The organism is Photobacterium sp. 270122K (assembly GCF_059941365.1).
This window is the reverse complement of record NZ_JBPOEN010000003.1, coordinates 1-115,343: the sequence shown is the minus strand read 5'-3', so window position 1 is coordinate 115,343 and position 115,343 is coordinate 1. Positions and strand designations below refer to the sequence as shown.

106 protein-coding genes, 3 tRNA genes and 4 pseudogenes are annotated in these 115,343 nt (G+C 47.6%); 26 read left to right on the top strand and 87 right to left on the bottom strand.

Features of this window, described 5'->3' with window-relative positions; translation table 11 throughout:
• Positions 1-122 precede the first annotated feature (122 nt).
• The 5 genes from ACSF8W_RS06585 to ACSF8W_RS06565 form a co-directional block, all read right to left on the bottom strand.
• Entirely contained in the window at positions 123-407 is a 285-nt protein-coding gene (locus ACSF8W_RS06585) for a hypothetical protein (RefSeq protein WP_500846101.1), read from the bottom strand.
• Entirely contained in the window at positions 404-2,167 is a 1,764-nt protein-coding gene (locus ACSF8W_RS06580; RefSeq protein ID WP_500846099.1) for an SEL1-like repeat protein, read from the bottom strand. Before ACSF8W_RS06580 ends, ACSF8W_RS06585 begins: the two co-directional genes overlap by 4 nt.
• Before the next feature lie 280 nt (positions 2,168-2,447).
• A complete protein-coding gene (locus tag ACSF8W_RS06575; protein ID WP_500846681.1) occupies positions 2,448-4,466 on the bottom strand; it encodes a TonB-dependent receptor domain-containing protein in 2,019 nt (672 codons plus the stop codon).
• 175 nt (positions 4,467-4,641) lie between these two features.
• Positions 4,642-5,775 (bottom strand): hypothetical protein, encoded by a 1,134-nt coding sequence (locus ACSF8W_RS06570; protein WP_500846098.1) that lies wholly within the window; start codon positions 5,773-5,775, stop codon positions 4,642-4,644.
• A gap of 118 nt (positions 5,776-5,893) precedes the next feature.
• Positions 5,894-6,430: a YqgE/AlgH family protein gene (locus ACSF8W_RS06565; protein WP_500846096.1), complete on the bottom strand. Its 537-nt coding sequence runs from the start codon at positions 6,428-6,430 to the stop codon at positions 5,894-5,896.
• A gap of 309 nt (positions 6,431-6,739) precedes the next feature.
• Between ACSF8W_RS06565 and ACSF8W_RS06560 the strand changes: the two genes are divergently transcribed.
• The gene (locus ACSF8W_RS06560) at positions 6,740-7,171 is read left to right on the top strand and encodes an EamA family transporter (protein ID WP_500846094.1); all 432 of its coding nucleotides are present in this window, start codon (positions 6,740-6,742) and stop codon (positions 7,169-7,171) included.
• Positions 7,172-7,262: 91 nt separating this feature from the next.
• On the opposite strand, the gene ACSF8W_RS06555 is transcribed toward ACSF8W_RS06560, so the two are convergent.
• The 4 genes from ACSF8W_RS06555 to ACSF8W_RS06540 form a co-directional block, all read right to left on the bottom strand.
• A complete protein-coding gene (locus tag ACSF8W_RS06555) occupies positions 7,263-7,559 on the bottom strand; it encodes a hypothetical protein (protein WP_500846093.1) in 297 nt (98 codons plus the stop codon).
• Between the two features lie 260 nt (positions 7,560-7,819).
• Positions 7,820-8,272 (bottom strand): hypothetical protein, encoded by a 453-nt coding sequence (locus ACSF8W_RS06550; protein WP_500846092.1) that lies wholly within the window; start codon positions 8,270-8,272, stop codon positions 7,820-7,822.
• Positions 8,273-8,326: 54 nt separating this feature from the next.
• Positions 8,327-9,142, bottom strand: coding sequence for a rhombotarget lipoprotein (gene rhlP, locus ACSF8W_RS06545; RefSeq protein ID WP_500846091.1), 816 nt, complete (start codon positions 9,140-9,142; stop codon positions 8,327-8,329).
• A gap of 279 nt (positions 9,143-9,421) precedes the next feature.
• Complete coding sequence (locus ACSF8W_RS06540) at positions 9,422-9,913, bottom strand: 2TM domain-containing protein (protein ID WP_500846679.1); 492 nt, start codon at positions 9,911-9,913, stop codon at positions 9,422-9,424.
• 112 nt (positions 9,914-10,025) lie between these two features.
• Here ACSF8W_RS06540 and ACSF8W_RS06535 point away from each other — a divergent pair, with 112 nt between their 5' ends.
• Together ACSF8W_RS06535 and ACSF8W_RS06530 are read left to right on the top strand one after the other, a co-directional pair.
• Positions 10,026-10,238, top strand: a complete 213-nt coding sequence (locus ACSF8W_RS06535) for a hypothetical protein (RefSeq protein ID WP_500846089.1) — start codon at positions 10,026-10,028, stop codon at positions 10,236-10,238.
• Between the two features lies 1 nt (position 10,239).
• Entirely contained in the window at positions 10,240-10,527 is a 288-nt protein-coding gene (locus ACSF8W_RS06530) for a VcrB family reductive dehalogenase putative membrane anchor (protein WP_500846088.1), read from the top strand.
• Between the two features lie 160 nt (positions 10,528-10,687).
• Here ACSF8W_RS06530 and ACSF8W_RS06525 read toward each other — a convergent pair whose 3' ends face one another.
• The 6 genes from ACSF8W_RS06525 to ACSF8W_RS06500 all read right to left on the bottom strand — a co-directional run bounded on the left by ACSF8W_RS06525 (position 10,688) and on the right by ACSF8W_RS06500 (position 14,797).
• Positions 10,688-11,188, bottom strand: coding sequence for an opioid growth factor receptor-related protein (locus tag ACSF8W_RS06525; RefSeq protein ID WP_500846086.1), 501 nt, complete (start codon positions 11,186-11,188; stop codon positions 10,688-10,690).
• Positions 11,189-11,396: 208 nt separating this feature from the next.
• Positions 11,397-11,780: a ribosomal maturation YjgA family protein gene (locus tag ACSF8W_RS06520; protein WP_500846085.1), complete on the bottom strand. Its 384-nt coding sequence runs from the start codon at positions 11,778-11,780 to the stop codon at positions 11,397-11,399.
• 28 nt (positions 11,781-11,808) lie between these two features.
• On the bottom strand, positions 11,809-12,279 hold the full coding sequence (locus ACSF8W_RS06515) for a GNAT family N-acetyltransferase (RefSeq protein ID WP_500846083.1): 471 nt from the start codon (positions 12,277-12,279) through the stop codon (positions 11,809-11,811).
• Positions 12,280-12,548: 269 nt separating this feature from the next.
• Positions 12,549-13,343 carry a sulfite exporter TauE/SafE family protein gene (locus tag ACSF8W_RS06510; RefSeq protein ID WP_500846081.1) on the bottom strand — a complete coding sequence of 265 codons (795 nt, stop codon included), beginning with the start codon at positions 13,341-13,343 and terminating at the stop codon, positions 12,549-12,551.
• 84 nt (positions 13,344-13,427) lie between these two features.
• Positions 13,428-14,075: a PH domain-containing protein gene (locus tag ACSF8W_RS06505; RefSeq protein ID WP_500846080.1), complete on the bottom strand. Its 648-nt coding sequence runs from the start codon at positions 14,073-14,075 to the stop codon at positions 13,428-13,430.
• Between the two features lie 71 nt (positions 14,076-14,146).
• Positions 14,147-14,797 (bottom strand): LysE family translocator, encoded by a 651-nt coding sequence (locus tag ACSF8W_RS06500; protein ID WP_500846078.1) that lies wholly within the window; start codon positions 14,795-14,797, stop codon positions 14,147-14,149.
• Between the two features lie 316 nt (positions 14,798-15,113).
• Between ACSF8W_RS06500 and ACSF8W_RS06495 the strand changes: the two genes are divergently transcribed.
• Both ACSF8W_RS06495 and ACSF8W_RS06490 read left to right on the top strand, forming a co-directional pair.
• Entirely contained in the window at positions 15,114-15,362 is a 249-nt protein-coding gene (locus tag ACSF8W_RS06495; RefSeq protein WP_428477211.1) for a DUF3297 family protein, read from the top strand.
• Positions 15,363-15,969: 607 nt separating this feature from the next.
• Positions 15,970-16,269, top strand: coding sequence for a hypothetical protein (locus ACSF8W_RS06490; RefSeq protein WP_500846076.1), 300 nt, complete (start codon positions 15,970-15,972; stop codon positions 16,267-16,269).
• Between the two features lie 196 nt (positions 16,270-16,465).
• Here the strand turns inward: ACSF8W_RS06490 and ACSF8W_RS06485 are convergent, their stop codons facing one another.
• From ACSF8W_RS06485 to ACSF8W_RS06445, 9 genes are all read right to left on the bottom strand, one after another.
• On the bottom strand, positions 16,466-16,912 hold the full coding sequence (locus tag ACSF8W_RS06485; RefSeq protein WP_500846074.1) for a hypothetical protein: 447 nt from the start codon (positions 16,910-16,912) through the stop codon (positions 16,466-16,468).
• A 225-nt stretch (positions 16,913-17,137) separates the two neighbouring features.
• On the bottom strand, positions 17,138-17,563 hold the full coding sequence (locus tag ACSF8W_RS06480; RefSeq protein ID WP_500846072.1) for a hypothetical protein: 426 nt from the start codon (positions 17,561-17,563) through the stop codon (positions 17,138-17,140).
• Positions 17,564-17,685: 122 nt separating this feature from the next.
• Positions 17,686-18,129 (bottom strand): GNAT family N-acetyltransferase, encoded by a 444-nt coding sequence (locus tag ACSF8W_RS06475; protein ID WP_500846070.1) that lies wholly within the window; start codon positions 18,127-18,129, stop codon positions 17,686-17,688.
• Between the two features lie 142 nt (positions 18,130-18,271).
• A complete protein-coding gene (locus ACSF8W_RS06470; RefSeq protein ID WP_500846069.1) occupies positions 18,272-19,216 on the bottom strand; it encodes a bile acid:sodium symporter family protein in 945 nt (314 codons plus the stop codon).
• Between the two features lie 438 nt (positions 19,217-19,654).
• Complete coding sequence (locus ACSF8W_RS06465) at positions 19,655-20,128, bottom strand: GNAT family N-acetyltransferase (protein ID WP_500846068.1); 474 nt, start codon at positions 20,126-20,128, stop codon at positions 19,655-19,657.
• 223 nt (positions 20,129-20,351) lie between these two features.
• A complete protein-coding gene (locus tag ACSF8W_RS06460; protein WP_500846066.1) occupies positions 20,352-21,485 on the bottom strand; it encodes a PcfJ domain-containing protein in 1,134 nt (377 codons plus the stop codon).
• A 254-nt stretch (positions 21,486-21,739) separates the two neighbouring features.
• Positions 21,740-26,440: a DUF3320 domain-containing protein gene (locus ACSF8W_RS06455; protein WP_500846065.1), complete on the bottom strand. Its 4,701-nt coding sequence runs from the start codon at positions 26,438-26,440 to the stop codon at positions 21,740-21,742.
• Positions 26,441-26,910: 470 nt separating this feature from the next.
• A tRNA-Asp gene (locus ACSF8W_RS06450) sits at positions 26,911-26,987 on the bottom strand.
• 39 nt (positions 26,988-27,026) lie between these two features.
• A tRNA-Ser gene (locus tag ACSF8W_RS06445) sits at positions 27,027-27,117 on the bottom strand.
• Positions 27,118-27,514: 397 nt separating this feature from the next.
• Between ACSF8W_RS06445 and ACSF8W_RS06440 the strand changes: the two genes are divergently transcribed.
• From ACSF8W_RS06440 to ACSF8W_RS06430, 3 genes are all read left to right on the top strand, one after another.
• Entirely contained in the window at positions 27,515-27,712 is a 198-nt protein-coding gene (locus ACSF8W_RS06440; RefSeq protein WP_047876308.1) for a hypothetical protein, read from the top strand.
• A 140-nt stretch (positions 27,713-27,852) separates the two neighbouring features.
• Complete coding sequence (trxC, locus tag ACSF8W_RS06435; RefSeq protein WP_500846063.1) at positions 27,853-28,287, top strand: thioredoxin TrxC; 435 nt, start codon at positions 27,853-27,855, stop codon at positions 28,285-28,287.
• 390 nt (positions 28,288-28,677) lie between these two features.
• A complete protein-coding gene (locus ACSF8W_RS06430) occupies positions 28,678-29,823 on the top strand; it encodes a YcbX family protein (RefSeq protein WP_500846677.1) in 1,146 nt (381 codons plus the stop codon).
• Between the two features lie 152 nt (positions 29,824-29,975).
• Here the strand turns inward: ACSF8W_RS06430 and ACSF8W_RS06425 are convergent, their stop codons facing one another.
• Positions 29,976-30,527: a copper resistance protein NlpE gene (locus ACSF8W_RS06425; RefSeq protein ID WP_500846061.1), complete on the bottom strand. Its 552-nt coding sequence runs from the start codon at positions 30,525-30,527 to the stop codon at positions 29,976-29,978.
• A gap of 549 nt (positions 30,528-31,076) precedes the next feature.
• Here ACSF8W_RS06425 and ACSF8W_RS06420 point away from each other — a divergent pair.
• Positions 31,077-31,277, top strand: a complete 201-nt coding sequence (locus tag ACSF8W_RS06420) for a hypothetical protein (protein WP_500846059.1) — start codon at positions 31,077-31,079, stop codon at positions 31,275-31,277.
• 513 nt (positions 31,278-31,790) lie between these two features.
• Positions 31,791-33,110, top strand: coding sequence for a peptidoglycan DD-metalloendopeptidase family protein (locus ACSF8W_RS06415; protein ID WP_500846058.1), 1,320 nt, complete (start codon positions 31,791-31,793; stop codon positions 33,108-33,110).
• 100 nt (positions 33,111-33,210) lie between these two features.
• On the opposite strand, the gene ACSF8W_RS06410 is transcribed toward ACSF8W_RS06415, so the two are convergent.
• The 14 genes from ACSF8W_RS06410 to ACSF8W_RS06345 are packed head-to-tail and all read right to left on the bottom strand — an operon-like array spanning position 33,211 to position 44,924.
• A complete protein-coding gene (locus ACSF8W_RS06410; RefSeq protein ID WP_500846056.1) occupies positions 33,211-33,888 on the bottom strand; it encodes an OmpA family protein in 678 nt (225 codons plus the stop codon).
• 7 nt (positions 33,889-33,895) lie between these two features.
• Entirely contained in the window at positions 33,896-35,422 is a 1,527-nt protein-coding gene (locus ACSF8W_RS06405; RefSeq protein WP_500846054.1) for a TadE/TadG family type IV pilus assembly protein, read from the bottom strand.
• Between the two features lies 1 nt (position 35,423).
• Positions 35,424-35,978 (bottom strand): tight adherence pilus pseudopilin TadF, encoded by a 555-nt coding sequence (gene tadF / locus ACSF8W_RS06400; RefSeq protein ID WP_500846052.1) that lies wholly within the window; start codon positions 35,976-35,978, stop codon positions 35,424-35,426.
• Complete coding sequence (locus ACSF8W_RS06395; protein ID WP_500846050.1) at positions 35,962-36,474, bottom strand: TadE/TadG family type IV pilus assembly protein; 513 nt, start codon at positions 36,472-36,474, stop codon at positions 35,962-35,964. The genes tadF and ACSF8W_RS06395 overlap by 17 nt, the downstream gene beginning before the upstream one ends.
• Positions 36,464-37,240 carry a tetratricopeptide repeat protein gene (locus tag ACSF8W_RS06390; protein ID WP_500846049.1) on the bottom strand — a complete coding sequence of 259 codons (777 nt, stop codon included), beginning with the start codon at positions 37,238-37,240 and terminating at the stop codon, positions 36,464-36,466. Before ACSF8W_RS06390 ends, ACSF8W_RS06395 begins: the two co-directional genes overlap by 11 nt.
• Positions 37,241-37,245: 5 nt before the next feature.
• Entirely contained in the window at positions 37,246-38,091 is an 846-nt protein-coding gene (locus ACSF8W_RS06385; RefSeq protein ID WP_500846047.1) for a type II secretion system F family protein, read from the bottom strand.
• Complete coding sequence (locus ACSF8W_RS06380) at positions 38,091-38,999, bottom strand: type II secretion system F family protein (protein ID WP_500846046.1); 909 nt, start codon at positions 38,997-38,999, stop codon at positions 38,091-38,093. Before ACSF8W_RS06380 ends, ACSF8W_RS06385 begins: the two co-directional genes overlap by 1 nt.
• 5 nt (positions 39,000-39,004) lie before the next feature.
• Positions 39,005-40,270, bottom strand: a complete 1,266-nt coding sequence (locus ACSF8W_RS06375) for a TadA family conjugal transfer-associated ATPase (RefSeq protein ID WP_500846044.1) — start codon at positions 40,268-40,270, stop codon at positions 39,005-39,007.
• On the bottom strand, positions 40,267-41,511 hold the full coding sequence (locus ACSF8W_RS06370; RefSeq protein WP_500846043.1) for a CpaE/TadZ family protein: 1,245 nt from the start codon (positions 41,509-41,511) through the stop codon (positions 40,267-40,269). The genes ACSF8W_RS06375 and ACSF8W_RS06370 overlap by 4 nt, the downstream gene beginning before the upstream one ends.
• 3 nt (positions 41,512-41,514) lie before the next feature.
• Positions 41,515-42,015: a hypothetical protein gene (locus ACSF8W_RS06365; RefSeq protein WP_500846041.1), complete on the bottom strand. Its 501-nt coding sequence runs from the start codon at positions 42,013-42,015 to the stop codon at positions 41,515-41,517.
• Complete coding sequence (locus ACSF8W_RS06360; RefSeq protein ID WP_500846039.1) at positions 42,012-43,370, bottom strand: type II and III secretion system protein family protein; 1,359 nt, start codon at positions 43,368-43,370, stop codon at positions 42,012-42,014. Before ACSF8W_RS06360 ends, ACSF8W_RS06365 begins: the two co-directional genes overlap by 4 nt.
• Positions 43,370-44,224: a Flp pilus assembly protein CpaB gene (gene cpaB, locus ACSF8W_RS06355; protein ID WP_500846037.1), complete on the bottom strand. Its 855-nt coding sequence runs from the start codon at positions 44,222-44,224 to the stop codon at positions 43,370-43,372. Before cpaB ends, ACSF8W_RS06360 begins: the two co-directional genes overlap by 1 nt.
• Before the next feature lie 10 nt (positions 44,225-44,234).
• On the bottom strand, positions 44,235-44,666 hold the full coding sequence (locus tag ACSF8W_RS06350; protein ID WP_500846036.1) for an A24 family peptidase: 432 nt from the start codon (positions 44,664-44,666) through the stop codon (positions 44,235-44,237).
• 33 nt (positions 44,667-44,699) lie between these two features.
• Complete coding sequence (locus ACSF8W_RS06345; protein WP_500846675.1) at positions 44,700-44,924, bottom strand: Flp family type IVb pilin; 225 nt, start codon at positions 44,922-44,924, stop codon at positions 44,700-44,702.
• Positions 44,925-45,405: 481 nt separating this feature from the next.
• Between ACSF8W_RS06345 and ACSF8W_RS06340 the strand changes: the two genes are divergently transcribed.
• On the top strand, positions 45,406-46,257 hold the full coding sequence (locus ACSF8W_RS06340) for a LysR family transcriptional regulator (protein ID WP_500846034.1): 852 nt from the start codon (positions 45,406-45,408) through the stop codon (positions 46,255-46,257).
• Positions 46,258-46,358: 101 nt separating this feature from the next.
• Here the strand turns inward: ACSF8W_RS06340 and ACSF8W_RS06335 are convergent, their stop codons facing one another.
• The 8 genes from ACSF8W_RS06335 to ACSF8W_RS06300 all read right to left on the bottom strand — a co-directional run bounded on the left by ACSF8W_RS06335 (position 46,359) and on the right by ACSF8W_RS06300 (position 52,405).
• On the bottom strand, positions 46,359-46,850 hold the full coding sequence (locus tag ACSF8W_RS06335) for a GreA/GreB family elongation factor (protein WP_500846033.1): 492 nt from the start codon (positions 46,848-46,850) through the stop codon (positions 46,359-46,361).
• A gap of 63 nt (positions 46,851-46,913) precedes the next feature.
• Positions 46,914-47,552 (bottom strand): pyroglutamyl-peptidase I, encoded by a 639-nt coding sequence (gene pcp / locus ACSF8W_RS06330; RefSeq protein WP_500846031.1) that lies wholly within the window; start codon positions 47,550-47,552, stop codon positions 46,914-46,916.
• A gap of 212 nt (positions 47,553-47,764) precedes the next feature.
• Positions 47,765-48,340, bottom strand: coding sequence for a TerD family protein (locus ACSF8W_RS06325; RefSeq protein ID WP_500846029.1), 576 nt, complete (start codon positions 48,338-48,340; stop codon positions 47,765-47,767).
• 98 nt (positions 48,341-48,438) lie between these two features.
• Positions 48,439-49,017 carry a TerD family protein gene (locus tag ACSF8W_RS06320; protein ID WP_500846028.1) on the bottom strand — a complete coding sequence of 193 codons (579 nt, stop codon included), beginning with the start codon at positions 49,015-49,017 and terminating at the stop codon, positions 48,439-48,441.
• A gap of 32 nt (positions 49,018-49,049) precedes the next feature.
• Positions 49,050-50,096: a TerC/Alx family metal homeostasis membrane protein gene (locus ACSF8W_RS06315; RefSeq protein WP_500846026.1), complete on the bottom strand. Its 1,047-nt coding sequence runs from the start codon at positions 50,094-50,096 to the stop codon at positions 49,050-49,052.
• Between the two features lie 16 nt (positions 50,097-50,112).
• The gene (locus tag ACSF8W_RS06310) at positions 50,113-50,568 is read right to left on the bottom strand and encodes a tellurite resistance TerB family protein (protein WP_428477176.1); all 456 of its coding nucleotides are present in this window, start codon (positions 50,566-50,568) and stop codon (positions 50,113-50,115) included.
• Positions 50,569-50,578: 10 nt separating this feature from the next.
• Positions 50,579-51,808 (bottom strand): TerD family protein, encoded by a 1,230-nt coding sequence (locus ACSF8W_RS06305; RefSeq protein WP_500846025.1) that lies wholly within the window; start codon positions 51,806-51,808, stop codon positions 50,579-50,581.
• 6 nt (positions 51,809-51,814) lie between these two features.
• Positions 51,815-52,405: a TerD family protein gene (locus tag ACSF8W_RS06300; RefSeq protein WP_500846024.1), complete on the bottom strand. Its 591-nt coding sequence runs from the start codon at positions 52,403-52,405 to the stop codon at positions 51,815-51,817.
• Between the two features lie 306 nt (positions 52,406-52,711).
• On the opposite strand from ACSF8W_RS06300, the gene ACSF8W_RS06295 reads away from it, so the two are divergent.
• The 5 genes from ACSF8W_RS06295 to ACSF8W_RS06275 all read left to right on the top strand — a co-directional run bounded on the left by ACSF8W_RS06295 (position 52,712) and on the right by ACSF8W_RS06275 (position 57,547).
• A complete protein-coding gene (locus ACSF8W_RS06295; RefSeq protein ID WP_500846023.1) occupies positions 52,712-53,851 on the top strand; it encodes a phosphoribosyltransferase domain-containing protein in 1,140 nt (379 codons plus the stop codon).
• Complete coding sequence (locus ACSF8W_RS06290) at positions 53,844-54,614, top strand: HAD family hydrolase (protein ID WP_500846021.1); 771 nt, start codon at positions 53,844-53,846, stop codon at positions 54,612-54,614. Before ACSF8W_RS06295 ends, ACSF8W_RS06290 begins: the two co-directional genes overlap by 8 nt.
• A 4-nt stretch (positions 54,615-54,618) precedes the next feature.
• A complete protein-coding gene (locus ACSF8W_RS06285; RefSeq protein ID WP_500846019.1) occupies positions 54,619-55,689 on the top strand; it encodes a cysteine protease StiP family protein in 1,071 nt (356 codons plus the stop codon).
• Positions 55,686-56,621, top strand: coding sequence for an HpcH/HpaI aldolase/citrate lyase family protein (locus ACSF8W_RS06280; RefSeq protein WP_500846018.1), 936 nt, complete (start codon positions 55,686-55,688; stop codon positions 56,619-56,621). Before ACSF8W_RS06285 ends, ACSF8W_RS06280 begins: the two co-directional genes overlap by 4 nt.
• A 230-nt stretch (positions 56,622-56,851) precedes the next feature.
• On the top strand, positions 56,852-57,547 hold the full coding sequence (locus tag ACSF8W_RS06275) for a pirin family protein (protein WP_500846017.1): 696 nt from the start codon (positions 56,852-56,854) through the stop codon (positions 57,545-57,547).
• 70 nt (positions 57,548-57,617) lie between these two features.
• Here ACSF8W_RS06275 and ACSF8W_RS06270 read toward each other — a convergent pair whose 3' ends face one another.
• Positions 57,618-57,848: a hypothetical protein gene (locus ACSF8W_RS06270; protein WP_500846015.1), complete on the bottom strand. Its 231-nt coding sequence runs from the start codon at positions 57,846-57,848 to the stop codon at positions 57,618-57,620.
• A gap of 192 nt (positions 57,849-58,040) precedes the next feature.
• A complete protein-coding gene (locus tag ACSF8W_RS06265) occupies positions 58,041-58,673 on the bottom strand; it encodes a GNAT family N-acetyltransferase (protein ID WP_500846013.1) in 633 nt (210 codons plus the stop codon).
• A 504-nt stretch (positions 58,674-59,177) separates the two neighbouring features.
• Here ACSF8W_RS06265 and ACSF8W_RS06260 point away from each other — a divergent pair.
• On the top strand, positions 59,178-59,900 hold the full coding sequence (locus ACSF8W_RS06260; protein ID WP_500846011.1) for an Npun_F0296 family exosortase-dependent surface protein: 723 nt from the start codon (positions 59,178-59,180) through the stop codon (positions 59,898-59,900).
• Positions 59,901-59,973: 73 nt separating this feature from the next.
• Here the strand turns inward: ACSF8W_RS06260 and ACSF8W_RS06255 are convergent, their stop codons facing one another.
• Complete coding sequence (locus tag ACSF8W_RS06255) at positions 59,974-61,407, bottom strand: pyridoxal phosphate-dependent decarboxylase family protein (protein WP_500846009.1); 1,434 nt, start codon at positions 61,405-61,407, stop codon at positions 59,974-59,976.
• Positions 61,408-61,677: 270 nt separating this feature from the next.
• On the opposite strand from ACSF8W_RS06255, the gene ACSF8W_RS06250 reads away from it, so the two are divergent.
• A complete protein-coding gene (locus ACSF8W_RS06250; RefSeq protein WP_500846008.1) occupies positions 61,678-64,254 on the top strand; it encodes a YncE family protein in 2,577 nt (858 codons plus the stop codon).
• A gap of 71 nt (positions 64,255-64,325) precedes the next feature.
• Here ACSF8W_RS06250 and ACSF8W_RS06245 read toward each other — a convergent pair whose 3' ends face one another.
• From ACSF8W_RS06245 to ACSF8W_RS06235, 3 genes are all read right to left on the bottom strand, one after another.
• Complete coding sequence (locus ACSF8W_RS06245; RefSeq protein ID WP_500846673.1) at positions 64,326-65,348, bottom strand: AAA family ATPase; 1,023 nt, start codon at positions 65,346-65,348, stop codon at positions 64,326-64,328.
• A complete protein-coding gene (pnuC, locus tag ACSF8W_RS06240; RefSeq protein WP_500846007.1) occupies positions 65,348-66,040 on the bottom strand; it encodes a nicotinamide riboside transporter PnuC in 693 nt (230 codons plus the stop codon). Before pnuC ends, ACSF8W_RS06245 begins: the two co-directional genes overlap by 1 nt.
• Positions 66,041-66,360: 320 nt before the next feature.
• Positions 66,361-69,948: an ImpA family metalloprotease gene (locus ACSF8W_RS06235; protein ID WP_500846005.1), complete on the bottom strand. Its 3,588-nt coding sequence runs from the start codon at positions 69,946-69,948 to the stop codon at positions 66,361-66,363.
• 693 nt (positions 69,949-70,641) lie between these two features.
• Between ACSF8W_RS06235 and ACSF8W_RS06230 the strand changes: the two genes are divergently transcribed.
• Positions 70,642-73,632, top strand: coding sequence for an LVIVD repeat-containing protein (locus ACSF8W_RS06230; RefSeq protein ID WP_500846004.1), 2,991 nt, complete (start codon positions 70,642-70,644; stop codon positions 73,630-73,632).
• Positions 73,633-73,765: 133 nt separating this feature from the next.
• On the opposite strand, the gene ACSF8W_RS06225 is transcribed toward ACSF8W_RS06230, so the two are convergent.
• A complete protein-coding gene (locus ACSF8W_RS06225) occupies positions 73,766-75,556 on the bottom strand; it encodes an SgrR family transcriptional regulator (RefSeq protein ID WP_500846003.1) in 1,791 nt (596 codons plus the stop codon).
• A 267-nt stretch (positions 75,557-75,823) separates the two neighbouring features.
• Between ACSF8W_RS06225 and ACSF8W_RS06220 the strand changes: the two genes are divergently transcribed.
• A complete protein-coding gene (locus ACSF8W_RS06220; protein ID WP_500846001.1) occupies positions 75,824-77,218 on the top strand; it encodes a glycoside hydrolase family 1 protein in 1,395 nt (464 codons plus the stop codon).
• 38 nt (positions 77,219-77,256) lie between these two features.
• On the opposite strand, the gene ACSF8W_RS06215 is transcribed toward ACSF8W_RS06220, so the two are convergent.
• From ACSF8W_RS06215 to ACSF8W_RS06175, 9 genes and pseudogenes are all read right to left on the bottom strand, one after another.
• Positions 77,257-78,675, bottom strand: coding sequence for a BatD family protein (locus tag ACSF8W_RS06215; RefSeq protein ID WP_500845999.1), 1,419 nt, complete (start codon positions 78,673-78,675; stop codon positions 77,257-77,259).
• Positions 78,675-80,435 carry a vWA domain-containing protein gene (locus tag ACSF8W_RS06210; protein WP_500845997.1) on the bottom strand — a complete coding sequence of 587 codons (1,761 nt, stop codon included), beginning with the start codon at positions 80,433-80,435 and terminating at the stop codon, positions 78,675-78,677. The genes ACSF8W_RS06215 and ACSF8W_RS06210 overlap by 1 nt, the downstream gene beginning before the upstream one ends.
• Complete coding sequence (locus tag ACSF8W_RS06205; protein WP_500845995.1) at positions 80,428-81,519, bottom strand: VWA domain-containing protein; 1,092 nt, start codon at positions 81,517-81,519, stop codon at positions 80,428-80,430. The genes ACSF8W_RS06210 and ACSF8W_RS06205 overlap by 8 nt, the downstream gene beginning before the upstream one ends.
• A complete protein-coding gene (locus ACSF8W_RS06200) occupies positions 81,516-82,139 on the bottom strand; it encodes a DUF4381 domain-containing protein (RefSeq protein WP_500845993.1) in 624 nt (207 codons plus the stop codon). Before ACSF8W_RS06200 ends, ACSF8W_RS06205 begins: the two co-directional genes overlap by 4 nt.
• Complete coding sequence (locus ACSF8W_RS06195) at positions 82,136-83,101, bottom strand: DUF58 domain-containing protein (protein WP_500845991.1); 966 nt, start codon at positions 83,099-83,101, stop codon at positions 82,136-82,138. Before ACSF8W_RS06195 ends, ACSF8W_RS06200 begins: the two co-directional genes overlap by 4 nt.
• 9 nt (positions 83,102-83,110) lie before the next feature.
• Positions 83,111-83,476 (bottom strand): annotated as a pseudogene (locus ACSF8W_RS06190) (AAA family ATPase); the annotation flags it as partial.
• Between the two features lie 74 nt (positions 83,477-83,550).
• Positions 83,551-84,136: pseudogene (locus ACSF8W_RS06185) on the bottom strand (AAA family ATPase); the annotation flags it as partial.
• 79 nt (positions 84,137-84,215) lie between these two features.
• Positions 84,216-86,552 (bottom strand): cytochrome c3 family protein, encoded by a 2,337-nt coding sequence (locus ACSF8W_RS06180; RefSeq protein WP_500846671.1) that lies wholly within the window; start codon positions 86,550-86,552, stop codon positions 84,216-84,218.
• A 163-nt stretch (positions 86,553-86,715) separates the two neighbouring features.
• On the bottom strand, positions 86,716-88,275 hold the full coding sequence (locus ACSF8W_RS06175; protein WP_500845990.1) for an arylsulfatase: 1,560 nt from the start codon (positions 88,273-88,275) through the stop codon (positions 86,716-86,718).
• A gap of 675 nt (positions 88,276-88,950) precedes the next feature.
• Between ACSF8W_RS06175 and ACSF8W_RS06170 the strand changes: the two genes are divergently transcribed.
• Both ACSF8W_RS06170 and ACSF8W_RS06165 read left to right on the top strand, forming a co-directional pair.
• Positions 88,951-90,333, top strand: a complete 1,383-nt coding sequence (locus ACSF8W_RS06170; protein WP_500845988.1) for a short-chain fatty acid transporter — start codon at positions 88,951-88,953, stop codon at positions 90,331-90,333.
• 212 nt (positions 90,334-90,545) lie between these two features.
• On the top strand, positions 90,546-92,006 hold the full coding sequence (locus ACSF8W_RS06165; protein ID WP_500845986.1) for a DKNYY domain-containing protein: 1,461 nt from the start codon (positions 90,546-90,548) through the stop codon (positions 92,004-92,006).
• A 201-nt stretch (positions 92,007-92,207) separates the two neighbouring features.
• On the opposite strand, the gene ACSF8W_RS06160 is transcribed toward ACSF8W_RS06165, so the two are convergent.
• The 5 genes from ACSF8W_RS06160 to rbsD form a co-directional block, all read right to left on the bottom strand.
• Entirely contained in the window at positions 92,208-93,218 is a 1,011-nt protein-coding gene (locus ACSF8W_RS06160) for a substrate-binding domain-containing protein (protein WP_500845984.1), read from the bottom strand.
• Between the two features lie 15 nt (positions 93,219-93,233).
• Positions 93,234-94,151: a ribokinase gene (rbsK, locus tag ACSF8W_RS06155; RefSeq protein ID WP_428475812.1), complete on the bottom strand. Its 918-nt coding sequence runs from the start codon at positions 94,149-94,151 to the stop codon at positions 93,234-93,236.
• 118 nt (positions 94,152-94,269) lie between these two features.
• Positions 94,270-95,283: an aldose 1-epimerase family protein gene (locus tag ACSF8W_RS06150; protein ID WP_500845983.1), complete on the bottom strand. Its 1,014-nt coding sequence runs from the start codon at positions 95,281-95,283 to the stop codon at positions 94,270-94,272.
• Positions 95,284-95,367: 84 nt separating this feature from the next.
• Positions 95,368-96,717 (bottom strand): L-fucose:H+ symporter permease, encoded by a 1,350-nt coding sequence (gene fucP, locus ACSF8W_RS06145; protein WP_500845982.1) that lies wholly within the window; start codon positions 96,715-96,717, stop codon positions 95,368-95,370.
• A gap of 120 nt (positions 96,718-96,837) precedes the next feature.
• Positions 96,838-97,257: a D-ribose pyranase gene (gene rbsD, locus ACSF8W_RS06140; protein WP_500845980.1), complete on the bottom strand. Its 420-nt coding sequence runs from the start codon at positions 97,255-97,257 to the stop codon at positions 96,838-96,840.
• A 372-nt stretch (positions 97,258-97,629) separates the two neighbouring features.
• Here rbsD and ACSF8W_RS06135 point away from each other — a divergent pair.
• A pseudogene (locus ACSF8W_RS06135) lies at positions 97,630-97,872 on the top strand (transposase); the annotation flags it as partial.
• A 90-nt stretch (positions 97,873-97,962) separates the two neighbouring features.
• On the opposite strand, the gene ACSF8W_RS06130 reads toward ACSF8W_RS06135, so the two are convergent.
• From ACSF8W_RS06130 to ACSF8W_RS06060, 15 genes are all read right to left on the bottom strand, one after another.
• Positions 97,963-98,394 carry a hypothetical protein gene (locus tag ACSF8W_RS06130; protein ID WP_500845978.1) on the bottom strand — a complete coding sequence of 144 codons (432 nt, stop codon included), beginning with the start codon at positions 98,392-98,394 and terminating at the stop codon, positions 97,963-97,965.
• A gap of 73 nt (positions 98,395-98,467) precedes the next feature.
• On the bottom strand, positions 98,468-98,815 hold the full coding sequence (locus tag ACSF8W_RS06125; RefSeq protein WP_500845977.1) for a hypothetical protein: 348 nt from the start codon (positions 98,813-98,815) through the stop codon (positions 98,468-98,470).
• Positions 98,816-99,153: 338 nt separating this feature from the next.
• Positions 99,154-99,522, bottom strand: a complete 369-nt coding sequence (locus ACSF8W_RS06120) for a hypothetical protein (RefSeq protein WP_500845976.1) — start codon at positions 99,520-99,522, stop codon at positions 99,154-99,156.
• A gap of 51 nt (positions 99,523-99,573) precedes the next feature.
• Positions 99,574-99,918 carry a hypothetical protein gene (locus ACSF8W_RS06115; RefSeq protein ID WP_500845974.1) on the bottom strand — a complete coding sequence of 115 codons (345 nt, stop codon included), beginning with the start codon at positions 99,916-99,918 and terminating at the stop codon, positions 99,574-99,576.
• A 377-nt stretch (positions 99,919-100,295) separates the two neighbouring features.
• Positions 100,296-100,763 carry a Dps family protein gene (locus ACSF8W_RS06110; RefSeq protein WP_500845973.1) on the bottom strand — a complete coding sequence of 156 codons (468 nt, stop codon included), beginning with the start codon at positions 100,761-100,763 and terminating at the stop codon, positions 100,296-100,298.
• Between the two features lie 272 nt (positions 100,764-101,035).
• Positions 101,036-101,126: transfer RNA gene (locus ACSF8W_RS06105), tRNA-Ser, on the bottom strand.
• 342 nt (positions 101,127-101,468) lie between these two features.
• Positions 101,469-103,643, bottom strand: coding sequence for a catalase/peroxidase HPI (gene katG, locus ACSF8W_RS06100; RefSeq protein ID WP_500845972.1), 2,175 nt, complete (start codon positions 103,641-103,643; stop codon positions 101,469-101,471).
• A gap of 247 nt (positions 103,644-103,890) precedes the next feature.
• Positions 103,891-105,129, bottom strand: coding sequence for a hypothetical protein (locus tag ACSF8W_RS06095; protein WP_500845971.1), 1,239 nt, complete (start codon positions 105,127-105,129; stop codon positions 103,891-103,893).
• A 300-nt stretch (positions 105,130-105,429) separates the two neighbouring features.
• A complete protein-coding gene (gene mtnN, locus ACSF8W_RS06090; protein ID WP_500845970.1) occupies positions 105,430-106,236 on the bottom strand; it encodes a 5'-methylthioadenosine/S-adenosylhomocysteine nucleosidase in 807 nt (268 codons plus the stop codon).
• Between the two features lie 139 nt (positions 106,237-106,375).
• Entirely contained in the window at positions 106,376-106,759 is a 384-nt protein-coding gene (gene gloA2, locus ACSF8W_RS06085; RefSeq protein WP_500846669.1) for an SMU1112c/YaeR family gloxylase I-like metalloprotein, read from the bottom strand.
• A gap of 18 nt (positions 106,760-106,777) precedes the next feature.
• Positions 106,778-107,401 carry an HAD family hydrolase gene (locus ACSF8W_RS06080; protein ID WP_500845968.1) on the bottom strand — a complete coding sequence of 208 codons (624 nt, stop codon included), beginning with the start codon at positions 107,399-107,401 and terminating at the stop codon, positions 106,778-106,780.
• A gap of 127 nt (positions 107,402-107,528) precedes the next feature.
• Positions 107,529-108,038, bottom strand: a complete 510-nt coding sequence (locus ACSF8W_RS06075; RefSeq protein ID WP_500845967.1) for a ClbS/DfsB family four-helix bundle protein — start codon at positions 108,036-108,038, stop codon at positions 107,529-107,531.
• Between the two features lie 350 nt (positions 108,039-108,388).
• A complete protein-coding gene (locus ACSF8W_RS06070) occupies positions 108,389-108,868 on the bottom strand; it encodes a DUF1097 domain-containing protein (RefSeq protein ID WP_500845965.1) in 480 nt (159 codons plus the stop codon).
• A gap of 415 nt (positions 108,869-109,283) precedes the next feature.
• Positions 109,284-110,006, bottom strand: coding sequence for a hypothetical protein (locus ACSF8W_RS06065; RefSeq protein ID WP_500845964.1), 723 nt, complete (start codon positions 110,004-110,006; stop codon positions 109,284-109,286).
• Positions 110,007-110,304: 298 nt separating this feature from the next.
• Positions 110,305-110,706 (bottom strand): putative signal transducing protein, encoded by a 402-nt coding sequence (locus tag ACSF8W_RS06060; RefSeq protein ID WP_500845962.1) that lies wholly within the window; start codon positions 110,704-110,706, stop codon positions 110,305-110,307.
• 124 nt (positions 110,707-110,830) lie between these two features.
• Between ACSF8W_RS06060 and ACSF8W_RS06055 the strand changes: the two genes are divergently transcribed.
• Positions 110,831-111,115 (top strand): type II toxin-antitoxin system TacA family antitoxin, encoded by a 285-nt coding sequence (locus tag ACSF8W_RS06055; protein ID WP_005398409.1) that lies wholly within the window; start codon positions 110,831-110,833, stop codon positions 111,113-111,115.
• The gene (locus tag ACSF8W_RS06050) at positions 111,112-111,390 is read left to right on the top strand and encodes a type II toxin-antitoxin system RelE/ParE family toxin (RefSeq protein ID WP_500845949.1); all 279 of its coding nucleotides are present in this window, start codon (positions 111,112-111,114) and stop codon (positions 111,388-111,390) included. Before ACSF8W_RS06055 ends, ACSF8W_RS06050 begins: the two co-directional genes overlap by 4 nt.
• A 517-nt stretch (positions 111,391-111,907) precedes the next feature.
• Here ACSF8W_RS06050 and ACSF8W_RS06045 read toward each other — a convergent pair.
• From ACSF8W_RS06045 to ACSF8W_RS06035, 3 genes are all read right to left on the bottom strand, one after another.
• Positions 111,908-112,171, bottom strand: coding sequence for a hypothetical protein (locus tag ACSF8W_RS06045; protein WP_500845948.1), 264 nt, complete (start codon positions 112,169-112,171; stop codon positions 111,908-111,910).
• Between the two features lie 197 nt (positions 112,172-112,368).
• Positions 112,369-113,531 (bottom strand): IS3 family transposase gene (locus ACSF8W_RS06040; protein ID WP_500845946.1). Its coding sequence is split into 2 segments (ribosomal slippage): positions 112,369-113,276 and positions 113,276-113,531, totalling 1,164 coding nucleotides; the frame shifts between segments, so codons are not numbered across the junction.
• A 128-nt stretch (positions 113,532-113,659) separates the two neighbouring features.
• Positions 113,660-114,148: a DUF4760 domain-containing protein gene (locus ACSF8W_RS06035; protein WP_500845944.1), complete on the bottom strand. Its 489-nt coding sequence runs from the start codon at positions 114,146-114,148 to the stop codon at positions 113,660-113,662.
• Between the two features lie 360 nt (positions 114,149-114,508).
• On the opposite strand from ACSF8W_RS06035, the pseudogene ACSF8W_RS06030 reads away from it, so the two are divergent.
• Positions 114,509-114,655: pseudogene (locus tag ACSF8W_RS06030) on the top strand (IS91 family transposase); the annotation flags it as partial.
• A 268-nt stretch (positions 114,656-114,923) separates the two neighbouring features.
• Here the strand turns inward: ACSF8W_RS06030 and ACSF8W_RS06025 are convergent.
• A partial coding sequence (locus tag ACSF8W_RS06025; protein WP_500845943.1) for a hypothetical protein occupies positions 114,924-115,343 on the bottom strand: 420 nt, incomplete at its 5' end.

Sequence of the window (115,343 nt, the reverse complement as noted above, 5' to 3'; positions counted from 1 at the left end):
AACACAAAATCAAATAAAACCCATACAAAACAGCGCACTCGCTGCCAAGCTGCATCATACCTGAACAAACCGAAACGGAGATAACAAAAGCTATCGTAATTGTTACGGTTTGTTGATGTAAATTAGGCCACCAACCATTTCCCGCGCAAAAACCACGCAGCGATCATCACCAAACCGATCAACACGGGGATGTTCAGCAACATCATTACTTCAGGAGTGCCATCAATGAACGATTTCCCCACGGTGCCCGCAAGCCAAGTAAAGAAACCGATATTCAGTAGCCTTCCCGCATTCGGATCTTCTTTCAACAACGCTTTGCATGCAGGACAACGTGCTTTGTCCTCACCGTCAGCGTCTTTTCGTGCCGTGTTTTCATCAATCTTGCTTTTACAACCAGGGCATTTCATTGTTTAACTTCCTTGTTTTGCTCTTTATCTTTATCGGCCTGTTCAAGCGCATCGAAAAAAATATCATTGAATCTTCCCATTAGATTCTTATCCACTTTCTCCGCAATACGTTTTGACTGACCATGAATAGCTTCAATCTCTTCATTATCTAAGCGGCCCAATATTTCGCGCCACTGCTGGGATTTTTGATAACACGGTGAAAACAACGACATTGTTTTAACACACAATACACGTCGAACATCCAACCAAAGTGCGCATTCGCTATCTCGTCTTTGCTTATATAAAATATCAATGAGTGCATCTAATCCCGCACCAAATCCCTCTTCCAAATACTTCGTGAATATACGAATACATTCTTCCGTTTCCGCTTGCGTCACACCTTCACGTGAAAGTAAGTGAGAAGCGGATGAACAATCTAGCAACTCTTGCTTCTCTGGTGTAATGGGATGTTTGGTTCGATATTCCACAAGCATGTCTGCCGTGATTTGTTTATCGGCTTGACTCATCACACTCGCAATGCGGCGCTCTGATTGAATAGCTTCAGGGTAATAATAGTGAGCGGCTAATTGATAATACATACTGGCTGTGGATTTTTGCCTTGGTCGACCTAACCCCTTTTCATACATTTGGCCTAAAAGTTCCAATGCACCAAAATCCCAATCCAACGCCAATTCATTCAACCAAGTAAACACCTGTTGGTATGTGGCTTCATCATGTTTATGCGTCAGTAAAAAATGGGCGTACTCAAACTTACTGATATCCAACTCAGGAGGCGTCAATCCCTCAAACCAGGCACACGCTTTTTCGACATCCCCCAGTTCAATATACAACTGACCGATGGTACCCAAGAGTGATGGGCTTTCATTCTCTTTCTGAGCTGCCACCAAGGCTTCAATCTCTGCTTCCGCCAGATCTAATGCTTTATCACCACCGATGCCCTCAATCAAGGTACGTATATAGTGGATCCGGCCTTCGGTATGCCCTAATTGTGCCGCTTGCGAAAAATACTGACGCGCATAGATGGCCGCATCCTCTAATGAGGACTTCTTGCTCGCTTCTGCTTCAACCTCTGCTTCTATTGCGGGGGAATCAAAAATACTGTGTCTTTTAGGATGAGTTCCAAATAGAGATGGTTCTGGCTTCTTCGGTGGTTCTATTTTTTCCGATGCCGCATTACATTCCGCCGACTCTAAAGCCATTTTTCCAAGCAAAAATAATGCGTCACCTGACTGTCCATCTGCGGCAGTGCGTAGCCATTGCTTGGCTTTTTCCTTCTGAGGGTCACATTGTGGGCGATGAGAATAAAATGCCCCCAATGCACATTGCTGTTTTACATCACCTTGCTCCGCCTTCACGGTTAACAATGTCTCCAGCAAGGCATCCGCATCTGGGTAAATATCACCATTGGGCAACATGCCCCCTTCTAAAAAAGTAAAACAATGCTGCTGATAATCCTCATCAAGTTCAGCGGCTTTGGTATACCAATACGCAGGTTGCGTTATATTTTTATCATTCTGTAACGTCGCATATTTCGTATATATTTGGGCAATAGTCACCGCTGCCATGAATTCTCCGGCGTCAGCTTTCGTCTGCAACATGGGTATGCTATCTGGCGTGTACTTTGACGGCAATTCGCGCTGATACTCAGGCAAAAAATACCGCATCGGATTTAATCGGTTGAACAGCGCCCGTTTTATTTTGTCCGCAAAAACATACATCACTAGCGCCACAATCGCGATAAAACCAATAAAAACACCCACAAGCGAATCCTTCCCTGTACAACGATAAATAGGCGCTGATTTATACCATACCCCTGCCCCTTAAATGGCGGCCCCTTTTTAGCCCTTCGATACATATCAAGATAAAATCTGAGCACTTACAATTGATAAACACATAAAACAACACAGCCTCCCTGCACATATCACGAATATAATTCGTGAGTTGCACAGAGAAGCTGGAGGTGCTAGCCAACCATTCATGGTTGTTTATGTTTTTATCTGAAATAAAACGCGACTGTTATTTTAAAACGCGACTATTGTATTAAAACGCGACCGTGGCATTCAAAAAGACACTACGCCCCTTTTCGGTATAGCCGTAATAATCATCTTCTTCGTCCAATACGGTGTTAAACAAGTTGTTCACGCCGCCTTTCAGCGTCAGTGCTTCAAACTGATAGGATGCGCCTAAACCCACCAAACTATATCCGCTGACCGTGACGTTCTCGCGGCTTGGGTTGGTGATCACCTGCTCGCCAATGTAGTTCACCCGCATGAAAGCGGTTAAGGGATCGGTCACTTGCCAGTTCACATCCAGATTCGCTAAATGGCGTGGGGTTTTCTGCAAGGTCTCGCCCGTTGCGGTATCTTCTGCATCGGTATAGGTGTAATTAAACGCCGCACGAAGTCGATCATTCACGTCATACCAGGTTTCAAACTCTATCCCTTGGATCTTCGCTTTACCGATGTTTTGATACGTGAAGATTGGCATGACACCCTCACTTCCCACTGGGGCGGTGAGGTCGCGCTCAATTTTGTTTTTCAATTCAGTATGGAAATAAGTGATGCCTGCGCCCAAGGTCAACGATTCATAAGCTGCGCCCAGTTCATAGCTTTTCGATTTTTCCGGCTCTAAGTCATCATTGCCAGTTAACCAACAACGGTTACCACAGCTGATCACCCGCACTTCATCGCTGCTTTCCATGATCCCCGGCGCACGAAAACCACCGCCCGCGCCCCCTTTCAACACGAATTCATCGGTCACACGATACACCGCATAAGCACGGGGACTAAAATGCTCGCCATACACGTCATGGAAGTCCTGACGCGCACCTAATGTCAGTAATAATTCATCGAAATCCAACTCCGCTTGCGCATAAACCGCACCTTGATAGTTGTCTGCACGGCCTGATGCCAAGTCCCGATCATTGTCTAACTCAGAGGTGCGGTACTCCCCTCCAAAGACCCACTCATGTTGATCCCATGCTAGCCCCAGCAGTTTGAAATCAAACGTGGTATTTTGCAGCTCAACCTCCGCTGACCCATTACTGTAAGCGGTACTGGCATCGTCCAGTTTCATGGTTTCACCGTATACGCGCACTTCCGAGTCTGCCCATGACCATGCCCCTTCATGGGTTAAGCCATAATTCCAACGGGTCGAGTCTTGCGTATTGGTGTGCGGGCCGGTACGCGGGTGCAACCAGTCAGCCTCGCGACTGTCACGGGTGTAATACAAATCGGCAATCATGGCTTGCTGGGCATTGATATCCCAACGCAGCTCTGACATCACATTGGTATTTTCGCGCGCTTCTAAGGCATCCACCTCTGGGTTTTCGTCTGTGCGCCATGGTGAACGATCGGCGCGTTCAACAATCAAGGTGCCGGCAAGCTTGTCCGTTAGATGACCACTGATATAGCCATTCGTTTTCATGCCGGCACCACCGTCCCCTTCTAGTAGGTGTTCATATTCCACCCCGACAGAGCCTGACAAGGTTTCCGTTGGGCGTTTGAGGATCACATTCACCACACCGCCCATCGCTTCCAACCCGTACAGCGAAGAAACCGGACCGCGCACCACTTCTATGCGGGAAATCGCCGTTAATGGAATGGTGGCTAAGTCAAAATCGTTTCCTCGGATCAAAGCATCTTGAGAATGAATGCGACGACCATTAATGAGTAACAGGGTGTGCTTACCGTCTAAGCCTCGAATGCGAATACTATTACGACCATATGCGGTGCTGCTTTCAATATTCACCCCCGTACTGCTTCGGATCGCCTCAGACAGATCTTTCACCGGCATTTTGGCAATATCTTCTGCGGTGATCACCGACACAGACGCAGGCGCGGTCAGCTCACTGTGCTCGGTTAAGGTGGCTGTCACGACCATGCGATCCAACGCTTGCACCGGCGTATCATCATGGACTACCTGTGAAGGCCGTTCTTCAGAAGGCTTTTCCGAATAGGCCCGCTCCTCAGAAGACCAGACCGACGAAGAAAAAGCAGCCAATATTGCACTGCTCAATAGAGTCGGCAGCAGTACGGCAGGAGACGCAAAGGGCTTGATAGTACTCATCACACATCCTTGTTTTGAGAAGGTCCGTAAATAAGCCCGAGACCTTAATCAACAAAACCAACGATCTCAATGATAACAATTATCATTTAACATTAAGTGTGTGACAGTTCCATAAATTCCCCTGCAAGCACATGAAAATCCCATCGAGATTTCAGTGCCTCGATAGCTAGCGGGCAGATATTTTTTCATTCACCGTGCGGTAATGGGCTTCACTGTTCCGGCGGATCTCATTGAAGCGTTTTTGCATTTTCCCGCCAATCAAGTCAACCCTGCGCTGCATTTCCGCCATCCAAGCGATATCGTCCATCACGCTGCGTGGAAACAAGGTGCTGCGCTCACTCTCACCGAGATACAAAAACGCATCAAACAAGTCTCCGACCTTGGCCTCCCTCTCACCCATTTCGGCTAACTTGAAGCGCGCTTTGGGCAACATGTCTATCATACGTTCTGACTGTATCGGGGTGGTTTTTACGGGGATTACTGAGGGAGCAGGCAACGCCTGATACGCCGATACCACGGCCGGTTCTGTCAGCGGCCAAAGGGTATAAAGGCTGTCGGGATAATGGGTGTGTAAGCGGGTAGCCAGCGGCCATGAGGATTCCGCTTCGCTTTGCACAAAGTCATGTGGGGAGGAAATCAAATGGAAGGCACCGAAGATCAGCAAGGCTTTTTGCTGTTGTTGAAGGCGCTCGGTTACTACCTGATAGAAATGATCTGTCTTTGACTGTGCCGCCTGTTGCCATACCTGTTTATCGCGCAGGGTTAACCAGTCAAACGGAGCCTCGGCAAGGTGTACATGAAGCTGTTGATCAGGGGGAAGTTGTGCATTACGCGCTCGTACAGCGGCAAAAAAGCGACCATACACATCTGGCGCCCATGCCATAAAGTACAAAGAACCACGCAAAGCAGCCTGCACTTGCGCGTCACTGACCGCCTTGCCTGCCACATAATCATCGATAATGGATTGATACTGCCCATTCCCAAATTCCACCACGATGTGCTGCACCTGCTCAGAAAACACCGGTGATTGAATCAGCGTAATGGCATAGTCGATAAAAGCGTCATTCCAGTGGTAATCGCCGATAGCGACCAAGTCATGCTGCTCGAACGCCTGCATGATCGCGGTATTTGCAGGTCGAGTTTGTTCAATCACCGTTTGGATAGCAGATGGAGGCAGTGTGACGTTGGCATCATGCGGCAGGTATTCACAACCGGTTAGGCCAAATAACCATAGTCCGCCGCCAAGTACAGTATATTTACAGCGTTTTCGTAAATGGGATAAGTGATATTGCGATCGCATCCTGCGTTTCTCCTGTCCATACCATGATGACGTATTGTCACCATGTGAAAAGAAAAAGATGATAACGAATATCACTTACATTTAGAAGCCGTAGCATGAATGCGGATTTGTGACGATATTACGCCTTCATAGCTTTGATAATATCAACCGCACCTTTGTAAGATCCTTCTAATGGAATAGCATCCAAGAAGGCTGGCTCTGCCGGAAAGTAGTGCCAAAGTTGCGCACCTAGCTCTTTTTCCAATTGCCCCGGCCCCCAGCCAAACGTGCCAATGCCGCAAGAAGAAAGGTGTTCAGGTAGGTTCTCCGCAAAAGCTTGCAGTGAGAAGTTCAGCGCTAGGTGGTCATTGGCCAGTGTTTCGCTGTATGTCGTCTTATTTTTACCTAAAATCCACGCGCGATCGGTAAATAATGGGCCACCGCCAAACAGTTTGTCATTAAGCAGCGATGCGGGATCAACGGCTTTCAATACCGGCAACACGTCCGCGATATCATTAAACGGTTTGATGTAGTTGTTATTGAGCGACACGCCCACCGCACCGTCTTTGTTATGTTCGACGATATAGACCAATCGATTTGCAATTGGCTTAAATTTAGGGACATCCCCAATGGCGGGGTTAGCAACAATAATACTGTCAGTTAGAAAGCTTGCCATGATGTTCTCATTCAATAAAATCAAAGGAATAGACTCAATGTGCCAGACTGATGCCGTCCTTGCTTGCTCACGTTACATAAGTGCGAGGCGCTTCAAAGGCCGCTTTTCCTGCTTTCAAACAACCGCGCGCATTCATCGATACCCCTAACGTAACCCTCTCTCCTTTTCTGCCGGATTTACACAGCTTTACTCTGGTAGCAATGACGTCAATAGTATCGCTAGGTATACTCCGCGGCGGCCTTTGCATCATTGCGGATGCGTCTCATTAATGCACCTATCACCTCTGGCTACCTTTTTTCGGAGCGAAACATGTTGAACACATCTTGGTTGTTCTGGGCTTTACTTTCTGCGGTATTTGCGGCGATGACCGCCGTATTAACCAAGCTGGGCGTCAATAATATCAATTCTGATTTTGCGACCTTTATTCGCACCTGCGTCATCCTTGTGCTTGTTGGTGGCATTGCTTATTTCACAAAACAATTCCAGCCACTGAGTACCCTATCTGGCCGCGGTTTAACCTTTTTGGTCTTATCTGGCTTGGCAACCGGCGCATCATGGCTTTGCTACTTTCGCGCCATGCACCTTGGGCAAGCGGCACAAGTCGCCCCCGTTGATAAACTCAGCGTGGTATTCGTGGCCATTTTCAGTGTGGTGCTATTAGGGGAACAACTGAGCAGCATTAACTGGTTGGGCATTATGTTGATCACGGCGGGTGTGATTTTGGTCGCTTGGCAGGGATAAGTCGCGCAGCAATCCGCTGAACGGCAAAAAGGGCGAATACATCGCCCTTTTCCTGAGACTGGTACTGTGCGCTATTTTGGCACACGACCCGCTATTGATTCAGCACAGTCCAGCCAGATTCAATGAGAGAAGCAATCACCGCTTTTCTGGCTTTATTCTGCTCATGAATCACTGGCTCAATGAGCGCGCCCAGCTCCACAGTGAAGTCGGCCGCCCGTGCCATTTGTAAGATATGTTTTTCATTTTTAATTTGTTTAGGCTGCGCATTTCGGTAATTTTTTTCCCAATCAGCAGCAACATCCGACACTGACATATCTAAATATTTTTTATTGGTCGCTACATAAGCCAATTTTTGCGACGCACTTTTCATGATGACAATTCTGTTCATACATCCTCATTAATCCCTTCCAATGGTTGCTCAATGGCGCCGATTCTTTTATGCCGCTAACTCAAAACACTATCTATTAACCGCATTAGGCCTATGCCTTTCACGCCAATCACAACCCGCAAAATGCAAGCTGGTCGCAGCTTATTATGAAGAATTGGTCTATGTAAAATATCAATACCAGCCGAAAGGGAATAATGAAGAAAAACACACCGTAGATACAGACTATATCAGCAGGTTATATGCCTAAGCCGTTCAAGCCATCACATACCAGACATTGACGACCGCTCACGTTTTTTCTCAGCGTAAGCCTGAATCTCTGGCGAACAAAACTCGACCAATAGCGACGCTTCGAGCCACACTTCATACAACGGGCCGCCAAACCGTGGCCGGAAACGGTGTACCAACCCATAGATGTCGGCTAAACCGGCCAACTCATCGATACTTTTGTTCGCCTCCAACATCACATGAGCTGCATTAAAGGCGACCGGATGCGCTTGGCGCTCATACACCGCCCCGTGTTCGCCATAGCATAACGCGTAGTCATGAGGGATAAACTCAATCAGTGCATTGTTGGCTTCATCCCACACACACAGCCAAGCGTTTTCCATGGTCGGAGACGGGAACGGCTTAGCCTCACCCCCCGTGAGTGCGGCTAATATCGTCGCACAACGCTGAGGCTGCTTGGCACTGAGTGATAAATGTTTAATTTTCATTCACGGTGTCTCCCTACTTGTCTCATTGATTGCTTTCCTTTGTTGCCAATGTGTTTATCGTTTTCTTCGGATAAAAGCGAGCCATAGCATTCCCAACAAGGCTCCGCCACCCACACTGCCACCGCCCAAGCTGAAGCCCTCTCGTGTTTCAACGTGCGCAATCTTCTCTTCTTTTACCCGTATTTTGAACGTATCCAATTCCGTATTCAGGTTAGTTACCATGTCGTTCACCGCTAAATCAAAGCCTTCAGTGGTGTCTTCATGCAGGGATTCATCCACCCCCACAGCCGTCGACAGGCTCCCGACTTTGCTGATCCCTGGGGCTCGAAACAGCATTTTGCGGCTATCGATATCAAATAGCGCCGTATCAATAAAGGTTTGCGTGGTATTGCTATTACCGGGGATCAAATACATACCGGCAATCGTCCAATACAGCAGTGAGGCATTGTTTTCATTACTGCGTGAGACTTGGTCATAAGAAACCAGCGCTATCAAATCAATATTATACAACCGAGATAGCTGGTCTAACGTCTCAAAACTCCCTCCCGGAGTCAGGTAGTTATCCGAAATAATTTCAATCCGGTGGACATAATTCAATTGAATAAACTCGTCCTTCACCCGCTTTAAAATGTCATGTTTCTCTTTCGCTGACAGATGCATTGAACCGCTGGAATAGCTGGCAGGCACAAACGCAATCCCCATGTTGACAGGCAACGTCAGCGTTGGCATTTCCGGTTCATGCTCCACATAATCCCCCCTTTTTGGGTAAAGGAAATCCACCAAACTGCTTGATGCCGTCACATTTGTCGTTCTATCTGCACACCCCATCAGCACCAGTGCCAACAGTATTACACCCAATCCTTTTATCATCGTCATCTCCTTATTCTGCCTTTGGCTTACCCGGTCATGTCTAACGCCTCAACATAAGGCTCTCTACATGAGATGCCCAACATAAGCGACGATGCCTATCGTAGGCAAAGTGAGCGCCCCATTTCTTTGGGGTCGCTCGCAATAAAAAACACCGTTCAAAATAAAAGTGTAGCCGATGAAATCAAACGTAGGCCGATGGGGGGAAGAAAAACCACAAAAGACGCCTACCGCTGGCGGTTATCCGCAGTAGGCCATCGTATATTTTGTACTGACAGCGCGCTATAGCTTTCGCCCTAATCGTTTTTCAATTTGCTTCTTTTCCCATTCAGGGCCAAAGAAATTGAACACCTCAAACGCACTCATTCCATGGCTCACGATACCAATGCCCCAGCCAAATGCCGGCCACCATGCCCACATATACGTGGGATCGGTGACGTAATTGAAAATAAACAAACCGGTAATGACGGTGACATACGTGATCAAATGCGAGTAGAAGCCTTTTATTTCTTTTACCTGTTCAATGACAGATTGCTCCTCTTCCGCCAAGGTGACAGAGGGAATGACGCGCTCGTTACTATCCTTTTGCATATCGGGCTCCTGCTGAAGTTCAGCGACAGTCGTTTCAAATACGGCAGCCAAGGATTTTAATGACTCCAAACCGGGTTTCTGACCACGTTCGATACGCTGCACGGTGCGAATGCTCAAGCCGCTCATTTCAGCTAACTGGTCTTGAGACCAACCGCGTTGTAATCGTAATTTCCGAATTATCATCATTAAGTCCTTTCTGCGTTGTCGATACCCAATGTACGATTAAAATCAGTTATAGCGTAACGACATTTACCTGACAAACGCATGACACACATTGATAATCAAAGACTTACAAATGCGACCAAGCACACACAACGATGTCTGCATTAAAGCTTGTCCGTGGAACAAACCGGACTTCTGGCACCACCGCCTGATTGATGCCTCTAACACCGTCACCACGGGATTTGTCCATAAGATGATGACAGAAGCAGACATTCTATTTGGCTACGGCAATATGGAAATCGACAAAGCCGTCGATAAATTCTGGCTGTCGGACAAGGAGAAATAACATGATTGGATTGATGTGGTATTTGATGGGCATGATGACCATCGGCGCAGCATGGGGCTATGTCCACCTGAGCAAGCGCTACCAGATGAAATGGATCACCAACCTTGCGCTGGCATCAGCGTTTGGCATCCTGTGGATTTGTATCGGCTGGTCATGGGCCTCGTTTGCGGAAGGGGAACCTCAATCAGACGCGATGGGGCTGGTGTGCTTTGGCCTGCCGGGGATCATTTTGCTTAACCTGACGTGGAAACGCTTGATCGTACCGAAGAAAATCGCGGCGTTGTCATAAAGCATAATCCATCCCCCTGCATCAATAAGGCCACACGGGCATCGGTGATATAGCGTCACCTGCCGTGTGGCCTTATGGTTATTCCGTGTTTCAAAAATTCAGGGCTTCAAGCTTCAAAACTTAAAAGCTTCAAAGCTTCAAAGCACCTGCAACATCACACTCATATCACCAAGGCTTGCTGCCAATGGTAACGGGTTTTCTCTGACACCGACCCCATTTGTGCGGCGGCCGCCAACACACACTCACTCAAGCTCGCCGCTATCACCGGATTGCCCAGCAACGCCAAGCTGCGGATCACTCGCGTTAAACGTAGCTGATTATGATCATGCACTTTCAGCCACACATGTGTCGCAGGGGTCAGCGGTAACACGGCTGATATTGTCTCCCCATCACGCGTCATCCCCCAGAAATCCAACATCAAATCCAACGCTTGCAGGTGCACCGCCCGTAATGCCGCATCATTGGTAAACTGTTCGCGGTCAGCCAGCGTGACTAACGGTGCATGGCGATTAAACTTCGTGCCCTCGTCAATCGGGAACAACACCTGAATATACTTATGATCATGTTCCAGCCAGAACGGTTCTAACGCCAAAAGATGATCCATCGAACGTCCCAATTTATCAGGGCATTCACCTAACATAAACGCAGCAATTTCGCTCATTCACACTCTCACGGTCTAACCAACGTGATGAAAACAGGGGCACTTCAGGACTGAAGCAAGACAAACACGGTATATGCCAACAGAACGCCCATGAACAATTTCATGGTTGAACCCGCAGGCTGTTGACACCAGTGGCTAAATGCAGATAGATATTTCACGAATAAACCTCTTTTCATACAAAATGATATGTCTGAAAAGCAGTATAACCTCATCTGCCCTTATGAAATTTTTCGTAAGCGACATTGCCCCCTATCACCGCGAACGCGCCAAGGGTGTATGCCAGTAAATCGAGCGGGTCAAACGTCGCACCAAAAATAATACGCACCGCTTTAATGTGCTCTACCCCCAGCCATGCAATCACATTAAGGTACTGGGCGATCTCCACCGCATACGCGATAAACAACACCCCCAACGCCAACCGGTTTACCGACACATTCAGCACCGATTTCAAACTGTAATAGAGCCATATCACCACCAAAACATCACCCAAAAACGGGCGCACAAACTGATCGCGCACATACAGGGCGATGTATGTCAGCACTAACAGTAACAGCACACTGATGAGCAGGGATTTCCAGCATAGACGTAGCATGTTCATTTTCATTCTCGGCTAGTCAACATCAAAAATACCGAGGCAATACACCTTGATAATCAGCGGGGTGAGAAAGAGGTGCCTTAAAACGTCCCATACAGGCCGTATTCTGTAAGCACTGATAGCCCAGTCGCGCATAAAAATCGGAGGAAATATCGGCATGCAGGAACACCGCTTCGGCGTTCTTCTCTTCCAATAAGGTCTGAGTCACCAACTGTACCAGTTGGCTTGCATATCCCTTACCACGATGTTCAGACGCAGTCGCTACCGAACCGATACCGTAGCACTGCGGGGCTAATCCAAAATGTGCGGCATAGACAATCAATGACGCAACAGGTATTGCGTCTACCAACAACACATACCACGAACCTAACGCGTATTTGTCGCTGCTGTGGCATTCGATCAGGTAGTCGTGATGGGAAATGTCCTCCCCCCACACATCGAATCCCATCAGGTAAATGGCCGCTAACTCATCCGGTTTTGCTTGTCTCACTAACATCCTTGTTTTTCCTATCACGTGTTTCAATTCTCTACTCGGCTATCGCCATCTTACGTGTTTTGCTCAGCGCTCCCTTCTGTGCGTTGCCAAATTTGATAGGTGTAATCAATATTGGAATGAAAATGTTGAGCAAAAACGAGATGAAGATGCGCCGGCAAAGCAGGAAAAAGGACGCTGCCCCCCAACACTACACAGTTAACGGAAGGACGAACAATGGAGAAGAATGAAACGCGAGGCATTTCAAATCACCAATAAACGCTGACAACGCGCTACAGCAACATCGAGACACCGGCCAACAATAAGTAGCCATAAAACACACGCTGCATGATGGTATTACCGACTTTCTTGGCCAGTTTTAAGCCCAGCGGCGGGAACAGACCGATGGTCAGCGCAATAGCCAAAAACGCAGGCAAATAGATATAACCTAACAAAAAAGGCGTTTCGCCCACGGCGGGCGTCAAGTGCCAACCTGTCATGATATACCCTGCCGTACCGACCATTGAATACGGCACCGCTAATAGTAAATTGGTGCCTAACGTGATTTGATGCGAGGCATAGCGGGCTAAGAATGGGATCATCAAAATCCCCAATGCCACACCTGCCAACCCGCTGAGAATGGCACAGATTACGCTGACCAATACCAAAAGTACTGGCTGAACGGATTTCACGGTATCAGGCTGATGACGGGCACTTTGGAACAATTTATACACGGCGATCCCTGACAGCAGTAGGCCGATATACAAACGGAGCCAAGAAGGGGAAATCAAGGCTGATAATTGTGGCGCAATCAACGCGCCGATAATAATACCCGGTAAACACAGGGTGACTAACTGCTTATCATACAGGCCAGATTTTGCGTAGCTGACCGCTCCAGAAAAGCTGCCCACTACCAAGGTCGCCATGCACGTCGCAACCGCAATATTCAGTGACAGACTCTCGGGGAAGATATGGGCAAAAATGATCGTTAACAACGGCAGTATCACAAGGCTACTGCCGCTACCTAATGCCCCAATAATCGTCCCGCCAAATGCACCAGTCAGCAGATACACCGCATTGATTAACATAGATTCTATTCACCTCAATCAGTAATCACTGCAGTGTAATGACAGTGCCCTTATTAATCCAAGGGTTTATAAGGCATGATGGGATTACACCATTTCATCGGAACTCACTTCGTCTATACCGCACCCACCACTAGGAATCTTACGATGTATTTCCTTATAGGCCGCACGAGGATGAGGGATAGATTTCATGACACCCGCACTGACTCTATTGCCATCAGCATCCTTTTGATCGGTGTAGAAAACAATGGATCCCGTTCTAAACATCACATCAAAAAAACTGACGGACACATGTGAATCCGTCAGCTTATCTAACTGAATAGAGGTATAATTTTGCCCTCCTAATCCCGACTTTAGTATCAGCCTTTTTGGCGTTCTTACATAGAAGGTATTGGCCTGGCTTTGCGTAACACGATATAAATTCAAACCCGCAATAACGATGAGCAGCAACGGTAATAGATTACCCACATCCATACCCAACACATGTCGGCTAATGAGCGTCCAGTCAGTACCACCCCCATCGACCGTGATAACCAACGCGTGCGCCTGTGAATAGAGCATCTGTAACGCATCAATCATGCTATCTAATGTTAAAACACCATATATGATACAAAATATAAAAAAGAGTAATGGTGCCAATATAAAAGCGTAATAGTGCGGTACTGTCGCCCATATCACAGGCTCATCATCAGAAAGCACATCATCAAAATGCGGTATAATTTCAGGCCTTAACATACGCACCACCTTGTGCAGCATAGCAACAACATCATATCTGTATTGTCGCTATGAAATACAATACCGAGAGGTTACTGCTGTATCACCGCCGATTTCACGATAGTGGCTCCAATCAGCCCCAGCATCGCGCCCGTCACTTTATCGATGTAATACGCAATACGGGTAAACTGCCCCCGCACTTTCTCCGTGGAAAGCAAAGCAATGATGGCAGCGTCCCAAATCAGTACCACCAAGGTCATCCAGACACCCAGCGCCAATTTAAAGTAAAACCCTACTTCGCTGTTGAGCACTACGGTGAATAAGCTTAAATAAAACAGCAGGTTTTTAGGGTTTAAGATCCCTGACATGAAACCGATAAAAAATTCTCGGAAAAACGAGGTGTGATGCGGCGTGCTGTCAGCCTCAATATCAATATTCTTATAAGCGCTCTTTTTGGCCCGTATCGCTTGTACGGCAAGGTAAATCAAAAACAAACCACCAACGAGTTTCAATGCAATCATCACAGGCACAGACGCCGCTAAGATTGACCCTACCCCTACCAGACATAACGCGATGTACACAGCATTCGCCGCCGCGATCCCAAATGCCACACCCAAGGCATTTTTGCCTTTGTTTCTCACTGCACTTTTTACCACAATGACAAAGTCCGGCCCCGGGCTTAACAGTGCCAAAAAATGTGCAACGGCAACCGTGATGAACACCCCAAGCAATCCCATTTCCATTCGCAATAATCTCCCTATTATTTGCATGACATATGCTACCTATCAGTATCCTCTGCCATTGTTCAACTGGCAATCGCCAACATCCGAAAGCCGATGCTAAAAACGCAAAAGGACAGAAAATAGCGGTCTGTTTCAGAAAAACAGTTTTATCTCATTGATAGATAAATGAATGGCGCGATGAATGGCCAAATTAATTACTTTTAAAACAGTTAATTAATAAACCATGCAAAGAAAAAGGATTTATTTCTGCACCTATTGAGCGTGGGGTCTATATTGACTACAATATCGCACTTTTTATTTTCTAGAAGCCAAGAACATGAACGATACTACTTCACAACCTGCTCTACCTGATCACCTATCATGCAACCCACGTAGCCCACACCACGTAGCAGCATGTTTTGAGCACAACATTGGTATCCGTCTGAACGGCAAAGAGCGTTTCGACGTTGAAGAATACTGCATCAGCGAAGGTTGGGTTAAAGTGCCATCACCAAAAGCACTAGACCGTCGCGGCCAGCCACTTCTGATCACGCTAAAAGGCACTGTTGAAGCGTTTTACAACTAATTCGCTCCATTACAGAATAAAAGGGCCTATCTATGATTAGGCCCTCTTTACCTTGCTCGCCCCAGCCATTCTCGAGTTTCCCCGCCTTTATCTGAATTTTGATTACCGTCCTCATGCGTATCCGCCTGTCCAACCGTGTTGTATATCCTTATCCTTAGCCTTCACTAGACATTATTAGCCTAATATGAAAACCCTTACGTAATTTCGACAAGGCTACATCCAATTCAAGTACTGCACAAAACAAAGCATCTGCATAGGGGGGCGCTCTTACATTTAATTAACACGCGAACAAGACAAACAAAAAATCAACATTTTAGATAGGACCACAGAGAACAATATTTTATTTATTTCAACAATTCATTCTCTCACCCCACATTTCATCAATGCTTTATTCTTACAGAGTGTAAATATCAAACTTCCTATTTATTAATGTATGAATCATGACATATCTCTAATATTAAAATAAAACCAAAATAATAATGCAGAAACCCTTCTCTTCGTCGCATAATTCACTTTTAAGTTAATAATATCCGAGTAATAAACTTTACAGGATCCCCCCTCAAGATTTAGATTGACGGTAACCCAATACTTAAATGGTAATTAAATTATGTTCGGTAAACTAAAAAGCAAAGCTCAAGAAATGGCTTCCGGTGACGATTCAAACAAAATCAACGATCTTATCCAATCACAGTGGCCAAAAATTGAGGGCATTATATTAGAGCGCTTGATGCCACTGGCTGGCGATAAAATGAATGATGATGAATTTTTAACGACCGCCTTTGAAAATACTTACGAATGTTTACCGATGCCAGTGCGCATGGTGCTACCAAAAGAAAAGTTCGTCGCCTACTGCATGGCAAACAAAGATCCAATTATTGCAAAAATTAACGAAGCACAACCTGCATAACCGTTAATAAGCATTTAAACCGCAAGCCTTATCCCAATAACACTTGCGGTTTATCCCAATGACCAATCCCCCCAAATAATCACAGTTACCCAAACCTGCATCTCAGACAGGAACAAAACCCGATGATGGGTAAAGCCCTAATGGCACATCGTTACATACCGAAAGTTGTTCGATTTCATGAGGAGTTTTCATCTTATTACTCACCCAATGTGGCGAAATCCGCTTGATTAAGGTACTGCTCAAAACCGCCCATCGCTTTCGCAACATCTGAATTATTGATCAGCTCTTGCATCGCTGTGCTGCCGACCATTTCAAAGGCGGCTTGTATCGCCAATGAGCCTTCTGTCTTCATCGCTACTTTGGTTTCATTCACACAATCTTGGGTCAACAAACGCGTAATTAACTTGGCGACATATTGATTGGATTTCTTGATTTCTACTTTGGCCACATTCGCATACGGCGACATTTCTGGGTGCACCGACATCCCGAAGAACACCCATTTCGCCAGTGCCTTACGCTCTTTTCCGGTCATATTATCATTCACACACGATCCCAGATGTAATGATGCGGGGCCGGCTGCTGTCGCTGGCAGTGCCCCCATCAGGCCGCAGGCTAACAACAATACCAATACAGACTTTTTCATGCTCATTCCCTTATGCTGCGTCGACGGCCTCAACAGCCGTGCTTCCTTCATTTGTTCTCATGCAGTATCTATTGCAACATACATGGCTGCAATGGTGCCGCTTCGATTCAATGCGTCTTATGATAAAACTCAGGGAGTGATCGAAGAATAGTGCAACGTTTCATCGAAATAAAAAATGAGGCTCGTTCATGACCTTCATTTTCCTGTAGGGATTGTGAATGGCCGTTATATTTGTCTATTCTCAACGGAAATAGACAGTAAGTACGCCTGTGCTATTGAAATCCCAATCAAGACAAGCGGCACAAATACCGAAAAGAATGAGATAAAAATATAGAGACCAGACATCAATAACTTCTCAATGAACCCATCGCTATGGCTCCAACCAGCAAGGTGTCCGTCTGCAAATAGGCCAAAGGCCCCATAATAATAAATCGTGTAAATGAAGGCTGATATTTTCCAGGATCCTCGCTGAATAGCGTTCACTGAAAAGTTCGACACAAAAAAAGCTAAAACGACGCCCAGCACCATATAGATAAAATCAACGGGATAGTGAGACGCTGTCGCGAGGAAATCCCCTCGAGAAACCAACCATGCTATCGCCCACCCGATAAGCACGGTCACCAACGTATTTGTGACAACTAACATTTTCATACTGTCCTCCTTGCATGCAGTATGACGGGTTAGTCAGTCATGAATGGGTTAGTGGCTGACAATATCGAGTGACATCAACGTTTCTTGCAAAGCAACATAACCAATGAGGCAGGCTCCACCCATCATCCGGCTCTGCCACTCTTACTCATTTTCACATGAGGTACCCCCGTACTTTGGGCTACAAAAGTCTCGCCCGTCATGTCGAACCCTAACTTTTCGTACATCGGAACAGCATGCAGTCTTGCGTTTAAATAAATCTCATGAGCACCGATTTCTAGGGCTGTTTCCACCAATTTTGTCAGTACCTTAAAACCTAATCCTTGTCCCTGATAATCAGGCTGCACAACCATTTGAGATATTTTGAATGTCTGATCATCTTCTTGACTCAGTCGACCATAAGCGAGTAATGAAGTACCGTCTTTGATGGCGACATGAATACTCTCGTGCTCCAAAGAATCAAACAAAATATCTCGCGGTAAACCTCGCTCACGAAAGAAAAGATCATAGCGAAGATCCAATGCTTTCTCGTAAAGCGCATCCATCCGATTGAGTGAAATAAGTTCCATTAGGCCTCCTTGCCTATATTGCCTTCGATCTCATACTCACAACTGAGCGAAATAGGAACCGCGAGAGAATATGCCATTTACCAAGAATAAATAGCATTATTCGCAGCAACCTACTCGGCTTCATATTGCGAAACTGACGTCATTATGCCGCTTTCTCTTCTTCCTTTTCATTCGTCAAATTACAAATCCGCTTGGCCCAATAACCCGCCAACAAAGACCCGGAAATATTGTGCCATACCGAGAAAATCGTACCGGCAATCGCTGCGGATGGCGTGAAAAATTTCAGAGCCAATGCCGTGGCCAACCCTGAATTTTGCAGTCCAACTTCAAAAGCTACGGTACGGCAAATTGATTCATTAAACCCGAGTAAGCGACAGCAGAAGTAGCCTGCAGCTAGCCCTAAACTATTATGCAGCACAACAGCCAATGCCACTAATGGCCCAACTGTACGTAAATTATCCACATTCAATGCCACAACAATCGCAATGATCATCACAATGGCCACCATAGAAATCAGCGGTAACACAGGAGCAACTTTATTGACTATACGCCCTGCCAGCGTATTAACCGCCAATCCTATCGCTACCGGCACCAACACGATTTTCACCAAGCTCACGAGCATAGCACTGACTGGTACATCCACACTTTGCCCCACCAGCCACTCAATCAATATGGGGGTAAGCACCACACCCAGCAAGGTAGAAATTGCGGTCATCGAAATAGATAACGCGACATCCCCTTTAGCCAGATAGGCCATCACATTGGAAGAGGTACCGCCCGCGACGCTGCCCACCAACACCATACCCACAGTGAGCTCCGCATTAAAGCCCAACAAGAAACTGATCAGCAAAGCCGTTAATGGCATGATCAAAAACTGCAGCACAACGCCAACACCAACGGCTTTTTTACGTTTGGCGACATTAATAAAATCTTTCGGGGATAAGCTGATTCCCATCGCCAACATAATGATCGTTAACAAAGGGACTATCTGATTTTTAAGCCCAACAAACAGTTCGGGCACAGTATACGCAAGCACAGCAAAAACAACTGCCCACACAGGGAACAGCTGAATGATCCTTCCTAGCATCTTGATATCCTTCTCATGATGAAATACGACTATACGATCACGTCCTGTTCTTTACTCACATGATACTTTGAGCTACATGCAGAGTAAGTCAATCAGGGGGTTAACATCATAATTTCATATTTCAGACATCGAATACAGAGCACTATATCAATATGATATTTAAATCCAACACCAATCGTATATGTAGTTCATCATGATAGAATTTAACGCTAAAGTGAAAACTACCGCTTTAACAACACAAAAAAGCCAACAATTAATCCATGAAACATGTTTTTTATCACCATGCAATACGCCGTGTATACAGCGTTCATCAAGATCACTTGCTTTTACCCTTCCTCTGGTAATGAATGGTTCCTTTTGTCATCAATAAAAAGAAACCGCCAACAAAAAGAGACCAGAATAAAAAACCGGATCGCACAAAACTAAAGGAATATGTTTTCAATTCACGTTGCGTGCAATCATCAATACTTCATCCGCGGAATATAAATGCGTAATTGTTGCTTCGACTTCTGCCCCCAATGTCGATTTATACAACGCCTGAGCAAAATTATCCGCCCGAGTCGTAACAAATATATGTTTCAATACAGAATTATTCTGTGCCAACTTTGCCTTTACTAATGGCAAAGATTCCATGATTAACCTGCGAGCAATGCCTTTTCTTTGATGATGAGGTGTAACGGCCAATTGCTCAATTTCCAATACGACTTCAGGACGAAAACCACTTTTCTGCGTCCAAATAATATACCCGACAACCTCACTCCCCTCTTCCGCGACAAAGCATAACACGCGAGGGAACGCATTATAGTTACACTCAAGCCATTCATAAGATTGCTTCTGCCTCACGAAAGCCAATTTATGCACTTCTGCGGCCTCATTTAAATCCGATTTTTCCATCAATCTTACTATCATCATCTTCTCAATCTATAGGATGTAACAGAACGGCTGGCATGATTTGCCAAACATCGTTTCAGTATCCATAGTGACAAGACAAGAGACAAGGAACTGACCCACAAAACCGCATTTACAGCATAAAACGCAAGGGGCGATCTATTATTCTTGTGACGTTGACCAGCATTGCGTCCGCGCTCATTGAGATGGAAGCTATGGCTTTTATTAGATATACGAACCGCCGCAATCACCCAAAAGCCATCTTCTGCTTTCCCGCCTCAAACCACGATCTCACTTGTTGCCGTGTTTGCTCAGAAGGAATGGCATTCTTGAACCCCGCAATCTGTTGAATTTCGTATGGGAAAGCCTTTCTTCTATTAATTGAAATACCAATTGTCATTCGCTCAGGAGACATCATGCGATAAACCGCATAGTGACCAGCGGCAATACGATTGTGGTACACCGCAATACAAAGACGCTGCTCTTTGGCCTCAATACACAAATCGTCATAGTCGACAATTTGTCGAATTCCATCATCATCAGGTAAACAGGTAGGATAAGGCTTATCGGTATTTTTAGGCTTCATCGCCTCAAAACGTTGTTCCAATTGAATATCGACCCACTGATCATGCAGTGCGACAAGTTGATCAATACCTTCCAAGCGCTCCACGCGTTTGACAGGATCAGCGTCACCAATCGCGAGGCCCATTGATAGAGTATCAGATAAGTACGTCACCAAGTTGCGCTGCTCAAGACGAGGGCTGTGAGCAATGGCCACACCAAGACGTGTACCCGTTAAGAAGGGATGGCTGTGATCCAACGCCAATGCGCTGTAATTCACGCGGTGATAATGCTTAAACACGGTAAATCGCGAAAAAGCACGATCAAGCTGCTTGATCACATGGGGCAATTCACTGGAACGTTGATAGGTGAGATCCAGTTTATCGATGAATTTGAGGGCTGATTTGGATGAGTCAAACCCCAACTGAGACAGTATTTCTCGCTGACCCATATTTGCCACCTGCAATGCCTGCTCATTGTCGACACAATGCTTTTCACAGATCAATACCAGCAGCAATGGACGACTTAGCAAAATTTGACTTGCCCCTGCACTGTTCACCGCTAACCACAACATTTGATATTGGTACTCTGGAAACATTTCGGTCGCTGTCAACAGTTCGGAAGGAATTGAACCCAGCCATTGATCAGCCTCTGGCGTTCCACGCAATAAATCTAAACCAATGCCCAATCCGCCATCCAAAGGCTCTTGTTCACCAGATTGATAAACACGGCAACCGCTCAACTTGTTATGCCAATTGTCTAATTCAATATCATAATTAAAACCCAGCATGGTGGTTGGAATCGTAATCGTCGTGCTCATCGTGTTTCTTTACCTGTGATGGTTTTGTAGAGATCAGTTCTTGTCCTCACTACTTGATTGTGTAGGACTAGCGCACGCGGGATGGTAAAGGAAAGGCAATATATGGGGAGATTGTAAGCTTATGAAATGGCGGAGACTGTGCATCTACGGCCTCCTACATTCGCTTTGGTCGCTGTATAATTTCCAATACTATTCAAAGTAGAAAAACTGCTCGTATTTAAGCAAGCAGTTTTCTACCTTATTATTTCCTGTAATCAAGCACCAATAGAATACACACCACCATTTGATACTATTTTTTGATCTTGGAGAAGCTTACCTATCACGACCTCTGCTTTTTCTTTCATGGCTTTACTCGTTACAGAAAAACCCAGAGTTTCGGTGACAGATTTAATTAACTCATCATGATTAATCGAGAAAGCATCAACGACAACCTCAAACGCAGCGACTGCGATTTCATCATCTGGAACAAACTCAAACTTACGCTCATTGTTTGGTAAGGTTTGACGGTTACGCACGACCACTTCTGCTCCTTGTACCTTAACAAAATCACCATCGACTTTGATTTTACCGCTACGCGCTAACTGGTTCAGCGTACCGTTAATTGTACGAGTAATTTTTGCACCCGAACGCGTCGCCCCCACGGCAGACAATAAACGTGTTGTTAGCAATTTAGTATGCATCGGCGATTCAGCGTAAAGCACTGTCATAATATCGGCTGCTAATCGTTGAGTTGAGACATCAGGAATAGCCTCTCCGAGGCGAAGAGATAACTGGTTTAGCGTACATTTCGTGTATTCAGCTTTTGATGAACTCACTTCCACAACGACCCGTTCAATTTGAGCGGCTTCTTTCTTAGGTTTTGCCTTTGGTCTTGATGCTTCAGTATCATCATAATTACGATAATATGCTTCCGCCTCTTTCAATGAATCACTCAAACGTTCCGTTTCGCGGTAGCGATTACGGAACCAATCAGTACTCCAAATACGATGAAAACGCCATCCCAACCCTTCCAATACGCTTTGGCGAATACGATCACGATCACGTGCACTCTTCGAGCTATGATAGGTTGCCCCATCGCACTCTACCGCCAGCATATAACGACCCGGTTTATTCACATCGCGCACGGCAATATCAATATAAAACCCAGCACAACCTACTTGTGGTTCAACCTTGTAACCTAAACCACGGATCAGTGATATCACTTCTTCTTCAAACGGTGAATCCGGCTCTTTACCTGTCTCTTCCCGTTTTACTAACTCTTTTATTACTGCGTAATGAAGAAAGTTCTTCAAGGCACGAACACCAAAAGGTGATGCATCTGTCGTTGGCATTTCTTCCGCTTTAAAGTTACTGAACACCTCCATGCACATACGCGCACGAGAGATAAGTACGTTTAATCGACGCTCACCACCATCATTGTTTAACGGGCCGAAACTCATCGGCAAGCGGCCTTCATTGGTCTTGCCATAACCGATACTGATAAAAATCGTATCGCGCTCATCACCCTGCACGTTTTCTAAGTTCTTAACAAAAAACTCTTCGCCTTCTTCATGCTCACCAAAAAAACTTTCGAGTTCAGGGTGCTGCTTTCTTAGCATTTCAACTTCAAGCATGATAGCGTCGCGCTGTGCAGTACTAAACGCAACGACACCAAGGGTCTGATCTGGCGTCGTGCGCGCATGTGCCATTACTGCTTCGGCTACGGCCGCTGCTTCACCTTTGTTACAACGAGCACCGCCACGATCATAGGTCGTATACGGTAAGTAGTTGAGTGTGAGACCTTTAGCATTTGGATTAATACCCGATGACGGGAAGATCATCAGCTTATTGTCGTAAAATTCTTGGTTTGAGACGGCAATCAAAGACTCATGACGACTACGGTAGTGCCATTTCAGCATCGTTTCTGGCGTGCCTGCGGCGAGGAACATTCCAAGAATACTTTCCATATCAGCAGTTACACTTTCTTCCGCCTCTTCGTCATCTAACACCAGCATCTTGCCAAAGAAGTTGGTTGGCGGCATCTGTTTGGTATCCCCCACTACAATAACCTGTTTGCCGCGTAAAATAGCCCCCAATGCATCAGGAACTTTAACCTGAGACGCTTCATCGAATATCACAAGGTCAAACTCAATGGCACCCGGCTCTAAATACGTTGCGATAGACATCGGACTCATCATAAAGACCGGTTTAATACTTTGAATCGCACGCCCAGCTTTGTTGATCAAGCGGCGAATCGGCATTTGTCTGCGTTTCTTATTAAACTCACGACGCAGTGTCTCCACTTCGCCTCGAGCAGAGGGGTTGGGCAAGCGTTGGTATAACTGTTCAACAAGTTGCTCTTGTGCAAAATGGAAAAGTTTGCCGTCAATTTCACTAAATTGCTCTAACGCCTTCTCATGCTCTGTACGGTCAAACAAACGGATATCAGCCGTATTTTCATAACTATAATTTGCGAGTTCAGCATAGAATTTAAGCTTAAAACAGATCAAAAAAGCATCTGCAGCATACGACCACGCGTATGCCAATTTGCTCCACTCTGCTAGATCATATTCATCCAACTGCTTCGTTAAGCGATTAAAACGCGCAAGTTCATATATTTGCTCAATTTCTTTGCTTATACGCTCAACATTATCTAATGCCAACACAGCCGTTGCTTCAGCGAGGGATTCATTATTGAATTCCAGCATGGCGCATATTTCTTTTACGTTTTCATTGCGTTGATTAACCAACCTATCAAGTGACTCGATAGCCTTGATATCTACCGATGAACACTCCGTGGTCAAATGACGAGCAAGACTGAGATCTAAAGACTCATCCTCCATTCCCTTCCGTGCTTGGTAAATCCATTGCAATGGTTTTAGTAGTTCACTCCAGTCGGTTTGATCGTTCTTATAATGCTCACCGACCACCGCAATCACATTTTGAGCGGTATCCACAAATGCCGATTGATTGACCTTATATTCGAGTAAACTGTCTATCTGAGCGACCCACTCAGTACTGTTACCCGAAAGACCATTACGGCACATGCCAGCATATGTCGCCTTTGCTTTACGGTATTCCCCTGATAGGAATCGCCACCACTTAGCGCCCGTAGTGGTTAGCACGCCTCTGAGTTGTATCCAATCACTATTGAATGCCGGTTCCATGAAGTGAGCGAGCAAGTTGCACTTTCGCTGTTGCAACGTAAAGCCTTGGTTTGCAAAATCGAGGATCTGCTCTTCTTTTCGGTCCCAAGTTTCATCATCAACCTTAATGCCAGCCATTACCGGTTTTTCTGCGATAAGACGCAACGACTGTAACGCATTGATAGCATCAGCATAGGTGCTCACTTTGCGATCAAAACCTTGACATTCAGCTAATTTCGTCACTTTTGTTATCAATTGAGTTTGGTTTTGCTGCAATTCGCCACAAACCTGGTTGAGCGTTTTACTTTCGACTGGCGATACTTCTAATCGCTGAGTGGCCCCATACAAATTGAGACGAGGTGCGCCATGCTCAGCAAGATAATCGACCACTTCCTGCAATTTCCCTGCGATTTTATTGAAATGGCTTGAGCTCCATACATTCAAATCAATATCACATGCAGGAAGTAACGTTGCATCAATATCAAGCGCTTCAGTTTCGGTCTCAAACTTTAAAGCGTACCCTAATGCAACTTGGTAACTTATCCCTGTGTTGGCAATCGACTCGTTAACAGAAAAGCAATAATCATCAAGCTGTTTGCGTAGTTGTACCAGCTTTTCAATATCTTCAGTGCGCTCCGGCGAGCGTGGGGCGTGCTGCATCAAGCTCGTATTAAGTGACGTTAGCACCACCTTTTTATTGGCTTTGTGCGAATGCAATTCCAATACTGCGTCACCAATGTGACAGTTATCAAGACGACGCTTTACCACATCTAGTGCGGCCATTTTTTCAGCAACAAATAACACCTTTTTATCATCGCCCAACGCCTGAGAAATGATATTGGTGATAGTTTGTGATTTACCTGTTCCTGGTGGCCCTTGGATCACCAAATTCGCGCCGGATTTTGCTGACAGTACCGCCTCGGTTTGACTTGAATCGGAATCTAATACTAATTGAATGGCTTCTACTTGGTTAACGTCCATCGGCATGCCATCGAGTAGATGAGCATCAGATTCAAATCCGCCACCGAATAGCTTGGTGATCAATACATGTTGGGACGGCTTTTTCCCTTCCGGCCATGCTTCATCTGCCAGGTCTTGGTACATTTGGAACTTACCAAACGAGAAGAAGCTTAGCGCCAGCTTGTCTCGCTGCACTGACCAACGGGTTTCTTTGCTGATTGCATTTTCAACAGCATCAAAGTAGTCCGTTAAAGAATACCCTTCTTCCCGCTCTTCAAAATTCGGCAAGATAATACCAAATTCCATTTTTAGCTTGGCAGCAAGGGTTAAGTTAGCACCGAGTTCTGCATCACTATATTGAATTTTGTAAGCATCACCTGCATCACTGCGCACAAGTTCTACGGGAATTAACACCAGTGGTGCGTTACGCGCTTTGTCGGAATTTTCATCTTCATACCACTTGATAAAACCAACCGCGAGGTAAAGCAAAGCAACGCCCTGCTCTTGCACGTACGTCAGGGCTTCTGCGCTTAGCTTTAGCAAACGGTTTTCTAGCGGCTTCTTAAATAGTGAGGTTTGTAGCGCGTTATCCTCAAAACGTTTGTTACCACTTTGGGACTCCAGATGCTCGATTAATACAGCCTGTGTAAGGGCTTTATCATCGTCCGATCCCAACTCACTGGGCGCAGGTAAAAAGGTCATTGGCTTGTGGGCATTAACTAAAGTGTCAAACACTTGTATTGATTTTTCATCAATAATTTCTAATACACGCGGGCCTTTGCCAAGGCTTAGCAAAGTGTTACCTCGCAGCCCCATATCGAGTAACTCTTGGCGGCTTTTATCAAAAATCTGTTTTAAGTTGTTATCCATAACCCAACCGAAAATGTGAGGATAGAAATGTGGTTCTATGGTCGACTTGTAACTTTCGGTTACAAGCGTGTTTTATTGGTTATAGCGAGCTTTTCGTTATGGTCACGAATAAGCTCAAAATTCAAAGATTGCTGCATAAACCACCTATACCGAACGAGATTCGGCGTATTGTACGTAATAATATGCCATCACACTACTATGCCAGTATCAAATCGTTCAGAAGCACTTATTAACTTTAATTATCAACCCGTTAATTTTTTATAGCTGATTCATTTGACGGCATACATCAATGAAAAAGCATATAAATACCCATCCATCATACGGCGGTCACCAGAGAGTCACATTTTGGTCACAGCAAATGCTTGATGCTGAAAAGAGAAAGGATTTAACAGTGGGATCGGTAAGCGATGACTATCACCAGATAGCAGATACAAAAAAGCCTCAGTCTTTCGACTGAGGCTTCGTTGTGTTGGCGGAGCGGACGGGACTCGAACCCGCGACCCCCGGCGTGACAGGCCGGTATTCTAACCAACTGAACTACCGCTCCAATTCTGTATGAAACCCGGTAAACCCGATTTCTAGAATGTGGCGGAGAGATAGGGATTTGAACCCTAGGTGGGCTATAAACCCACGCCGGTTTTCAAGACCGGTGCTTTAAACCACTCAGCCATCTCTCCTGAGTGCGGCGATAATACGAGAGTTCCGCGGGGCTGTAAATGCTTTTTTTCACGCACTGAATGCGTTTGTACATTATCCGCTCAACACGCATCATTCTATGACAAATCGCTCTATAAGTAACTGTTTGTAAACTTATTGTCACATTAAGAAAGAATGACGATACGCGAGAAAAAATGGGAATGTTTCGTTGAGCAAAATATCGCCAATAAAGGGCGTGTTTATTAGAGCGGGGAACCATCAACACTACTCCTGTTTATGGCCCGCGCAAAGCAACATTTCATCGAAATTGCACTATTTTGCGACAAGTCACAAAGTCGGTTTTATCACCTTAACGCGGTGAATTTCGTTTGGTACACATAAGTGGAATTTGATGCAGGGTTTCTTTAGGAGGTAATTGTGTCTATCAACTCTATCGACCATAACGAGATTGCAGATGTGTCCTCAAAATGGGACTTCAAAGATGAAACAGCATCTAATATCTCTCAGTACAAGCGTCAGCAGGCTGAAGCCCGCCGCCGTATTGAAATGCTTCGTGACATCAGAGCCAGCGGCCTGACCATTGAAGAAGCGAAAGAACTTGGGCTCATCCACTGATTGTGGCTAAGTGGCGTTATCTTACAGAGGAGTGGTTGAACGATAGATTATCTCTATCAATACAATCTATATTTCCGACTTTTTTATTCATCGGGTAGTCGTTACAGTAGTGCGTAATAACACTGAAATGGAACGCTACTATGACCACAATGACTACCCGTTGCCCACACTGCAAGTCGATGAACCGTATTCCGACCGAGCGCGTAAACGAGATTGCGACCTGTGGTGTATGTAAAGATCGTCTGCTAGACGGTATGCCTGTCGAAGGCACAACAGAGAATTTTCTCACCTTATTGCAGGGCGACAAACCGGTAGTTGTCGACTTCTGGGCCCCATGGTGTAATCCATGTATCGGTTTTGCCCCTGTGTTTGAGGATGTCGCAAAAGAGCGAAACAGCGATGTGCGCTTCGTGAAAATTGACACCGAAGCCCAACAAGCGCTGGCGGCGCAGTACCGCATCCGTAGCATTCCTACCATTATGGTGTTCAAAAATGGCCAACTGGCCGACACCATTAATGGCGCCTTACCAAAAAGCCAATTTGATCAGTGGCTCAATCAAGCCCTGACCAAATAATGTGATGCCACCACTGTGATCCACAGCGTGTGATAAAAAGGTGCCTTGGGCACCTTTTTTGTTATGCTTGCCCCACTAGGGTGTGTCCCTCAATTATGTTGCGTCCATCGCTGCTGCTATTTTCAAGCAGGACAACTTAAAAAATGTATGATTTGGTGGGCCAAATGAGCAATTTTTAAGGCAGCCATGCGCAGAAAATAGCGCAGCCCGAAGGGTTATGGCCAAAATCCGTGCTATCTGCCCAAAATGGCTTGAAGATAGAACCACTATGTTCATCGCCATTTTGATTGCTTTCACGAATTTTGGACCTATAACGATGGTGCAAATAATTAAGGGACACACCCTAGCATAATAAGGAAGAACCCCGTGAGCCAATCAGTGAAGGCGGCTATGCTTAGCCAAATTAATGTATTCCCAATCAAATCCATCGCCGGTTTAAGCCAGTCGCAAGCCTGGGTTGAAAAGCAAGGGATCTGTTTTGATCGCCGCTTTATGGTCGCCAACCTTAACGGCAGAATGATCACTGCCCGTCAGTATCCGCAATTGGTCAAGGTTGCGGCCGCGTTACACCCCCATGGATTAGTCCTGACCCACCCAGACTGTGCGCCGCTTACCCTGCGCTATGCCGATTTTTCCCTACAACCGGCCAATGCCACCGTCTGGAACGACACCTTTTCTGCCCTGCAAACCACCGAGGCAGCTAACCACTGGTTCAGCACAATATTGAATGAAACGGTGCAGTTGCTGTTTACGGGCGAGCAATCGCAACGTGTTCGCTCGAACATTCAACAAAATGTGAGTTTTGCCGATGGCTATCCGTTATTGGTGATCAGTGAGGCCTCGCTTGAGGCATTAAATGCGCGCAGCCCGCAGCAACATACCATGGCGCAATTTCGTACCAACTTGGTGGTGACCGGCACCGAGGCATTTGCTGAAGACGGTTGGAAGCGGATCCGCATTGGCGAAGTAACGTTTGAGATTGTAAAACCTTGCGCCCGCTGTGTCTTAACCACGGTTGACCCGAAAACCGGCACATTCAACCCACACAAAGAGCCGCTGCAAACCCTGACGACATTCCGTGCGGATGCCAATGGCGATGTATTTTTCGGCCAAAATTTAGTGGCGTTAAATGAAGGGATGATTCGCGCGGGCGATACGGTGGAAGTACTCGAAATCCAAATGCCTGCCCACTACCTTGATCGCGCCATGAAAACAGAAGCGGCGGCACAAGAAGCGATCCATCAAAAAGCTATCCCTCAAGAAACGAGCCGCCCAGCCAAGCCGGTGATTATTCGCATTGATGGTGAGCAGTTTACGGGGGATAACCAATCTTCGTTGCTTGAACAGGCGGAAGCGGCAGGCTTTACACTGGCTCACCGTTGCCGTGCGGGGTTATGTGGCGCATGCAAAATCACACTGACAGCGGGTACGGTCGACCAGCCTGATATGCCCGCGTTACGTCCAAGTGATCGCGAAGCTGGGAAAGTCTTAGCTTGTTGCTGTATTCCGCAATCAGATGTGGTGTTACAGCGTTAATGCTTCAGGATTATTGATTCACTACCTAGCACACAAAAAAACGGGGCGGTCGATGTGACAGCCCCGTTTCATTTTTTATCGCCGTTTTATCACATCACTGCCGCATTACTTTCGCTTTGTAACCAATGTGATATGCGCTTAACGCGTCCGGTTTACTGCTTCTTTAAGATGTAATGCTCAGCCAACTCACCCGTAACACGGTTACCGTCTTGATCTAAGCGGAATAGCTGACTTTCACCCACAAAGAATTTCGCCCCAGCACTACCTACCGCGGGTAACGCAATGGTATTGCCCGCAGTGTTCCAATTGAAGGTGCCTTCATATTCAAACGCATCGCCCGCTTCCCCCAAGTACAGCTCCGTCAGGGTATAGGTGCCGTCTTTGTGCAGCACCACTTCGGTTTTGATCCCTTCACAACTGGCACACGGTAAAATGCCAGTGTAGGTGCCATTCCAGTCTAAGGCATTACGGCTGCTATGATCCGGATCCACAGTCACCTTAGTCTGTTCGGTATTGACCTGAGCAGCATTGGCCTGATCATTGGCGATCTCATCCAACGGTGACAACATGCCATTACCTGCTGCTGATGAGGTTACGGCTGGTTTTTCTTGCGCAGAATCGGTTGTCGATGAAGACGCAGGTTGTTGATCACACCCCGCCAAAAGCCAGACCGCCGTTGCGCACATCAGTACGATTTTTTTCATTATGGTTCCTTCACCATGTTCATCTGATGATTGTATTTTATGCCGTAATCGATGCTTGCTGCGTCAAGGCCGTGTGAGTTATTCGTCAGGGTTCAATGAAATGATCGATTTATCTATTGAAACGATCTTCTTCACGCTTTTTTGCAAAATAATGTATTTACAAGTCCCTCAATTAAGGGTAGTGTTTGGCGGTCTGTGACTCAGACCTATAATGATTTTCGAGGAAATGACCTCACTTCTCGCCAAAGTAAGTAACCCTCCCAGAAGATTATCACTATTAAAATTTCCACTGTTTTCGCTAAGTTGCGAGTGATTTCAGTGATGAGTCAGCGAGTTGGTGAGCTCCTGACGCACAATAGGAAGGTCAAAGAGTACCCTCATTCCGTTCAATAACGGGTATGCGGGCAAGACAAGCGCGTGTTCATTATGAGCCGCACATTGTATTTGTACTCAACTTGATAGCCACATAGGCAAACCCCGTAGAGAGAATATAAGCCAACAGATTATGGCTTCCTTTACGACGGTGCGTATGTGCAAAAGGAAAAAAACATGCATTCAGAAACCGGTATTATCCGCAGCTTTAACCCTATGAACAACACTGGCCTAATCACTTGTGATCTTGGCGGCGACATCAGTTTTACTGCCGCTAACGTTATGACAAAAGGTCAACCATCATCGGGTAGTTTGGTCGAGTTCATCATGGATGACTCAAGCAATAAACTGCAAGCGGTCAAAATTCGCTTCATCTGATCCATGAGAATGGCAAGGCTTTACGCCTTGCCATTTTTTTATCTGCTCAACCATCATCCCTCCACCTCCCACCACTTTCTCTCGACGCCCCCCCCTTTTACTTCCTCTTATTACTTCCCCAGCGCCGTGATTTCCCCACTCGACGACCACTGACTTCGCGTACACCTGACTAACTGGCTGTTAAATAACGCATCTATCAGCACCGTCTCTCGGCTGGGTTACCCGCAACATGCGAAAATCCGCTTTATGGCACTTTTACTGCTGTGAACAATAAAAGAACAGGAAAAATGATACCTAAGTCACAAATGCGACAGTTTTAATCTTATAAATCTGTTTTTTTGCATTTTGGGGAACCTTTTTACGCCATCCATTGTCTCCCTATGGCAAACTATTATCACAAAAATGTGGGATGCCGTTGATACGTCGTCCTAAAAAGCATCGGATGAGCCAACAAAATTGTTCACACCGGTTACCGCTAAAAGTACACAGAATTAAAAGCGACGAGTTCTTTTTATGTTTACTCCAAAATCGGCCGTTTCACGCAAATGGATGTCGCCGAAATATATCGGGCTTGCGAGCTTGTCGTTACTGACAATGGCCGCTATTTTGACCCACAATACGTCGACGCATCAGGCGACCCCGATCAACCTGATCATCAATTCTACTCCATGGACGCCAAAAGCGACCGTTGACCTGACGGAAGTGAATCCGCCGCGTTACGCCTACACCATTAAGAAAGGCGACTCACTGAGCGAAATTTTTGCCCGCTTAAATCTGCCGTATTCCACCATGCAACAATTGATGGAAGCCGACCTTAACCACCTAAAGATCGATACTCTGCAACCGGGTAACCGTCTTCGGTTTTGGGTCGATGATCAAAATAATCAGCTGGAACGACTAGAACTGCAATTTAACCGCGCACAAAAAGTTGCGTATCAGCGTACCGATGACACCGGCTTTGAAGTGCAAGAGATTTCCATTCCTGGCGACTGGAACGATGTGGTTGCCACCGGTGAAATTCACGGCAGTTTTTCGGTTTCGGCGCAAAAGGCCGGCCTGAACGCCACTGAAATTTATGAAATCACGACCCTGCTAAAAGACAAACTGAATTTCACCCGTGATATTCGTGCTGGCGATGATTTTGAGGTGGTGGTGTCACGCCAATCCGTCGATGATGAACCAACAGGCACCCATGAAATCCGTGCCATTCGCATTCATAACCGTGGAACGGTTACATCAGCCTATCTGCACAGTGACGGCAACTTCTATGACGCCAACGGCGACAGCTTACAACGCGCTTTCTTGCGCTACCCGTACGCGGCAGGGAAGAAGTACCGTATTAGCTCTCAGTTCAATCCTAAGCGCCGTCACCCAGTCACAGGCCGTATTGCACCACATAATGGTGTCGACTTTGCCACGCCAACTGGCACCCCTGTGCTTGCTACCGGTGACGGTGTGGTAATACAGACAGTCAGCCACCCGTACGCGGGTAAATATGTGGTGATCCAACACGGCACCAACTACCGCACCCGTTACCTGCATAACAGCCGAATTCTGGTGAAGAAGGGACAGAAAGTGACTCGAGGGCAACGTATTGCGCTCGCAGGGGCAACCGGTCGCGTGACAGGGCCACATATTCACTATGAGTTCTTGATCCGTAATAAGCCGGTGAATCCGCTGAAAGCCAAAATCCCAATGGCCTCTTCGGTACCGAGCAAAGAAAAAGCGCAGTTTGAAGCCTCTGTGGCACAATACAATGCCATGATGGACAAAGGGGAAAGCAACGAGAAGAGCTTGTTCGCGAAAGCAGATAACGCGACACCCGATGCCTAACGCGATCAACTGACAAGATAAAAAAAGGGAAGCGCCATCGCGCTTCCCTTTCTTTTTCCCTGTTTCAATGCACTATTGATGACACTTGGCCAGAGCGGTGCTAGGGCTTATCGCGGTACACATCCACTCGGCGGTTTTCATCACGGCCAATTGCCGTCGCATTGCTGCTAATCGGCTTCAATTCACCTTGGCTGGTGCTCACCATACGCGTCTTCTGTACGCCCTGCTCAACCAAGTAATCACCGGTCTGATTAGCACGCTTTAAGCCCAACGCATAGTTGTACGCTTCGCTACCTTTGTTATCGGTGTTACCTTCCAAACGGACAAACTGGCCGGTAGTTTCCAACTTCTGGGCAATACGCTTGAGGATCACTTTCGACATCGGCGTTAAGGCGGCGCGGTCAAAGTCAAAATACACTCGTGCTAACAGGGTGTGGCTTGGCTCAACCGGCTGCTTGGCGTCTACCTTGGGTTCGGTCACGGGCTCTGTGGTGATCAACTGCTTGCCATCCAAAAAGGCCAGGCATTGCTCACTGATCCCCACTTGTTCGGCCAACATCAACAGTTTCGCTTTAAGTTCGGCATCTTGTGAGGTTTGTGCAATTTGCATCCACCCTTGGCGATGGTTGCCCAATGCCGTCACATCGCCAATACTTACCGAATGTGCCACGCTGTAAGTGCCTGTCTCGCAATAGTCAGTTAAGCCTTGATTCAGCGCATCATTCGCCTGTGCAGCCAATGGCAAAGACAACATAAGACCGAGGATTGTTTTTCGCATTACTTGATTATCCATATAGCTTAGGCACTCCACTAGAACGGGAACCTTTTTTGATCAGCTCTTCAATTTTATCGATTAAGTCATTCACGTTTTTCACGTCAATGATGTCTTCTTTCGGATTCAGCACGCACTGCTTGAAACCACTCTGTCCACTGGCGCGGAAGTTAATGCCCACGACCCCAATATACAGCGGCATGTCGCTGTCACTGAACTGACTCCGAATACGGTCACACATGCCGTTATTCACGAGGTTAGGTAGAATGCTGGAATACGGGGATTCCTGACCGTCACTCAAAATCAAAATCATTTTCAGACGCTCGTTGTACTCGTCCATCACGGTTTTATCGCGGGTATGCGGACGACCCGCCGCCATGACTTGCGCACCACGTAAAATACCTTGGTATGCCCCTGTACCGCCGGTGGCATCCATCCGATCAATCGCATGCAAAGCAGACTTACTGCTGGTTAAGCCAATCGTCCAAAAGGCATCGCGACCGGTTGAACACATCGACGCGCTAGAATACAACCGGTTATATTCACTGTTGTAATGAAAATGCTGGGTCTGGATTTTATTGGTGAATAAATCACTGACCGATTTGCGGTAATCGATATAGTTGGGAATATCGAGCAAATGCCAATTTCGGTTACTGTTAATGACGTTATAAACCCGCCGCGCCTGCTTCTGATAATACTCCCTTTCATCTCGATTTTGTCCCGGACAATAGCGTGAGTCACTCGCACAGTAATACACCGTATTACTGTTTTCTCGCGCCCAATAGGTCCAGTCAACCGCTTCATATTCGGGATCCCAATAGCCACTGTTATAGGTGTTATAACGCAACTGACTGTTACAGATCAGTGAACCGTTAATTTTGTCCTGCACGCGCAAGTTGTACGGCACAAATGCCACCCGATTTTTAATGAAATTATCGGTTTCATCTTTCACTAAAATTTTATCGGTGATTTGATTAATCGCTCGCTTCAACCAATACAACTGCGAATGGCCTTGCCAGCGGTTATTCATCGAACCAGAGAAGTCCGACACAAACACGATGTCGATATCACGATCACCCAAGTATTCTGGGTATTTCTTAGCAACCGACTCACCGGCAATGGATACATTTTTTGCAAATGAAGGAATAAAGGAACTCGTAAACCACGAGCGATGACGCGTCGTGGCGTCGACCGTGTACTGGATATATTCATCGATATTCTGGTGAATATTGCCCTCTTCGTATTTGCGCTTCACCTGCACGGTAATACCGTCAATGTCACGCACATAAGCGCGTACATAATCTTCCGCCAGTGCTTTAGCATGGTCTTCATCGTCGGCCATGGTCACGGCCAGCGCAGCGGCTTCCGTGGCATCTTGCAGACGGCTGTGCGCCTGTACATAACGCGTGCCTTCTACCGCCCAGAATGAAAACCCCATAATAGGCACTAACATCAGCGCCATCCACAAGGCGGCAACCCCTTGTTGACGTTGTAAGCTGACGGGCATACGGCGATGTCGCGATGGATTGTGTCGTTTCATCTTAACGCCCCGGGATCACTGACGTAGAAGTAATCGTGCTCGACGCTTCCTTCTCACCAAAAAATGGCAGGAACCAACTTTCCGACTGCGCACACAAGGTGACTTGATACAACGGGAAGATCTTACCGCCTTCCACGGGCACTAAGTCTTTTTGCTGCGAAATCGGCTTAAGCGGCTGGCACTGCAACTGTTCAAAACGCGCACTGGTAAAAGCGGGTTGCGGTACCATATTGATCATGGCATCCAATTGAATCGCGACTTTATTTTGCGGCACACCCAGCATACGCGCGGCCAAAATCTGCATATCTCGGCTGTCGCTTTGGTTAAGGGGGTAACGCGCGACCCGATCATCGTCCACCACTTCTGAATAGTAACGGATACGCTCTTTCAGGATATTCACCAGCGCAAAACTGGTGCGATCCAACTGCGAACGCAGTAACAACTTCTGGCTTAAATCTGCGGTGAACAGGAAAATGGCACACAAGGCGACCATCACAAACGCCAGTTCAACGGCAAAGGATCCCCGTTGGCGTGAACGATCACTTCTCTTCTTCATCCCACCATCCCTCATGCTCTAGATTCAATATCATGGTACGGCTGATATCACTTTTCCCCATCGAAAAAAGAGTCAGCATCGGGCTGTAGTGATACGTCAACGTCACTTCGGCCAGTACGTAATCCGGCGAAACGGTCTCACTGCCCTGTCCGGTGTTATTCACCAGATCGCGGTAGGTTTTAAAATAGGTGGATGTCAGTTCGAACTGATCTTTTTGGATAAGGAAATGCCACAACGCATCTTCATTGCGTAGCAGCGCATCAAACTTGGCCTGATACTGGGCATGAGAGTGACCGCCCTGATGAATTTTGGTACCACGGATGGTTTCGCGCAGCGCCGCTTCTGTCACATTGACCACATAGATGTTGTAACAGACTTCAAAGATGGCAAAGGTCGCCAGCATGAGCACAATGCCCCCCAACGCAAACTCGATAGAGGTAGCACCACGCTGACGGCGCGAGGAACGATGAAAAAGACGAGAAACACTAGAGCGCATCGTGATGTTCTCCTTGCGCTGGCAACACCGTCTGTTGCGCAGGCAGCACTGTCATGTTTTTCACCTGACGGAACAGCACAGCGAGTTGCTCATCGCTGTACATCCCTTTCAACACACCGTATGCCAGCTTGTCATCACCCAATTTAATCAGGGCAATGGCTAAATTCACCGCTAAGGTTTGGTTGTCTTTCGCCTTAAAATCCGCACTGGTATAAACCGGCATCAGCATATCCACGACTTTCTGGAACTGCCCCTGTGCCAGATACAGCACCGCTAGATTGTTTTTGATGGCAATGTCATCAAACCCTTTCAGGCGCGCCTGATTAAACTGGGCTTCCGCGTCCGTAAAACGCCCCAACTTACCCAGCACAATGCCTTGCGAGATATTCAGTGCAGCGGTGTCATCCCCCTGTTTTGCCGCCTGCTCAAATGCAGACAACGCACCGGTGAGATCCCCTTTGGCATCATCAATGTGCCCCGCCAACACCAACAATGCCGGAGTGGATTCACCTTGCGCCTGCAAGTGGTCAACGTAAAATGCCGCCGATTCCAAGTCACCGGATTGGTAATACACCTCAGCTAACTTTTGCATGACTGCCGCATCATCCGGTTGCTTTTGCAAGGCCGCTTTGTAGTACGCAATCATGCCCGGATAGTTGTTGACCTTGGTCATTTCACTGATGGGATCCGCCGTGCCCCCTGAGGTCGCACACCCTGTTAAAGAGAGTGCTAAAACGAGTGCCGACAGCAGCGTGGATTTGTTCATAGCCTTTACCCAATGTTGATCGACATCTGCATGATGCCGGGAGCCAAAATGAGCACGACGATCGGGAACATGATCAGCAAGATAAGCGGAATACTCATCTTGGCTGACAATTTACCGATCTTCTCTTCAATGCTGAGTACCTGAATTTTGCGCATGTCTTCGGCCAGATCGCTCAATACATTGGCAATCGAGGTACCGTATTGCAGGTTCTGGATCAAGGTTAGCGTGAAACTTCTTACCTCTGCCGTTGGAATACGTAAACTCAGGTCATACAGGGCTTTTTCCAAACCATGTAACCGCGCCCCGTCAGAGGTTTTGCGGATTTGGTAACACAAGTCTTTATCGAAGGTTTCCAGCTCTACGCCCAAATACGTGAGTGCGGCTTCAATGGTCATACCGGTCTGCACACACACCGACATCATGTCGAGCATGTAAGGCAACTGGCGTGACATGCGGCTTACCAACATTTTCTTGCGCGAAGCCAGAATCATGTCCGGCGCCAGCAGAATCACAATGAAGCCAATCAACCCCAAAACTAACTTGGTGTTCTGCTCCATCTCACCCACAAACAAGGTGCCGAGGAAAACAGCCACAACCGACATTTTGATCGGAAAGTAATACTTCGCCAGATGGGTATTGTAGATACCCGCATCGACAAATTTTTGTTCCAGATCCTGACGGTGTTCTTTGCCGAAACGGACAATGAAGTCATTCAAGCGGGATAAACGGCTTTTGCGCTGGTGCAATAAAAACGTATTGATATTGGCTTTGATCATTTTTTCTTGGTAGTAGCGCGTGATTAACAACGCAATCACTACCCCGAACAATAAGCCTGAAATAACAAATGCCATTACTTCACTCCCTTCACGAGCCACCACACAATACCCAGCCCCAGTGCTTCACTGCCCAACACGTAGTAAAGCACGTAGCGGCCTTCGGGATCGGTCAGGATAAAATCCACGTTTTCCGGACTGATAAAATTCAATAGCACCATGAACAGCGCCGGGATCGCCGCGACAATTTTGGCCGAGATACGCGCTTCCGATGTCATGGCCATTTTCTTTTTCTCTAACGTGCGGGCATCGACCAACACACGGATCAAACGGGCCAACACGTTTTTCAACTGGCCACCTCGGGTCATGTTGGCGCGAATGGTCACGATGAAGAATAGAAATGCAGGATAGGGAAAGTTTTTGCTGGCGCGTTGAAACACTACATCTGAACTTTCGCCCAGCTTCAAACGTTCACCCATGACTTTGAATTCACGCCCCACGACATTATCCAAACTCTCCCCCACGTAGCTGATCGCCTGCATCAAACTGTCACCGGCCGTCACCGCACTCATCAGGATATTCAGCGCGTCAGGAAAGGTCTGCTCAAAATCATTACGGCGTTTATTCACCAGCCAGTTCCAACTCGCCCAACAGGCAAACAACGGAAACAAGACTGTCAGCCACTGCGAGTCCAAGTGCAGCACGCGGTTGTTCACGTACCAAGCACCACTGAGCATGGTGATCAAAAAGATCACGATAATCAGCGTGGCTTTGTTACCCAAAATCGCCAGTACCGGTGTAGCTTCATCTCGGAACTGCTGCCAACGGCTACGTTGGCGCAAGTTTTTCAGGTTAATTGCTTGCAGCTCTTCTTTCATTTCATCGCTAGTGTCTGCTTCCAGAAACGCGCGTTTGAGATCGCTGCTTTGGCGGGTCCACAGTATGGCCGCCAAACCAAACAAGATGAGAGAAAGGGATAGCATCATTGGCATTAGCTCCTGAACGCGGCCATGAGTTCCTTATGCAGGCCATAGAACTGGGCTTTCTTCACCAGTTCAGAACGCTGCATGATGCCCTGCGTGACAAAGTTGCCATACACTTTTTCATCAAAGGCGGTTTCATCCGGCTGGAAACGGAAAATCTCTTCCATCACCACGTTGTCACCTTCCAAACCGACAATTTCACAAATGCTGGTGATCTTACGTGAACCATCACGCAGGCGGTTAACCTGCACCACAAGCTGCACCGCACTGATGATAGTACGGCGAATCGCATCCAACGGCTGGTTAAGGTTCGCCATCATGACCATGGATTCCACACGGGCAATCGCATCACGGGGGGAGTTGGCGTGCAGGGTCGACATCGAACCATCGTGGCCGGTATTCATGGCCTGCAACATTTCAAAGGCTTCCGAGCCACGACACTCACCCAAGATGATACGGTCAGGACGCATACGCAGGGCGTTGATCACCAAATCACGCTGACTCACGGCCCCGGTGTTTTCAATACTCGCGGTACGGGTTTCCAGACGCACGACGTGTGGCTGCTGCAAACGCAGTTCCGCCGCATCCTCAATGGTGATAATACGTTCATCGTTATCGATGTATTGGGACAAAGCGTTCAGCAAGGTGGTTTTACCCGAACCCGTACCGCCGGAAATCAACACATTCAAACGACAACGCGAGGCGATCATCAATACGCGAGCAACCTCTGGTGACATGGCACCAAAGCCGACCAACTCTTCTAAGCCAATCTTCTGCTCGCGGAATTTACGGATAGAAATGGCCGTGCCGTCCAAAGAAATCGGCGGGATAACAATATTCACACGGCTGCCGTCTTCCAAGCGGGCATCGACTGTCGGAGATGATTCATCCACGCGACGACCCACGCGAGAGGCAATACGCTTGGCCACTTCCAACAATTGCGCTTCATTCACAAAGGTGATTTCTGAACGCTTCAGCTTGCCGTTACGCTCGAAAAAAATATTATCAGGGCCGTTCACCATGATATCGGTGATGCTCTGATCTTCGATCAGTGGCTGCAGAGGCCCCAGGCCCAACAGTTCATCCAGCAGACTTTTTACCAGTCCCGCACGCATCATGGCGGTCATTGGTCGTGATGCGCTACGGGCCAAAATATCCACCGCGTTCTGGATTTGTTTTTCCAGCTCTTCGCGGCTCATTTGCTGCACGGCTTCGGCGTCCAGCGCATCAAAGATCTGCTGACGGAAGGTTAAATACAGTGACTTCGTGCTCATCGGTTAAACACCTTTTTAAACCAGCTTAATGGCGTTTTGCTGTTGCTATTGGCCTGGCCGTTAATCAAGCGGCCCAATTCATCAAATGCTTGTTGCATCTGCTTGTCATGCTTATGCGCACGCTTACCTTCAATGATCAAACGGGCAATATTACGGTTATATTCCAGTTCAATCGCAATCGGCGTTTGCAGGTACTGCGCCACTTCCTGTTTGCTCAGTGCAAACGAATTCAGCGGGCGGTGAATGTTCAGCAGCGGAACAATACGCAGTTTATTACTGTCAGAAATTTGCAGGTTTTGCAGACGTTCAATCAATTTGCGGGCATTACGCACTGAGGCCACTGATGGCTCCAGCACCACAATCACCACGTCGCTGCGATCAATCAGCATTAAAGGATCAGGACGGAACGCCACACTGGCGGAGAAATCTTCCAAAATGAAGTTGGTATTACGGGTCAGTAACTGGCACAAAGTCTGACTGAAATTCAGTACTTGCAGATCCGACTCTCCCCCTTCCAACGCCAACAAACGCAGATGACTACGCACGTTAGTTAAAAAGCCTACCGCACTTTCATCGTCCAATTCATGGATTGGCATGGTCATGTCGGTCAGGTTGTGGCGTTGCAGGTTTTTCAGTGACAACAAAATATCAATGTTGCTGTCTGCGTTTTGGTGATCCACCAAAATGGTGTCAGTCCCTTGTGACGAGAACACAGACGCCAATTCAGCGGTGATCAAGGTAGTACCAATTCCGCCCTTGGTGCCAACAACGGCCACTCGCTTGGCTTTACGCTGCTTACTGACCCCCGAAAAGGTACGTAAGTTGTTATTTACGTGAATAATGAAGTCGGCCAGTTCTTGCTTGTTCACCGGCCAGAACACGTAGTAGAAACCCATGTCTTTTAGCGCACGCAGGGTGGAAATCGCATCTTCTTTACCGATAACGATAACGCCTTTGTGCGGCGGGATCTGGCTGGCCAAACGGCGGGCATCTTCCACCACATTGCTTGACTGGTTCAGCTCCAACAAGATGATGTCGTGTAAATCTTCACGATCCAGCTTGGTGGATTTCAGGGCTTCTTTTTGAATGGTCGGTTCGTTCCAGCCTTCAAACAAAAAGATTTCTTCCACCAGCGACAGACATTCCTGCGACTGGTAAATCAGCGTACAGCTTTTCGGGCCATTCACGACCGGGATCACCGGGGCGGCATTTTTTGAGATGGCCTTGGCTAAATCAAACATACATTACTTCTCGATCAGTCGTTGCGGGTTGGCCACTTGCTTCATGCGCATGGTATCGACAAAGCAATCACGACGCTGAATCGGCTGCCCCATGACTTCTGGCTGACACGTTTCGGTTAACACGCGGTAATAGCGGAGTTCGACCGTTAAATCGGTGTTGGGTTGTGACGCATAACGCGCACTGTATTGCGTGGCAGACACACCCTGACGGTGCAGTTGTGCAATTTGCTGCTGGGCAATACGTTTGCCTTGCGTGGTGCTGTACAAGTAAGTCACATCAAACTGGTGATCTCGCTGTTGTGCCTGCGCGACAATCTTGTTCAACTGGGCGTTAATATCTGTGACACCAGCCTGTGGCTGTTGGGTATTCACCGTAAACTGATAGGTATGTGTTTCCGGGTATACCAAGGCTTCCGCGCCTTTAGCTTCATACATTTGCTCGGCACAGCCGCTTAGCGATCCCAGCGATAAAAGTGCCATTAGGGTGATCAATACATGTTTCATTGCATGAATCCTCCGCGTGATAGCAGATCAATGCTCAAGGCTTTATCCGCGTCTGACTCACCATCGACGTTGATGTTCAACCAACGCGACAAGGTCGATGTTTTCTTCATATAAGGCAATTGCACATCTTGCGCTTTCATCGGACGAACAAGGTTGACAGTCGCCACAATCAGCAACTCGGTTTTCTTACGTTTGGTCACGGATTTTCTAAATGCCGCGCCTAATACGGGAATGTCACCTAACATCGGAATTTTTTGTAATTCTTCAAAATCCTGACTGTTCATCAAACCGCCCAGTACGAAACTTTCACCATCAGCCAATTCAACGGTGGTCATCGCGCGGCGAGAGGCTAGCTGCGGCACTTCAATGCCTGCCGCCTGAATGTATTTCTCGACTTCACTCACTTCCGGTGACAGCTGCATACGTACTTTGTCATCGCTCATGACTTTGGCGGTCATTTCCAGCTTGATGCCGAACTCTTTAAAAGTGATATTGGTGCTGTTGTCATTGGTCACGATCACCGGCACTTCACCCCCGACTAAGAAGCTCGCCGATTCACCGGATAGTACGGTCAGGTTCGGCTCGGCCAGAATTTGTGCCATGCTGTCATTGCCCAATGCGGTGATAAGCGTACTCAGATCTGCCGCTTTAAATTGGGCAAACGAGAACTGCCCGACGCTGGCGCCAATGGAACCCCAGTCGGTACCGATGGTTTTCGCAAAAGAGTCGGTCACTTGCGCCACGGAAATCTTCACATTTACTTGCTGCACACTGGTCACAACAAGGTTTTCGATGATCCCTTCCCATGTCATGTTACGGGCGAAAATCATGCTTTCTGGCGCTTCCATACCAGAATCTTCAAACTCCATTTTCTCGGATTTTTCGTAACGTTCTGTCGATTTACGCTTCAGGAACGTGGCCACCATGCGGTAGATGTCATCACGCTGTTGCTCAGAGGCAACGGTGCCGCTCACGGCCACTTGCTCACCGACAGATTCCAATTTGATGGTTAAATCCGGGTATTTCAGTTTGATTTGACGGCGGATCTGAGAAAGGTCGATATCGACAAAGATGCGCTCAGACAGCACGACATCACCGTCTTTGTTGTACGCCAGCAGACGAGCCTGCCCCACTTGTTTGGCAAACACCACCAAGGTTTTGTCATTGATGACTTTGTAATCCACTATCTCTGGCGCACTGATAAACACCTTGCTGATCGGCTGACTCAGACTGATATCTGCCGCATCATGCAACGTAATGTAGCGATCACCTGCCCAAGCAAAGGTAGAGGCGACACAACTCAACGCCACAAGTAGTACACGTACGCAATGTGAACCCAATAAAGCCTTACGCATTAAAACAACCCTCCGGTCGCGGTGTTTTCATCAGAACCACGCAACTCTTCCACATCATTAAAGTTGCTGATCACATCATGCACATTGGCTTCCAGCGGTTGGCGGTAATTGTGACTACGGTAAATTTCAATTTGGGCAGTACGTTGCGCTAACGACAAACGCGCCAATTGACTCGGCGGCACTTCAATCACCACCGTGGTCATACCATCGGTTTCATTCGACGACTTGGCCGAGATGATATTGTCGATACCGGAGTTGACGGATAACGCACTGCTTTTACCAATGTTCATCACTTTTACGTGTTTTAAGAACACTTTGGCTTGAACGCCCTGAAACTGAGTCAGTGACTCAGACTGTGATGACATATTCACATCCGGCGAACTGATCATCAGCAGATCGATGTAATCACCCGGACGGATAAAATCATTGATAAGGTTTTTGGTGGTCACTTGCAGGGGATACAGTGTCATGCCGTCACTGACTAGTAAGTCGATATAGCCCGGCTGATTTTTCTGGGTCTGGTATTCCGGGTAAACCCACTGGCCTTTTTTGATATCAGTATTGAGCAAAGTCGATGGGTCAAAATTCAATACCACGTCTTCTTTTACCCCCAACTTCAAGGCGTCATCAAACGGCACTTGCTCGCGCGTCAGATCACTGGCCGCTAACGGCTTGCCCTTTTCCACGTTTTGGTTGGCGCGCCACAAGGTAAGATATTGCACGGGCTTTTCCGTGATCAGATCGACAACAGGCTCATCAAGGTGTTCGGGTTCTTTACTGAACACGTCATAAAGCCCGTACAAGCCGGATGTCACGGCCAAAAAGGCAATCAAAAAGATAATTTTCGAGTTCATACACTTGCCTTTACAAGTAGTGTGCGAGAAGTGGGAGATAGAAGCCGACAGAAATCGCAAGCCCATAAGGTAGGCCCGGATCGTTTTCGTGTGAGGCTGTATGTAAGACGCGGTACTTCACCCAATAGAACAGGGCGACCACACCACCGATCATTGCCGTCAGCCATAAGGCAAACGTCAATTGAGAAAGAGGGAGGGCAACAGCAAGTGCCGTTGCCAATTTGCTGTCACCAGCGGCGATGATGCGCAACCTGACCAACATAATCGTCAGAACAAAGACGAAGATTGCACAATATATACCGCTGATTGAGCCATACAGTCCGTTCAGCAGGAGTGTGTTCACCAATACAATGAGCACCAGTGTATTGGGAATGCGTCGCTTAATGACATCGCTCAAGCATATAGCGACTAACGCGACTCCGATGAATGCGAGAAGGACCATATAAAATACGTCACTGCTGATTAACAGCTGAAATTAACTTGCAGGGTTTTGACCAACGATCTTGGTTAATGCTGCAGTGATATTGGTAAACGCTTTTGTTAATTGCGCAATAAAACCACCATCATTAGATAGAACCACAGCCAGAAGGCCAGCCATTGCTACTGCGATTAGACCGTACTCGATCGCTGTTACACCGCGCTCGTCGTTTTTGTAGCTAGAAAAAAATGCGTCTGCTTTTGCGTATAGTTTAGTAATCATTCTTGTTCTTCCTTTTAAGGTTGGAGTCATTACTCGAAACATGATCTTACTCCAAAAAACACCCTGAAAAAGATAGCAACTATTGATAAAACCGATAGAACAAAATACCAACAATGCATACCACTTCAGCATTTATGTATTCCAAAAAGGAAAAAGCAACCGTAAAACATAGTGATAGAGATCAAAATTTGTAAGCAACGAAATAGATACTTACAATAATATTGCTTTACTTTGTGTAAAATCCGCGTCAAAATCTCGCCACCACCGTGATCCAGATCACACTTTTTAATTAAGTGATAATGCAATTGAGTCGATAGTGAGTAGATGAGTGGTATATTCTTCCGTGAAGTCGGTTCTAAATGTCCGTAAAATCAGAGAAGTACTTGTAACAATAGTGGAACAATTCACTATTCAATGACGGTATTCTGACTCATTTTTTATTTGTTTCTCTGCTTTTCGACACTTATACATAATAAACATAATGAAATTACAACTTGAGAATATCATTGCCTTTGTTTCGGTAGCTGAAGAAGGATCGTTCAGTGGTGCAGCAAGGCGATTAAGTAAGTCCCAGTCCACAATTAGCACGGCAGTACAAAATCTGGAAACAGACGTGGGTTATAGTTTGTTCCACCGCGATAAGAAACGCCCATACCTGAGCGAGAAAGGCCAAAAGCTACTCGACTCTTCGCAGGTGTTGCTGAAGCACTATAAGGACGTGATTGCAGTCGCAAAGAAGATGAACGATATCACGCCAATGACACTCACCATTGGCATTGATCCGTTCCTTTATCATCCATCAGTGATGCAATTGCTCAGTGAATTTGCCGATGCCTTCCCACAGCTGGATTTGATCATCAAACAAGCACCGAGTAATGCACTGTGTGATGACATTTATAACGGCACGATCGATGTAGCCTTTGGCTTTTTAAGTAACGAACGGGTTTACAACATCGAGTATGCGGATTTGTTCAGAGTCAATTGTAATTGGGTGCATGCCCCCGGCTACCCGTTTGAACAGCCCGATCACATGCTGCGTACCCTGATGCTCAACAACAACAGCGATGTCTTTTTGCCCACAACCGAAAAGGCCTACAGCACCTGGAAGGTCGATGATGTGCACACCTTGGTGACCTTATGTCAGCAAAATAAAGGCCTCGCTTTATTGCCTGAACATCTCTATGCCCCTTATAGCCAGAGCGGTGCATTGGTTTGCCTGCATGATCAGCGTTTCTTTGGCCGTCAGCTGCAAGCCTCACTGTTCTGGCATCATAACTTGGCTCACCCAATGATTGCGGATTGGATTTTGACCTATTTCGCCGCGCTGAAATAATACGCACACGCCACATTAGCCAGCACGTACCGATATAAAAAAACGCTGAGTATTCAACTCAGCGTTTTTTTATTCAAACAATGACCAATGAATCGTCAGAATCAATAAATCGTAGCGACGTCATAATAAGCAGTATGGTGGCCTAGCGGGACTTCCACTTCATCCCCTTCTTCTAGCCCTAACAACGCATCGCCCAATGGTGATGTTGGGGTAACCACAACAATCTCTTGGTCAGCGACAGTCAGTTTGATGCCCCCAGCCGTAGGGCCAAAAAAGACGCACTTTTCATTGTCATCTTCATCCACCAAATGCACCATGCAGCCGAGGACAATTTGTTCACTGCCTGCCGGTAACGCAGTTTGCAGTTTGCGGTAAGCCGTCAAATCCGCCATACACTCAGCCACACGCTGTGATTGCCCATGGGCTAAATACGCCGCTTCAAGTGCAAGGGTGTCATATTGATTTTCAGGCGCATTTTCATCGTCTGTTGCCGTGCTATGGGCGCGGTCGGCGGCCTCTAATGCACCTTGGTAGGCTTTCTGTAGTTGCTCAAGGATTGTTTCGACCAGTTGTGCTTTATCGATGGTGACCATGGGGAGATTCTGTAAATAGAAAAGAGTATACCTTACTTTTTATGCCGACTGTTCATTTAGCGATTAGCACTCGTGACCGCCGCCGATGACACTGTCCTGTTCATGATCAATGCAGGCTTGTGCCATCAACGTTAACCCCTGAACAAGGGTTGCCAGACTCATGCTCGGTTGTGTGCCCTGCACCGCTTGCGCAGGTAATAACGGGATATGCACGAAACCATGACGGATCGCGGTATCACGCAAATAATGCTGAATACCATAAAACAGATGGTTACAGACAAACGTACCAGCGGTATTGGAGATCTGCGCCGGAATGCCGTGATCTTGTAACGTCTGCGTGATGGCTTTAATCGGCAATGTCGAAAAATACGCCGCCGGACCCGCATCGACAATGGCTTCGTCGATCGGTTGATGCCCGCCGTTATCAGCAATGCGATAATCATCCACGTTAATGGCGACCCGCTCTGGCGTGATCGCGGCTCGCCCCGCGGCCTGCCCGACCGTGATCACCACATCCGGCTGATGCTGTTTAATCGCAGCGATCACGGTATCAATGGCGGCATAGCGCACAACGGGCACCGTACACACAACAATCTCGCCGCCGACTAACGGGACATCCGCCAATGCGCGCACCGCTTCCAACGCAGGGTTCATGCGCTCGCCACCAAAAGGCTCAAAGCCTGTAATTAAGATTTTTTTCATGCGATTACTTTAACTTCACTGTTATGACTGGATGATTCGCCCCGCCGCTTACTGCCGCGTGACGTTTCCCTGAATGACAATATACTGCGATCGCCTCCCACCAAAGGCAATAAAAACAAAAATGCCGCTCACCCCAACAGGGTAAACGGCACCGAAAACAGGCTTGCTGTCACGTTGGTGGCTATCACCACCCACGCGAACAAGGGCAAGGATTACACGTTAACGCCGTGCTCTCTTGCCAAGGCGGCTAGACCACCCGCGTAACCCTGACCCACGGCTTTGAATTTCCAATCCGCGTTGTGGCGGTATAGCTCGCCGAAGATCATGGCCGTTTCTGTCGACATGTCTTCAGACAGATCAAAACGGGCAATTTCACTGCTGTTATCGTTGTTCACGATACGCATGTAGGCGTTAGATACCTGACCGAAGTTCTGATTCAGGTTTTCAGCATCGTGGATTGTGACGGCAAACACCAACTTCTTCACGTTAGCAGGCACCTTATCAAAGCTCACAGTGACTGTTTCATCATCGCCATCACCTTCACCGGTTTTGTTGTCACCGTTATGAACCACAGAGCCACATGCGCTGTGTGTGTTGTTAAAGAAAATGAAGCTAGTGTCAGACAATACTTTATTGTCTTCGCCAACCATAAATACTGAACAATCCAGGTCAAAATCCTGACCATCGGTTGCACGTGCATCCCAACCCAGACCCGCCAATGCGACTTTCATGGTTGGAGCTTCTTTGGTAAGAGAGACGTTGCCGCCTTTAACTAATGAAACAGCCATGTTCATTCCTTTTTGATGACATTAAAATCAACGTAATAATAAATACAGAGAATATAAGGGGAAGTCTCCCTCCCCGATTAATCACAACGCAAACACCATTAAGAGGCGTTGATCCCATATTGTGCGCACATGGCACCAAGGCCACCGGCATAGCCTTGACCCACCGCACGGAACTTCCACTCACCATTGTGGCGGTATAATTCACCAAAAATCATGGCGGTTTCCGTAGAGGCATCTTCCGTCAGATCGTAACGCGCGACTTCCACGTTGGTGTCTTCGTTCACAATACGCATAAAGGCATTACTCACCTGACCAAAGCTTTGACGGCGGACAACTGCATCGTGAATGGTCACGATAAAGGCCACTTTCGAGACATCCATTGGGACATTGTTCAATTCAACAATCAACGACTCATCGTCGCCATCGCCTTCACCGGTACGGTTGTCGCCGGTGTGCTGCACAGAGCCGTCCAACGAGCGTAAGTTATTGTAGAAAATAAAATCATTGTCATTGCGAACGCGGCCGCTGTCGTTAAGCAGGAACGCCGACCCATCCAGGTCAAAGTCCTGACCATCGGTTGAACGCGTATCCCAACCAAGACCCACTCGTACACGAACCAATGATGGATCGGTTTTACTCAGTGATACGTTACCGCCTTTAGATAATGAAACGCCCATTAGCATCTTCCTTTTTCAATATTCATCATGGCTTAAGCCGGATTAGAATTTTGTTCTTCGTCTTTTTTCTCTGGGAACACATAGCTGGCTAATACACCAGCAATCAGCACCACAATCACAACAACCAAACTGGTGGTGGCCGAAATAGTGAAATCATGACCAAAAATGTGCGAGGTGGCATTCAAGCCCAACTTACCTGCAATGAAGAACAACAACACGATGACGGCTTTTTCCAGGTGCACTAAGTACTGCTTCATGGCTTCAAGCACAAAGTACAACGTACGCAGACCCAAAATAGCGAACATCATGGCGCTATACACGATCAGTGGTTCACGGCTGACAGCGATCACCGCTGGCACCGAGTCAAACGCAAACATCACGTCAGACAATTCCACGACCGCCAAACACAGTAATAACGGTGTTGCGTAATATTTCGCTTGAGACGTCCGTCCGACGGTGATGTCGGCGTTTTCTGGTTTTGCCAGCTCTTCATCGACGTCTTTCTGCTTGATCAAAAAGTTATTGCCTTTGATCTTTGGCCAAACAGGGAACAAACGCTTCACGGCGCGATAAGCCAAATGCTGCGAGTAGTCTTCAACCTCGTCTTCTTGCTCACCGCTGCGCAGCATCATCACGGCCGTCCATGCCACCATCAGGGCAAACACCACTTCGACCCAGGGGCCCAACGCCAACAAACTGGTGCCAATCGCGACAAAAATACCGCGGAACACGATAGCGCCGATAATGCCCCAGTACAGGATGCGGTGACGGAACTTATCCGGCACCGAGAACCAGGAAAATATCGCCATGATCACAAACAAGTTATCGACGGAGAGCACTTTCTCCAGGGCATAACCGGTCACAAAGAGACTCGCCACTTCAAGTCCATGGTGGAGATACAAGAACCCAGCAAAAGCAAACGCAACCGCAATCCAGAAAATGGACCACATGATGGCGCTTTTAAGCGGGATCACCTTATCGTCACGGTGCATGTACAAATCAATTAAGATCGCGCCGACAGATAAGAAGACAAAGACCAATACGGTCTCAATGGGAAAGCCGATATGCGTTGTATCCATGTTTGACAATACCTAATTACAACTGATATTCAGAAGTTGAAAATCCTAATGCCACGCAGATTTCACGTGCGATGGCTTTTTCACTGTCATCGAAATCACCATCACTTTTCGCGACAGCAATCCCGACACGCAATGCAAGTTGCGCTGCATCTGGCTGATCTTTCAGGCGCATCACATATTTCATGGCTTCGCCTTTACCGATATCCACATCAAACTCAAAACCCGTTGCCAATGTATTGAAAAAGCCAATCACTTCTTTCACATCAAACACGGCAAGCTCTTCTGATTGCTGGATAAAGCTCATCATTTTTTGCTTTTCTTCCGCGCTGGCACCGTCAGATGCCATACTGATGCAGGCACAGACAGCGACCGTGCCTTCCATGAATTTACGGTTTTTAAAACGACCGACTTGGTTTGTGAGTTCTGAATGCCCTGCATTGACGGCATCTTTCACTTTCTTAAAAAATGACATAATTGTTTCCTTATTTGCTGCCGGCTCGCCACCGGAATCCCCAACCAAAAGCCCTATCCAGCTCTTCATGACCCGCGAAATAGCGATCGATCCGTTGTACGGTCAATACCCCATTGTCATTGATCAGTCGTGCCACGGCGCACATACAATTTGAGCGCCCGCCTTCGGTTAAGCGTGTTTCAACCGGGGGTTCATTGGGCACGGTAATCGTGACCACACCATCGGTTTTCGTCCAATCTGGCACCCCTTGGTAAATGAAAGCAAAGACCAAGACTTCGGCAATATTGCGCCAGCTGTCGCCATTAATGTGTAACCACTCACCACTGTGTGACGCACCGGTTCTGTCGTCTTCAAGCAAACGCACGTACGGTTGATGATCAAGATGACCAAACCGATTTCCCAAGGCTTGCACAATGTCGGCATTGCCATCTTTGAATCGTACAAATGCCCCTAAATCCAGATCGACCCCTGATGAGCCAAAAATACCACTCAGAAAACCACTGCCCTTGTGCGTGCCACGGTTCCAATTCAAATTCACTTTGATCAGGCCGTAATCACTGCGCTTGGTTAAGTTGACGGACGGGTTATTTTTGGTCAGCGAAATCTTGCTCAGATTAATTGTCGATGACGGTGCATTTGTCGATGTCGTAGAAGGAGCCGGTGAGGTTTGATGCGGCTGATACGGCGTTGATGGCCTCGCGGTAGAAGCAGGCGGTGGTGTTTGTGTCGGTGTTGGAGTTTGATCTTCATCGACCACCACACCATAAAATTCTGCCAACGGTTTTAAGCCACCAATAAAGCCTTGTGAAACAAAACGAAACTTCCATTGACCATTGCGGCGATAAAACTCGCCGAGGATCAATGCCGCTTCAGATCGTGCCTGAAGATCCACATCCGCCTGAATATGCACCTGCCCCGCCTGTTCGATCTGAATCGATAATTGTCCTAGCGATGAAACCGTTTGGCCCGGATTACACGTACATGAAAACGCGACTTTCTCAACACCGGTTGATAAGCGCGCAAGATTCAGTGAATACGTGGTCTGAGTACCTTCGCTGAGCAGCGACACCGCATTATCACGGCAGGCTCGCTGACCATAAAAGATCATATCGGCGTCATGGGCGACTTTGCCATTGGATTGCAGGCGGAATGCAGACACATCCGCCGGCTTTCCCGCGATCACCCTGACGGTTAATTCACCCGTAGGTACCGGTGAATTTCCTCCAGCAGTCAGCATCATAATGGCTTACACCAAGGCGTTTTTAATCACAGGGATCATGTCCTGCACGGTACGTCCCTGACAAGGCAGACCATGCGCCTTAAATTCCCAGTCACCCGCCTGACGTGCCAATGAAGCAATCAAAATACCGGAATGCGACCCTTGCTCATTCAATTTGAAGTGACACACTTCTTGCTCACCCGTCGTGGTATTGATCACACGGCAGAACGCATTCTCGACTTCATTGAACGTTTGACCACGGAAGCTATTTACGGTTACAGCAATAAATGCCACGTTACCCGGTAAGGCATTCAGGTTGACATCAATCACTTCATCATCACCGTCGCCTTCACCCGTCAGGTTGTCACCTCGGTGACGAACAGCGCCACAACGTGAAGCCAATTGTTGGAACCACACAAGATCAATCGGGTTACCTTGCGCGTCAAATAATACGCAAGACGCATCGAGGTCAATCGAGTCAGAACCGCCGAATAGACCGCCGAAAAAACCAGATTTCTTTTTGATAGGATCCCAACCAAGGCCAATGGCAATAGTCGAAAGCGTCGAGCCCGCTGTTTTTGCTAGCGAGACAGATTGATTTTTACTTAATGAAACCAAGTGAAACTCCCTATTACTGTTGTAATAACGTATATTCCATATATCGAGAAAACTATCACTAACCTTTAGCTTGCTGATAATTATAAACAATCACTTAGCCACGCATAACCATCTATTATGGTGTGGTTGCTGAGCAATATAAATAATAAAGCAGATTAGTCAACGTGTATCTTATCCATTTTAATGAAGTCTGAATTTGTGATTATTCACGCAAATAATCTGTATGAGGTGTGACAAACGCTTTGTAGTATCGATAATTCCATCATGCACATTGTGCCCTCTAATACGACGTTATAAGCCGATTTTATGAATAAGCGCAAACAACAACTTTCGACGGGCACCATTCGCATGAATATCGCCCAAAGCAAGTGGCAAGATACTGATTTATTTGACTTTGCAGAAAGGAAAAACCCGAAACGCTCTTTTTTATTTGTCAGTAAAATTCTCGGCAAGCATATTCCTGTATCCCCGAAGAAAATGCGATCCGCTTATCAATATTTGGTACAAGAAATCCCCAATAATATCTCTGGCCCTGTTTTATTTATCGGTATGGCCGAAACTGCCGTTGGGTTAGCAGGCGGTGTATTTGAAGAAGCACACAAACACTACTCTGACAGTGTATTATTAACCACGACCCGTCACCCTGTTGATGGCGAATTATTGTGTGAATTTAAAGAAGAACATTCTCACGCAACCGATCACCTTATTTATTTACCATCAAATGAAACAAGATCCTCTTTTTTCAATAAATATAAGACGCTGATCTTAATTGATGATGAAGCAACAACAGGCCGCACCTTTAATAATTTAATTTCATCATTATTACATGCCGGTTTACGAGGCATTACACAGATAATTACTGTCACGTTAACCGATTGGTCAGGGGATCGCCTCTCTACGCTGCAAAAAAACACACAGCCAGAAATATCCATTACATCACTGGCTTTAATGAAAGGACAATGGGAATGGCAACCGAACCCGCTCGCCCCCCTTCCCGACATGCCGGATGTCAACGTGACAGAAAAAGGGGCCGCGATGCTGTCCAGTCGACAAGATTGGGGACGTCTGGGCATGACCCATTACAACGGCAAAGGCTGGGTTGATCGTTATCACGCCCACGCTGGTGAACGTATTTTGGTGCTCGGTACGGGGGAGTTTCTGTATCCGCCGTTTCTCATGGCCGAACACCTTGAACAACAAGGGGCTGACGTGCTGTTTAGCTCGACCACCCGATCCCCGATTGCCGAAGGGCTCGCCATCCAATCCAGTTTGGCCTTTACCGATAACTATGGGCTTAACATCCCTAACTTCTGTTACAACGTGGCGCATCAATCTTTCGATCGGATCATCGTGTGCGTTGAAACCCGTGATAACGATATCGATCCCGCTTTTCTCAAGGCACTTGCCCCACTTGCTCACACCGTAGAGGTTGCCGTTTATGACTAAGCCGCTTTTTTTGGTTGATCTCGACGACAACCTGTTTCAAACCCAACGCAAAATGCACTTAAAAGGGCAAACACCGGCTGAAACGGCTGCCCTTGATCGGTCACTCACCCCCCGCAGTTTTTTCTCGCAAGAGCAGGCCTATTTTGTCGATTGGCTATTAACACACGCCGATGTCATCCCGGTAACCGCACGGGGCACAGAAGAAACCGCCCGCGTCACCATTCCGTTTACGTCATGGAAAGTGATGACCCATGGCGCGGTGATCACCATGCCTAACGATCAACCGGATCCGCAATGGCAAGATCAGATCCTAACCGCGCTGATCCCTTACCAGCAGCAATTGCACGATCGTCAAGCCGCATTAACCGCGGCCTTCAAACAAGCCAATATCGAAGCGTGGGCGCGTATTAACTATGAGTACGACGGTCAGGCCATCTATTTAGTCGCCAAACACACTGACAGCAGCAAGATTGACGAGCTGTATGCCGTGGCGGATCAAGTGGATCGTGAGCTGGGAATCGACGGGTTCTACATTCATCGCAATGACAACAACATTGCGTGGCTGCCGCACTGCATTGAAAAAGGCAAAGCCACCCGTTACCTCATCGATAAAATCCGTGCAGTTGAACCCGATAAGCCCATTATCGGCCTTGGCGACAGCCTTAGCGATATGACGTTCTTACGTCAATGCACGTGGTTTGGCATGCCACAACACAGCCAGCTGTCCCACCCTTTATTGGCCCACATTGATCAGGCGGAGTAACCCTATGACGACGTTTTCTGGAGCTTATTCGCCCAACGACATTACGTTTTTACTCAAGCCGATTGAGCTCGACATGACACCGGTTGAGGAAAAAGAGAGGCTGATTCAATCAGGACAAGCGCATTACTCTGACATGCTCAGCCAAGAGCCCGCCCCCTCTGACGAACATTTGTCGATTTATGCCCAAGCCTTAGCCGACGGCGAACAGCGTCTGGCGAAAGAAGTGATGGTACTTGCACTACAACTGCGTGAGCAATTTTCTGACCGACCAATTGTGCTCGCCAGCTTGGTCCGTGCAGGCGTGCCTTTAGGGGTCATGCTGCACCGTGCGTTGCAGCAACTGGGGCATCCGTCTTATCACTACGGGATCAGCATTATTCGCGACCGGGGCATTGATGACAAAGCTCTGTCTGAAATAGAAGCCAAGCACGGTACAGACAGCATTGTGTTTGTCGATGGCTGGACCGGTAAAGGTGCAATCACCCGTCAGCTCACCGCCTCATTGTCACAACGTAACGGCTATCCGGCCAAGCCTCGCTTAGTGGTACTGGCAGACCCTTGTGGCATGGCATGGTTAAGTGCGTCGTATGAAGACTGGTTGATCCCGTTTGGCATTTTAGGCGCACCGGTATCGGGCTTGGTGTCACGTTCCGTCTGGTCGAGCGATGATTATCACGGCTGTGTGATTTGCGATCATCTGGCGGACTACGCATGCAGTAGCGCATTAGTGGACCGGATCAGTGTGTTGCAACAGCACATCACCCTCGAAGACCTGACATGGCAAACACCATCAGATGCAGAGCACACCGCATTGGCCGATCTGTCACAAGCGGTATTGACCCATTTGCAGGATGCTTATCAGGTTGATCACATCAACCGCATAAAGCCCGGCATCGCAGAAGCGACCCGCGCGGTATTACGCCGCGTACCGGATCACGTGCTGGTCAGAGACATAAACGATCCGGACGTAAAGTTGTTGGTGCATTTAGCCCAGAAGAAAAACATCACGGTGATTGAAGCCGGTTCGCGTCTTGGTCAGTACCGTGCCACGACGATCATCAAGAAGGTATTATGATGATGAAACACTCTCCTTATTCCTTGGGGGCGACCCTGTATATGCCCGCGACCCGCGATGACATCGTGAACGTGGCGCTACGCAATAAGATCCCCCATCTGCGTTCAATGGTGATTTGCTTAGAAGATGCGGTGGCAGAACAAGATATCGAACTCGCGTTACTCAATTTAAAAACGATTACCGCGACGCTGGCAAAAAAACGCCGTAACCACGAACAACCGATCATTTTCATTCGCCCACGGCACTTGGAGATGGCCGCGCACATTGTGGCCGATTATGATCTAACGGGCATTGATGGGTTTGTGTTTCCTAAATTCACACTCGATACGCTTGCGGAGTGGGAAGCGATCACGGCACCGACGCATTTAATCTGGATGCCAACCCTAGAGACGCAAGATGTGTTTGATGGGCAGGCAATGCAGCAACTGGCCAATGCCTTGATCAACAGCCCGATGCGGGATCGGATCATTGCCCTGCGGATCGGTGGTAATGATCTGATGAGTATTTTGGGGATCCGCCGTTCACGCACCGCGACTATCTATGAAGGGCCGCTGAATTACGTGATTAAAATGCTCACCTGCACCTTTGGTGCGAAAGGCTTTGCGCTCACGTCCCCCGTGTTTGAGTTGATTGATAAAGGTGAGTTACTGGAACAGGAACTGCAGCAAGATTTGATCCACGGGTTAGTCGGCAAAACCGCCATTCACCCCAGTCAGATTGAATATATTCATGAAGCATGGATGGTGGAACCGTCAGAATATGAAGACGCCATTCGCATCATCAATAGCACACAGGCAGTTTATCAACACGGCGGCGCAATGTGCGAGCCGGCCACGCACCGTCAGTGGGCGATGAACATCCTTGAACGCCGTCAGCTGTTTGGCTTAAAAACCCCAGAAGCGGCCAATGCCAAAGAGTTTGTAAATCAGTAACCGCGTGGCAACGCCTCCCATAACGCAGAGTCAGTGCTTCTTTCCTCTCTTGGAACGCTGGCTCTTTTTCTTTTAAGGCGGCGATTAAGCTTAAGTTATTTCCTTAAAAAATTACGTCATCGAAAAGTTACTTCATCGAAAAAACTGACCAAGATGGTCAATGCCGTGCTGTTTTTTGTTGTGTGCCATGTCTCTACAATTAAATGGAATCATCAACAGGAGACAGCACAATGATCACACTCCGTTATGCCAACGAACGCGGCCAAGCAGATTTCGGCTGGCTCCATACGCACCATTCCTTTTCTTTTGGGGAGTATTACGACCCCGCCCACATGGGCTTTTCCGCCCTTCGCGTCATTAATGATGACACCATTCAACCCGGAGCAGGGTTTGATACCCACGGCCATAAAGACATGGAAATCATCACCTTTGTCCTCAAGGGCAGCATTGCCCACAGGGACAGTGAAGGGAATGTAGAAACGCTGCCAGCTGGGGAATTCCAACTGATGTCAGCCGGACGGGGGATCGCCCACAGTGAGTTCAACCCATCCGATACTGAGGCATTGCATTTGCTGCAGATCTGGATCCAGCCCAATACCGTCGGCGGCCAACCGGGCTACCAACAAAAAGCCTTTGCCGTGCAAACCGGATTAACACAAATCGCAACGCCAGACGGTCAACAAGGCACGCTACAGATCAAGCAAGATATGACTCTGTATCAACTGACACTGCCGCCCCACACATCACACACGATGCCTGTTGCAGCGGGTCGTCAGGTGTACATTCATCAGGTGGAAGGAGAATTAGCGGTCAATGAAGTGGCATTATTGGCGGGCGATGGGGCAAAGATCCGTGATGAAGTCGCACTGACACTGCGCAATGTTGGTGACTGCACTATCACGGCGCTGGTGTTTGATTTGCCGTGATCATGACTACCGGGCGCATTGTCAATAATCATTACCCGATCTCTTTCCCAAAAAGCAAAAGCTCGCTCAGTTATGCTGACGGGCCTTTAAAATAACGACGACAGGCTTTTGAGAGCTTCATGTAAACCAATGTCACCGCAAACAAATACACGACAAGGAAAATACCCGCAATCGCGGCATTCGGAGCATGCTCCATTAGCTGAAAGATCCCGTATATCGCACCCCCCCAGTAAATCAGACCCGGCGCCTGATCCAATAAAGTGAATGCCGCCACTTTCCTCAACCACATCCTTGTAAGCATCAGTGCCTCCATTCGCCATTTCCATCAATGTCTTCATCGCTAAACTAAAATAAATCCCACCACGCAACCATGTATAAACGACGTTCAATTATGTTTTGAGAGTGATGTCAATGTTCTCGGAATCCAGAGTGAAAAGCGCAATTCCCCAACCCGTATGGGACATCACAAGCAGGGGGATTAAGAAAAAGCGGTTTAGCCTAGCGCCTTAATCATCAACTGAATCGACTGGTGATCTTCGCTCGGCACAAACGGTGTCGTCCCTTGGAAAATATAATCCGCATAATTGAGGGTCGCGACGTCCTCAAAGCTCATCTTCTTGCCGAACAAATATTGCGAACGACTGCCGGCCGATTCGGTGTGTGCGTAAGCAAATTGTTGCACCGCACCTTGTGCTAACACCGCTTGCAGTAGAGCAACTCCCACGCCTTGACCGGCAAATTGAGCTGCGACACCAATGAATTTAATATTGAGGTAGATATTGGGTGAAATATCGAATGACGTGAAATACCGCTGGTTCAGTTGCTTGAGCAGCCCCATCATAGGATCGCCAGTGAAGTCATCTTGGAAAAATTCTGACTGAAAGGTCTCAACGAGATCGCTACATAAAACACTACCGATCACTTTGTTTGTCTGGGTGCATCGCGCCACAAAGCCCAGTCCGGTCTCTGCACAACGTGTGCACATGTAGGCTAAGTAATCCCGAAAATCGGCTTCGTCATTGCCTTCGTAATCAAGTTGCCCAGTAAAAAATGCTTCTACAATCACATCAATGATAGCGGATGAGTCTGCAGGATGAATTGGCTGAATGGTGTAATGAGAAGACATAATCGCTCCAAATTGCGTTAACAAACGAAGTGATGCAAAAACGTTGTTGCGATATGAAATACACAAGCATGGCGCACCACCCCATAAAAATAGGGCCAGTGCCATGGTGTCGCAGAGTGCGCTGAATGCTTACTTCTCATCGCCATAAACCACAACGTTATGATTGGCGGCAACGATAATCACATATCGAAACAGGAGAAGTAATGAGCGGAATAACCTGACCGCTCTGTATCGTTTTAGGCGCGGGGATAATAACCAGATCTAAAAATACGCGCAATGAAGCGATGCGTTGTTTGTGCGGTCTACTGAAAAAACCTCTGCGGTTTGACGTTAACAACACACCGCGAGGCTCATCATCTGTTTCCCCGCAAAAAACAATGCATATCACGACCATTGCAGTTTGCAATTCTTAGACACGAGACTTTTTATTCATTTTCAATAAGATAATAAATGGCCTGCTTATTGCTCAATCTACTTATGTCTCATTTGGGTAGGGAAACAGTTATGACAAAGGCCATTATCACGACACTTTTTGCTTGCCTTCTTGGCAGCACTGCAGCACAGGCATCGTTAGTCTTCTCGATAGAAGACGCCTATATAGAAGAGTCACAAATTAATGGTCCAAAAACCGTGGAAACCTTTGATGATTGGCCAACCGGCACATTCAGTGGATTTGTCACGTCAGAGTTTGGTAATTACATTACTCTTCGTGGCGATCCCATGATCAAAGAGGCTGATCAATATGGCGGGGCGGGAGGTGAAGGCAATTACCTGTTCGTTAGCCCGCAAAATAATACCCAAGTGTTACTAAACTTCGATGAACCTGTCGGCTACTTTGGGTTTTGGTGGAGTGCTGGGAATGACGGGAATAAATTGCAGGTCAGAACCATGGAAGAAACCTTAGAATTTACAACCGAAGATGTATTCTCATCTGATGCACTGACGCTTAATCATTATGGCAATACCAATTTCAATAATCAAAATGCCAATGAGACGTATGCATTTGTGAATTTGAACGCGACAACGGAAGCATACAAAATCCAATCCATTGTTTTCTATGGTTCAAATTTTGAAACGGATAACCATACCGTCGCCAGTGCGATCCAGTCTTCAGGCGGCACACTGGTTGTCTCCATTTCGGAACCTATTCATTTAGGTGCGCTTGCCTTAAGCTTGCTGCCATTGGTACACGCTCGTCGACGTATTCAGGCAAAGCTATCCCTATGATCACATCAGGAAAACGAAAGCGCGAGTAGCTCATCACCCATCGCGCTTATTAAAAATACACTGTCAGAGGTGACTACACCATCGCTGCCTTCTCTGCCTCAAAGGCAGCCAATATTTTCTCGACAGAAGTCAGTACATCTTCCAGGCTGGTGTGATAATTCAGGATTGAAATCAGCATGGTTTTTGCGCCTTTGTAGCCGGATGTCGACGGATATAAATACCCTTCTTGCTGCAGGCGGTGCACCACCCGCTCTGTCAATACATCACGCGATGCCGCATCTCCCGTGCCAAATTGCACAGAGAATCGGTTCGACACCACTTCATTCAAAATCGTAATACCTTCCACTTCGGCCAGTTGTGCAGCCATCAATTGGGCCAAATCGGTACAGTTATCCAAATGCGCCGCGATACCGGCTTTACCTAATGATTTAAAGGCAGCATATACCGGTACCCCGCGCGCACGGCGTGATGCTGAAATACCAAAGTTAATCGCATTGCGATCAGGCTTGGCCATCGCATCATCGAGGTAATCGCCCATATTGTTGCCGCCCATGGCTGTGGTGATCGCGGATGGATCCTTCACTATCACCATGCCGCAGTCGTACGGCATGTTGAACCACTTGTGGCCGTCAGTATCGATGGAATCGATGCGCTCGATCCCTTTCAACAAATGCTTTTGTTTATCACTGGCAGCAGCCCACAGGCCAATCGCACCATCAACATGGCACCACGCATTCGGGTGTGCCGCCACATAATCGGCAATCTCATCAAACAAATCAAACGCACCGGAATCAATACAGCCCGCTTGTGCACATACCAAGGTCGGCCCTTCACAGTTGGCCATAATGTCACGCAGTGCTTCCGGCAACATACGCAGGTTATCATCGGTCGGCACTTTGATGATGTCGTTCAGGCCGATACCGATCATCGATAGTGCACGCTTAATGGTGGAATGGATTTGATCGCTGAGAACGACATTGATACGCGGCGCACCGTATAAGCCTTGCGTAGCGACATCCCATCCTGCTCGTTGCAACAAGGTGTTACGGGCAGTGATCAGCGCGGTATAAATCGCTTCTTGCGCCCCGGAGGTAAAGCCCACCGCTGAACCTGGCGTTAATCCCAACAATTCCACCATCCATTCTGCGGCGGTTTCTTCCACCACCGCCATCGCAGGGCTAGAGACATAATACGGCACGTTTTGATCCCACGCGCTCACCAACCAGTCAGCGGCAAGGGAAGCTGGCAAAGCGCCACCAATGGCGTAACCGAAGAAACGCGGGCCACCTGATGCAATCAGCCCTGCATCAACGTTTTTCACCATCTCATCAATCACGGCAGCCGGATCGCTCCCTTCAAGCGGCAATGGCCCTCCTAGCGCATGACGTAGTTGCTCTGACGTAGCGACCTGATCGATTTTGCGCTCAGGTAGAGATTCAATGTACGAAACGGCATGCTCACATGAACGTTGAAGCGGGGATTGATACTGATTAAATGCGTGTCCCATGGGACTGTCCTCCGGTCTTTATTGAGGCTTCATCCTATCGTTTTCGAACAGGTGGAATTTACCATTTCACGACAATTCACATTTTCTCTCTTTCGTCTCTATCTCCCCTACCTATAGAACATCATTCATTAAATAACCTATTTAACAATAAGCACGCCGACACCTAAATGCATTTTTGTGATCTTAAGCCACGGAATGTTACGACTGCTTTTTTGTTTCTCTTTCACTGCGTTACATTTCATTACAAATCCCCCCGCAGAGATGACAACCATGAAAAAAACACTCCTTGCAGGCCTGCTAGGCAGCGTATTGGCCGCCCCTTACGCCGTTGCTGCACCCGCTCACGATGCTGTTACTGAACAACAATATGTAACAGAGATGCAGACCATACACCGCATGATGAACGAGCGTATTGAAGAGCTTCGTACTTATGCCAGCGATGAGAAAAATGTCATCCAACGCGATGGTCGTCGCTTTATCATGGTTGATGGCCGTGAATATGAAGTGGGGGAAAATAATCACCTGTACTTTGATATTCCTCGCCCTTTCCATAACGAAGAAATATTCCGCCACATCTTTGGCTTCTTCAATGAAGATTGGGAACTGAGTCTATATGAACGCGGCATGGTTGCGGTGAACCGCATTTACGGTAACTACGATTACGGCAACGGCTGTTTGATGGAATACAACCCATCACGCCCATTCACGGCCGCTGATGGTAGCAAAACACCATTTTCTCTGGAGATCAGCACCTGTCAGGTGGATGAGGGCCGCTCTCACCAAACGTTGCGTTACCTGGGTAAAGGCACCCCAATCACACATGAAACCTTCGGCTACGCACAATCCGGCGATTTCATCCCTGAATCTGTCGCGCTGCACGGTGATAAAGTCTACGTCGGTAACACCCATAGCGGTTTCTCACGCATCGACCGCTATGACATGCGCACGCAAAAAGCCCTACCGCCAATCACAGGCTTTACACTGAACGGTCAGGAAGAAACCTACCGTATCGTGAGTGATGTGACGGAGCACAACGGTCGCCTGTTTGTGGCGTCGTTGTCGTCGAACCGTGTCGATGTGTATGACTTAAATAACAATGACCAAATCATCATGTCACTGGGTACCGGCGTATATTGGGGCGATACATTCTCTACCGCTCTGACGCACCCACACAGCGTGGCCGCTAACGATGACTATGTGTTTGTCGCAGACATTACCGGTAAGATCTCTATCTACAAACAAAGTGATCTCACACTGGCAAACCACAAACGTGCCGCTAAACATGCCTTCTTTGATTTGCCTGAAAGCGACAGCATCTGGCGCAACCTGAAAATGGAAGTGGTAGCGAACGAGCTGATCGTAAGCTTCGACAACAGCAAAACATATGTGTTTGGCATTGATCAGATCGTACCGGGTCAAACGTTGATTCCGGCAAAACAGATCATCGACAAATCACAACGTCGTAACGTGTATGAAGCCCAAGATGGCAGCGTATTCACCGGTACTAGCCAAGGTAAAATCGAAGTCTTTAATAAAGGCGAATTAGAATTTACCCAAGGTGGTGTCGCAGACGCCCCTGCCTTTGAGTTCAACACCTACTACAACGACAAACAAGACAAAGAAATCAGCACGAAGGCAAGCTGGGACTTAGCCGCGAACAACGATACATTGGCGATGCTACAGGACAACACGATCCTGCTGGCGGATATGGAATCGCTAAAAGTCTACGTGAACAATGCACCAGCTTGGGATCCTGTACCCGAGCTTGATCTGAACGCGTCTGACGTCGAGAAAAAACAGCTGTTAACCAACGAAGAAAGCTGGGAAAGTTTGACACAAAACCACGAAGTACGCGTGAATCGCCTACTTTCAGGTAAACAACGTTTGGACAGCCTGGAAATCACCAGCTACGCCGCACAACGTACCCACGATTTAGATGTGGAAGCACGTTTCGGCAAAACTGGCCCATGGATCAAGCTCGGTAACATTAACGAATTAGAACCATTCACGTCCTTCAAGCTGGACCAAACACTGGAAGAGAACGTCTACTACCCAACCACCACTGATGGTCAGTCTGTGACTATCATGGGCCTGAAAGACATCTCTTACATGCCGTCTAATCTGATCGATATTCGTCTGACGTCAGACACAGATACGTTCGTACAGAAAATTACCGATCTGAAGCCAAACTGGCGTCTTCGTTTTGGTACCTACAGCCCGGAAACCCACGGCAACTGGGGGCGCATCTCGGGGCCTTACGCGCGTGAGTGGATGGTGATGATGGCCAACTTTGCTTACATCATGAACAGCCCTGAGTTTGAACACATTTGGTTCAACTACAAAGAAACATGGGGCCAAGGCACGCAAGAGTTCTATGGCAATGCAGGTCCAGTCGACGCGCCAAACGGTAACTTCACCGTTGAAGATTACACACGCGTTTACCAGAACTTCATGAACCGTGATCTGATTGAACTGGGCGTATCCACCATCGGTGGTGGTCTGGGCGGCGGCTCGGTGCTGGGTATTGATACCTGGTTGTTCTACAGCCACTACTACCGTGAAGGTTTTGGTATTTTGGCCCATGAATTCGGTCACGGCTTTGGTAGCCACGACAGTGCATACGCCAATGGTGGGGCAGGCTTCCAACCGTTGATCAGCAATATGCATCACATGATGCTACTGGACAAAACGCTGCCGTACATCGATGACAACATCAATGCCTTCTACACGTCACCACGTGAATTGTTGCACAACGGCATTGCTGAGCACCTACGTGTACCGTTCCCAGAAGGTCACACTAACTGGGCGATTGAGTACTTCAACAATCACCCGATAACAGCGAAATAATCGCCGTTAACGGAAAAAGACAAAGGGTCGCATTAGCGACCCTTTTTATTTCGCGAAACACAACACACCCGTCAGCCGTTCACTGACGCATAACGATTACTGAACTTAGTAAACTGGCGTAATACCTGAGCTACCTGCTCAACGCGGCTGGCGACATCCCCGCGCAATACAATGTACGGCACTCGGCGTTCGTGCAAATCATCCAAAATTTGCTGCTGAAACCACTCACGCTTTTGATTCCCACTGCGATCCCACGTGTCGGCATATGGGATATCAGTATCACAAACAAAAAACAGATCGTAATCCTTCTCTGCCATCAGTGCATCCGCCGTTAATTGCGGCCCTGCACACCCATGATAATCTTTGGCAAACACATAGGTGGTGATCGGGCAAGTATCACAGAACAAGTATTCACGTGCCTGCGGCAACAAAGCGTGTTCTTGTCGCATGTGTTCGGGGGATATCTCCTCAAATTGCGCCAGACTGATCCGCCTGTCTACCTGATGCTCTAACCAATATGTCGCCCCGTATTCGGGCATAAACACCGTATTAAAATGATCGGCTAAAGCTTTTGTCAGTGTCGATTTCCCCGTAGACGGCGCCCCCATAACACACACTTTGGTAATAAGATCACGGTACACATGCGGGCTCATCCATTCCCGCTGAGCAAACGGGTCCTCCCTGATAACCGTCGCCGAAATAGGCACCGTCAGACGCCGCTCATCCACCCGCATATCTTTAGCGCCTAATGCTTTACTCACATGATCGCCATAAAATTCGCTGCTAAAAAAGTGAGTGATATTCAGACCCGCCGTCTTTTCCAAAATAAACGCTTCTTGCACCCGTTTTATTTCCGGTGTGTCACCATAGCCTTCCGGCCCGCCCCACGCTTCTATGATCTTAACTTGCGGAAAACGCTGCGTGATCCACGCGGCACGACGCTTAAGCGGCACGGGGGTTAGATCTGAGGGGTACACCATCACATACAGTTGATCCACCACCTGCAATGCTTGCTCAATCAAATACTCATGGCCTTTATGAAACGGTGAATACTTACCTAATGTCAGGCCAACGCTTTGCTTCTTGGTTTGCATCACGAAGCCTCCGTCGATAATCGAGTCCAACGAATAAAGCCAAAGATACTGTTAGCAAGGAAAAGTGCCCACATCACGATCATACTATCTGCCGCACTACTGTCCGCGATATAACGCATTGACCACAGCACAATCATTAATACATTCAAACTGATGTAGAAAAACCACTGCTCACGGTAACGCAGTACCATCAATAGCGTAGCGACAATGGCGAATTGGTTCGTGATTGCATCCAGAAAAGACAGGTTCTGTCCCGGTAATTGCGACAAAATTGCGTACACAACAGCAGTGCTCACCACCAGCAACCCCATCAGTTGCAAAACTCGCGGTTTACTCAAACGACGCATAGAAACAATCGCCCCATTAGAATGCTTTTTCCACGCTAAATAACCCACAATCCCCATCGGTAAATAGAAGAAAGCATTCAGTGCAAACTCACCATATAACCCTTCGCCAAACGTGAGATAGGCATAGGTCAATGAGTTAACGATACCGATCAAGTGTGATTCTTTGATACCCGACGCCACCAAGGTGACACACAACACTCCACTCACTAACACCAACGATGAGAACATATCGTTATCAGTAAAAAACACCGCGTACATTGTCGCAATGGCGATCAATCCGATGTTCCAACGGCGCACTGCCCGCTGGCTCGATGTATCCATAAGCACGTTACTACTGTTATGCATGTTTGAGATTCCAATTCTCTACGAAATAAAACTGCACAATATCAGAGCCTTATTGGTTAACTGAGCAGATAAAAAGGATTTCTCGGTAGGCGTCACACCCTATGTGTAGGCCCTCTTGAAATGGGGCTATCCGCACAACCAAACAACGTGTCTATGAGCCCCCAGAAAAGTATATTGATGCGTTAAAAGCGCTGTCTGAATCCCATAAATCATGCTTGTCGTTGTACAAGGCAGTAACGAAAAAAGCCCGTTGAATGATTCAACGGGCTTTTGTGTATTAACAGTGCTCACGCCGGCCATAGTGTACGGCGGTCACTGACTTATTGGCAGTCAACCGGTGACGTGTTATCCAGCGGCCAACGGGTTGATTTATCGTTATGATCCAATGGCAAGAAAATCAAATCATCGGATAAATTCACACCGGGGTACTGCTTACCTTGCACATACATGCCTAAAGGCATCGGCGCTTTCGTCACATGCATGGCAGCCTGAGTTTTAGCCAGATCAGAGTAACGTAATCCGGCTAAATCAAACAAGGCACTCCAGTCACGCTGCGTCATGTAGTTTAGCGAGATCAAGAGGAAATCATTACCCGGCATGTAAGACACTTTCTGACCGCCGTACAGTGCGTTGCCTTGGTAATCAAACTCACTGAAACCTAAGCGATCACGGTTAGCCAACCACGATTTTTCATCTACCGCATGACGATCAAACATACGCACATGTTGGTGCAACAAGGTGAAAATGTCGAAGCCATTTTCCAATACCGCACCATTTGGCATTTCCAATTTATGAGCCTGCAAAATCATCTGAATGTAGATGTGAAGCGGGTAATGCGCATCCTTGTTGATTGACCATGACGCCGTGTAACGGTCTCGCCCTTCTGGGTTCGCATACAATGAACAGTTGCCGCGCAATACCACACGTTCACCTTCCGCATTCGTCACGTCATTCACATCTGACATGAAGGCAAAGAACAAATCTTTATCATCATAGGGCGTTGGGATCACTTCCGTGCTTTGATCGGTCACAAAGTGGTAATTCCAACGTTGGTTGAAGGCAAACACGTTATTTTGCGATTCACCTGAACGACGCTGGTATGATTTCCAATTGTTCTTATTCTCTTCTTCTACATAATGAAGATCAATTTCACGTTTTTGTAGACCGTGGCCTAGCTCATGGTTATCCAACCAGCCACGTGGGCTTAATGGCGAACCGGAGTCGTACGGGTTACCGCTACAACCTGAACCACAATGGGCGTTTTGATCGTAGTTAGCATGCTGAATAAACGGACGTGTATGAAGACTGTCATCCAAGCAATCAGCCCCAAACAGTGAGGTACAAATGTTCAGGAACGTTGGCGTGAACGATTCATCCAGTTTTTTGCCTGGCACTTTAAAACCCGCACGGGCGTAAAGCACATCGATGTGCTCTTCACGTGAGGCATTCAGCAAAGCGGCAATCGTCGGGTATGTATCGTTAATACCGTCCAAGAAACGGTCTTTACGTAAGTGTTGCTCGTAACCTTCGGTTTTCACATCCACCTGTGGCAATTCCGTTTCATTCAACATTTGCTCGAAACGCGCAAGTTGCTCAGGGGAATGAATATCATCAATGTACGGGTGTTGTGCCACACCAGAAGCCGTCACCTCAGCAGCCAGTTCACCGTTACCGTTAATGAACGACAGGTAAATCGGCCCACCGTATGGCGTTGACATCGTAACGGCCTCACCGGTTTTCAGAGTCAAACGACGCTGTACATAGGCCTGTTCACTGACACCTTGTGGTGCAAGATACTTTTTGGTGTCCATCATGCGGTTCGCATTTGAACGACGGAAATTGAGCACCACTTGCACATCATGCTCGGCGGCGTCATGACGGGTTAACGTAAACGCTTCGCCCGGCAATGCGTACCAGCCCGTTGCTGTCCACTGGTTGTTAAATGGCACAGAGAATGCTTTACGCTCAGTCACTGTGTCAGGTTTTGCGTAAGGTGTGCCTTTACCGATTTCCAGCTGCGAGCGGTCTAACACAAAATCACCCAAATCGGGCTGCGCGACGTTATTCACACGCGCATAACTCACAATGGAATCCGCGAAGCTGGCTTTTTGCCATTCAGTCACATCCGCCGTCGTCATTGGGTAGTCGATCCCAATGCGATACTTATCCGCCAACAACAGCGCTATTTTCAGTAAGCGATGCGTATCAAGGCTAAACACATCAATGCCGGCTTGGTCGAGCTGAATCACACTTTGACGTAGCCATTGAGTACTGATACCAAAATCACTCGTGTTCAAAGCGGCGCTGGCATCATTCACACATGTTAAGAAGTTGCCGCAAAGCAGGGTTAGCTGCGGATCAAATTCCCCGGTTTCCAAGTCATCCACATAACGCGCCAATGCCAACAGTGGCGCTGGACGGGTTTTTAAGGTCGCTTTTAGCTCGTCAACTGAGAAGTTATCCAACTTTGCGCCAAGGTTATAGTTGGAAGCATAAGTGAACTCACCATACTGCAGCGTGCTCGCCATCATTGGCTGCTTACCGTGTGAGAAGGCAAACGACACAAAGATAGGGATCTTCTTCGCGATCAATTGCTCTAGTTCTCGGTCGGTTTGGTCTGCGCCTTTTTTCTGGCCATCAAATGCACCAAAAATCACCAAATCTGCATCCATGTCTTCAACACACGCATTCATTTGGTCGTAGTCACAGCTTTCTAGCGTATTGATCGTCGCATTCGGCAAATGCGTTTCTAGCCAATTTTTGATGTCACGATAATGGCTGCTTTGCACCTGACTGATGGCAATAGACAAGGTGGATTCAGGTGACAGCGATTGCTGCGTCAACCAAGCGAGGGTATTTTTCACTACCGCATCGGTGTCATTATTGCCGCCTGATAAAAACAGGTTCGAGCCAACAAAGCCAAAACGGTGACCGGCTTTTTCACTCAACGTCATCAAGGTTTTTGATGCATCTTGCCCTGAATGGTCAACATTGGACATTAAAACGGGAAACGACATTTCAGGGTTGTAGCGATCAACCGATACCGACACCTTCGACGGTGTCCAACTCATGCTGGATGGGAGATTGGCCAACAGCATGTCGATATTATCGTCGTGCTGGCTACCCAATCGATGCAGCTCATCACGCATCGCTGACAACAATTCAGACTCAGACGCATACGTGTGATCATCACGTTCAATGGCTAAATCAACACTAGAGGCAAATTGTGCTTCAATCTCACAATCTTGCTGTACGTTGGTGACCTTGTACACATTGCCGTTCAACTCACCGTCACAGCCAACGATGGTTTTCAGGGCATGCCCTTGTGCCGCCGTAACCTGGAACATGTAGTCCGTACCCGCAGCAACGCTCACATTACGTGGTGTCACCGAACCTTGGCCACTCACGGCAACATTCAGCGTGTAATGTTCAGGTTCAATCGGCGGCTCAATGTCACTGTCTGGCACCAATTCCCACGCTTGATCCCACGCGCTGCCTGTACCCGGTGCGTATGCCCAAGCCACACCCGAACACCAAGGCACACTTGGCCCCGGCTTACAGCGGTAGTGTTGGCCTACGTTAAAGACAATATCACCACTTTGATAAGGATGACCTTCTACATACTGTGGATGGTCTGATGGGGGCAGCGGTTGTTGCAGATCTACTTCCGTGACAGATTCCCATGCTTGTTGCCAAGCAGTACCCGTACCGGGGGCGTAAGCCCATGCTGCACCTGAACACCAACCTGCTGTTGCGCCGGTTTTACAACGGTAGAGCACACCGTCACGACTGACGACATCGCCGCCTTTATAGACTTCACCTTCAAGATAAGTAGGGTAACTGTTGAGGCTTGTGGCTGACTGAATGGTCGATGCAGAGGCAAACGCACTGTGTACAGATAATGCCATTGAGACCGACCAAAAGAGTGTTTTTAATTTCATAGTTATCACACGCATTTAGAAGAGCGCGCATTTAGAAGAGCGCGCATTTAGAAGAGCGCGCATTTAGAAGAGCGCGCATTTAGAAGAGCGCGCATTTAGAAGAGCGCGCATTTAGAAGAGCGCGCATTATGCAAATAAACCCAAAATGCACAATTTGACAATTTTATTTCGTGGCTTAATGTCACAAAACTAAAAACGCATCGCCCAACAATGAAAAATAATCACAACAAGGCAAACCCGAAGCGAATACGCCTATTCGTTACACGTCCCTCCTTTTTTACATTACATTCCGTATTCACGCTGTATGCAGGCATCATCATCACTGTAAAATAATTAGCGATAAAATCGCATTGATCTAATTACAATAATGCCATCAATTAATGCTACCGATTAAACCCGCCGCAAAAAGCGACAAAAAATTGTCGACAAACAATGCAAACCACCACGCTTTTCGCCAATAAATAGACACCAACCACTGTTTTTATTGATCTTTAGATATTTGGACTGCATATCACAGTTGTCAATTTGTCTACTTTTATCAATTTAACTATTATCAAAAAAACGAAGTAAACAAACCAATACATTAATGAATAATTACAATGTTATTTTATTAATGACACAATAAATCATAATTATCTTTTATTTTATATTTGGTCAGTCATGAAAATTAAATTATTACCGGCAGTGATAGCATCTCTGCTATCTGTCAACGCATACGCGTCAAACAACGATGCGGAACAACACTATTTCAAAACCACGTCGGAAGCCGTACACCAGAGCATCGTCAATAAGATTGAAGATCTGCGTCGGTACGCATCGGATGATAACAACGTCATCGTTGAAAACGGTGTACGTAAAATCGAAGTCAATGGTGTGAAATACGCCCTGACTGACGACAATTACATTTCGTTCGATATTCCAAAACCCTTCAACAATGAAACCGCCTTCCGCAACGTATTCGATTTCATCGATAGCGATTGGGAACTGAGCTGGTACCACGGCGGCATGGTTGCCGTGAACAAAGTGTTTGGTAACTACGATTACGGCAACGGCTGTTTGATGGAGTACTACCCGAAAGGTACTGTCGATGCCAACGGCCCGACCCATGTTTTGCTAGAAACCACATCATGCAGCGTGAATGACTTTGAAACCACGCAGCAGTACTTCAGTAATGGCACATTCATCACGGCTGAGCAGTTGGATGTGGATGCTCTAGCCATCACGGCCATTGAACGTTACCAAGATAAACTGTACATCACGCAAGATACCAACCCTGCGTTCATCACCATTTTCGATATGACGACACAAACCGTGATCGGCCGTATCGAAGGCATTGACAGCGATCGTGGCTTCCAGGCATACAACCGCATTAACGAGTTGGCTATCCACAATAACCTGCTGTACGTGTCTTCGCTGTCTTCGAACCGTGTTGATATCTTTGATCTGGACAATAACAACAGCTTGGTGCTGTCACTGGGTTCTGGCACCGGTTCATGGGGTGGCGCAAACGGTCTGGTCCACGCTCAATCGTCAGCGGCTACTGATGACTTCGTGTTTGTGACCGATGCACAATCGCGTATTTCTGTGTACCGTCAGCACAATCTGACACCAGAAAACCCTGACTTTGCAAAACGTGCGGGCTTCCTTGCCTATGAAGGGAAATACACCCACCGTAAAGTACAAATGCATACTATTGGCGATCACCTGATCGTCGCGACTGCTGATCGCGGCTATTTCGTCTACGACATGACGAAGGTCGACCAAGCCCTCGCTGATGGCGTGGATTTGGCGGCAGAGAAAGTGGTGTCACTGAATCTGCAAAAAGTGGATCTTGACAACAATACACTGGCTGTCAGCTTTAAAGATCGCATTGAATGGCATGATGCTGCTGCGTTTGCAGCCAATGGTTTTGTATTCGGTGAACCGCTGCGTACCGTGCGTGCCATCAATGGCCAACCGGTTTCTGCACTGAAAGATCTGCACTTTGCTAACAATGAGCTGATCACGGCAAACAGTGAGCGCATTGCGATTAACTACCTGCTGAATAACGAAATTACGTTTGTGGCAGATACCTCTGTGGCACAACAGACCATTGCGTTTAACCAGCTAATGCCAACGTCTGTGACACAGATTCTGGGCAACGATGAACCACACCATGTGTTAATGAACCGCGAGTTGCGCTCCGTTAACATCAACTCATTAGTTCAAACAAAACTGTTGAACAATGAAACGGTACAGATCACCAACTATGCGGCAAAAGAACTGCGCGATATCACGCCAGAGCTAAAACTGAACGGCATCAACAAATGGTTCAAACTGGGCACACTGGATCGCATTCCAGCGTACGCACAGATCACCCTGCCATTGTCTGCATTCAGCACGAATTTCCAATTCAACAGTGCCAATAACGACGGTGTGTTTGATCTGTCTGATCTGTTCACCGCCGACATGGAAGTGAAAGATCTGCTTGAGCACCGTTTCAGCTCTGAAAGTGATGCCTTTGCACAAACACTGTCTCGCCTGAAACCAACGTGGGAAATCCGCTTTGCCGGCACTGCTGACCACAAGTGGCGTGACATGAACGGCCTGTATGCCCGTGAATGGCTGATCATCATGACCAACTTCGCCTACATGGTATCGTCTGACGAATTTAAACACGTGTGGTTTAACTTTGAAGACATCATGGGCTACAACATGCACTCGTACGCGGGTCAAGTCCATGAGCCAGGCGGTTACTTCACCGCTGAAGATTACGATCACTACTACCACAGCATGCTGAAGCGTCCGTTTGTGAACGTGGGTATTACAGCAATGGGTGGCGGTCTGGGTTCTGGCGGCATTACCGGTGTGGATACCTGGATGTTCTACAGCCACTACTACGGCCAGTGGGGCATTATCGCGCACGAATTCGGCCACGGTTTTGACGGTAAGTCTTATGGTCACGGCACCAGCTTCGCGAACGGCGGTAACGGCTGGCAGCCACTGATGACCATGGTTGCTAACTACCACATTCGTAAAGGTGATATGCCTTACATGGATGACAACATCAATGGTTTCTACAAACCAGAAAACGATGCCTACCAGTATGCGGATATCAGCCTAGGTAAGCGTCACTACCGTAGCGACAACCACATGTACCTGCTGGACGAGTACTTCATGACCTTCTCTGACCTGCCTCAGGGTTGGTTCCCGCATGAAGATCGTTTTGCGCCAGAGAGCCTGAACAATCAGGAACGTATGATGCTGGCGAAAATGCCGATTCACGGTGATGACCCGTACCTGTGTCGCTTCGACTACACCACGGAAACAGGCACCACCAAGCTTCACGGCTACGTAGAGCAGTTGGATGATCAGCAATACCGTTGTACCGGTGGTGATGAAATTACATACCGCCTGCCAAGCGGTGAGAAAGTGGCGTTTGCCTCACCCGTGGGTGAGTTTGAATGGCTATCTCTGTACTCTCCAGAGCAAAAAGGTGAGCGCGTAACGACCGTCAATGGTCAGGCACTGTGTGCAATCAACAAAACCGGCTTCTACGGTGTCGGCTTTGTGAACAGCGGTAACCAGTGTACCCAACAGTCTGAAGTGTACTGGTCAAACGGCAGACAGTGGACCTTCTCAAGCGGTTGGATTGACTACAAGTTCCGTTAATCTGATGGCCTGATACACGGTATCAATGCTCCTTTGAAGCGATGCCACTCAAGCGATTGAGTGGCATTTTTTATGCGAGCGCGTTCTGGTAATCCCCTCACCTGCGCGGAGGTCATTTCGTTTCCCTTTCTGCTTACCCTTCCACCCAGACATTTTTAAAGTCCGGCCACGACCAATCGGTCATTTGTACGCCATGCAACGCCCCTTGCCAACGCAGGGTTTGACGGTGATGGAACAACGGCGTCACCCAGTGTTCCGCAATCATAGTGGTTGCCAGTGACTCCAACCTCGGCAAATACCCATTGACCTCGCACTCAGCACGCATCGCGGCTAACGCTTGATCTAACCAGTCATTCACTGCTGCCGGTAATACACAGCGCAACACCGTATTGGAGCAAAACCACCGATACAGCGAGACCGGCAGGTTATCATCCACATGCAGGCTGGTGATGACGATAGCTTCTGTCAGTGGGTGATTCGTCGCCCGTGCCTGTAACGCTGCTAAGGTATACACGTGTACCTCACTGGCGACACCTAACTGACGCAGTTTCTCGCTCAGTATCTGAGCGCAATCCATGATCACTTGATGATCATACACGGCGATATCCATGCGAGCAGGCAACGGAGCAATCGCCTCCTCATCTCCCCAAGCAGACGGCGGCATGACTTTGGTCCAACTCGGCAGCAAATTATACGCCGGCACCGCGACGCGTAATAATTCGGTCAGTGTCTCACCTTGTTGCTGAATCAATGCAGGAGACAAAATACGTGACAAATAACGGCGCTGAGCACTGCTCAACGACGGGGCCACATCTGTGCTGTCGTCGTCGGTCTGTAATCGTGTCCCTTGATTGAACAGTAAGAAAATCCCGCCATTCTCGACCCGCGTTTGCACAGATGAAGGTGACACAGAAGCCTCCTGACGATCCTGCTCTCGGCGACCAAACTCAATACGCTCACTTTGTGGTTGCTCAAACTGCCAAATGGTGACGCTATCGGTCAACGAACGCAGCGCAAAATACTGATCGAACGCGCGCAGACGCAAGCAGCGTTCAGTGTGTTCTTCGATCTGAAATGGTCCACAACCCTGCCCCATACTATTAAATGCAGCATCTTGAAACGTATTGTCTTGGCACTCAGGATGCACCTGCTCTGGCGGCTGAATGGAATAGCGCAGATCCGACAGCAACGCTGCAAAGCTTTTATCCGGGCTCGACAAGGTGACGGTGAGACACAAACGGGTTGCCGTCATGTCACGCACGTGCGCCAACTCCTGCGCGTATTCAGGCAGTGTTTGTAAGCGAGTCAGCAATGCTTTAATAAGTACTGCATCTATAGACTGACCCGAATGGAAAGTCAGGTTCGGGCGAAGGAAAAACTGCCAGACGGTAGCATCATCATTACACTGCCAATGGTGAGCAAGCTGCGATTGCACCTGCCCATGCGCATCGCACTGGGTTAAACAGGCATACACCTGACGCACCAGAAAACGCTCGCTGTTACGCAATGGCAGGTGGGGTAACAATGGCTGCAACACTCGCGGGTAGGTCAATTGAATATGCAGTTGACCTTCGCGTACCGCCACGCCGGAGGTTTGTTGTAACAGAGAACGGAACTGACGCTGATCGCCCGCCAGTAGCGTTAAAGCTTTCTCATACCGCCCCGTTTTAATTGCCGCTTGGGCTAACTGTTGCTTCAATTCCGCCAAGGTGTAGCGCAAATGCAACGTTGAGCGTTGGTTGCGCCCCACTTTCGGCAACCAGGTTAACCAATCGCGCGCGGCTAAATCTTGCAGCAAGGTTCGACTATGGCGCGACGACGTACACAGCCGATCGGCAATCTCCTGTTGTGATATCGCCACATCCTGTTTCACCGGCAACGTCAACAGACGGGCATAATGGCTCAACGCCTTTTCTTCTTTCAATGTCGGAATCCGCCAACAACAAACACTTCCTTATTTTACGATTACCCTGCCATTTCGTACATCAATCAGGCCAAACATTCCTAAAAAGGCATGCTGACCGACAATATTCGGAACAAAAATCAGATTGATTCCGCTCTTTTTCTTCCGCTTTCTCTGATGAATACTGAATGCAGATTTTCTTTGCCTTGTTGATGTGATTCAAACAAGGCGCGCTATTCACACAAGACTATTCATTCACGCAAGCTAAGACAGACGAGGTTCATCACGATGACCGCTTTTCCGCACGATTTTCTCTGGGGCGGCGCGATCGCTGCTAATCAGGTAGAAGGCGCTTTCAATTTAGATGGCAAAGGCTTATCCACCTCCGACATGCTACCGAACGGCATTTTGAGCCCGCACCAAACCCGCGAAGGTCGCACGCCGGGCATCAAAGATCTGGCGATTGATTTCTACAACCGCTATCCGGAAGACATCGCGCTATTCAATGAAATGGGCTTTAACTGTCTGCGCCTGTCGATTGCCTGGACGCGCATTTTCCCGAACGGGGATGAGGAAACACCAAACGAAGCCGGATTGGCCTATTATGATCAGATCTTCGATGAACTGGCGAAATACAACATGACGCCGTTTGTCACCCTGTCTCACTACGAAATGCCTTACGCGCTGGTGGAAAACTACGGCGGTTGGGGCGATCGTCGCTTAATTGCGTTCTTTGAACGTTACGTCACTACCGTGTTCGAGCGTTACAAGGACAAGGTGAAACTGTGGCTAACCTTCAACGAAATCAACATGTCACTGCATGCCCCGTTTACCGGTGTTGGCTTACAGGAAGACGCGTCTGAGCAAGCGATTTATCAGGCCATTCACCACCAGCTGGTCGCCAATGCGATTGCCGTTAACGCCTGTAAGCGCATCATTCCTGACAGCAAAATCGGCAACATGCTGCTGGGTGCCATCAACTATCCGTACACCTGTAACCCGGATGATGTGATTGCCGCCATGCATGAAAACAACAAGTGGCTGTTCTTTGGTGACGTGCAAACCCGAGGCAAATACCCGGGCTACATGCTGCGTTACTTCCGCGAAAACGGCATCACGATTGCGATGGAAGACGGTGACCTCGACACCATTGCGCAAGCCTCGGTCGATTTCATTTCGTTCAGCTACTACGCCAGCGGCTGTGCAAGCGCCGATCCGAAACAAAAAGAAGTCGGCAACATTGTCGACAGCGTGCCGAATCCGTATTTGGAGAAAAGCCAATGGGGCTGGCTGATCGATCCGAAAGGCCTGCGTATTTTGCTGAACTTCCTGCACGATCGTTACCAAAAGCCGCTATTTATTGTGGAAAATGGCTTAGGAGCCATCGATGAATTGGATGAAAACGGCGAGATTCAGGACGATTACCGCATTCAGTATATGAACGATCATTTGGTACAAGCCCGTGAAGCCATGCTGGATGGTGTCGAGCTGATGGGCTTTACCAGCTGGGGGCCTATTGATTTGGTGGCCAACTCCACCGCAGAAATGAAAAAGCGTTACGGCTTCATTTACGTGGATCGCCACGACGACGGCACAGGCACGCTGATCCGCAAACGCAAGAAGAGCTTTTACTGGTACCAAGAAGTGATTAACAGCCGTGGGCAATCACTGACGGTGAAATAACCTCGCCTGTCACGCTCGCGCATAACGCAGCCAACGGTTTACGCCTTTGGCTGCGTTTTCTTTTTCGACCCGATGGCATGTGACGTTTTGGCTAGCTCAGGCAAGGCTTTGGGCAATCGCCACTGCCGAAGACGCGTAATGATAGTTTCATTCTCACCGCTCTCTGCCGTGCCTTTTGTCATGCTTCCTGCCTTACTTTTTGCAGAAACATGTCGCCATAGGCGTTGAAAGCGTGCGGCGTTATCACGGTTTTTCTGGTGTTCAGCCACTCCGTTCTGTTGAAAGGCTTCGCTGTCTTGCTGCCACGTGGGTAGCACCTCGCCAACGTTGGCTTTGGTGATTTCCACCTCACCGACATTTAAGCGCAAACGGCGGTAAATCAAGGTCCGCGCTTGTGCCCATTGCCCTTTTCGTAGCAGTTGCCATAACTGCCACCGCTCCGGTTTGGGGTGCGTCTGAAAGTAACGACGCAATGCCCACAAAATAACAACAAGCACCAACAGAGTGAAAATCACGCTCGCTAAAATGGGCCAGTAATAGGCCAACCACGAACGCCACGTATGGGCAATATGGAATGACTTGCCCGCAACTGTTTCTGTCTGCAAGATTTGATGCTGGGTATCCCACCAATAAAAGGTGTAATCCGGAAACTGAATGTCCCCGCCCATTTGCAGGATATACACCGTTTGCTCGGTACGGCTTGACTGATAATCCCCCCGCGTTTGAGTATCGCTGAGTTGGTGGGGTTGAGCATAAGCCTGATAGTCACGTGATGAGGCAACCGCATGATCGCCGCCGGTCTTTGCTGCCATTAAATCGGGCAGTAATACCGACAAACTGTCTTTTGCCGTGATCGTAATCGTACGGGTCACCGCATCGCCGACATGCAATGTCTCCGTCGATGACTGCCATGTCTGGCTGACATCCGCCTCACTAGCGGTAAACCAAATGCTTTCTTGGGTGAGCAAACCTGACGGTAAGCGGGCGTCAAAGGTTACCGGAGCCGTCTGCACCGTACCACGTACCGACTTGCCATCCTCTCCGGATACCTGCACATTCACGGCAATCGGCGGGATAGTAAACTGGCCGGACTGCTGCGGGTACAAGGTAATTTCCCACCGTTGATGAGACCATGTATGCCCTTGCTCCCGTGTCGTGTAATTAGTGGCTAATTGATTACGTTGCTTGGCAATCACATTGGGGATATCGACGCGGCCGATGCGAGTACCGCCGGTAAACCAGCGCGGCGTAGAAACATCAATGGAGAGGATCACCTGCTCATTCACGCTGAAAGCCGCTTTCTCGCCCTCATCCCCCACCCACGCTTTCACCCGCACACCGGTCTTATCTGAAGCCGCGTGGACACTGACACTCATCAATACCAAAATAAAGAATGCCAACACGACAAACACTCTGACCATCAAAGGCCGATCCAGAACATCTGTCATTCGTGCCATTAGGGCTCACCTCCGTCGTTAGGATCACCCGCCGTGTTCGGATCGTCTTGCTGATCGCGATCGAGCAACTGAAGCTGGAATTTCGCTTTAAGGAAATACTTGGGATCCGCCTCTACCCGCTTAAGCCATTTATCCGCCAAGTCATCACTGCCCAACAATTCACTGGCGCTCAAATGCGCTTTCACCATCAATTCAGCCGAGGTTTTTTCATCTGCCCCTTCTGCCGTTTGAGGCTCATCCCCCAATTCAAATGACTGCTCCGGCCCATCGCTTGAACCCGCCTGACTTTCACTGAACTGATTGATGTCATCCACAATGCCGCTGAGTACCCGATAGTTATGGGCAACGTCGCTTTTTAACGCCGGATCTAAACCGGGTTTATCCAGCATGGTTTTGAGCAAATCACGCGCCGCCACATATTCACGCTGACGGGCTAACGCACTGGCGGCGTAATACTGACCGCGATCAGTGTCCACCTGAATAAACGCGGTGTGTGCAAGCTTAAATTCCCCCGCATAGTAATAAGCGATGCCTTTGCGTAGCGGATCCTCAAAATGCTGCCCTGCCGCCAGATACTCGTTGTGATTGAACAATCGCTGCCCTTGCTGATCCGGCGTGAGCCATAAGTCCCACCACCACTGCGCCGCTTTATCTAACGCGGTCAGCGTCTCAACAGGGTCGGTTTGTTTGGCTTTCATCTCTACCGGTTGGGCATTCACTGCAGGGGCATACAAGAGCGAGGCACTGAACATGGCAGACAACAGCAACGACAGTGACACCATCGCCACCCAACTCCACTGCACCAGCCACCCTCGGCGGAACCACAGCAATAAAATCAGCGCAATCGGGAGCAACAAACCATAGCCCATGTCTTTCCACGGCATGGCCGATTCCCCATTGATCTGCATATTGCGCTCAATATAGCGATTCAGCGCCTCCACATCCGAGCTGTCCACCGTCACTGTCACTACCCGTCCGTTACTGGCACTGGCAAAAGCATCCAGCGCCTTCATATCAACCGGATCTGGGCTGGCCACATCGGGATTGCCCGCTGCCAGAATCAGCAACTGATAGGGATTATTCGCGAAATACTCGCTATAAGCGTCAATAGTACGTTGACTGGCTCCATCGGTGACCAGCAACACCGTGGAACCCGGCGCAGCTTGTAATTGATCCGCAATTAACGGCAATGCCTGCTCAGCGGCCTTGCCTTCAACCGGCATTATCTCCGGCACGATAGCAGCAAGAAACGGGGCAAACACGCGGCTGTCTTGTGTCACCGGCATAGCGATATGAGCCGTACCTGCGTAAACCACCAATCCGGCTTTGCCTCCGTCACGCAAGGCCAATAAATCGCGGATTTTCTGTTTGCTTCGCTCCAGCCGACTGGGCGGTAAATCGGTCTGTAACATGCTTTCGCTGTTATCCAGCACCACTAGCATGGACGCTTTATCTTCCCCAAACGGCGAAGCTTGCCGCTGCCATGTTGGCCCGGCACACACCACAATCGCCAACGTCATGATTAACGCCAATACTTTCAGTGGCAGTTGTTTGCGCCAGCCCTGATCGCCCACCGTTAAGGCACGGCGTAAATGATCGGGCAATATCGACTGCCAACGGGGCTGGCTGTCTTCTCGCCAGCGCCAATACACCACCGCACACAGGGGCAATAACGCCAGCAACCAGTAGGGACGGATAAAATGAAATTGGGTGAAAAACGCCTGGAGACTCTGATTATCCCCAAAAGAGCCATCAACCATGCTGGCCTCCCGTCTCTTTCACTGACTCAGGCTTTACGATACGGGCACGATGACGCTGCACCGAAGCGAGAATAAACGCAGTCAGATAGATAACCACCACCAGCGCGATCAGGTAGTAATGCACACTCTGTTTCGGCCGATAGGTTGTGCTCTCATACAGTTGGGGTTCCAACTTGCCGACCTGCTCGTACGCCTGTGCCAGCTCTTGCCGATTCAATGCCGAGAACGCTTTACCACCGGATAACGCTGCGACCTGATTAATGGTGTCCATATCTAACGCGCTTTCTCCTACCGTGCGCGGATCCCCCATCGCAATCATATAAATACGTACGGATTTCGCCGCTGCCACCTTGGCCGCTTCGACTGGCTCGACAAAACTGCCGGTATCGTTGCCGTCTGTCAGCACAATCGCCACTTGCTCACGGGGCTCGGTGTCACCGGAGGCGAGACGCGATTGCGCGCTTTGCTCAACCACCTTGATGGCCAAGCCCATTGCATCCCCTAAGTGGGTACTTTGCCCTGCCATTGCCACATCGGTTTGTTGCAACAGCGCGAGCCACACAGCTTGGTCTGCGGTAAACGGGGTCTGCACAAAGGCCGCATCCCCAAACAAAATCAAACCAAGGCGATCTCCTTTGCGGGTTTTGGCAAAATCAGCCAACACTTGCTTGGCCGCTGCCAAGCGGGTGATTTGCGCGCCGCTATCCGAGATAAAATCCTTCTCTGCCATTGAGCCTGACAAATCCACCAACACCATCAAATCGCGCCCCATGCGTTCTCGCGTCTGCGGCTCACCCAATACCATCGGCTTAGCGAGCGCCGTCACCAACAACAACCACGACAACACTAAAGCTGCGCGTTGCCACCAACGGGGAGATAATTGACTAGCCCCTCGCGTGGGTTTGGCACCTAATGCCTCTGACAACTGGCGAAAAAACGGCACTTTGGTTGCCAGCTGGCGGGTGCGGTAAGCGGGGATCAAAAAATGCACCAGAAAAGGGAGCGGCAAAATCAACCACCACCACGGATGGGCGAACTCAAATCGCAATCCTGTTAGCAATGACCAGAATAACGAGCTACTCATTGCCGCTCCTTAGCAGAAGGCTTTGGATCCTGTACCTCGGGCATATTGGTGGCACCATCACGCTGACCTAAACGCGGTTCATGCACTTTTATCCAGACGCGACTGGTCGCTAACAACGCCTTTCCTTCTGATGCATCTAGCGTGATAGTCGGGTTGACTAAAGACTGCATCCACCGCTGCCCCAATGCCGTATTAAAACCACCTTGGGAATGGGGCGTATAGCGATCCAGTTGCTGTAAAAAAGGCACACCAAACAGTGAGGCATGGCGACTGTCGAGATAAACCAACACCGTTTTCAACACCCGAAACAACGCCTGACTGCGCTCACCGGGCGTCATCTTTTGCGTATTGCCGAGCGTGTCCAGCGCCGCTAAGGCTTCCGTCCGGTAACGGTTTTGCCACCAGACCCACACGCGGCGATAGATCATGTAAGCCAGCCATAAAACCACTATCACGCCAAGCACTTGCCACCCTACTGTTTGTGGCCACAGACTGACACTGTCCGGCACCGGTACTTCGTGCATCTCGCGCAACATGTAACTACTGGGTGGCGTATGTTCCGATGACTGCGCGATAGCCTTCGATGTAGTGAATGCCATTGTCAGAGTGAAAAGCTTCATCCGCGCTCTCCCACAGCCTGGCGAAAACGGTTTAAATGATCGCCGGACGTATCCAAGGCGATGTGTGGCAAGCGCTTCATTGCCATCAGGCGCCGTAAAGCATCACGCTGCTGATCCGCCTGCGCCGTCAGGTACTCGCTGGCTTGTTCCACTTTTGCCTGCGAGTCGAGATTCATTTGGTATTGCCCATCCCCAATCACCCAATTGGCTTTCGCCAAGGACGACGGCAACGCCTGTTCAAGGGGATCGCTGATCTGCACCGCCAGCACATCGTTATGCTGTTGCCATTGTTTCAGTTGCTCTAACATGGCCTCATCACAGTCATGCCAGTCACTGATGATCACCAAGGTCGACTGTTTCAGGCGCATCCGCCCCAATTGGGTAAGCCAATGTGAAAAACTGACGTGTTCACTGTCTTGCGAACGCACATTGAGCGCTTGATTGGCTTGGCTCAGCACCCGTAATTGGCGCAGCACTTCATGTTGGGTGCGCTGAGACGGGCTGATATGCAGACGTTGGCTGTCAGCAATCAAAAAGCCCACCCGATCACCGTCTTTAAGGATCCGCCATGCACACATCGCCGCAATGTCTGCCGCGACCACAGATTTCATCACCGACGTTGAAGAGAAAAACATGCTACTGCGTTGATCCACACAGAGGATCACATTGCGATCTTTCTCCTCGGTATAGCTGCGCACATGGGGCTTGCCCGTTCGCAACGTCACTTTCCAGTCCAGATTGCGAATGTCATCACCTTGCTGATAATGGCGCAGCTCTTCAAAATTCAGTCCTCGGCCACGAAACCGAGACTGATGACGACCAGACAGCACACTGCCGGCTTTCAAATGCGGCAACAAACTGAATGACATCGCCTGCGATTGCAGACGCACCAACCGGGCATAATCGCAATACAAACGCGGGTCGAGATCTTGAGAACGTGGCGCTATCGTGGGTCTGGCCATATTCTGCCCCTAGCCTATCTGCACATGGTCGAGCAAGGCATTCACCACCGCCTGATGCGTCACGCCTTCTGCCAAGGCATCATAAGACAGGCTGATACGGTGACCGAGCACCATGGATGCCATGGCGCGCACATCATCGGGCAAGACATGATCACGCCCCTGTAACCACGCATAAGCGCGGGCACATTTGTCCAGCGCAATGGAGGCGCGAGGACTCGCGCCAATTTCGACCCAACGGGACAAGTCGGTATCGGGGTAACGATCCGGATGACGGGTCGCCATCACCAGTGCCACGATATAGTTTTCAACCAAATCAGACACTGCAATGTCCGGCAGCGCACGGCGAGCCGCAAACACCACCTCGGGATCGATATGGCGGTGTTCATCATGCTGCGTGTCTCTGGTGAGCTTTTCTTCATGTTCTGCGTGACGCTCTTCATTGCGTTCTTCGCTACGCTCTTCACTGCGAACCAGCCGCACAATGTCCCGCTCGGCACTGTCGTCCGGGTAATCCACCGTCACTTTCATGATGAAGCGATCCATCTGCGCTTCCGGCAATGGGTAGGTACCTTCTTGCTCTACGGGGTTCTGCGTCGCCAGTACCATAAACAACGGCGGCAAGGCATGGGTTTCGTTACCCACGGTGATCGTGCCTTCAGCCATCGCCTCTAATAACGCCGCCTGTACCTTGGCTGGCGCACGATTCACTTCATCTGCCAGCACGATGTTGTTAAATATCGGTCCCGCCTGAAAATGCAATTGCGGCTTACCGTCGACCTCTTGGTAAACCTCCGTCCCCGTCACATCCGAAGGCAGCAAGTCTGGGGTGAATTGAATTCGGCCAAACTGAGTATCGAGCAAATTGGCCAAAGATTTCACTGAACGGGTTTTCGCCGTGCCCGGCAAGCCTTCCAGCAGCACATGGCCATTGGTCAGCAAGCCAATCACCAACGCCTGCACCACATGGCTTTGACCAATCACGCTGCGCTCGGTCTGCGCAATCAGGTCGTTCATTGCTTGTTGGGTCGGATTCATGAATGCTCCCTTAACAGGTTTTCGTTCGCTTCACGCTCACTCGCATTGGAATACGCAAAACGGGATCAATACAACAGGATCAATGAGGCTGACTCCGTGCCTGCCCTTTCAAACGCTCAATCGCTTCTGCGGGCACATACTGACTCAGTGTGTTCAAACACTGGATTAATGCCTTAGTGACCGCCGCGTCTTGCTGGTTTCTTGCCAACACATCACACTGCGCATACAAATGCTGTGGATTGCCACTGACTGCAAAGGCTTTGTGCAATGACTCACTCGCCGCCATCACATCCTGAGGCTCCAGCGCCAAGCCATACACATACCAATACTGGGCGTTTGTTTCAGCGCGCTCTGCCGCTTGCTGCAAATACGCTAACGCCTCTTTTTTGCTCACCGCTGGATTCTTCTGCCGCAGTAAAGCAAGTCCGGTACTGAATGGTAATGCTGCCGACTTAGGCTGCGCTTTCATGCCCGCAATCAGGGTTTGCAGCGCCAATTGCTCGTTGCCCTGTTCACGGTACAAATCGGCTAAATTAACGTAGCTGTTCTCAAAATACGGCTCTACTGCTATGGCGCCCTGATAGGCGGTGATCGCCGCTTGTGTGTTGCCCTGTGCGCGATAGACGTTGCCCATATTGGTTCGGCCAAATCCTCTGTCGGCGTTGTAACGCTGAATATCCATGTATTCAGCCAACGGTGCTGCTAACCGCGCTTTCTGTGCTTCTGACAAAGCTGACCACCCCGTAACCAATGCCCCTGCCGCTTCACTGCGCACAGACAACACAGGATCCGCCAACAGTGGACTGATGATTTGCCAGCGTTCCGCCAGAGCGAACCCATCAGAGCCTGCAATCGCACCAAGGCGGATCAGGGCACTGTCATGTTTAACGGCTCGGCCCAATGCCACCACCCGATTTTGCTGACGGGCACTGAGCGCACGGGGATCGCCAGCATTGCCCGCCAAACGCGCCAACGCAGAGGCACGAATAATGTCGCTTTCACTGCCGTCTTGCGCGGTGTATGCCAGCGCGTCCATCGCATCTGGGTGACCAATAGCGTTGGCATAAAAGGCGATAGAAAAATGACGAGGATTCTGATGCTGAGACTGCGGGAACCACTCACGTAATCGTTTCGCCGCCCATTTATCGTCTTGATCCTCATGGCACTGGGTACACGCATTCGGTGCTCCGGTGTACTGGCTGAGATCCGGGCGTGGCACTTGCCAGCTGTGATCACGGCGGGGATCCACTTGCATATATACCGTCTCCATCATGTGGCAAGACGTACAGGTGGAGGCCTCGGAGTCCGGCGCGTGGAAGGTATGCTTTTGTGGTGAATAGTCACTGGCGTTATGGCACTGCTGACACAGTGCCGGCTCGGGCATTTTGAGTTTTGCCGTGTGGGGATCATGACAGTTGGTGCACGTCACCCCTTTTTTCGCCATTTTCGACTGCAAAAATGAGCCGTACACGTAATCTTCATCGAAGATCTGTCCATCAGGATAATAAAGCGCATCCGTGATCAAGCTGAGTCGGTATTGTTCAAGGAAGGCATTAGCGCCGGATGGTTTCTCTGCTGATACATTGGGCGTTCCCTGCATCGCGCCATGTACGGAATGCGGTGACTCCGTTAATTGCGTGCGGCGACTGTGGCATTGCGCACACGCCACCACTTGATCTGTCTGTTCAATGGCTTTGGGTTGCAGGGTCGGATTGCCCTCGCGGTGTACCCACTGGCGTACCGCTTGTTTTACATCGCGGGTCAGCCCAAAGTGATCCGTGCTCTCTGCACTCACCGTCTGCTTAGCCCAATCAACGTGCGTTTTGCCCGGGCCATGGCACGCTTCACACCCCACATTGATATCTGAATACGTTGTGTCATAACGATCCTTGTCGGCATCGTAGTTTTTTTGCAGGTTGGTGGAATGGCAATCGGCACACATGTGATTCCAGTTCTGGCCTGTATTGGTCCAGAAAAACGGATCGGTCGCGGTTTGATCAGGATAGAGGTGGAACCAACGTTGCCCGCCTTCTGACTCGGGGCGCGTATCCCACGCAAAGGGGATCAACTGAATACGGCCATCGGGAAAGGCCACCATGTATTGCTGCAACGGGTAATAACCGAAGGTATAACGGATTTGATAATCACGAAATTGGCCATCACTGCCCGCGATATACACCCAATATTCCTCACCTTTACGAAAAAAACGATTTTCGCCCCCGTTAAACGGCAACACATCGTTATTGAAGTTGCCTAAAACACTGTCGACGGTGGCATGCTGCATCGCCTTGTCATGGTGTGACCCTTGCCAGGCTTCGGCAGCGTCTTGATGGCAGCCCACACAAGTTTGGCTACCGACATAGTCCGTCGAGGCAGCCTTTACCGTGCTGATAGCAACCATCAGCCACATCATCATCAACAGCCAATATCGTCGTTGTGCATTCCTTGCCACGTTGCCTCCTTGGCCTACCTGCCTGATGTTTGGACTTTATTTAACTGTATAACCTGAATAGCCATATCGGTAATCACAGATAAAAAAGAAGCGGCACCCAATCGGATCCCGCTTCTTTAATGACGCCTTATTTATTCTGCGATTCTTTCAGCTTATCCATCACCTGATCGAGGCTAAAGCTGGCCGCTTTCTGGCGAGGTGGGAACTCTTTGAAGGTTTCCAGATACTGCGCCACATAGGTTTGTGCCGGTACCAGCATGTACGCGCGATCCAACATCCAGTCATAATAGGTATTGGAGGTAATATCTGCGACTTCGTACGGGTCCATTCTCAGGTTGAAGATTTTAGGCACTCGTAATGGGGTAAACGGTTCCGCCCAAATACGCAGTGTCCCTTTCGCGCGCTGCTCAAGAAACACTATCTTCCACTTGTTGTAACGCAGTGAAGACAAGTCACCGTCATCGGTAAAGTAGAAGATCTCTTTACGCGGTGCTTTCTCTTCTTTACTGGTCAGATACGGCAGGAAATTGTAGCCATCGAGATACACTTTATAGTCGGTATCCCCGACTTTGGTGCCTTCTTTTAGCTTCTCTTTCACACTGTCATCACCGGCTGCCGCCAAGAAAGTTGGCATCCAGTCCATGTGGTGCATGATCTCATTAGAGACCGTCCCCGGTTCAATGTGGCCCGGCCAACGCACCATAGCAGGAACTCGGTATGCCCCTTCCCAGTTGGTATTTTTCTCACCACGGAACGGGGTTAAACCGGCATCTGGCCACGAGTTCATGTGTGGGCCATTATCAGTCGAATAGAAAACAATGGTGTTATCTTTAATCCCCAAATCGTCCACTTTCTTGAGCAGCAATCCCACATGGGTGTCATGTTCAACCATCCCGTCGGCATAGGTACTGATACCCGTGGTGCCTTGCAGTTCCGGCTTCACGTGGGTACGGAAGTGCATACGCGTCGCATTCCACCAAATGAAGAAAGGTTTATCCGCTTTGACGGCTTTTTCCATAAAGCCCATCGCGGCATCAACGGTTTCGTCGTCAATGGTTTCCATGCGTTTACGGGTCAGAGGACCGGTATCTTCGATTTTGCCGTCAGCATAGGAGTGGATCACCCCTCGTGGGCCGAACTTCTTACGGAACTCCGGATCTTTCGGGTAGTCGACATTTTCCGGCTCTTCCTCTGCGTTCAAGTGGTAGAGGTTACCAAAGAACTCATCAAAACCGTGGTTAGTCGGTAGGTGTTCATCTTTATCACCCAAGTGGTTTTTACCGAACTGGCCGGTCATATACCCCAAGGGTTTGAGCAATTCAGCAATGGTGACATCTTCTGGCTGCAAGCCCAAATCTGCGCCCGGCAAGCCCACTTTACTCAGGCCAGTACGCAAGACACTTTGCCCGGTAATAAACGTCGATCGCCCTGCCGTACACGACTGCTCACCATAGTAGTCAGTAAACATCATGCCTTCTTTGGCAATACTGTCGATGTTGGGGGTTTTGTACCCCACAAGCCCAAAGGTGTAAGCACTCAGGTTAGATTGCCCAATATCATCCCCCCAAATGACCAAAATATTCGGCTTACCTTCAGTGTCCTCTGCTGCGTAAACATTACCGACCGTTGCGACGCCTAATGTCAGCGCCATTGCAGCCAGCCGTACCACGCGGTATTTCCCTGCCATATAAACCCCTATCGGTTATTTTCTATCGAATGGAAATAAATGGTTGAATGTAAACGTATAGCTTACAACAGGGGGATTATCGACCAAGCCAGAGACATTGCCGTCCGTTACAGGCACAAAAAATGACGTATTTAAACTGTTTAATTCAATAACTTAAAAAATCAAACATAATAAAAATCAAAAATATCAATACATTACGGAGGGTGCGACGAATAGGTAATTAATTGCGTTAACCGTACAAAGAGGTGGACATCTCAACATCAAAAAAACATATATGCAGATCGCAAAAAATCACTCGCCGTCTTTTCTTATCGTGATAACAGATAAAGGCATGCTGCTATTTTATAATATTATTCAGACAGATTTTCCTACCTCGAAATAGCACAAATTTGCTTCAACCGAAAGACTTCAACCTGCGAGACACCACACTTTCAATCTTGAAAATATGCAAATCCGTTTCCCGTTATTACGTCTACTCAATGTACTCAGAATGGGTTTGAATGACACGGTAGCCATACATCCCTAACGTGATATTGATAACCATCGACACACCGCCAACAACGTAGCAAAACAACACAATATGCGTTGCTACTCCGTCCCTCATTTCGCCGCCAGCCCGACAAATGAAGGCGCAATAGCGAGCCAACGAGTGACGGTGGATGGAAAGGAGTTCCGATGACAATAACAACCAGCACCCCGCAATCCCCCACGCTGTTACAGCGTATATCCTCACTTTTCACCCATGTAGTACAACGCTATTTACCCGATCCCTTTTTGTTTGCCGCCATTCTGACCTTTGTCGTATTCCTCATTACCATGCCAGTCACTGGCCAGTCTCCTCTTCAGGTTGTTGATGCATTTGCGGGCGGTTTCTGGAATTTACTCGCGTTTGCCATGCAGATGGCAATGGTGGTGGTCACCGGTCATGCCATGGCCTCGGCACCGGTCTTTAAGCGTTTCTTGGCTAACCTGGCGGGGTACGCCACCAGTCCAACGCAAGCCATTATGATCGTCACATTCATTTCTGCCGTAGCCTGTTTGATTAACTGGGGCTTTGGTCTCGTTGTCGGTGCGATTTTTGCCAAGGAACTGGCCGCACGCGTAAAAGGCGTCGACTACCGTTTGCTGATTGCCTCTGCCTATACCGGTTTCCTCTTCTGGCATGGCGGCCTGTCTGGGTCTGTACCGTTGTCTTTAGCGAGTGGCGCAGGTTTAGCGGAAGCGACCTCCGGTGACCTCACCGAAGCCGTTCCCACCAGCGAAACCATTTTCTCGGTGGTCAACATGGCGATTGTCGGCGTGATGCTGATTGTGATCCCACTGGTCAATAAGGCGATGCACCCAAGCGCAGAAAATACGTTTGTGATTGACCCGTCACTGCTGGAAGACAGCACGGAACCCAAACAGGAAGCCGCACCGACAACACCAGCAGAACGCCTAGAACAAAGTGTATGGGTGAACCGTGCCTTGGCACTGCTCGGCTTTACTTACATCATCAACTACTTCATCGAAAACGGCTTTGCCCTGAACCTGAACATTGTGAACTTCGTGTTTCTGTTCACCGCCATTTTGCTACACGGCACACCAAAGCGCCTGCTGAATGCTATCGCACAAGGCACCAAGAACACGGCGGGTATCCTACTTCAGTTCCCATTCTATGCCGGTATTATGGGCATGATGGTGGCCACAGGCCCAGACGGTGTATCGGTTGCGGGTGCGGTCTCTGACTGGTTTGTGAATATTTCCAATGAACTGACCTTCCCGGTGTTTACCTTCTTGAGCGCAGGTATCGTGAACTTCTTTGTGCCTTCTGGTGGCGGTCAGTGGGCGGTACAGGCGCCTATCATGATGCCTGCAGGACTAGAATTGGGCGTCCCAGCGGCGAAAACCGCGATGGCGATTGCTTGGGGCGATGCGTGGACCAATATGATCCAGCCATTCTGGGCGCTGCCTGCTTTGAGTATTGCGGGTCTAAATGCGAAAGACATCATGGGTTACTGTATCGTGACACTCTTGGCGTCGGGCGTGATTATCTGTACCGCGTTCTTATTCCTATAAACGTGTAATACAACGCCAATCAGCCACCGCACGCGGTGGCTGATTCGTTTTCCATGCGCTATCACTGAACCAATGTCGCCCTTTTCAATGGGGTTTCTGCTTTACCTTGATCCCTCTCCAACAACGTCACCGACAGCATTCAGTCCTTTCCGCTTTCCTGTATATTGCCACCAGCCATTACAGCATCAATCTCAACAGTATGGAGGTGAGAAATGGGGAGCCTATTCAGTGGACCGTTTTGGTTGTATCTCGCGTTACTCTTTGTGTTTCCTTTCATACTGGCAAACATTCACATGGGTGACAGAGCACTTCTCAGCTACGTTATTAACCCTCCGTTTTGGTTTTCTGGCACGGTCGATGAAGACAAATCCACCTCCTATTACTATTCCTATAACCGTCAACACATTCGCTATTCACCCTATGGCAACTGGTTTGAACTGGGTAATGACGTTGTGGAAGGCGCTGACCTCGATACCTTTGAAGTGCTGAATGAAAAATATGCCCGCGATAAAGACAGTGTGTATTACGGCCCGACAAAAATATCAACGGTGGCTGATCGCGATACGATCGAGATCCTCAATCACTTTGTGGTGAAAGATAAGGCTGGCGTCTATGTTAACGACGGTGGACTCCTCAAACGCCTTAGCAAACGCCATGAATTCATGACCGTCAAAGACGCTGATCCTGACACCTTTGAAATCATTACCAACAGTTGGGCGAAAGACAAACAACATTACTATTACGACTATCGCATCATGGATGTGGACTACGACACATTTGAAATACTCAGTGACGATGTCGCTAAAGATAAACACGCGGTGTACATCAAAAGTGATAATAGCTTTGTAAAAACCGACGTTGTCGGACAACACTTTCGCGTACTTGATAACCAATATTTCTACGATACATCGCATATCTACTGGTATAAGGCGGATTTTATTCATGACGGTGATGAACGCTACACGGGACAGGATAGTGCTACCTTTTGGTTAGCAAGCCTTCCCTATCAAGACATCAGCACCTTTCGCATACTGGGGGATGAACACTTGGCCATTGATAACATCGTATATGACGATGGCACGGCACTTACCGACGCAGATGCAGCGACGTTTACATTAATTGACCACGACCATTTTGCCAAAGATGCCCAACATGTGTATTTCAACGGTGCCATTATTCCACAGGCCGACCCCACCTCATTCACACTGCTAGAGGCCATCTTTGAGGACTACTCCACCACCAGTCGTTATGGTCAAGATGCACAGCACGTATTCTTTGAAGACCGTGTCATATCAAAACAAAGCGGTTCGCTGGAAGTATTGAGCGAAGAAACGTTCTTAAAAACGGCCGATCATATCTTTTACTTAGGGCATTCTTTAGAGGGGGTGAACGTCCCACAATTTACCCTATTAGAACGCTTTTCAACCTACGGCGGTGATGGCCAATCCATGTATTTTGGCCATACCAAAATCGAAGGAATAGACATCAACACGGTGGAAGTCATTATTCGAGAATCTGCCATTCGAGATGCCAACCATGTGTATTGGGAAGGGAAAAAAGTCGACGGTGCCGATCCTGACAGTTTTACCCGTAGCCATAGCGGCTACAACACATACGACATGGAAGATGCCAACTACTATTACTGGCGTGGTGAGCGGGTGGAAAGCAAATAAAGCGGTGTTGATGCACACTGGATGTATTGAGCATGAAAATAAATAAGCGTGACCACTGAGGGTTATCCGGCGAGGCATCCCACCTGCTGTAGAATGAACGCGGTTCTTTATTTAACAGACGCCTTGGGGGACCTCGATTAGCGTATAACCCAATTTTTCGTAGGCACTCACCATGACAACGCCATTCACAGAGCCTGACGATTATTCCCCGTTGATCACCACGACGGTTTTACGTTCAACCAACATCGCTTCAAACTGGATCACGCCAACATCACTCGTCTCGCCTGCTAAACGTTTTAATAAGGTTTCCACGGCGGCCTGCCCCAACCGGTATTTCGGCTGGTGAATGGTGGTCAGTGCGGGCGACATGAACTGGGCTATGTGAATGTCATCGTACCCGATGAGCGAGAAATCCTGTGGAACAGACAAGCCCTTTTCATTGGCAGCATTCATTACGCCCATCGCCATCATGTCGTTACAGGCGAAAATAGCCGTTGGCAGCTCGCCAGACGCATAAATACGGTTAAAGGCCTCGTAGCCGCCATCGCATTCAAAGTTCGATTCAACGATCCATTTCGGATTAAACGCCAATCCCGCTTCATTGAGCGCGCGTTTAAAACCTTCATAACGCATCATGGCTTGATAACGATTGAGCGGCCCTGTGATACAACCAATGTCACGATGGCCGCAATCAATCAGGTGCTTCGCCGCCATGTAGCCGCCACTGAGCGAGTTATCTTGAATTTTGTCACAGGTAAACCGGATCGGCCCCCAATCCATCACCACAACGGGAATGTCTGGGTATTTATCAAAGATATCGAACTGCTCCCCTTCTAATGAGGAACACATCAGGATCACCCCATCAACCCGCTTTTGCAGCAAGGTGTTAATCGAGTCCTGCATGCGCTGGTGATCACCTTCGGTGTTACACAAAATGAGGTTATAACCTTGTTGATAGCAGCTGCGCTCAACCCCTTTTACCACTTCCCCGTAGAACGGGTTGGTAGAGGTGGTCACCAGCATACCGAAGGTTTTGGTGCGGTTCATTTTCAGGCTGCGCGCGAGCGCGGAGGGGGTGTAGTTGAGTTCCTGAGCGGCTCGATTGATCCGCTCAGTCATTTCTTCGCTGACATAACGTGATTGGTTGATAACATGGCTCACCGTTGAGCTCGACACACCCGCCAATTTGGCGATATCTTTCATGGTTGCCACGCTATCTTGCTCCTATCACTGCTTAGCGAGAAATTCCTCGACTTCTTCACGGCGAGGGATCGATGTTTGTGCCCCAAAACGTGTCACGCTGATAGCAGCGGCCGCATGGGCAAACTTAATCGCTGATTCTAGCGGCATTTCTTCCAGCAAACCAGTGACGAATGCCCCATTAAACGTATCGCCAGCCGCCGTTGTGTCGGTCGCTTCCACGCGGAAACCCGGGATCACTTTGCCTTCACCGCCTTGGCTTAGCCACACACCTTTCGCACCCAAGGTGATCATCACCGTATGGATACCTTTGGCATGCAGAACGTTCGCAGCCTGCTGTGCCGCTTCATCGCTATCAACGGTGATACCGGTTAGCGCTTCGGCTTCTGTTTCGTTTGGCGTGATGATGTCTACATGGTTCAACAACGTATCTGGCAGTTCACGTGCTGGTGCAGGGTTAAGGATAACCGTTGTACCTGCCGCTTTTGCTGTTTGCGCGGCTTTTTCAATGCCACACATTGGGGTTTCCAATTGCATCAGCAAGTAATCCGCCTGACGGATCGCATCCAAGTCTGTTTCAATCGCTTCGGCGGTCAATTTCGCGTTGGCTTCTGCTGAAATACAGATACTGTTTTCGCCGCTGTCAGCCACCTGAATCATCGCGATACCGGTTGGGCAGTTTGGCTGCATCTTCACGCTGGCAATGTTGATGCCGTCCATTTTGAAATGTTCGCGAATGTTAATGCCGAACGCATCATCACCCACATAAGCAATAAAGCCGGTATCCGCATTCAAACGCGCAGCCGCCACAGCTTGGTTGGCACCTTTACCACCAGGGATCACTTGGTAGTTGCGACCGTGCAATGTCTCACCCGGACGCGGGAAAGAAGGCACCTGAAGCACATGGTCTGCATTCACACTACCTAATACCACTAACTTATTCATACGGTTATCCTTGGTTCTCAAATTGGTTCTTATATTTGGTTCTTAAAACGCTAGCTAACGTTGTTTTTCATCGGCGCTCGCCCCACTGACCGCGAAGACGACGCGCACAATGGATTTTTTAATTATGTTCAATACCGGTACGCACGGTAAACACACGCGCTTCTTGCGGTGCTAAGTACTGTAGCGTGCCGTTGGCTTTGGCCGTCAGGAAGCCTTCCGGACAACACGTTGCTGGCAACGCATAGGCTGCCACTTGTTGATCTTCACTGCGTAAAATCCAGCGAGTAGCACTGCAAAACTCGTTGGTATTAAAAGCCGTGACCAGCGACTTATCGCCAATATTCATACGAAACTCTGCACGTTCAACGTGATCTGGCAGATTTTCCATAAAGTACACAATTTCTGGGTCGTACATCGCTGGCTGATCCAATGCGGCCATTGGCGCAGACACTTTCAGTGATTCATTGAACGCCAACCATTGTTCTGTTGGTTGCACGTGTGCAGGAACACTTTCGCGCAGCGTGAACGTGCTGTCTGGAATGTTCTGTGTCATCTCGGCATTGTCGATATACGCCGCATTGATATGGCACATGTACTGCAGCGGCATCGGCACGCTGGCCAAGTTCTTCACCTGCATTTGAATATCAAACACGCTCGCATCTTTTGCTAAGCGTACGGATGGTGTGGCCAGATAATGATCCCCAAAGCCCATCACATATTCGTACGTGCCTTTGATGGTTACCGACTCCTCATCGATTTCCAACCATGCGGTGTCCATGTTTGCACACGGCATTTCACCATGCAGCACATGATCGTCCTGCGGCGTTGGGCAACCCATACGGATCATACCCGCGTGGAACGCAAAACAACCGTAAGTTTCCACAATGCTTTTCGCCGGCTTTGGCTCGCTGAACATGTTCTTCATGCACAAATCGGTACCCAGAAACTCAGCGTCCCAAATCATTTGTCCCATGAACGGCAGCACCACCAAGTGACCTTGACTGTTCTTGATTTCCAACGCTTCAATGCCAGAACGGTACGCAAACGCATGAATTTCAAAGTCCGCCGATTGAGCAATCAATGTTTTGTGCGCGGTAAAATGCGCTTTATGGAGTGGGAATGTCAACATCATTATCTTTTCACCTTGAGTTGAGGAGCGCGTGATACACACTCACTCGAAGCAAGGGCCACCCGCTTGCGGATGGCCATCTGAATATTACGCGTTAGCAACGGTTTCTTGTGTTGCTGACGCTTTGGTTGTGTAAGTCACTGGCTTCTTGTGTTTTTTCTCACTCAGGAAGTAAGTGAACACGACCGCGAAACACACTGCGTTAACGATGAATGAGGTTTGCATACCTACGTTATCCGCCAACAGACCTTGTACCACAGGAATCGCCGCACCACCGATGATAGACATCACCACAAAGCCACCGGCTGTTTCTGTGTAACGGGTATCTACTGACTGAAGCGTTGACGCAAAGATAGTGGCCCAGCATGGTGCGAACAGGGCTGATGTACCAACCGCGACCCATACTGCGCTGAAGTTTGGTACGAACGTGACGTACAGCAAGCACAGGAAGCCAACCGCTGAATAACCCATCAGTACGTTTTCTTGCGTGGTTTTGGTGAACAGGTAGTTCGCCAACAGTTTACCCAGGAAGTACATGATGAATGCGTACAGCAGGTAGTTCGCGGCATCGTGCTCAACCATGGTTGGATCCATTGCCAATGCCAGACGGATGGTGAATGACCATACCGCAACCTGCATACCCACGTAAGCAAACTGCGTCACGATACCTTTGAAGAAACGGGTGTTGCTTGCCAGATAAGTCAGCGTTTCACCAAACGTTGGTTCATCGGCTTTCTTGTCTGATACGGCTTTACAGTTTGGGTATTCCGTGATGGCAATCAACGCAGCAACGGTGGCAATGATACCGACTAGCCACTTGTACGGTTCCAGTGTCTGCTGCAGGATTTGATCTTTGAACATCGCCAGTTCATGGCCGCTTAGCGTTGACATCATTTGTTCAACGTTGACACCTTCTTGGAAGATCAGGTGCTTACCAAGCAGCAGACCCACAATGTAACCCATCGCATTGATGGTGTGAGACACGTTCAGGCGCAAGGTCGCACGCTCTGGCTCACCAATCATTGCTGAGTAGGTATTACACGATGTTTCAAGGAATGACAGGCCAATTGCGATACAGAAAATCGCCGCCAGGAACATGGTGTAAGTGCCCGCATGTGACGCAGGGAAGAACATCAAACAACCAAAGATATAAAGCGCCAGACCCAGCAAAATCGCTAATTTATACGACGTTTTCTTTACCACCATCGATGCAGGGATCGCAACCAGGAAGTAAGCGCCGTAGAACGCTGACTGGACCAATGCCGAGGCAAAGTTCGACAGATCAAAAATCGTTTTAAATTGGGTGATCAACACATCGTTCAGCGCAGCGGCCGCAGACCACAGTGCGAAGACCGTTGAAAGTAGCAGGAACTGGAAAATCGGGGTTTTGTTTAAATAACCGTCCGCATGTTGAACAGTATGATTTCGAATAAACATAGGGCGCTTCCATCGTTATCTGCCCTTACGGGCTATTTATCGTTGTTTGATTTCGAGTTTCAGGTCACAGGGGTTGACGCACACCGGTGCTTTACACTGGCACGTTGTGCGTCACCGAAATTAAAACACCACGCCAGCTTGGAAAATGACGTTGGCATAAGGGGTACATTCCCCGGTACGCACCACAGCTTTGCTGTTATGAGTGCGTGCTTTGAATGCGTCATGGGACACTGTTTCGATTGAGATCGTTTTGCCGCAGCGCTTCTGCTCAACCGCCAACAGTTCAAGCAGTGCCTGATACAGATTAGGGCTGACTTGGGCAAACTCTTCCGCTATCACAACACCTTCAATTTGCGACTCCGTTAAGATCACACGCACCGTATCGATAAAACTCGGCACACCGTGCGTCAGCGCTAAATCAATGCGCTGAACATGGTCCGGAATAGGCAGCCCAGCATCGGCAATCGTGATTTCATCGGTATGACCCAGCGTAGCGACGAGGTAAGCAATATCCGCGTTAAGTAAGGGACTTTTTTTCATTCTTATCGGCCTAAGTGCGTGAAATGAGCGGCGACCTTGCCTCCCCTGCCATGCGCCGCTGTCATGAAGAACAGCCATCAATACACTGTGTGCAGAGGGAAGAAACATCGCCATCGATACGTTTCGATGAAATCATAATCCTATCGAGATTCTTTGCACTGACCAAAAAAGCATTGTGTGATTAGGATCGGAGATAAACCCGAGAAGAGAGGAAATTGAGTGACAAGCATCACACTAGGTTGTGCAATGAATGAGGATTTACGTAAAAGACATCAGTATGCGCGATACTGCATACTACATAACGATAAAATAGCTGCGTGTTGAACCAACGACATCGTTACATGCTGGATTTCTGTGCGATTAGTGGTGCTCAAATGTTCAGAACAAATACGACGAGCTATCAATACGACCAAGGCGATCGAGGCTGTATATCGCCAGTTCCGAAAACTGACCAAAACAAAAGGTGGCTTTGCCAATGAAACCAGCTTACTAAAATTACTTTATGCTGGGATTTTAAAGGCGTCAGAGAAGTGGACACATTCGGTGCAGAACTGGAACCTGATATTATCTCAGCTAAGTATCCATTTCATAGGTTGGGTCGATGAGTATGTAGACTACGCTGACACAGAACGATACCCCTCTCAGTCACACTGTACAGACAGTGAAAACCTCACCATAAAAATAATTGAGCCTCAAAAAATAACGTTATTTTGGATTCAGTGAAAATATTCGATTGAGCTCACGCTTTAATAATGGAACCTCTATCCAAAATCCAATCATCAACAAAAGATATCCAAGAAACAGTAAGCCTATTAATCCCAGCATAGAACCAAACAATCCTTGAAACATCACATTGAATAACTCAACAATCAGAGGGAATGACCAAAGACATATAAAACCAAGACCAAAACCGTCTGGTCGTACAATCAACTTGATTTTTTGGCCTTTTTCTTCCTTATTTAAAGGATAACAAACGGCGACAGGTCTAAATGCATTTCTCAACCACGTTTTCCTCTGTAATTTTAATAGATGATTGGCATATACACCGGATAACTTAGATTGATTTATTTTATGACCAAACCCTGGATCATCAAAATTCACGTAATATATTTCTTCAAAATACGGGATAAATTTCATTACTGTTATGTCCTTCACAGTAAAACCATTGTTTATCGAAGCTAACATGTTTACATACGCATATGTAAACATGCTAATTATTTTTTTTATTAACCAAGTCCATTACCACTGCCAGCCTGATTTGATTCATTTTGCTCAACCCATGCAGATAAGACTTCAACTCTATTCTCTCTAACAGCGGAATTTGCAAACTGTCGTATATATCTATTTCTACCTCAATCAGATATATACCCTCAATTAATACCCTGTAAGAATATTCGCCTTGTTCAGGGATACACTGCAAAACACATGCATGTTTAGTTTCATGCCCCGCAGCCTCCAGTGCCTTTTTCAGACCGAATTCTGGCTTTTGTAACACTTCATTAAGACGCATCAACTCGTCTCGGCACTCATCTTCTGTTTTGCTGCCGATTAACTTCATTCATTTAATACCCCATGATTCACTACACACAACTCAGCGTTATCACTTCGGTTTTTTTTCCATATGAAGCGCTAAATCTCATTTCGTAACCTTTATCTGATACGGAAAGATGAACCCCTATAAAATACTATTTATGACAACCTAAAATAACACACCATTTAAACAGTGATCGCATAATTTTTTCACCAATAACAATCCCATCAAGACAAACAGGTATTTCTTTTATTTTCTCATAATAATTTATTTCAATGTTCCATCTGCTATCAGTTCAAATACTTTACCCATTTCCTTCACCATCCACGTCAAATACTCATAACATAAAAAACCTTATATTTAATTCATAAATAGCTATTTTCAATCAAATAAAGCAATCTTTTCCTTGTCACTCTTTGGTTGTCTATATACCAATTATCTTCCGTTTCAAAGCCCGACAGCGAACAATCAGATTGCTCAGACAGCCAGTCAATGAATTCAAACTTTGAATTAAACGTCTGAATAATCCCTACATATGAACCACCCGGTGCATATTGCATCCCATGCCTATACATCAACCACTCATCAAAATGCGTGTAAAGTACTTTATTATCCTCTAATACAAATCCAACACCACAGTATCCATAATGACAATAATCAATACGGATATTTCTTTTTAAATAATCGTAAACTTTTTCAGATAATTCATAACCAAATATTTCGGCACTGTTCATAATGGCTTCTATGTGAAAAACTGACTGGAGATTGACTAGCATAGGTTAAATTTAGTTCGCTAGTTCACCACCAGCATGCACTCTACTGATAATCATTGATACAATGCGAGCATGAATGCTGTAACGGGTTGAATCATTGGGGATATATCCGATGCGCTTAAGCCCAAACGTTGTACCCAATTTATCATTCGCCATTTTAGCACCAAGTAATGCGGCTTCCCTTATCGCTTCAGGATCAACCCCATCAGAAAGTGAAAACGCCATTGGCGGTTTCGCATATAACTCAGGAACTGGTACATGATTTGCTGCCAGTTCAACCTCCAGATACGCATCTTGTCCAGCACCGCACTGATACGCCCCAATATATCTATTACCTATTTTCTGAAATGTGGGCATAACATCAATACCTCGATAAAGCCCCGCACTTACTTTAAAGAGCGAGGTGAAAATCTGAATTAATAACCATCACCCGTAAGATAGATAGTCGCGCATCCACTTCGATTTACACTATGCCGTATTTAGTTTATATCGCAAAGGATCCCAAATACTTCAATGCATTAGGTGAGATCTAGATTGAAGAATGGTGAAACGTCGGATGTATCTTATCAATAACGTTAATCACTTGAAGCACAGAAGAGAGCCTTGAACCATTCGGTATGACGCGTTAGGTCGGGATAGACGCATAGAAAAAAGGCCAGCATTGCTGCCGGCCTTCATACCTAAACGCATTACGCTCAGGTTTTATTCAATACTGCTTTTGATGTTCGATGTGATTACTGCAAGTACGCGTTAAGCATCCATGTGGTTTTTTCTTGCTCACGAATGTAATCGCTCATCAGTGCTACCGTACCTTCGTCACCAATTTCAGCGGCTTTTTCTGCAATACGACGTTGTTTAGTGATCAACAACTGGAAGGCATCCAACAAGCCTTTCACGCAGTCTTCGGCTTGGCTGGCGTCTTTATGCTCGTGAATTTCACTCAGTGCCAAGTACTGGCTGAAGGTGTGATTTGGACGTGCGCCAAGGGTGAGAATACGCTCTGCAAGTTCATCGACTTTAAGCTGCAAGTCTGTGTACATTTCTTCAAACTTCACGTGTAGTTCGAAAAATTGCTTACCTTGAATATTCCAGTGGTAGCCACGTGTGTTCATGTACAACACTTGGTAGTCTGCTAACAGTGCATTGAGTTCTTCGACTAATTCGTTCGTTGGTTGCTGTTCTAGACCAATTAAGTTTTTCATGATGCTGTCCTATGATGTTCTGTTCATAAGCCGAATCTATCAAGAAGGTTCGGTCTTGCTGAGGAACACTTTATCGCAGCCACTCTAGTGGGTATAACTGTTTGATCCTATCGGCATGATAGGAAATAACTATCCATGGTCGTTGTAACGATGGGTGGACAATGCTGGTCATTCACGATAACAGTGACGAAAGTCATCATCTCTATTTCGTTTGACAAGGCCAAGTTCAAGACATACGAAAAAGGCCAGCATTTCTGCTGGCCTTTAGAATGTGGCGGAGAGATAGGGATTTGAACCCTAGGTGGGCTATAAACCCACGCCGGTTTTCAAGACCGGTGCTTTAAACCACTCAGCCATCTCTCCTGAGTGCGGCGATAATACGGGTTACCGCTTAGTAGGTAAAGTCTTTTTCTTTGTTTACGCTACCGACTGCGCGCATAACCCACACATCGGCACACTTTGCATCAAATCGCTTAACAATTACCGAAGATTGCGATGAATTCAGATGGGTTTCATCGCAATCTTCAGGGTTTGATGTGTGGTCGCATGTTCAAACTCTTTAAATCGCCCATTGATGCTCATTAGAATCCAACCATTGGCGACCAATAGTTTTATGAGCTCCTCGACACTCATAATGCAATCCTTCATCAGAATAAAACAAACCCCGCAATGGCAAGGCCAGTACGGGGTTTAGTTTGGGGATGATTATACTAGATCAAAGCGGTCTGCATTCATCACTTTGGTCCACGCGGCAACAAAGTCTTTCACGAATTTCTCTTTGTTGTCGTTCTGTGCGTACACTTCTGCGTAAGCACGCAGCACTGAGTTAGAACCGAACACCAAGTCAACGCGAGTGGCAGTCCATTTTACGTCACCAGTTTGACGAGAAACGATGTCGTAAGAATTACGGCCGGTTGGTTTCCAGTTGTAGTTCATATCAGTCAGGTTCACGAAGAAGTCATTCGTCAATGCACCCACACGGTCTGTGAAGACACCGTGTTGGCTGTTGCCGAAGTTCGCGCCCATTACACGCATGCCACCCAACAGAACCGTCATTTCAGGGGCAGTTAGGCCCAACAATTGTGCATGGTCTAACAGCATTTCTTCTGGTGCCGATACGAAGTGTTGTTTCTGCCAATTACGGAAGCCATCATCCAGGGGTTCTAGCACGTCAAACGATTCAACATCTGTTTGCTCTGCCGTCGCATCACCACGGCCTGGGGCAAACGGTACGTTGATGTCAAAGCCCGCTTCTTTCGCGGCCAATTCCACACCCAGGTTACCGGCCAGTACAATCACATCGGCAACGCTGACGTTACTTTCAGCGGCAATGCCTTCCAGTACAGACAAGACACGAGCGAGTTTTTCTGGCTCGTTACCTGCCCATTCATTTTGTGGGGCAAGGCGAATACGTGCGCCGTTTGCGCCACCGCGTTTATCTGAACCACGGTATGTACGGGCACTGTCCCAAGCGGTCGATACCAAGTCACTGACGCTAAGATCGGTTGAGGCAATTTTCGCTTTCACCGCCGCTACATCGTAATCGGTACGGCCAGCAGGAACAGGATCTTGCCAGATTAGCTCTTCAGCCGGTACGTCTGGACCCAAGTAACGTGCTTTAGGGCCCATATCACGGTGAGTCAGTTTGAACCAAGCACGCGCAAAAATATCAGAGAAGTGATCAGGATCGTTGTAGAAACGCTCTGAGATCACGCGGTAGTCTGGGTCCATTTTCAGAGCCATATCCGCGTCGGTCATCATTGGGTTACAACGCAAGCTTGCATCTTCTACGTCAGCAGGCTTGTCTTGCTCTTCGATAGACACCGGTTCCCACTGCCATGCACCCGCTGGGCTCTTAGTCAACTGCCAGTCGTGGTTCAGTAGCATCTCAAAGAAGCCGTTGTCCCATTGTGTTGGGTTGGTTGTCCATGCGCCTTCAATACCACTGGTAACCGTATCACGGCCAATACCGCGAGAAGTATGGTTGTTCCAGCCTAGGCCTTGCTCTGTTACGTCTGCGCCTTCTGGGTCTTTACCCAGATTTGCCGCATTACCGTTACCGTGTGCTTTACCCACGGTGTGACCACCGGCAGTCAATGCGACGGTTTCTTCGTCATTCATACCCATACGAGCAAAGGTAACGCGCATGTCTTCCGCGGTTTTTAGCGGGTCTGGGTTACCGTCAACACCTTCTGGGTTCACGTAGATAAGGCCCATCATTACCGCTGCCAATGGATCTTCAAGATCACGGCCATTGGAGTAACGGCTGTTTTCTGCATCGCTGGTGGCTAGCCATTGTTTTTCAGAACCCCAGTACACGTCTTTTTCTGGTGCCCAGATATCTTCACGACCAAAGCCGAAGCCGAAGGTTTTCAGACCCATTGATTCATACGCAATGGTACCCGCTAGTACGATCAAATCAGCCCAGCTGATTTTGTTGCCGTATTTTTGCTTGATCGGCCAAAGCAGACGACGCGCTTTATCCAAGTTCGCGTTATCAGGCCATGAGTTCAATGGCGCAAAACGTTGGTTACCGGTGTTTGCACCACCACGACCATCATATGTACGGTAAGAACCGGCTGAGTGCCATGCCATACGCACCATCAAACCGCCGTAGTGACCCCAGTCTGCTGGCCACCATTCTTGGCTGTTGGTCATTAGCGCTTTCATGTCTTCTTTAAGCGCTTCTACATCTAACTTTTGTACTTCTTCGCGGTAGTTAAAGTCAGCGCCTAGGGGATTGGTTTTGGTATCGTGCTGGTGAAGAATGTCGAGGTTTAGCGCATTGGGCCACCATGCAACATTGGATGTTTCAGAGGAAGTCATTGCACCGTGCATGACAGGACATTTGCCGCCTGTGTTATTGTTATGTTGGTTCATGTTCACTCCATTCCCTTATTTTGGGGATTTATTCAGCGAAATACACACAAAGTAAAATTTCGCTTATTCTTTTGATTGGGTTAGTCGAAGCCGATTTATTGCGATTATTGATAGATTAATTTGCAACATTTATATGCTAAAAATGCAACCAATACTGTGACAACTTCGTCTTTATGGAGTGAACAATACGCCTCGTCTTATCAAGAGAAAACGCGTTATTTCCTATTAGATTGATAGGTAAAAGTAATTAATCATACAAATGGAGGGTGTGTACACCCTGTATGGTCGTAGATGATGGACAAATCACCACACCCCAAAACCATGAGCTCGCACTCGGTGTTTCCCAGCGTCCCGGGTTATTTTTGGCTTGATAACAACTGTCTTTATAGCTAACCACATCACCATTTTCGACTTCTGTGACGCCGGGAACAAACTCAATGACAGGATCCGGCGTTTCGGGGTCTGTCGGCACATCTGGGTCAGTCGGTATTGAAGGGTCAGTCACACAGTCAACAACGTCCCAAAACCATGAGCCTTCTTTAGGTGTCTCCCAACTACCCGGGCTGTTTTTCGCTTCAAAGCATTGATGATTAAACGAGTAAATATCACCATTGTTAGCTTTCGTTTGGCCAGGAACAAATTCAATGACAGGATCCGGCGTTTCGGGATCGGTAGGTATGTCAGGATCGGTAGGTGGATCAATGTCTGTTGAATCCCCAGGCAATAACTGCCAATCATCAAGATAAGCCGATAGATAATCAGTACGAATACCCGTCGTTCCCTCGGCTAATAGCGCATTATTTACTGATAATATCTCTGTGCCATCCAGAGTCAGAGTCAATGTATTTTCCACTGCCGAAAAGTTAATAGTATACCATTGACCCGCCGCTAGTTTTCCATCTTTGTCCAAGTAACTCCTCGCACCATTCGTTAATTTAGTTTGTGCAAGGGTCGTATATTTCCCTTGGTATTTCACTTTAATGGTTACGTTACCGTCATAACGAACAGAGGCCACATATAAATCATCAGAGGTTTGGTAACGCGCAAAAGCATGTAAACCCGACCATGCTGGAATAGAAGACCCGTTTTTCCACGTTTTAATATACGCGCGATATTGATTCATTTGGTCGGTATACTTTATTTCGTTACCATTGTGATCTTTACTGATTGAGACTACACGGAATACTTTATCGTCAGTCCAGCCTTGCTTCAAACCGTCTACATATTTGGACGCTAAACATCCAGACGTTACATCAAAATGGGGGATGGAGCTTTTATCATTTGAGCACTCTAACTGCTGTCCATCAGAGTAGCTTGAAAAATCTTCGCCTTGCCATTGCAAACTTTCAGATGCAGGCCCACTAACATAAGGCCCTTCACTTTCAGGGTATGCATCATAGAATGCGGCAGCAGAACTGCTTACTGTAAGTAAAAAAAATGTACTGAGGTGACAACATATTCTTTTAAGTTTGAATCGATTGTTCATTGTTACATCCTTATATTATTATTGTTGTTTCACAGATTGATCCATTTTCACTATGCCGGATTGGATACGCCCGGCAAAGCGAGCTCAATCCTTCAATATCTTGAGTGCGAGATAGATTGAAAAATAATGAAACACAGTGTGTATATCATCAATAACTTTGAAGCCACGGAAACACAAAAGAACAAGTTGGTACAGGCAGGGCGAAAAGAATAAGTGCGAATTACTGGTCATTCTATTGATAAATATATGCGGGATAAAAAAGAGGCTGTCACACCTCTTTATTCTATGTATTAACGGGGATTATTGCTTTTTGATCAACGCCTTTACCACATCTAAGGTATACAGCTGACAATCAACGGCTGTCTGTGGATCAAAATCTTGCTTGTGTTGATCGGTATTAGAAAGAACACGGATACCGACAAAGGGCACTTTATACGCTTGTGCCACCAACGCTGCCGCTGACGTTTCCATCTCTTCAACAGACGTGCCTAGCGTGTTGTGGAACCAGTTGATACGGTCAACTTCTCGGTTCCATTCGTCTGCTGAACCAATCAAGCCTTTAACAACGTTACCCTTTTTGTAAACGTCTGCCTGCGAGTAAGCGATATTAACCAGTTTCTCATCCGCTTTAAATTGTGGGTATTCAACAAACTCACCCTTTTCACGTAATCGCATGGTTACGTCGAAATTTTGCCATTGGGTCGGGTCGATACCCTGGCCTTTTTCTTTAAAGGACGTTTTGTACGCACCCATGTTGAAGCTAGCCTCACCCACCACAATATCACCACGGTACAGTTTCGGATCATGCCCGCCAGACGTGCCTTGGTTGATGATGTATTTTGGATTGAAATGCTCAATACCGATCGTGGTGGAAGCCGCCGCGTTTGCTAGGCCGACTTCCGTGCGAGAAACGACAACCGGATAGCCGTCGATTTCACCTTGCCAAAACGTCCAAGAACCGACTGTCGTTTCCTTAGATTCTTTCAGTGCTGCAACAAGCGTGCTGGTTTCAATGTCCATCGCACCCTGTACCAAGATAGGTTGCGGGGCAGCAAAAACTGAAAAAGACACAACAACAGGGGCAAGAGCAATCAAGCGCATAAACATAACGACATACTTATCAATAAAAAAGAATGCGTAATTTACCGATAGCAAACGTTTGCGTCAATCGTGTTACGTTATTTTTCGCCAAAATATCACGCTTACTCAGCATGAAATTCAGCAATGACGTGAATCTACCTACGCGTTAGCCTTCGTACAACTCCAGCGGTAAACCATCTGGATCGCTAAAAAACGTGAATCGCTTGCCAGTCAGCTCATCGGTACGGATAGGCTCGACCGCAATGCCTTGCGCCTGCAAATACGCAGCCACAGCTTCCACGGACTTCACCACAAAGGCCAGATGCCTTAACCCTTGCGCTTCCGGTTGAGACACACGCTTAGGCGGTTCGGGAAAAGAAAATAGTTCAATTTGATGGCCATTAGGCAGCGCCAAATCCAACTTGTAGGACTGCCTGCTCTCGCGGTACGTCTCCGCAATCACTTTCAACCCTAATACCTCGGTATAGAACACTTTCGATCGCGAATAATCCGAACAAATGATCGCAACGTGATGAATACTTTCTAACAACACCTAACGACTCCTTCCCTAAAAGACCAATCCCAATGCCTTTAAATCTGCTTCACATTGGGCAGCGTTGGCAAACTGAATCGCAGCCATGCCCACCGCTTCTGCGCCTTGTACGTTATGCGGCATGTCATCAATAAACACGGTTTCTGCGGGGACTAAATGATAATCAGACAGCAAGGCATGATAAATCTCAGGCTGAGGCTTCAATACGCCTTCTTCTGCTGACACGGTCGCGCCATCAAATAACGGCCAGAAGGTGTACGTCGCTTTTAAATGCGCCACAATATCATGCACGTTATCGGTTAAGGCATACACGCCGCACCCCGCCGCTTTCACCCGTTCAATCAAATCCACCGTGCCATAAATCAGCAATTGGGTATGCTTCACGTAATAAAACAGCCGGTCGGCATCCAGTGCGGAAAACCCAAGATCCTGCTGATACTGCGCTTTGGCCTCTGCCTCGGTAATCAGGCCTTTATTGAGGTTCAGCCAGGTATCGGATTGGAAAATCGTCCGCGCCTTAGCTTCCACCTGTGCGTAGTCTGTGTCACCGAACGTGAGGCGTGCAATCTCCAAGGGCGACCAGCGCACCACCACGTTACCAATATCAAAAACCACCTGTTTAATCGGACCTGCTGCCATGGTGTCATCCTTTACTTGTGATAATTCGCATTACATCAAAACACATTACGATTGGGAAAAATACTGGCATGCCACCAAGATTACGCCTCAGCATCAATAGGCAAATCAAGAGACAATAGACAAAGGATTAGCAACATGTCCGATAAAATCGCCGCACTTTGGTGCGCATGTTTTTCATTGGTGATGACGTATTAAATTGAATCATGCGCCCTAGCGTCCATTGCTCGTACCATGCCACACCGTATAATTCATCGTCACTTAAACGGGCAATCAGTAACTGTATGTCGCTCACCGTCGATTCAAGTTCAGCAAGCAACGCTTCATATTCCCAGTCACGGTAAGCTTGATGAAAACTTCCGGCGAGTGATCCTAGCTGATTCCACTTGTACCCCGTTTCAGGAAAATCCACGTGCTGATTATTGGCTTTTCGATGATGCCATTTAAGCACGAGTTTTCCCCAACCGATCAAATATGCGGCGGTGTCACTCACACTAATAAGCGTACCTTTAACGTTTCCTTCTACACCCGGCTGACGCGCGAGATCGGCCGGAATAGCGCGATAATCCGCCATTAATTTGGGAAATATTGTATTAATGGCTAATGCCAATTCATCCTTGTTTTGGGGTACGGAAGACATATCTCTCTCCATTAAAATGGCTTGTGGGGAGAGCCCCACCATGGCGAACGGTTCGCATCGACAAAGGAATAAAATTGAACAAAAATCACTCACTCAGTATCCATGGGGACGATCTGGCTAGCAATGCACTGAATCACAAAATCATTATCTTTATGAAAACTCAGGGGGCGATCAAACGTTCTTGCAACAGTTGCAAATATCCCGCCCTAATCATGGACAAAGGATGCGGTGTAGGGCTTTCGCTGTAAGAAATGCCCATCAATAGGTATGGGCATAACCGGTGAATACTGAGAGGTGGTATTGGGGATGAGATACGGGAAAAAAACGAACACTCGGCAAGAATAAAAGTCTTACTGTGTCTGCTCGACCACCGAAGACGTCGCGGCAGTTTTTGCCTGCAACCACAGACCGGTGGCTTTCATCAGATAACCAAATACGCCACCTAAGATCAGAGACGGAACCACAAGCTGCCAATTCCCATCCGCTGCAAACGTGGCGCATGAGCCAATGAAGGTACCCGGGATGAATGCTAACCATGCTTGCTTGGCTTGAATACACATAAAGAATGCCACAATCGCCGTAATGACATAGCCTAGGATCTCTAACCCTGCGTAGGTGGACCCGTAGATGATCACCATGGCCCAAAACACACCAGACATGTTAGTGATTAGGCTGATTGCCAAACCTTTTAAGCCACTTGTCGGGGAGGCAAAGTAACTGGTGCAGCCAAGAAAGCCCGCCCAAGAGAGCAGACCCAGGGATATCGCGATCCAGCCCCACACACCAGAGAGAATGCCCGTCGTAATGGAGATAGCTAAAAGAGTTGTCATGGTATGCTCACCCGCTTGCCAGTCTCGCACCCGCTGAATTTAAGCGCTGGGTTCGAGAGCTGCTTTCATAAATTGAAATCAAGCAGCCAATACTAGGCCATGTAGGGTTAACACTTCGGTGATCTTGATCACACAAGAGATCATTTCATTGCATGATTTTCACGCTGAAATGTGGCATTTGTGATCTTTCTCAAGCAGATACCATCATTCTCTCTCCCTATGTCTAGATTAATCTTTACTCATAGACAAAATGCCAGACACATGATTTTCCATAGCGGCATATGCACAGCGACAATAACGCATATTAATGGTAAACGCGCTAAAGAAAACCGTCATGTCTACTTGCTTATATAAATAAGCTAATCGAATGAAGATTAAATTTAAAGTTATTCTGAATAACATGAATCTGTGTCAACTACGAAATGGATACGTTTCTAAAAACAATGGTTCTATCTTTTCCATCAAATCGTAGTTTCAAGTATAAGGCTCTAATTATTTTAGCCGAACTAACTTCAGTTGTTTCAAATGCCATATTTATGGTAGCCTTAGTATCAACTGGAACCGAAATAGAACCTATATATAAGTTATCATACGATTGTGTACCAGAGAGAAATTCTGTCACTTCTGCATTATTACCTTCACTATCTATTAAATGAGATTTGTGGCCTCTAGAAAAATACATATCCTCACCTAAGTTATACACTCCCATTGAACAAGAAATTTTAGTCCCTGACCTAGAACAAGAATTTAGCTTAAACTCAATTCCAGACTGCTTCATAACACTACCGTACTTATATTCCGACTCAGCATTAATAAATGGAGCAAACGTGAATTTTGGCGCGTTAAACTCACTGCCCAAAATTGGGAAAGCAAAAAAGCCAAGTATTGCTGATATATAGAAAAACTTCACTTTACCTTTACTTAGCTCTCCTGATACAGCTGTTTTACCAATGTTAACCAATGTAAGAAATAGAACTACATAAACTAAAGCTATAAATGCTCTATAAGTGCCAACACCACCACCTATAGACTGTTGAAGAAAGTCAACGATATCAATATTGAACATTCCAAATATTGTATACCAAGTTACGATAGTAGTTGGTACAATAACACCCAAAATATTTATTATTTTTTTCATTATCGTTCCTATTCGCTCAAATACAATATGGTAAAAATTAATTCTATATACCAACTCTCATCCAACTCAGCCACACTTGGTGGATTTGTATAAGAATGCTATTCATTCTACCCTATCACTGTTTGTTTATTACTTTGATATACAGAAGGACTTTATTTATGTAAATTCAGATAGTGATCTAACGTTCTTGTAACGTTTGCATACATCCCATCAGTTCTCATTGACATTGCACTGCAATCAATCACGAAAGTAAACGTTATAAAGACAAGCAAGCGATGTAATAGTCGTTAGTATCGAATTACAGCTTTTCACTGAACGCCCCACAGCGGTTGCATTTGTACCCATGCTTGTAAAAGAACAATGGAAAGCCAAGAAAAATAAACACCAAGAAAGCGGGTCGTTTACCTTTTGTATGGGCCGACAAGTCACGACTTCCACAGTTTGGACAAGTATCCAGTGACTCGCCAACAACAGCCTCATTCTCCAACGATGCTGAAAAGTCGCCGTTGAGTATTTGTGTGGCCGCGTCTAAGTCACCTTCTGCCACCATCAGTCGCACGCCTCCCATTGCATCAGAATATAGCCACTGGGTATTCACCGTGTGCTCATCTGCGATGTAACTGTCTATGCCTGCACCATCTAGGCTGGCTTTCGCAATATGTGCTTCATGAGGGAAATAAAATCGGGCAACAACAATCACAGGTTACTCCTCTTGGGACGAAAACATAGCCAGAAATTAGCGATTGACGCCATAGTCGTTTGTTCGTTGCCCATCTCAAAGGCTAGTGCTAACATTTGTACACACACCAACAGAGGATTACGTCATGGATACTAGAATTCAATTTCGTGTTGATGAAGAAACAAAACGCCTAGCTCAACAAATGGCTGAGAGCCAAGGTCGCACTCTGAGTGATGCATGCCGTGAACTTACTGAGCAACTCGCTGAACAACAAAGAAAAACATTGTCTCACGATGCATGGCTAACTGAACAAGTAAACCTAGCATTTGAGAAGTTTGACTCAGGAAAGTCCGTTTTCGTTGAGCACCAAACTGCTAAATCTCGAATGGAAGAGCGCAAAGCCAGAATCCGTAATCGAGGTAAGCAATGATTTTATGGGAAGAAGAGTCACTTAATGATCGTGAAAAGATCTTCGAGTTTCTCTATGACTTCAACCCTGATGCGGCAGAAAAAACTGACAACCTCATTGAAGCAAAAGTAGAAAACTTGCTTGAACAACCTTTAATGGGTGTACAACGAAATGGCATCCGCGGACGATTACTCATTATTCCTGAGATTTCGATGATTATCTCTTACTGGGTAGAGGGCGATATCATCCGAGTTATGCGTGTACTCCACCAGAAACAAAAATTCCCTACGGATTGATTGCTTCCTCTGGGGAACTAACGAATGACATGGACTCCCCCTCATCCAGACTCTGCCACACTTGAAGAGTCAAACACGATATATGTTCGGAGGTCACCATGTCACTTTCACTCTATGGCATCGATTTAGCCAAACATAGCTTCAGTATCCATGGCGAAGATGCAACAGGCAAGGTACTGATCCACAAAAAAATAGCGTGATCTAAGGTTCTTGTAACGTTTGCACACCTATCGCCCGCTATCATCGGAATGGAAGCCTGTGGTAGTGCAATAACAGCAGCGCAGAGGAGAGATGGCAGCCATGAGACAGCAAAACAGCTAACTCATTGATAAGTCGACATTCACGTGCTTATCTCGGCATCGCTCGTCTTGAGAAAAAGACTGAACGATGTTCCCACCAAACCCAATCGCACAATTTACTCTATAAAGAAGCATCGGGCTTGTTCAACACCCGGGATTTAGTGTTGGCTGCGCAACACCTTAATCCTTATTTGTTAGGTTTACACCGCAAACATCTACTATTTATTCAATAACTTATAACCATTACTTATCCACTCTTCAGCAATTTCTTTCTTTGTGTGTGACGTATAAAATGCGAAAAGCTCTAGATGTTCGATACGCTCTAAAAACGGTTTTAAGTTTGAGAACTTGCCCAAGCGATTGCTTTTAAAACGACTTAGGCGCTGCGCATGGTTTAAATTTTCATACGCATCGCTACTGAATGTGTAAACCAATTTCTCTGAAGTTAGTACGACCACTAAAACTAGCTTTTCCTTGCTCATTGTATTCTCCTTATCTGTATTTGAAACATCTTCCATCGGCGTGGGTACCCGGAAACCTAACGAATGACATGGATCCCCCTCATCTTGCTCTACCACATTAGATGAGACAGTTTCGATAAAATCTTGGAAGCCACCCTATCACTTTCAATCTATGGCACCGATTCAGCCAAACATAGCTTCAGATTGGCTTGTAGTGGTCAACCATTTCCGGACAGTAAATTAGTTTGTTTTTCAGCTTTCGCTGGCGGCACACCATCATTGTGACTGTGTGGCCGCTGCCAATTGTAATAGTCCATCAAGTAATAACTGATATCCTTTGAGGCATCTGTCATTGTCATGTATCCGGTTTCAGGAACCCATTCCGATTTCAGGCTTCTGAATAAACGTTCCATTGGTGCATTATCCCAGCAATTACCACGACGGCTCATACTTTGCTTGATTCGATATCGCCACAGCCGCTGGCGGAATAATCGACTGGCATACTGTGAACCTTGATCTGAGTGGAACAGAAGATTTTTAGGCTTGCCCCTAAGTTCGTAAGCCCGATCCAGTGCTTTAATAACCAATGCAGCATCTGGATGGGCCGACATCGCCCATCCCACAACACAGCGTGTATACAAATCAATAATAACAGCGAGGTAGCACCATTTAGAGCCAGCCCAAATGTAAGTGATGTCGCCACACCACACTTGATTAGGGCCACTTACATCGAACTCTCGGTTTAGATGATTTGGGATATCTGGTCGCTCATGAGCTGTCGGTTTATATTTGTGTGCGCCAGGCTGTTTACTTGTTAGCTCCGCTTCTTGCATTAAGCGTCGAACTTTAAACCGTCCAATGCTGTAGCCGTTATCACGCATCATCATCATGAGTGTACGACTGCCCGCCGAACCACGGCTTTCAGTAAAAAGTCGTTTGATTTCACTGCGTAATTCAATACGCTCAACATCTATAGCTCGGTGACGTTGCAGATACTCGTAATAGCTTGAAGATGAGATACCGAAAACGGAACAGACCAATTCAACGGGTTCTTGCTCTTTCAACTGGTCTATCAGCGAATACGTTCTATCTCGTCCGCCATCAAAAGAGCTGTAGCCTTTTTTAATATCGACTTTTCCCGTTCAAGACGGTTAATACGCGCTTCAAGCTCTTGAATTTTTTGTTGCTCAGGGGTTAGTGCTTTGCTTGATGGCGTTTGGCCTTCACGTTCCATTTTTAACTGGTTTACCCATCGACGGAGGACATTTTCACTCACATCCAGTGAGCGGCAAGCCTCCGCAAACGTGTAGCCTTCATCCAGAACCAGACTGGCAGCTTCAAGTTTAAATTCAGCAGAAAAAGTACGACGTTGTTTTGTCATGAAACACCTCTAAAACTAGGCGGTAACTTTACCACCTAAAATGGTGTCCGGGATCATTAAACCACTACAGCTGCTACGCAGCCAAGGAGGATCGCTTTACCCCTTGACACCCCAAAGGCTCATATGTGTTAGTTTTCTAACTCCGGTATCCTCACAAATAATTCTCTATCATCTCGAACAGTATTGCTTTCAAACTTATCTCTAATAGGTTGCCAAAAACGGTTGTAATTATATGAGAACAGATCTTTCAATAGCACCGTGTCAACTTCTTTATTTCTTACCATGGCAGCGACCATCTTATAAAAAGCAGCCACCCGGTTTAACGTTGCAAGATCATCGGCAGAAATGTTTTTTAACTCGTCGCTTTTCACCCCGTGAACAAATTGTTGAACAAGCTCTTCCCAATCATAATGAGATTTGGGAAGATCAGTGAATTTCTCCCACATATACATTCTTCTATCCGCAAAATCTTGGTCTTGATAATAGTCTCTAGATAACTGTAATGTATTGTTTATACGACGATTTTTCCTATTTATTCGATAGTTAATAATAATTGCAGCTGTACCAACAGTAGTGGCAAAGCCAGCAGATAACAATATTGCCAAATAGCTTTCCATTTCAACTCCCTAAAAACTTCCTTTTATAACTCCAATAACCCATACAAAACTAACGAATGACATGAACTCCCCCTCATCCGGCTCTGCCACACTTGATGAGTCAGGTTCGATAAAATCTCGGAGGCCACCCTATCACTTTCAATCTATGCATTGATCTTGCCAAACATAGCTTCAGTATCCATGGCGAAGATATGGCAGGCAAAGGTACTGATCCACAAAAGCCTTCTCTTTCTATAAATTCAGGGGAAGATCTAAAGTTCTTGCAACATTTGCAAATATCTCGCCAGCCCTCATTGGTATTGAAACCTGTGGCGCTTCCTATTATTGGCCGCGTGAACTGACCAAACTCGGCGAACTAAAGCGCTGCGTGTACGTAATCAACTGCTGTTGCTGGGTCTGTTTTATTCCACGCCACCGACGGTGCCGATAACCAAAGCCAAAGCCGTTCGTGTCTGTCCCTGCTGTCAACATGAGATGGCCTGTGTGGGCGTCAGCCGACCGAGATAGCCGAAAGGCGAACAGAATAAGGATAATGGTGCAATGGTAAGTAGCGCAGAGGAGAGATGACAGCCAAGAGACAGTGAAAACAGCTAACTCACTGATAATACGGCATTCAAAGTATTATCTTGGCATCGCTCGTCTTGAGAAAAGAGGCAGAGCGATGCCCCCTTCAAACCAGATCGCACAATTTACTTTATAAAGAGGCGTCGGGCTTGTTCAACACCCGGGATTTAGTGTTGGCTGCGCAACACCTTAATCCTTATTTGTTATACGTTTACTCAAAGGCTGCGCAGTTAAAACCTTGTAGCATCAACCCTGTTTCGTTGTTTATTTTGCTGTTACTGACTTTGTTCTGTTTAACAAATGAAGAGTATTCTTGGTCGATACGGTTTAATGGCTTTCCAAACAATACACGCGTGTTGCCACCTTGCATTGCAATAACTTTATGCCCCCAAACTGGATCTGCTTCTAGCAACAGATTATCTTTAATTTCTGTTACTTTGTATTCCACAGCTATGTTTCTATTTTTGTTTATTACATAAACACTATCACCAACTTGAACTTGGCTATATTCCTCCCAGCCATGTTGAGAGCTTTCTAAGTCAAAGAATGCACCCGCGCCATATATCTTCGCATGGCGCCGATCCGCAATGTTAGAAACTAAATACTTAGGCATATTTCCCTCCGAAACGTA

Excerpts from the sequence above, each read along its gene's own strand:
- ACSF8W_RS06315 (WP_500846026.1), bottom strand. The coding sequence starts at position 50,096 with ATGGATACAACGCATATCGGCTTTCCCATTGAGACCGTATTGGTCTTT.
- ACSF8W_RS06530 (WP_500846088.1), top strand. The coding sequence starts at position 10,240 with ATGATTGGATTGATGTGGTATTTGATGGGCATGATGACCATCGGCGCA.
- ACSF8W_RS06310 (WP_428477176.1), bottom strand. The coding sequence starts at position 50,568 with ATGTCATTTTTTAAGAAAGTGAAAGATGCCGTCAATGCAGGGCATTCA.
- ACSF8W_RS06420 (WP_500846059.1), top strand. The coding sequence starts at position 31,077 with ATGCATTCAGAAACCGGTATTATCCGCAGCTTTAACCCTATGAACAAC.
- mtnN (WP_500845970.1), bottom strand. The coding sequence starts at position 106,236 with ATGTTTATGCGCTTGATTGCTCTTGCCCCTGTTGTTGTGTCTTTTTCA.
- ACSF8W_RS06295 (WP_500846023.1), top strand. The coding sequence starts at position 52,712 with ATGAATAAGCGCAAACAACAACTTTCGACGGGCACCATTCGCATGAAT.
- ACSF8W_RS06170 (WP_500845988.1), top strand. The coding sequence starts at position 88,951 with ATGACAATAACAACCAGCACCCCGCAATCCCCCACGCTGTTACAGCGT.
- ACSF8W_RS06455 (WP_500846065.1), bottom strand. The coding sequence starts at position 26,440 with ATGGATAACAACTTAAAACAGATTTTTGATAAAAGCCGCCAAGAGTTA.
- ACSF8W_RS06570 (WP_500846098.1), bottom strand. The coding sequence starts at position 5,775 with ATGCGATCGCAATATCACTTATCCCATTTACGAAAACGCTGTAAATAT.
- ACSF8W_RS06475 (WP_500846070.1), bottom strand. The coding sequence starts at position 18,129 with ATGGAACTTATTTCACTCAATCGGATGGATGCGCTTTACGAGAAAGCA.
- ACSF8W_RS06365 (WP_500846041.1), bottom strand. The coding sequence starts at position 42,015 with ATGAAACATGTATTGATCACCCTAATGGCACTTTTATCGCTGGGATCG.
- cpaB (WP_500846037.1), bottom strand. The coding sequence starts at position 44,224 with ATGAACTCGAAAATTATCTTTTTGATTGCCTTTTTGGCCGTGACATCC.
- ACSF8W_RS06520 (WP_500846085.1), bottom strand. The coding sequence starts at position 11,780 with ATGCTACGTCTATGCTGGAAATCCCTGCTCATCAGTGTGCTGTTACTG.
- ACSF8W_RS06395 (WP_500846050.1), bottom strand. The coding sequence starts at position 36,474 with ATGCGCTCTAGTGTTTCTCGTCTTTTTCATCGTTCCTCGCGCCGTCAG.
- ACSF8W_RS06500 (WP_500846078.1), bottom strand. The coding sequence starts at position 14,797 with ATGGAAATGGGATTGCTTGGGGTGTTCATCACGGTTGCCGTTGCACAT.
- ACSF8W_RS06115 (WP_500845974.1), bottom strand. The coding sequence starts at position 99,918 with ATGCCCACATTTCAGAAAATAGGTAATAGATATATTGGGGCGTATCAG.
- pcp (WP_500846031.1), bottom strand. The coding sequence starts at position 47,552 with ATGAAAAAAATCTTAATTACAGGCTTTGAGCCTTTTGGTGGCGAGCGC.
- ACSF8W_RS06265 (WP_500846013.1), bottom strand. The coding sequence starts at position 58,673 with ATGTCTTCTCATTACACCATTCAGCCAATTCATCCTGCAGACTCATCC.
- ACSF8W_RS06305 (WP_500846025.1), bottom strand. The coding sequence starts at position 51,808 with ATGATGCTGACTGCTGGAGGAAATTCACCGGTACCTACGGGTGAATTA.
- ACSF8W_RS06540 (WP_500846679.1), bottom strand. The coding sequence starts at position 9,913 with ATGATAATTCGGAAATTACGATTACAACGCGGTTGGTCTCAAGACCAG.
- ACSF8W_RS06470 (WP_500846069.1), bottom strand. The coding sequence starts at position 19,216 with ATGCTAGGAAGGATCATTCAGCTGTTCCCTGTGTGGGCAGTTGTTTTT.
- ACSF8W_RS06425 (WP_500846061.1), bottom strand. The coding sequence starts at position 30,527 with ATGAAAAAAATCGTACTGATGTGCGCAACGGCGGTCTGGCTTTTGGCG.
- ACSF8W_RS06120 (WP_500845976.1), bottom strand. The coding sequence starts at position 99,522 with ATGAACAGTGCCGAAATATTTGGTTATGAATTATCTGAAAAAGTTTAC.
- ACSF8W_RS06380 (WP_500846046.1), bottom strand. The coding sequence starts at position 38,999 with ATGATGCTATCCCTTTCTCTCATCTTGTTTGGTTTGGCGGCCATACTG.
- ACSF8W_RS06095 (WP_500845971.1), bottom strand. The coding sequence starts at position 105,129 with ATGAACAATCGATTCAAACTTAAAAGAATATGTTGTCACCTCAGTACA.
- rbsD (WP_500845980.1), bottom strand. The coding sequence starts at position 97,257 with ATGAAAAAAAGTCCCTTACTTAACGCGGATATTGCTTACCTCGTCGCT.
- ACSF8W_RS06510 (WP_500846081.1), bottom strand. The coding sequence starts at position 13,343 with ATGTTAATCAATGCGGTGTATCTGCTGACTGGTGCATTTGGCGGGACG.
- ACSF8W_RS06285 (WP_500846019.1), top strand. The coding sequence starts at position 54,619 with ATGACGACGTTTTCTGGAGCTTATTCGCCCAACGACATTACGTTTTTA.
- ACSF8W_RS06320 (WP_500846028.1), bottom strand. The coding sequence starts at position 49,017 with ATGGGCGTTTCATTATCTAAAGGCGGTAACGTATCACTGAGTAAAACC.
- ACSF8W_RS06325 (WP_500846029.1), bottom strand. The coding sequence starts at position 48,340 with ATGGCTGTTTCATTAGTTAAAGGCGGCAACGTCTCTCTTACCAAAGAA.
- tadF (WP_500846052.1), bottom strand. The coding sequence starts at position 35,978 with ATGAAGAAGAGAAGTGATCGTTCACGCCAACGGGGATCCTTTGCCGTT.
- ACSF8W_RS06415 (WP_500846058.1), top strand. The coding sequence starts at position 31,791 with ATGTTTACTCCAAAATCGGCCGTTTCACGCAAATGGATGTCGCCGAAA.
- ACSF8W_RS06490 (WP_500846076.1), top strand. The coding sequence starts at position 15,970 with ATGTTCGGTAAACTAAAAAGCAAAGCTCAAGAAATGGCTTCCGGTGAC.
- ACSF8W_RS06465 (WP_500846068.1), bottom strand. The coding sequence starts at position 20,128 with ATGATGATAGTAAGATTGATGGAAAAATCGGATTTAAATGAGGCCGCA.
- ACSF8W_RS06565 (WP_500846096.1), bottom strand. The coding sequence starts at position 6,430 with ATGGCAAGCTTTCTAACTGACAGTATTATTGTTGCTAACCCCGCCATT.
- ACSF8W_RS06235 (WP_500846005.1), bottom strand. The coding sequence starts at position 69,948 with ATGGCATTATCTGTACACAGTGCGTTTGCCTCTGCATCGACCATTCAG.
- ACSF8W_RS06485 (WP_500846074.1), bottom strand. The coding sequence starts at position 16,912 with ATGAAAAAGTCTGTATTGGTATTGTTGTTAGCCTGCGGCCTGATGGGG.
- ACSF8W_RS06370 (WP_500846043.1), bottom strand. The coding sequence starts at position 41,511 with ATGTTTGATTTAGCCAAGGCCATCTCAAAAAATGCCGCCCCGGTGATC.
- ACSF8W_RS06410 (WP_500846056.1), bottom strand. The coding sequence starts at position 33,888 with ATGCGAAAAACAATCCTCGGTCTTATGTTGTCTTTGCCATTGGCTGCA.
- ACSF8W_RS06280 (WP_500846018.1), top strand. The coding sequence starts at position 55,686 with ATGATGATGAAACACTCTCCTTATTCCTTGGGGGCGACCCTGTATATG.
- ACSF8W_RS06555 (WP_500846093.1), bottom strand. The coding sequence starts at position 7,559 with ATGAACAGAATTGTCATCATGAAAAGTGCGTCGCAAAAATTGGCTTAT.
- ACSF8W_RS06195 (WP_500845991.1), bottom strand. The coding sequence starts at position 83,101 with ATGGCCAGACCCACGATAGCGCCACGTTCTCAAGATCTCGACCCGCGT.
- ACSF8W_RS06250 (WP_500846008.1), top strand. The coding sequence starts at position 61,678 with ATGAAAAAAACACTCCTTGCAGGCCTGCTAGGCAGCGTATTGGCCGCC.
- ACSF8W_RS06345 (WP_500846675.1), bottom strand. The coding sequence starts at position 44,924 with ATGATTACTAAACTATACGCAAAAGCAGACGCATTTTTTTCTAGCTAC.
- ACSF8W_RS06175 (WP_500845990.1), bottom strand. The coding sequence starts at position 88,275 with ATGGCAGGGAAATACCGCGTGGTACGGCTGGCTGCAATGGCGCTGACA.
- ACSF8W_RS06375 (WP_500846044.1), bottom strand. The coding sequence starts at position 40,270 with ATGAGCACGAAGTCACTGTATTTAACCTTCCGTCAGCAGATCTTTGAT.
- ACSF8W_RS06045 (WP_500845948.1), bottom strand. The coding sequence starts at position 112,171 with ATGAGCAAGGAAAAGCTAGTTTTAGTGGTCGTACTAACTTCAGAGAAA.
- ACSF8W_RS06275 (WP_500846017.1), top strand. The coding sequence starts at position 56,852 with ATGATCACACTCCGTTATGCCAACGAACGCGGCCAAGCAGATTTCGGC.
- ACSF8W_RS06495 (WP_428477211.1), top strand. The coding sequence starts at position 15,114 with ATGAACGATACTACTTCACAACCTGCTCTACCTGATCACCTATCATGC.
- ACSF8W_RS06035 (WP_500845944.1), bottom strand. The coding sequence starts at position 114,148 with ATGGAAAGCTATTTGGCAATATTGTTATCTGCTGGCTTTGCCACTACT.
- ACSF8W_RS06230 (WP_500846004.1), top strand. The coding sequence starts at position 70,642 with ATGAAAATTAAATTATTACCGGCAGTGATAGCATCTCTGCTATCTGTC.
- ACSF8W_RS06430 (WP_500846677.1), top strand. The coding sequence starts at position 28,678 with ATGCTTAGCCAAATTAATGTATTCCCAATCAAATCCATCGCCGGTTTA.
- ACSF8W_RS06290 (WP_500846021.1), top strand. The coding sequence starts at position 53,844 with ATGACTAAGCCGCTTTTTTTGGTTGATCTCGACGACAACCTGTTTCAA.
- ACSF8W_RS06505 (WP_500846080.1), bottom strand. The coding sequence starts at position 14,075 with ATGTTAAGGCCTGAAATTATACCGCATTTTGATGATGTGCTTTCTGAT.
- ACSF8W_RS06200 (WP_500845993.1), bottom strand. The coding sequence starts at position 82,139 with ATGAAGCTTTTCACTCTGACAATGGCATTCACTACATCGAAGGCTATC.
- ACSF8W_RS06340 (WP_500846034.1), top strand. The coding sequence starts at position 45,406 with ATGAAATTACAACTTGAGAATATCATTGCCTTTGTTTCGGTAGCTGAA.
- ACSF8W_RS06215 (WP_500845999.1), bottom strand. The coding sequence starts at position 78,675 with ATGGCACGAATGACAGATGTTCTGGATCGGCCTTTGATGGTCAGAGTG.
- ACSF8W_RS06245 (WP_500846673.1), bottom strand. The coding sequence starts at position 65,348 with ATGCAAACCAAGAAGCAAAGCGTTGGCCTGACATTAGGTAAGTATTCA.
- ACSF8W_RS06125 (WP_500845977.1), bottom strand. The coding sequence starts at position 98,815 with ATGAAGTTAATCGGCAGCAAAACAGAAGATGAGTGCCGAGACGAGTTG.
- ACSF8W_RS06070 (WP_500845965.1), bottom strand. The coding sequence starts at position 108,868 with ATGACAACTCTTTTAGCTATCTCCATTACGACGGGCATTCTCTCTGGT.
- ACSF8W_RS06350 (WP_500846036.1), bottom strand. The coding sequence starts at position 44,666 with ATGGTCCTTCTCGCATTCATCGGAGTCGCGTTAGTCGCTATATGCTTG.
- ACSF8W_RS06535 (WP_500846089.1), top strand. The coding sequence starts at position 10,026 with ATGCGACCAAGCACACACAACGATGTCTGCATTAAAGCTTGTCCGTGG.
- ACSF8W_RS06480 (WP_500846072.1), bottom strand. The coding sequence starts at position 17,563 with ATGAAAATGTTAGTTGTCACAAATACGTTGGTGACCGTGCTTATCGGG.
- ACSF8W_RS06080 (WP_500845968.1), bottom strand. The coding sequence starts at position 107,401 with ATGGCAGCAGGTCCGATTAAACAGGTGGTTTTTGATATTGGTAACGTG.
- ACSF8W_RS06255 (WP_500846009.1), bottom strand. The coding sequence starts at position 61,407 with ATGGGACACGCATTTAATCAGTATCAATCCCCGCTTCAACGTTCATGT.
- rbsK (WP_428475812.1), bottom strand. The coding sequence starts at position 94,151 with ATGAATAAGTTAGTGGTATTAGGTAGTGTGAATGCAGACCATGTGCTT.
- ACSF8W_RS06335 (WP_500846033.1), bottom strand. The coding sequence starts at position 46,850 with ATGGTCACCATCGATAAAGCACAACTGGTCGAAACAATCCTTGAGCAA.
- ACSF8W_RS06055 (WP_005398409.1), top strand. The coding sequence starts at position 110,831 with ATGGATACTAGAATTCAATTTCGTGTTGATGAAGAAACAAAACGCCTA.
- ACSF8W_RS06050 (WP_500845949.1), top strand. The coding sequence starts at position 111,112 with ATGATTTTATGGGAAGAAGAGTCACTTAATGATCGTGAAAAGATCTTC.
- ACSF8W_RS06130 (WP_500845978.1), bottom strand. The coding sequence starts at position 98,394 with ATGAAATTTATCCCGTATTTTGAAGAAATATATTACGTGAATTTTGAT.
- ACSF8W_RS06550 (WP_500846092.1), bottom strand. The coding sequence starts at position 8,272 with ATGAAAATTAAACATTTATCACTCAGTGCCAAGCAGCCTCAGCGTTGT.
- ACSF8W_RS06585 (WP_500846101.1), bottom strand. The coding sequence starts at position 407 with ATGAAATGCCCTGGTTGTAAAAGCAAGATTGATGAAAACACGGCACGA.
- ACSF8W_RS06220 (WP_500846001.1), top strand. The coding sequence starts at position 75,824 with ATGACCGCTTTTCCGCACGATTTTCTCTGGGGCGGCGCGATCGCTGCT.
- ACSF8W_RS06075 (WP_500845967.1), bottom strand. The coding sequence starts at position 108,038 with ATGTCTTCCGTACCCCAAAACAAGGATGAATTGGCATTAGCCATTAAT.
- ACSF8W_RS06525 (WP_500846086.1), bottom strand. The coding sequence starts at position 11,188 with ATGAGCGAAATTGCTGCGTTTATGTTAGGTGAATGCCCTGATAAATTG.
- ACSF8W_RS06390 (WP_500846049.1), bottom strand. The coding sequence starts at position 37,240 with ATGAACAAATCCACGCTGCTGTCGGCACTCGTTTTAGCACTCTCTTTA.
- ACSF8W_RS06260 (WP_500846011.1), top strand. The coding sequence starts at position 59,178 with ATGACAAAGGCCATTATCACGACACTTTTTGCTTGCCTTCTTGGCAGC.
- trxC (WP_500846063.1), top strand. The coding sequence starts at position 27,853 with ATGACCACAATGACTACCCGTTGCCCACACTGCAAGTCGATGAACCGT.
- ACSF8W_RS06110 (WP_500845973.1), bottom strand. The coding sequence starts at position 100,763 with ATGAAAAACTTAATTGGTCTAGAACAGCAACCAACGAACGAATTAGTC.
- katG (WP_500845972.1), bottom strand. The coding sequence starts at position 103,643 with ATGAACCAACATAACAATAACACAGGCGGCAAATGTCCTGTCATGCAC.
- ACSF8W_RS06560 (WP_500846094.1), top strand. The coding sequence starts at position 6,740 with ATGTTGAACACATCTTGGTTGTTCTGGGCTTTACTTTCTGCGGTATTT.
- ACSF8W_RS06150 (WP_500845983.1), bottom strand. The coding sequence starts at position 95,283 with ATGATGTTGACATTCCCACTCCATAAAGCGCATTTTACCGCGCACAAA.
- ACSF8W_RS06180 (WP_500846671.1), bottom strand. The coding sequence starts at position 86,552 with ATGATGATGTGGCTGATGGTTGCTATCAGCACGGTAAAGGCTGCCTCG.
- ACSF8W_RS06165 (WP_500845986.1), top strand. The coding sequence starts at position 90,546 with ATGGGGAGCCTATTCAGTGGACCGTTTTGGTTGTATCTCGCGTTACTC.
- ACSF8W_RS06360 (WP_500846039.1), bottom strand. The coding sequence starts at position 43,370 with ATGCGTAAGGCTTTATTGGGTTCACATTGCGTACGTGTACTACTTGTG.
- ACSF8W_RS06205 (WP_500845995.1), bottom strand. The coding sequence starts at position 81,519 with ATGAGTAGCTCGTTATTCTGGTCATTGCTAACAGGATTGCGATTTGAG.
- ACSF8W_RS06065 (WP_500845964.1), bottom strand. The coding sequence starts at position 110,006 with ATGAAAAAAATAATAAATATTTTGGGTGTTATTGTACCAACTACTATC.
- ACSF8W_RS06460 (WP_500846066.1), bottom strand. The coding sequence starts at position 21,485 with ATGAGCACGACGATTACGATTCCAACCACCATGCTGGGTTTTAATTAT.
- pnuC (WP_500846007.1), bottom strand. The coding sequence starts at position 66,040 with ATGCATAACAGTAGTAACGTGCTTATGGATACATCGAGCCAGCGGGCA.
- rhlP (WP_500846091.1), bottom strand. The coding sequence starts at position 9,142 with ATGATAAAAGGATTGGGTGTAATACTGTTGGCACTGGTGCTGATGGGG.
- ACSF8W_RS06405 (WP_500846054.1), bottom strand. The coding sequence starts at position 35,422 with ATGAAACGACACAATCCATCGCGACATCGCCGTATGCCCGTCAGCTTA.
- ACSF8W_RS06515 (WP_500846083.1), bottom strand. The coding sequence starts at position 12,279 with ATGTTAGTGAGACAAGCAAAACCGGATGAGTTAGCGGCCATTTACCTG.
- ACSF8W_RS06210 (WP_500845997.1), bottom strand. The coding sequence starts at position 80,435 with ATGGTTGATGGCTCTTTTGGGGATAATCAGAGTCTCCAGGCGTTTTTC.
- ACSF8W_RS06270 (WP_500846015.1), bottom strand. The coding sequence starts at position 57,848 with ATGCTTACAAGGATGTGGTTGAGGAAAGTGGCGGCATTCACTTTATTG.
- ACSF8W_RS06385 (WP_500846047.1), bottom strand. The coding sequence starts at position 38,091 with ATGGCATTTGTTATTTCAGGCTTATTGTTCGGGGTAGTGATTGCGTTG.
- fucP (WP_500845982.1), bottom strand. The coding sequence starts at position 96,717 with ATGTTTATTCGAAATCATACTGTTCAACATGCGGACGGTTATTTAAAC.